The organism is Citrobacter sp. Ce006 (assembly GCF_030336535.1).
Taxonomy (GTDB): domain Bacteria; phylum Pseudomonadota; class Gammaproteobacteria; order Enterobacterales; family Enterobacteriaceae; genus Citrobacter; species Citrobacter europaeus.
The window spans coordinates 1-89,978 of record NZ_JAOWDO010000051.1; the positions used below are offsets into that span (position 1 = coordinate 1).

Here is an 89,978-nt window from a genome sequence, read left to right on the forward strand (position 1 = left end):
CGGTAGTTCAGTTGGTTAGAATACCTGCCTGTCACGCAGGGGGTCGCGGGTTCGAGTCCCGTCCGTTCCGCCACTTATTAGAAAATTAAGCCTGCTACCAAGCAGGCTTAATGATAAGAAAATTTAGGGGCGTAGCTCAGTTGGTAGAGCACCGGTCTCCAAAACCGGGTGTCGCGAGTTCGAGTCTCTCCGCCCCTGCCAGAAACAATCCTTAGCATTTTTGCTAAGGATTTTTTTTTACCTGCAATTTGATCTGTGCCTTCCTGCTGTTTTATTCCCGGCATCCTTGCCCGTATTTATTTAATCTTCCAGAATATTCGTTCTCAGCAGATCGCAAATCAGTCCATGTTTATCGCTGTTTTGTAGCCAAACTGCATATAAAGGGCGTGAAAGCGTTGTACTGTCGGTAACCGTATGGAGATCGCTTTTGGTTTTGGCCCAGTGCACGGGAAGCCAGCTAAAGCCCTTAATCACTGAAAGTTGCTGCCTGGCCAATTCTGCCGAACTGGTGGTGAGTACCGGCACTTCATCTCCCGCAATCAATCCCGCTTCGTGTTGTTGAAAATCGGGTCCCCATTCCAGGCGTAGATAATTCAATTCATCTTTGGTTTGTGAAGGAGAGCTGCAATAGAGCGCCAGCGTGAAATACCCCAACAGTTGGCTGCTAAATTCGTCCATTTTGGGTGTTTCGGTCGTAATCAGTAGATCAAGCTGTCGTTCATGAAGCTGTTTAACTAACGACTGACGCTGAGCGATCCTCGCTTCAAACTGCAGGCTGGACTGTGGCTCCTGAGATTGATACAAACGCCTCAACCACTCATTAAGCATGCACTCCCAAAGAGAGGCGCTGGCACCGATAGAAAACTCGTTATGCCGCGAGGTATTCGCGACTTCCTTACGTGCGGCTTGCCACGTATTCATCAACGTTTCAGCGTAAGGCAATAATTTTTCACCTGCAGCGGTTAAACGGATATTGTTTCTGTGCCGGGTGAACAGGTTTACACCCAATTGATTTTCCAGTTGTCTTATCCGGAAACTAACCGCTGATTGGGTCAGATAGAGCGCTTCAGCAGCCCTGCCAAAATGGCGTGTCCGGCTAACTTCCAGGAAAGTTTTTAACAATTCCGTATCCACAACTCGCTCCATAAAATTATTTGTCGTTATGATTTAAATCTTTTGTTTGACGCTCTGTCAAGCGTAACTAATACTCCGCGCCATAAATAGCTCGGCCAAAGAATTAGGAGCGTGCAGGATGGCGGAAAGCTTTACGACGACTAATCGATATTTCGATAATAAATATTATCCCCGCGGATTCTCCCGTCATGGTGATTTCACCATTAAAGAAGCACAACTGCTTGAGCGTCACGGTTATGCTTTCAACGAGCTGGATCTGGGCAAGCGTGAGCCGGTAACTGAAGAAGAAAAACTGTTTGTTGCGGTATGTCGTGGCGAACGTGAGCCGGTTACCGAAGCTGAACGTGTGTGGTCTAAGTACATGACGCGTATTAAGCGTCCAAAACGCTTCCACACGCTGTCTGGCGGGAAACCTCAGGTGGAAGGTGCAGAAGATTACACCGAATCTGATGATTAAGAAAAAAGGGCGAAAGCCCTTTTTTTATGCCAGTAGTTTCTGCAAATGAATGAGTAATCTGTCTATCGCCCGGTACCCAACGGCTTCCTGTAAGTGTTGGCGAGAGATGTGATCACATTGTTCGATATCCGCAATTGTTCGTGCGACCTTTATCAGGCGCAGCCAGGCGCGGATAGACAATCCGAGATGTGCGAGCGTTTCTTCAAGCCACTGCGCATCGTCGCTGCGCAGTACGCAGTATTTATGGATATCCTGACTGCCCAGGTGCGCGTTTAACTTATTTTGCCGCTGATACTGACGCTCTCGTGCTGCCATAACGCGTTGCTTCACCGTGGCGCTATCTTCACCTTTTGCTGCGCTCTGGCTGAGTATGCCAGGCGGTGGTAAGGGAATTTCGAGGGAGAGATCGAAGCGGTCAAGAAATGGACCTGACAATCGATTGAGGTAACGCAGCGTCTGTTCCGGGGTACAGCGGTTATGGTTTCCCTGATAATGGCCTGTCGGGCTTGGATTCATCGCAGCTATGAGTTGAAAGCGCGCGGGGTAGGTTATTTTTGCTCTGGTGCGGGAGAGATGGATCTGCCCGGACTCGATGGGTTCGCGCAGCGCATCCAGCGTGCGTCGCTCAAACTCGGGTAGTTCATCCAGAAACAGTATGCCGTTATGCGCCAGAGAGATCTCGCCTGGCGCAGGAATTGAGCCTCCACCGACCATAGCGGTTAATGAAGCACTGTGATGCGGCGAACGAAAAGGGCGTTGCTTCCACTGTTTTTGTATTGTGTCCGAATTGACCAGACTGAGTATCGCGGCGCTTTCCAGTGCTTCATCATTGCTAAGTGGTGGGAGCAGCCCTCTGAGGCGGCTGGCGAGCATGGTCTTGCCTGTGCCCGGCGGGCCGATAAGCAAGAGGTTGTGACCGCCAGCTGCGGTAAGCTCCAGCCCCCGTTTACCCTGTTCCTGACCGATAACATCGCTCAGATCATCGACTAATGCGTTGGGCGTAAAATCTGCGGATGAGGGCTTATCTAAATCGTGCTTACCTTCAAGAAATGCGCATACGGTCTGCAGGTGTTCGGCGATCAGGCATCCTTCGCCATGTATGAGTCCAACTTCAGCGGCGTTCTCTTTGGCGACAATAATTCGCCTGCCTGCACGAATGGCTTCGGTTGCGCTTGATATCGCGCCGGGAACGCCGCGTAATGCGCCTGTAAGCGCTAATTCCCCTACCAGCTCGTAGGTATCGAGATTGTGGGCTGTAAGCTGCTCAGAAGCGGCCAGAAGCGCAACAGCGATAGGTAAATCATATCTCCCCCCTTCTTTCGGAAGATCGGCCGGAGCGAGGTTTATGGTTATTTTCTTCGCCGGGAATTCATAACCGCTATTTATAATCGCACTACGTACCCGGTCGCGTGCCTCTTTCACCGTCGTTTCGGGTAGCCCCACCATGGTTAAGCCAGGCAATCCGTTGCTGATATGCACCTCGATAGTAATGGCTGGCGCATTCACGCCCAGCGCGGCGCGTGTGTGAACAATCGATAGTGACATAATCCCTCCTGATAGAAGCATTATGTCGCAATACATCGCGGCAAGATTTAATGTTATTGCGGTTTTTAAATGCTGATTCCCGTATTTTTGTGCAACAGATCGTTGCTTGCATTTAGCCTGGAATGAGGGCCGCAAATGATTTGGAATGGCGTTTTTATTGGGGATTGGGATGTCGACAATCGCCTGAAACGTGAAATATTTTCATTTTTGATTTTTTGTATAAAAAACAATGGTATTTATCTAAACCGTTAACGGCGTCAGAAAAACGAATAAAAAAATATCTTGTGTCATTTGCAAATTCTATGGTAACTCTTTAGGTATTCCTTCGAACAAGATGCAAGAAAATACAAAAATGACAGCCCTTCTACGAGTGATTAGCCTGGTCGTGATTAGCGTGGTGGTGATTATTATCCCACCGTGCGGGGCTGCACTTGGACGAGGAAAGGCTTAGAAAACAAGCCTTAACGAACTAAGACCCCCGCACCGAAAGGTCCGGGGGTTTTTTTTGACCTTAAAAACATACACGAGGAGCAGAAAGTGAACGGTAGCATAAAATTCTGTTTCTCAAGATTTACGGCGGGGATGTAACTATGAATGGGGCACAGTGGGTGGTACATGCGTTGCGTGCACAAGGGGTTCAAACCGTCTTTGGTTATCCCGGTGGCGCAATTATGCCGGTTTACGATGCATTGTATGACGGCGGCGTAGAGCACCTGTTGTGCCGACACGAGCAGGGCGCAGCGATGGCGGCGATTGGCTATGCCCGTGCGACCGGTAAAACCGGCGTTTGTATCGCAACTTCCGGTCCAGGTGCTACCAACCTGATCACGGGCCTTGCTGATGCGCTGTTAGATTCTGTGCCTGTTGTAGCGATCACCGGTCAGGTGGCATCACCTTTTATCGGAACGGATGCGTTCCAGGAAGTGGATGTTCTGGGGATGTCGCTGTCCTGCACCAAACACAGTTTCCTGGTGCAGTCGCTGGAAGAGCTGCCGCGCATCATGGCTGAGGCTTTCGCCGTGGCGAATTCCGGTCGTCCGGGTCCGGTTCTGGTTGATATCCCGAAAGACATCCAATTAGCCAGCGGTACGCTGGAGCCGTATTTTACGACCGTCGAAAACGTAGAGGCTTTCCCGCACGCTGACGTTGAACAGGCGCGTAAAATGCTCGCGCAGGCGCAGAAACCGATCCTGTACGTCGGTGGCGGCGTTGGTATGGCGCAGGCGGTCCCGGCCCTGCGTGAGTTTATCGCCGTAACCCAAATGCCAGTCGCCTGTACGCTGAAAGGTCTGGGCGCAGTAAATGCTGACTACCAGTACTATTTGGGCATGTTGGGAATGCATGGCACTAAAGCGGCAAATTTCGCCGTGCAAGAGTGTGATTTACTGATTGCAGTGGGCGCGCGTTTTGATGACCGGGTGACCGGGAAGCTGAATACCTTCGCACCGAACGCCAGCGTTATCCACATGGATATCGACCCGGCGGAAATGAACAAACTGCGCCAGGCGCACGTCGCCCTGCAGGGTGATTTAAATTCTCTACTGCCGGCATTGCAGCAATCGCTGAAGATTGATGCATGGCGTCAGCACAGTGCAGAACTGCGCTCAGAACATACCTGGCGCTATGATCATCCAGGTGAAGCTATCTATGCGCCATTGTTGTTAAAGCAGTTGTCCGATCGCAAACCAGCGGACAGCGTAGTGACAACGGATGTTGGCCAGCATCAGATGTGGTCGGCCCAGCATATGACCTACACCCGCCCGGAAAATTTCATCACGTCGAGCGGTCTGGGTACGATGGGCTTTGGCCTGCCTGCTGCGGTTGGTGCGCAGGTTGCTCGCCCTAACGATACGGTAATCTGTATCTCCGGTGACGGCTCCTTCATGATGAATGTGCAGGAGCTGGGCACCGTAAAACGTAAGCAGTTGCCGCTGAAGATAGTTTTACTCGACAACCAGCGGTTAGGCATGGTGCGACAATGGCAGCAGCTGTTTTTCCAGGAACGTTATAGCGAAACCACTCTTACCGATAACCCCGATTTCCTCATGTTGGCCAGCGCCTTCGGCATACCTGGTCAACACATCACCCGTAAAGACCAGGTTGAAGCGGCACTCGACACCATGCTGAACAGCGAGGGGCCATACCTGCTTCATGTCTCAATCGACGAACTTGAGAATGTCTGGCCTCTGGTGCCACCTGGCGCCAGCAACTCAGAAATGCTGGAGAAATTATCATGATGCAACATCAGGTCGCCGTTGAGGCTCGCTTCAATCCGGAAACGTTAGAACGCGTTTTACGCGTGGTACGCCATCGTGGGTTTCAGGTGTGCTCCATGAATATGGAAGCCGCCAGCGATGCGCAGAATATAAATATCGAATTGACCGTTGCCAGCCCCCGGTCGGTCGACTTACTGTTTAGTCAGTTAAGTAAACTGGTAGACGTTGCACATGTTGCTATCTGCCAGAGCACAACCACATCACAACAAATCCGCGCCTGAGCGCAAAAGGAAGAAAAATGACGACGAAAAAAGCTGATTACATTTGGTCTAATGGCGAGATGATTCGTTGGGAAGACGCGAAGGTTCACGTGATGTCCCACGCGCTGCATTACGGTACTTCTGTATTTGAAGGCATCCGTTGCTACGATTCTCACAAAGGGCCGGTGGTGTTCCGTCATCGCGAACACATGCAGCGTCTGCGTGATTCAGCCAAGATCTATCGTTTTCCGGTTTCTCAGAGCGTTGATGAGCTGATGGAAGCTTGCCGTGAGGTGATTCGTAAAAACAATCTGACCAGCGCCTATATCCGTCCGCTGGTGTTTGTTGGCGACGTGGGGATGGGCGTTAACCCGCCAGCGGGATACACCACCGATGTGATTATCGCTGCGTTCCCGTGGGGGGCTTACCTTGGTGCTGAAGCGCTGGAGCAGGGGATCGACGCGATGGTTTCTTCCTGGAACCGCGTTGCGCCGAACACTATCCCTACCGCTGCTAAAGCTGGTGGTAACTACCTGTCTTCGCTGCTGGTGGGCAGCGAAGCGCGTCGTCATGGCTATCAGGAAGGCATTGCGCTGGACGTTAATGGCTACATCTCCGAAGGCGCGGGCGAAAACCTGTTTGAAGTAAAAGACGGCATTCTGTTTACCCCGCCGTTTACCTCTTCCGCGCTACCGGGTATCACCCGTGACGCGATCATTAAGCTGGCGAAAGATCTCGATATCGAAGTGCGTGAGCAGGTGCTGTCTCGTGAATCTTTGTATCTGGCCGACGAAGTGTTCATGTCCGGTACCGCAGCCGAAATCACCCCAGTACGCAGCGTCGATGGTATCCAGGTGGGCGAAGGCCGCTGCGGTCCGGTCACCAAACGCATCCAGCAGGCCTTCTTCGGCCTCTTTACCGGTGAAACGGAAGATAAATACGGCTGGTTGGATTCAGTAAACCAATAACAAAATTAATATTTCCCCAAAATAATTCACGTTGCAGGAAGACGGCAACGCAGCGAGTCCCCTGGAGCTTACTTTAGTAAGTGACTGGGGTGAGCGAGGCAGCCAACGCACCTGCGGCGTGAAGTATGCAGGGGAAAGACAGACGGGAGTTAATCAAGCATGCCTAAGTATCGTTCTGCCACCACCACTCACGGCCGCAATATGGCGGGTGCCCGCGCGCTGTGGCGCGCCACCGGGATGACCGATGATGACTTCGGTAAACCGATTATCGCTGTGGTGAACTCCTTTACCCAGTTTGTGCCGGGTCATGTCCACCTGCGCGATCTCGGTAAGCTGGTTGCCGAACAAATCGAAGCCTCAGGCGGCGTGGCGAAAGAGTTCAACACCATTGCTGTGGATGATGGTATCGCCATGGGTCATGGCGGCATGCTGTATTCACTGCCGTCGCGCGAGCTGATCGCCGATTCAGTGGAGTATATGGTTAACGCCCACTGTGCCGATGCGATGGTCTGCATTTCCAACTGCGACAAAATCACCCCCGGTATGTTAATGGCCTCTTTGCGCCTGAATATTCCGGTGATCTTTGTTTCCGGCGGCCCGATGGAAGCCGGGAAAACCAAGCTTTCTGATCAAATCATCAAGCTCGACCTGGTTGATGCCATGATTCAGGGCGCTGACCCGAAAGTCTCCGACTCGCAAAGTGAGCAGGTTGAGCGTTCCGCCTGTCCGACCTGCGGCTCGTGTTCCGGGATGTTCACCGCCAACTCGATGAACTGCCTGACCGAAGCGCTGGGTCTGTCGCAGCCGGGTAATGGTTCGCTGTTGGCGACTCACGCCGACCGCAAAGAACTGTTCCTCAACGCGGGTAAACGTATCGTCGAGCTGACCAAACGCTACTACGAGCAGGATGACGCTTCTGCCCTGCCGCGCAACATTGCCAGCAAGGCGGCGTTTGAGAACGCTATGACGCTGGATATCGCCATGGGCGGATCCACCAACACCGTTCTGCACCTGCTGGCGGCCGCGCAGGAAGCGGAAATCGACTTCACCATGAGTGATATTGATAAGCTGTCCCGCAAAGTCCCGCAGCTGTGTAAAGTTGCGCCGAGTACGCAGAAATACCATATGGAAGACGTGCACCGTGCAGGCGGCGTATTGGGCATTTTAGGCGAGCTGGACAGAGCCGGGCTGCTGAACCGCGACGTGAAAAACGTGCTGGGACTGACTTTGCCGCAAACGCTTGATCAATATGACGTTATGCTGACCAAAGACGACGCGGTGAAAACAATGTTCCGCGCAGGCCCGGCCGGCATCCGTACCACCCAGGCATTCTCACAGGACTGCCGTTGGGACTCTCTGGATGATGACCGCGCTGAAGGGTGCATTCGCTCGCTGGAGCACGCTTATAGCAAAGACGGCGGACTGGCAGTTCTGTACGGTAATTTCGCGGAAAACGGCTGTATCGTAAAAACCGCAGGCGTGGATGACAGCATCCTAAAGTTCACCGGCCCGGCAAAAGTGTATGAAAGCCAGGACGATGCGGTTGAAGCCATCCTCGGCGGTAAAGTGGTAGCTGGCGACGTGGTTGTCATTCGCTACGAAGGGCCGAAAGGCGGGCCGGGCATGCAGGAAATGCTCTACCCAACCACCTTCCTGAAATCGATGGGCCTCGGCAAGGCCTGTGCGCTGATAACCGATGGTCGATTCTCCGGCGGTACTTCGGGGCTTTCCATTGGTCACGTTTCTCCGGAAGCGGCAAGCGGCGGTAATATTGCGATTATCGAAGATGGCGACATGATTGCCATCGATATCCCGAATCGTGGCATTCAACTGCAACTGAGTGATGCGGAAATCGCTGCGCGCCGTGAAGCGCAGGAAGCACGCGGTGACAAAGCCTGGACGCCAAAAGATCGTCAGCGTCAGGTCTCCTTTGCACTGCGCGCCTACGCCAGCCTGGCTACCAGCGCCGACAAAGGCGCGGTGCGCGATAAGTCGAAACTCGGGGGATAATGACCATGGCGGATTCTCAACCCCTTTCCGGCGCGCCAGAAGGCGCCGAGTATCTCAGAGCGGTACTGCGAGCACCGGTTTATGAAGCGGCGCAAGTAACGCCGCTACAAAAAATGGAAAAACTCTCTTCGCGCCTCGATAACGTGATTCTGGTGAAGCGCGAAGACCGTCAACCCGTTCACAGCTTTAAGCTGCGCGGAGCCTATGCCATGATGGCGGGCCTGACCGAAGAGCAAAAAGCGCATGGTGTCATCACCGCGTCGGCTGGTAATCATGCCCAGGGCGTCGCGTTCTCTTCTGCGCGATTAGGTGTGAAGGCACTGATTGTCATGCCAACGGCTACCGCCGATATCAAAGTCGATGCCGTTCGCGGCTTCGGCGGTGAAGTATTGCTGCACGGCGCGAATTTTGATGAGGCCAAAGCCAAAGCGATTGAATTGTCGCAGCAGCAGGGTTTTACCTGGGTTCCGCCGTTCGATCATCCGATGGTGATTGCCGGGCAGGGCACGCTGGCGCTGGAGTTACTTCAGCAGGATGCTCACCTTGACCGCGTTTTTGTGCCAGTTGGCGGCGGTGGTTTGGCGGCGGGCGTGGCGGTGCTGATAAAACAGCTGATGCCGCAAATCAAAGTGATTGCCGTGGAAGCCGAAGATTCCGCCTGCCTGAAAGCGGCGTTGGATGCGGGCCATCCGGTGGATCTGCCGCGTGTGGGTCTCTTTGCCGAAGGCGTGGCGGTGAAACGTATTGGCGATGAGACCTTCCGCCTGTGTCAGGAATATCTCGACGACATCATCACCGTCGATAGCGATGCTATCTGCGCGGCAATGAAAGACCTGTTCGAAGACGTGCGCGCGGTGGCGGAGCCTTCCGGGGCGCTGGCGCTTGCGGGGATGAAAAAATACATCGCCCAGCATAATATTCGCGGCGAGCGTCTGGCGCATGTTCTTTCCGGCGCTAACGTTAACTTCCACGGCCTGCGCTACGTTTCCGAACGCTGCGAGCTGGGGGAACAGCGCGAAGCCTTACTGGCAGTAACCATTCCGGAAGAAAAGGGCAGCTTCCTGAAGTTTTGCCAACTGTTGGGTGGCCGTTCGGTGACCGAGTTTAACTACCGTTTTGCTGATGCGAAAGACGCCTGCATTTTTGTCGGCGTACGCCTGAGCCGTGGGCTGGAAGAGCGTAAGGAAATCCTCCAGTTGCTCAGCGAGGGAGGCTATAGCGTGGTGGATCTGTCCGACGATGAAATGGCGAAGCTGCACGTGCGCTATATGGTTGGCGGGCGTCCGTCGAAACCCTTACAGGAGCGGCTCTACAGCTTTGAATTCCCGGAATCTCCGGGAGCGCTGCTCAAATTCCTGCATACCCTGGGGACGCACTGGAATATTTCATTGTTCCACTATCGCAGTCACGGCACCGATTATGGTCGCGTACTGGCGGCGTTTGAGCTGGGCGAACACGAGCCTGATTTCGAAACGCGGCTGAATGAACTGGGCTATGACTGCCACGATGAAACGCATAACCCGGCGTTCAGGTTCTTCCTGGCAGGTTAGCGGCAGCCATTAAAAAAGGGTTCATGTTTTTACATGAACCCTTTTTGCTACTGTATCAGCAGATTACAGCGTGATGACGTCGAATTCGACTTCGGTATTCACGTCAGCATCGTAATCCACACCGTCGAGGGCAAAACCGAACAGGTTCAGGAATTCCTGCTTGTAACCTGCATAGTCAGTTTCTTGCGCCAGGTTTTCGGTGGTGATCAGCGGCCACAGATCGCGGCATGCCTGCTGAATGTCGTCACGCAGTTCCCAGTCATCCATACGGATACGCTGGTTATCATCAAGCGCCACTTTGTCGCCATACAGGCTGGTGGTCATCAGACGGTTGATCTGCTCGATACAACCTTCGTGAATCCCCTGCGCTTTCATCAACTTGAACACCATGGAGATGTACAGCGGCATTACCGGAATCGCAGAAGATGCCTGGGTGATGACGGATTTCAGTACGGCAACGTTAGCGGAACCGTTCAGCGGCGCCAGCTGGTTACGCAGTTCACCCGCCGCGCGATCGAGGTCTTCTTTCGCTTTGCCCAGCGCGCCGTGCCAGTAGATTGGCCAGGTCAGGTCGGTACCGATGTAGGAGTAGGCTACGGTTTTCACGCCGTCAGCCAGCACGCCTGCTTCACTCAGCGCGCCCATCCACAGTTCCCAGTCTTCGCCGCCCATCACGGTAACGGTGTTCTGAACTTCTTCTTCGGTTGCCGGCTCAATGCTGGCGGTGATGATCTGATCTTTGTTGGTATCGATCGCTTTAGAGGTGTAAACCTCACCGATTGGCTTCAGCGCAGAACGGACGACTTCACCGGTTTTCGGCATTTTACGCACCGGGGAAGCCAGTGAGTAAACCACCAGGTCAATCTGACCCAGGTCTTCTTTGATCAGTTTGATCACTTCGTCGCGGCACTCATCGGAAAACGCGTCGCCGTTGATGCTTTTGGAATACAGACCTTCACGCTTGGCTGCTTCATCAAAAGCCGCCGAGTTATACCAGCCCGCGGAACCTGGTTTGGTGTCCGTGCCCGGTTTTTCGAAAAATACGCCGATAGTGGCGGCACCGCTGCCGAACGCGGCGGAAATTCTGGAAGCAAGGCCGTAACCGGTGGAAGCACCGATGACCAGCACGCGGGAAGGGCCGTTAGCGATTTTCCCGTTTTTCTTCACATAATCGATCTGTTTTTCCACATTGACTTTGCAGCCAGTCGGATGGGTCGTTGTACAGATGAATCCACGAATTTTTGGTTTGATTATCATAATGATGGCTAATTAAGTTTGTATTTTCGCTGTCAAGTGCGCAATGACACCGTCTGTTCTGGCTTGCTAAACGTGATGGTTAACAAGCCCCCCACATCTATTATGGCACGGGACATTATACAGAAAAGGAGCGCCAATACTGAATCTACCACTGATTTTAGGCCTGACGCTGGCGTTACTCGGCGGATTTACGTTCCAGAACAATTTTCCAGAACGCATCGATCAGTGGTTCATGCAGCCGCTTTTTCGGCGCGCAGACGCCCAGTTCGAACGGTGTTTTTTCGTCACTGCGCTCTAAAATCATCACGCGATTACGTACTGGCTCCGGGCTGTTTTCCAGCACCACTTCCGGCAGCAGCGCTACGCCGCAGCCCAGCGCCACCATTGAAACCATCGCTTCGTGGCCACCCACCGTGGCGTAAATCGATGGGTTGCTGATTTTGTGACGGCGGAACCACAGCTCGATGCGGCGGCGTACCGGACCCTGATCGGCCATAATAAACGGCACCGTCGACCAGTCTGGCTTTTCGACCGAAACCTGATTACGCACCGGGCAGGGCAGCGCCGGGGCGATCAGTACGACCGTCAGATTCTCCAGCATCGAGAACGCCACCGCGCCGGGCAGCGTTTCGGGCTTACCGGCAATCGCCAGATCGGCCTCACCGGTGACCACTTTGTCCATCGCATCGGCGGCGTCGCCAGTGGTGAGCTTAATTTCCACCGATGGATGCTCGGCGCGGAAACGATCGAGAATAGGTGGCAGATGGCTGTAGGCGGCAGTTACCGAGCAGAAAATATGCAGTTCGCCGGATAGCGACGGCCCCTGCTGGTCAAGGGTGTGGCGTAACTGCTGGTACTGCAACAGCGTCTGCTGGGCAAACACCCGCAGCTCTTCACCGGCTTCAGTCAGCGTGACCGTGCGGTTATCGCGCACAAACAGCGGCTGCCCGAGATCTTCTTCCAGCCGCTGAATCTGCCTGGAGAGCGTGGAGGGACTGACGTGCATCGCCCGCGCGCTGCGGCCAAAGTGGCGGCTTTCCGCCAGATGCAGGAACATTTTCAGATCGCGTAAATCCACCGGCGAACCTCTTTATTTTGACGTTGCAGATATTGCAACGTGACGTTGTGAATATATCAATTTCCGCAATAAATTTCCTGTTGTAATGTGAGTCTATTCTCGCTGAAACGCGAACCGAACAATAAGACACACAACATCACGGAGTACACCATCATGGCTAACTACTTTAATACACTGAACCTGCGCCAGCAGCTGGCACAGCTGGGTAAATGTCGCTTTATGGGCCGCGACGAATTCGCCGACGGCGCGAGCTTCCTTCAGGGTAAAAAAGTGGTCATCGTCGGCTGTGGCGCTCAGGGTCTGAATCAGGGCCTGAACATGCGTGACTCCGGTCTGGATATCTCCTACGCCCTGCGTAAAGAAGCGATTGCTGAGAAGCGCGCTTCCTGGCGTAAAGCGACCGAAAACGGCTTCAAAGTAGGCACCTACGAAGAGCTGATCCCGCAGGCTGACCTGGTGGTTAACCTGACGCCAGACAAACAGCACTCCGACGTTGTACGTTCTGTACAGCCGCTGATGAAAGATGGCGCGGCGCTGGGCTACTCCCACGGCTTCAACATCGTTGAAGTGGGCGAGCAGATCCGTAAAGACATCACCGTGGTGATGGTAGCGCCGAAATGCCCGGGTACCGAAGTGCGTGAAGAGTACAAACGTGGTTTCGGTGTTCCGACGCTGATCGCCGTTCACCCGGAAAACGATCCGAAAGGCGAAGGTATGTCGATTGCTAAAGCCTGGGCTGCGGCCACCGGCGGTCACCGTGCGGGCGTACTGGAATCTTCTTTCGTTGCGGAAGTGAAATCTGACCTGATGGGCGAGCAGACTATCCTGTGCGGTATGCTGCAGGCCGGTTCTCTGCTGTGCTTCGACAAGCTGGTGGCAGAAGGCACCGACCCGGCTTATGCGGAAAAACTGATTCAGTTCGGCTGGGAAACCATCACCGAAGCGCTGAAGCAGGGCGGTATCACCCTGATGATGGACCGTCTGTCTAACCCGGCGAAACTGCGTGCTTACGCGCTGTCCGAACAGCTGAAAGAGATCATGGCGCCGCTGTTCCAGAAACACATGGATGACATCATCTCCGGCGAATTCTCTTCCGGCATGATGGCTGACTGGGCTAACGACGATAAGAAACTGCTGACCTGGCGTGAAGAAACCGGCAAAACCGCGTTCGAAACCGCTCCGCAGTATGAAGGCAAAATCGGCGAGCAGGAGTACTTTGATAAAGGCGTGCTGATGATCGCGATGGTGAAAGCGGGCGTTGAGCTGGCGTTCGAAACTATGGTGGATTCCGGCATCATCGAAGAATCCGCTTACTACGAATCACTGCACGAGCTGCCGCTGATCGCCAACACCATCGCCCGTAAGCGTCTGTACGAAATGAACGTGGTTATCTCCGATACCGCCGAATACGGTAACTACCTGTTCTCTTACGCTTGCGTACCGCTGCTGAAAGAGTTCATGACCACCCTGCAGACCGGCGATCTGGGTAAAGCGATTGCCGAAGGCGCGGTAGATAACGCGCAACTGCGCGACGTGAATGACGCAATTCGCGGCCATGCTATCGAGAAAGTGGGCCAGAAACTGCGTGGCTACATGACTGATATGAAACGTATTGCAGTCGCTGGATAAGCGAAGCGCCATCCGGCAAAAAAAGCCCGGTGTTTAAACACCGGGCTTTCTATTAGTTACGGTACAGCACTTTAATGATGTGGTAACCGAACTGAGTGTGCAGCGGGCCGGTTGGCTCCAGCACAGGGCAGGAAAAGACCACTTTGTCGAACGCCGGAACCATCTGGCCCTGGCGGAATTCGCCTAAATCACCGCCGCGTTTGCCTGATGGGCAGATGGAATGTTTCTTCGCCAGCTTGCCGAAGTCGGCGCCGTTTTTAATCTGTTCCAGAAGATCCAGTGCCAGTTTCTCTTCTTTTACAAGGATATGCACTGCTGCTGCTGTTTTTGCCATGATCGTGCCTTCAAAAGGGAGTCAGTAAGGCTGGCGATTTTAGCATGGCTTATCGGCGATACAGCACCTTGATGATGTGATAGCCAAATTTGGTTTTGACCGGCCCGTAAGGTTTAAGTAGTGGGCAACTAAATACGGCGGCATCAAATGGTCCCACCATCATCCCCTGTTTGAATTCACCCAGATCGCCACCGTTACGCCCGGATGGACAACGAGAGTAGCGTTTTGCCAGGTGATCGAAGCTAATACCGCGATCCAGCTTGCTTAGGATCTCCAGCGCCAGTTTTTCTTCTTTTACCAGGATATGCAGGGCTGCCGCGTGCTTAGCCATTATTTTGTTCTCATGTCTCAAAGATGTCCTGTTACTTTATCACCCGCCTTCGCCGTGAACATATACTCTTCGCCATCGCGGGACAGATGTCTCGCCTGATGTATGGAAGCGGGAGATAAGCGACACTTTTATCTGCCCTATTCCTTCCTGCCGGGGACAGCCGTCCTGTCCCTGAAGCCGTGGAGCGAGATAACATGGATACAATGAAAAAACCTGAATTTTCAGTCGGCTGGCTTTCCAGGCTTAGTGATATTGTTGGCGATCCACAGCTCTACGAATTACTGAAATATTGCCCTCTGGAAATCATACAGCGATGGCGTTTTGAAGAGCGCCAGCGCGGAGCCTTTATTTGCCGACAGGGGGAAATGTGTCAGCGCTTTTCGCTGATTATTTCCGGTGAAGTGGATGTGTTCTATGAGGCTGAAGATGGACGTCGTTATCGTCAGGCCCGCTACCAGAAAGGCGACATGCTGGGTGAGCTCGAGATCTTTGAGTCGCGTCATTACATCTGTTCGGTGGTGGCGGTAGGGCATGTGCAGCTCCTGAGTTTGTCGCAGGAATATTTTTGCCGCTGGCTGGCCTTAGATAACCATTTTAACCAGCGGATGCTGCGCTTCTTTAGTCAGCAATATTATCAGCTGTCAAAAAAGGCCAGCAGTGACAATCTTTACTCGCTGCATCAGCGAGTGTGTCAGGCGTTATGGCTGCGTTATCAACAAGATGGAACGAATGAAATCTTGCTGGATAAGCTTAATCTCAGCCAGGAACTGGCGGCGACGACACGCAGTATTAACCGTATTTTACATGACCTGAAAGCGTTACAGATTATTGATACCGATGGTGAAAGTATTGTGTTGTCAGCCCCTGAAAAATTAAAGCGGGAGGCTGATATCGGATAACCGCAAGAGTGAAGGAGGCGGGAGAATGTCGCTGCAACCCCATATCCAGTTAAGCAAGGAGATGACCGGCGCACGCTATGCGCTACTTCCGGGTGATCCGTTGCGGGTCGATCGCATCGCCAATTTTCTTGATAACCCAGAACCGCTTGGTCAAAACCGCGAATTTCGCGCCGCGCGAGGTTGGTATCAGGGTGTTGAGATTTTGGTGCTCTCTACCGGAATCGGTGGGCCGTCTACTGCGATTGCTATTGAAGAACTGCGTCAGATCGGCGTAACGACCCTGATTCGTATCGGCAGTTGTGGGGCATTGCAGGATAATCTTGCGCTCGGCGACGTGATTATCGCCCATGCCGCGGTAACGGATGACGGGACCAGCCGTACCTATGCGCCTGCGGGCTATCCGGCCTGCGCCGACCCGCAGTTAACCTGGGAACTGATGGCGCAGGCGCGCCAGATGAATATTCCCGCCGCGTGTGGCCTGGTGCGTAGCCACGATAGTTTTTATACCGACCGGGAAACGGAACTGGATGCGCAGTGGTCGGCGCTCGGCGTTCTGGGCGCGGATATGGAGAGCGCCGCTTTGATGACCATCGGCGCGCTGCGCGGGTTACGTACGGCGTCATTACTCAACGTGGTGGTTGCCCACAACGGTTGTCTGGATAGCAGTATCAATGATTATGTCCAGCAGGACGCGCTGTGTCAGCAGGGTGAAGAACGGCAAATTACCCTGGCGCTACGCGCCATTTATTCCGCTAGTCAGCCAGGAGGTCAGTGATGGATTTTTTCAGCATTAACAATGTGATGGTCAACATTCCTCTCGGCCAAGGCGGCTATGCGCTATCGTGGATTGAAGCCATTGGTACCGTATTCGGTCTGCTATGTATCTGGTGCGCCAGCAGGGAAAAAATCATCAATTACCTGTTTGGCCTGATTAACGTCACGCTGTTTGCGGCAATCTTTTTCCAGATTCAGCTCTATGCCAGCTTGTTGCTACAGGTGTTTTTCTTCGCCGCTAACATTTACGGTTGGTATGCATGGAGTCGACAAAACGAGGCGCAGGAAGCTGCGCTCAAAGTACGCTGGCTTTCCCGTCAGCAAACCCTGGCATTAGGCGGCGTTTGTGCGGTGGCGATTGTTCTGATGACGCTGTTTATCGACCCGGTGTTTGCGGCGCTCACCCGCATCATGATTGCCCTGCTGCAAACATTTGGTATGCAGGTCGCTATGCCTGACCTCCAGCCCGATGCCTTCCCGTTCTGGGATTCCACCATGCTGGTATTGTCGATTGCGGCCATGGTCCTGATGACGCGCAAGTTCGTCGAAAACTGGCTGCTGTGGGTACTTATCGATTTGATTAGCGTGGTTATTTACGCGGTGCAGGGCGTTTACGCCATGTCGCTTGAGTATGTCCTGCTGACGGTGATTGCGGTGATGGGATCGTATAGCTGGATCAAGAGTGCGCAGCGAAACGGCTCTACACCGCTTGCCGCGACTGTTTCCTGATTGACCCGATTTTCTGGCTACCCGCACGGGTAGCCCGTTACTCTTTCTCTCCCTCTTTCTGCTACAATCCATCTCCCCGTGTTTACAGATTGAGCAATCCTTTATGCGTTTGAACCCCGGACAACAACAAGCCGTCGAATTCGTCACCGGACCTTGCCTGGTGCTGGCGGGTGCGGGTTCCGGCAAGACGCGTGTTATCACTAACAAAATCGCCCATCTGATTCGTGAATGTGGCTATCAGGCACGACATATTGCGGCCGTAACTTTTACCAATAAGGCTGCGCGCGAGATGAAAGAGCGTGTGGCGCAAACGCTGGGTCGTAAAGAGGCACGCGGATTGATGATCTCCACTTTCCACACTCTGGGATTGGATGTCATTAAGCGTGAATATGCGGCGCTGGGGATGAAGTCGAACTTCTCGTTGTTTGATGATACCGACCAGGTGGCCCTGCTTAAGGAACTGACTGAAGGGCTAATCGAAGACGACAAGCTTATCCTCCAACAGCTGATCTCGACGATCTCCAACTGGAAAAACGATCTGATGACCCCGGCGCAGGCGGCAGCCAGCGCAAAGGGTGAACGCGATCGTATTTTTGCCCACTGCTATGGTCTGTATGACGCACACATGAAGGCGTGTAACGTCCTCGATTTTGACGATCTGATTCTGCTGCCGACGCTGCTGCTGCAGCGTAATGAAGAGGTGCGCGAGCGCTGGCAAAATCGAATCCGCTACCTGCTGGTGGATGAATATCAGGATACCAACACCAGCCAGTACGAGCTGGTGAAATTGCTGGTAGGAAAACGCGCGCGCTTCACCGTCGTGGGCGATGACGATCAGTCGATCTATTCCTGGCGTGGCGCACGTCCGCAGAACCTGGTACTGCTGAGCAAAGATTTTCCAGCGCTGCAGGTGGTGAAGCTGGAGCAAAACTATCGCTCATCAGGGCGTATCCTGAAGGCGGCGAACATCCTCATTGCGAACAACCCACACGTCTTTGAAAAGCGGCTCTTTTCTGAGCTGGGCTACGGTGCTGAGCTGAAGGTGCTGAGCGCAAATAATGAAGAGCATGAAGCAGAACGAGTGACCGGGGAATTAATTGCCCATCACTTTGTGAACAAGACGCAATATAAAGACTACGCCATCCTGTATCGCGGCAACCATCAGTCGCGCGTGTTCGAAAAGTTTCTGATGCAGAACCGCATCCCGTACAAAATTTCCGGCGGGACGTCGTTCTTCTCGCGCCCGGAGATTAAAGATCTGCTGGCTTACCTGCGCGTGTTGAGCAACCCGGATGACGACAGCGCATTTTTGCGCATCGTAAACACGCCAAAGCGTGAAATCGGCCCGGCCACGCTGCAAAAGCTGGGGGAATGGGCGATGACGCGTAATAAAAGCCTGTTTACCGCCAGCTTTGATATGGGGCTTAGCCAAACGCTGACCGGGCGCGGGTATGATTCTCTGACCCGCTTTACGCACTGGCTGGGTGAAATTCAACGCCTGGCGGAGCGCGAGCCGGTTGCCGCCGTGCGCGATCTGATCCATGGCATTGATTACGAATCCTGGCTGTATGAAACCTCGCCGAGCCCGAAAGCGGCTGAAATGCGTATGAAAAACGTCAACACGCTGTTCAGTTGGATGACGGAGATGCTGGAAGGCAGTGAACTGGAAGAGCCAATGACACTGACTCAGGTCGTTACCCGCTTTACCCTGCGCGACATGATGGAGCGCGGAGAGAGCGAGGAAGAGCTGGATCAGGTGCAGTTAATGACGCTGCACGCTTCAAAAGGACTGGAGTTCCCGTACGTATTTATGGTGGGAATGGAAGAAGGATTTTTGCCGCACCAGAGCAGCATCGATGAAGATAACATCGATGAAGAGCGTCGTCTGGCTTACGTCGGAATTACGCGTGCGCAGAAAGAACTTATCTTCACGCTGTGTAAAGAACGTCGCCAGTACGGTGAGCTGGTGCGACCGGAACCGAGCCGTTTCCTGTTGGAACTGCCGCAGGATGACGTTATCTGGGAACAGGAGCGTAAAGTGGTCAGCGCCGAGGAGCGGATGCAAAAAGGGCAGGCCAGCATCGCTAATATTCGGGCAATGATGGCGAAAGCCAAAGAGAAGTAATATTTGGAGGCCGGATAAGCGTAAGCGCCATCCGGCAGCCAGTACTAACGCACTTCCAGCGGCCAGTGGACATAGCTTTGCCACTGTATTTCCTGATCGATCAGCTCTGTACCTAATGGATGATGTTCCAGCCAGCCTTCCGGCAGCGTTAGCGTCAGATTCTCATCCTGAGCTTGCAGGGTGATATGTGGCACTAAATCGTCGCGACGACGAGCGGCGAAGATGATCGCCAGGCGTAGTAAACGGCAAAGGTGCTCCGCGATGCGCGGTGGCACCGCGTTTTGCTGGTGGAGCGAAGAGAGGTCGACCGGGTTGGTCTGGTTGAGCAACAGCGTGGCTAACAGTTTTTTCTGCGCGGGAGTGAAGCCCGGGAGATCGAGATTACGTACCAGCCAGGCGGCGTGCAGCGGTGCCTGCTTATACTCCACGCTCAGCCCTATCTCATGCAGTTGACTGGCACTTTGCAGCAGTTCGCGACTAATGGCTTCAAGATGCCACTCATCTTTCACCTGTTCGAGCAAATGAACAGCCAACTGCGTGACGCGATTCGCCTGATCGGTATCGACCATAAATCGACGCTGAATATTACGCAGCGTACGGCTGCGAATGTCCTGATCAACCGGCAAGTGCAGCATACCGTAGACCAAACCTTCACGAAGTGCGCCGCCGGCCAGAGTCATGCACTGAATATTCAGTTCGGTGAAAATAGCGATCAGAATGGCCAACCCGCTGGGAAAAACCAGCGCGCGTTCCAGCGTTAACCCTTCGATTTCCAGCTCTTCCAGACGACCACAATGGATGGCGCGCTGTTTGAGCTGCTGAAGTTTGGCCAACGTAATGCGCTCATCCATACCCTGCGCCATCATGATTTCCTGTAACGCCTGGACGGTGCCAGAGGCACCAACGCAAACTTTCCAGCCATGAAAACGCAGTTTGTCGGCGACCGGGCGCAGAACTTCGCGAGCGGCTTTCTCGGCCTCGTCAAAGTTTTCCTGTGCCAGATTACGATCGGTGAAATAGCGTTCGAGCCAGGTGACGCAGCCCATTGACAGGCTGAACAGGGAAGTGGTTTGCGCGCCAGAACCGGTAACCAGCTCAGTGCTGGCCCCACCAATGTCGACGACCAGACGCTGATCGGCACCGCCAGTGGTGTGGGCAACACCTTGATAAATCAGGCGCGCTTCTTCTTCACCGCTGATAACTTGTACAGGACAGCCGAGGATCTCCTGCGCTTTGGCGATAAACTCATCGGCGTTTACCGCGATGCGTAATGTTGCTGTTGCAACCACGCGTATTTGCGGCTGAGGGATATCCTGCAGACGTTCAGCAAACAGGCGCAGGCATTGCCAGCCGCGCTCCATGGCTTCAACGGAAAGAACGTTGTCGCTGTTGAGCCCAGCGGCCAGACGCACCTTGCGTTTAATACGCGTAAGCGTCTGAATGCTTCCCGCCACCTCGCGTACAACCAGCATATGAAAACTATTCGAGCCTAAATCGATTGCGGCGTACAGCGAAGTAGAATTCATACACTTCATCCTTCAACCTGTATCTGTGTTGGCTGCGTTCTCTCACCCGAATCACTTACTAAAGTAAGCTCATCGGGATTCGTTTTCTTGCCGCCTTGATACAGGCTGAATGATTTTGTGTATGGCATAACTTTTCTTAACCTGAACGACGACGATTACGCGGAGCACCACCGGTACGGCGTGGGCCATTGCCTGTGCGTGGACGCGTTAAGCGTAATGGCTTCGGCAGATCGGTCATCAGCGCATCCGGGTTGTACTTGCTGACCGGGATCGAGTGGCCGATATAGGTCTCGATTGCGGGTAAATTCAGCGCGTATTCTTCACAGGCCAGGCTGATAGAGTGACCGCTTGCTCCTGCGCGTCCGGTACGACCGATACGGTGAACGTAATCTTCACAGTCATCCGGCAGGTCATAGTTAAATACATGCGTTACGGCTGGGATATGCAGACCACGCGCGGCGACATCCGTCGCAACGAGAATGTCGAGATCGCCACGGGTGAATTCATCCAGAATACGCAGACGTTTTTTCTGCGCCACGTCACCGGTCAGCAGACCGACGCGATGACCGTCAGCGGCAAGACTGCCCCAGATATCTTCACAGCGATGCTTGGTGTTAGCAAAGACGATGGCGCGATCTGGCCACTCTTCTTCAATCAGCGTTTGCAGTAAACGCATTTTCTCTTCGTTGGAAGGATAGAAGAGCTCTTCTTTAATACGGTGACCTGTCTTCTGTTCTGGTTCGACTTCAACGTACTCGGCGTTATTCATCTGTTCGAACGCCAGTTCGCGAACGCGGTAAGAGAGAGTTGCAGAAAACAGCATGTTCAGACGTTGGGTGGTTGGCGGCATACGACGGAATAGCCAACGGATATCTTTGATAAAGCCCAGATCGTACATACGATCGGCTTCATCCAGCACCACGACCTGAATCGCGCCCAGGTTAATATGGTTCTGTTTTGCATAGTCGATGAGACGACCGGTCGTGCCGATAAGAATATCGACGCCGCTTTCCAGCACTTTCAGCTGTTTGTCGTAACCGTCGCCGCCATAAGCCAGGCCTAATTTCAGACCGGTGGTCTGCGCCAGTGGTTCTGCGTCGGCGTGGATCTGCACGGCTAACTCACGCGTTGGCGCCATAATTAACGCACGCGGTTGGTTCACCTTGCGATCGGCAATCGCGGGATGAGAGAGAAGATAATGAAACGTTGACGTCAGGAACGCCATCGTTTTTCCGGTACCGGTTTGCGCCTGCCCTGCAACATCACGACCTGCCAGCGTTAGCGGCAGCGCGAGGGCCTGAATGGGCGTGCAGTTATGAAAGCCTTTATTTTCAAGGGCTTCTATCACCTTTGGGTGCAGGGCGAAGTCGGAAAACTTCTGTTCTGTTAAATGTGTTTTGCTCATAGTGTGGTAGAATATCAGCTTACTATTGCTTTACGAAAGCGTATCCGGTGAAATAAAGTCAACCTTTAGTTGGTTAATGCTACATCAACACGTCGTTGATTAAGAGTACACCAACGCACCAGGCTTATTCCTGTGGAGTTAATATGAGCGATAAAATTATTCACCTGACTGACGACAGTTTTGACACGGATGTACTCAAAGCGGACGGAGCTATCCTTGTTGATTTCTGGGCAGAGTGGTGCGGTCCGTGCAAAATGATCGCTCCAATTCTGGATGAAATCGCTGACGAATATCAGGGCAAACTGACGGTTGCTAAACTGAACATTGACCAAAACCCAGGCACCGCGCCGAAGTATGGTATCCGTGGCATCCCGACCCTGCTGCTGTTTAAAAACGGCGAAGTTGCGGCGACGAAAGTCGGCGCACTGTCCAAAGGTCAGTTGAAAGAATTCCTCGACGCTAATTTAGCGTAAGGAAGTCTCATGATCGGGCGACCATACTTCGAAATGATTCGGATGACTGGACGCCCGACTTGAGTCGTGCTAAGTTAGTGTTGACTTCGTATTAAACATACCTTATTAAGTTTGAATCTAGTTATATCCAATACTTCCCGTAGTTTCTCGCGCGAGAAGTGGACAGATTCCTGGCTTGTCACTCAATCCGTCTTGTCGTTTCAGTTCTGTGTACTTTCCTGTGACCAGACAGCGAACAGACATGAGTTGATGGCCGTAAACAGGCATGGATGACCCTGCCATACCATTCACAACATTAAGTTCGAGATTTACCCCAAGTTTAAGAACTCACACCATTATGAATCTTACCGAATTAAAGAATACGCCGGTTTCTGAGCTGATCACTCTCGGCGAAAATATGGGCCTTGAAAACCTGGCTCGTATGCGCAAGCAGGACATTATTTTTGCCATCCTGAAGCAGCACGCAAAGAGTGGCGAAGATATCTTTGGTGACGGTGTGCTGGAGATATTGCAGGATGGATTTGGTTTCCTCCGCTCTGCAGACAGCTCCTACCTCGCCGGTCCTGATGACATCTACGTTTCTCCCAGCCAAATCCGCCGTTTCAACCTCCGCACTGGTGATACCATTTCTGGTAAGATTCGCCCGCCGAAAGAAGGTGAACGCTACTTTGCGCTGTTGAAAGTTAACGAAGTTAACTACGACAAACCAGAAAACGCCCGTAACAAAATCCTCTTTGAGAACTTAACCCCGCTGCACGCAAACTCTCGTCTGCGTATGGAACGTGGTAACGGTTCTACTGAAGACTTAACGGCGCGTGTACTGGATCTGGCATCACCGATCGGTCGCGGCCAACGTGGTCTGATTGTTGCTCCGCCGAAAGCAGGTAAAACCATGCTGCTGCAGAACATTGCGCAGAGCATTGCTTACAACCATCCAGACTGCGTGCTGATGGTGCTGCTGATTGACGAACGTCCGGAAGAAGTGACCGAGATGCAGCGTCTGGTGAAAGGTGAAGTGGTTGCGTCTACCTTTGACGAACCCGCCTCCCGTCACGTCCAGGTTGCGGAAATGGTTATCGAGAAGGCGAAACGTCTGGTTGAACACAAGAAAGACGTTATCATTCTGCTCGACTCCATCACCCGTCTGGCGCGTGCTTATAACACCGTGGTACCTGCTTCCGGTAAAGTTCTGACCGGTGGTGTGGATGCCAACGCCCTGCATCGTCCGAAGCGTTTCTTCGGTGCGGCGCGTAACGTGGAAGAGGGCGGCAGCCTGACCATCATCGCCACTGCGCTGATCGATACCGGCTCTAAAATGGATGAAGTTATCTACGAAGAGTTTAAAGGTACCGGCAACATGGAACTGCATCTCTCTCGTAAGATTGCGGAAAAACGCGTCTTCCCGGCTATCGACTACAACCGTTCCGGTACCCGTAAAGAAGAGCTGCTCACCACTCAGGAAGAGCTGCAGAAAATGTGGATCCTGCGTAAAATCATCCATCCGATGGGTGAGATCGATGCAATGGAATTCCTCATTAACAAGCTGGCGATGACCAAGACTAACGACGACTTCTTCGACATGATGAAGCGTTCCTGATTCAGGCATCATCTGAAAACGCCACGTTTTTACGTGGCGTTTTGCTTTTATGGCTGTAATCTTAACGACACAATAACGATAATACGGTATGACTTACCAACAAGTAGAAAAAGATTCGTAATCTGTATCTTGTGGTTGATAATTATACAAAACCATTGGATATGAAGTCGGGTTTCCCTTCTGAATAAAGGTCTTCGTGGTTATACTTCTGCTATTAATATTCTCTGAGAGCATGCATTGTGAATTTACTGACAGTAAGCACTGATCTCATCAGTATTTTTTTATTCACAACACTGTTTCTTTTCTTTGCCCGCAAGGTCGCAAAAAAGATTGGTTTAGTGGATAAACCCAACTTCCGTAAACGGCATCAGGGACTGATTCCGTTGGTTGGGGGGATTTCGGCTTACGCGGGTGTATGTTTTACGTTTGCCATTGCTGACTATTACATCCCGCATGCTTCTCTCTATCTGGCTTGTGCTGGAGTATTGGTTTTGGTCGGCGCGTTAGACGATCGCTTTGATATTAGTGTAAAAATTCGTGCAGTTATCCAGGCCGCAATCGGCATTATCATGATGTCAGTTGGTAAACTCTATCTGCTTAGCCTTGGGTATATTTTTGGCCCCTGGGAGATGGTGCTCGGTCCGTTCGGTTATCTACTTACTCTGTTTGCCGTCTGGGCGGCGATAAACGCCTTTAATATGGTGGATGGGATTGATGGTCTGCTGGGCGGGTTGTCCAGCGTTTCATTTGCGGCGATGGGGTTCATTTTGTGGTTCGATGGGCAGACGAGCCTGGCTATCTGGTGTTTTGCCATGATCGCCGCCATTCTGCCTTATATTCTGCTAAATCTGGGCATTCTTGGACGTCGCTATAAAGTTTTTATGGGTGATGCGGGCAGTACGCTGATCGGCTTCACAGTGATCTGGATCCTGCTCGAAACTACTCAAGGCAAAACGCATCCTATTAGTCCGGTCACAGCACTGTGGATTATAGCCATTCCGTTAATGGATATGGTGGCAATCATGTACCGACGCTTGCGAAAAGGCATGAGTCCTTTCTCAGCGGACCGCCAGCACATACATCATTTGGTGATGCGGGCAGGGTTTACTTCCCGACAGGCATTTGTTCTGATTACGCTGGCTGCGGCGGTTCTGGCGTCTATCGGCGTGTTGGCTGAATATTTTCGCTTAGTCCCTGAATGGGCCATGTTGTTGCTTTTTTTACTGGCCTTTGGCCTCTACGGTTACTGTATCAAGCGCGCCTGGAAGGTAGCGAGATTTATCAAGCGAGTGAAGCGCAGATTGCGAAGAGTTCGTGAAGGCAAACCAAACTTAACCAAGTAAATTGAGGATGCAATGAGACAACCATTACCGGGGGAAGACGCCGTGAGCGCTGAAAATGAACTGGATATCCGTGGGTTGTTTCGTACCTTGTGGGCAGGGAAGGTGTGGATCGTCGGTATGGCTCTCGCCTTCGCGATAGTGGCTCTCGCCTATACATTTTTTGCTCGTCAGGAGTGGAGTGCAACAGCGATTACTGACAGGCCAACGGTCAATATGTTGGGGGGGTTTTACTCTCAACAACAGTTTTTACGTAACCTGGATATAAAGGCCAGTCTCGCATCTGCCGACCAACCGTCGGTAATGGATGAAGCCTATAAAGAATTCATCATGCAGCTTGCTTCCTGGGATACACGCCGAGAATTCTGGCAGCAGACTGATTATTACAAGCAACGTATGGTCGGTAACAGCAAAGCCGATGCGGCGATGCTGGATGAACTGATCAATAACATTCAGTTTTTGCCTGGCGATGCGCTGCGTAACACCAATGACAGCGTGAAGCTGATTGCCGAGACGGCGCCGGATGCCAACAATCTGCTGCGCCAGTACGTGGCGTTTGCCAGCCAGCGCGCGGCACGTCATCTTAACGATGAGTTAAAAGGCGCATGGGCCGCACGCACGGTGCAAATGAAAGCGCAGGTTAAACGCCAGGAAGAAGTAGCAAAATCCATTTTCTCTCGCCGCGTCCACAGCATTGAACAAGCGCTTAAAATTGCCGAGCAGCATAATATTTCGCGTACTTCCACAGATGTTCCAGCTGATGAGTTGCCAGATTCAGAATTGTTCTTACTCGGACGTCCTATGTTGCAGGCTCGACTCGAGAATTTGCAGTCAATTGGTCCGGATTTCGATCTGGACTATTTTCAGAACAGAGCCATGCTGAACACCCTGAATGTCGGGCCAACTTTAGATCCCCGTTTTCAGACCTATCGTTATTTGAGGACGCCGGAAGAACCGGTAAAACGTGACAGCCCTCGTCGCGCCTTCCTGATGATTATGTGGGGTATTGTCGGGGCTCTGATCGGTGCTGGTGTCGCGTTAACCCGTCGCCGTCCGATTTAGCAATGCCGTTGCAGTGAGGGGCTGGGCCCTCGCTGCCAATCCGAAGAGAATCGATGTGAAAGTACTGACTGTATTTGGCACGCGACCGGAGGCCATTAAGATGGCTCCTCTGGTTCATGCGCTGGAAAAAGATCCTGATTTTGAGGCGAAAGTTTGCGTCACGGCGCAGCATCGGGAGATGCTCGATCAGGTGTTGAATCTCTTTTCCATTGTACCTGACTACGATCTCAATATTATGCAGCCAGGTCAGGGATTAACCGAAATAACCTGCCGCATTCTGGAAGGGTTAAAGCCAATTCTGGCTGATTTTAAACCTGATGTAGTGTTGGTTCATGGTGATACCACAACCACCATTGCCGCCAGTCTGGCCGCGTTCTATCAGCGCATACCGGTGGGGCATGTAGAGGCTGGTTTACGTACAGGTGACCTCTTTTCACCATGGCCGGAAGAGGCGAACCGCACGCTGACCGGGCGTCTGGCGATGTATCATTTTGCCCCGACAGAAAATTCGCGCCAAAATCTGTTGCGGGAAGCTATTCCTGACGATCGTATTTTCGTCACGGGTAATACGGTTATTGATGCGTTGATCTGGGTTCGGGATCGTGTACTGGGCAATGAGACGCTGCGTGCGGAGCTGGCTGAGCGTTATCCTTTCCTGGATGCTGATAAAAAGATGATCCTCGTTACCGGTCACCGTCGGGAAAGCTTTGGTCGCGGTTTTGAGCAAATCTGCCATGCCCTGGCGGAGATAGCCGCATCTAACCAGAATGTGCAGATTGTCTATCCGGTACACCTGAACCCTAACGTCAGCGAGCCGGTCAATCGCATCCTGGGTCACGTTGAAAACGTGGTTTTAATCGAACCGCAGGACTACCTGCCATTCGTCTGGCTTATGAATCACGCCTGGCTGATCCTTACCGATTCCGGCGGGATTCAGGAAGAAGCGCCGTCTCTGGGAAAACCCGTGCTGGTAATGCGTGAGACAACGGAGCGCCCGGAAGCGATAACCGCAGGAACAGTGCGTCTGGTGGGGACTGACCCGCAGCGTATTGTCGAAGAAGTCACGCGTTTGCTGCAAGACGACGATGAATATCAGACCATGAGCCGTGCCCATAATCCGTATGGTGACGGGCAGGCATGTGACCGCATTTTACACGCGTTAAAAAATAATCGGATATCGCTATGAGTTTTACGACCATTTCTGTCATTGGGCTGGGTTATATCGGACTGCCAACGGCGGCTGCCTTTGCTTCCCGTCAAAAACATGTGATTGGCGTAGATGTAAACCAGCATGCGGTGGATACCATTAATCGCGGTGAAATTCACATCGTTGAGCCCGATCTGGGTGCGGTGGTGAAAACGGCGGTCGAAGATGGATTTCTGCGTGCAACCACGACACCCGTAGACGCTGATGCGTATCTGATTGCGGTACCTACCCCGTTCAAGGGAGATCATGAACCCGATATGGTCTATGTAGAAGCCGCGGCTAAATCTATTGCGCCAGTACTGAAAAAAGGCGCGTTGGTGATTCTGGAATCCACTTCACCTGTCGGGGCAACTGAACAGATGGCCGCATGGCTGGCTGAAATGCGTCCTGACCTGACTTTTCCGCAGCAGGTCGGTGAACAAGCAGATATTAACATTGCTTATTGCCCAGAGCGCGTGCTGCCGGGCCAGGTAATGGTCGAACTGATTAAAAATGACCGCGTAATTGGTGGAATGACCTCCGTCTGTTCCGCGCGGGCCAGTGAGCTGTACAACATCTTTCTCGAAGGTGAATGTGTGGTAACCAACGCCCGCACCGCCGAAATGTGTAAGCTGACGGAAAATAGCTTCCGCGACGTTAATATTGCTTTCGCCAATGAACTGTCGCTGATTTGCGCCGATCAGGGGATCAACGTCTGGGAGCTTATTCGCCTGGCAAACCGCCATCCGCGCGTGAATATTTTGCAACCCGGCCCCGGCGTGGGTGGACACTGTATCGCGGTCGATCCGTGGTTTATCGTGGCGCAGAATCCGCAGCAGGCGAAACTGATCCGTACCGCGCGTGAGGTAAACGATGGTAAGCCTCATTGGGTGGTCGATCGGGTGAAGGCTGCCGTAGCTGACTGTCTGGCGGAGACCAATAAACGGGCCAGCGAAGTGAAAATTGCCTGTTTCGGTCTGGCATTCAAACCTAATATTGATGATTTGCGTGAAAGCCCGGCGATGGGAATTGCGCAAAACATCGCGCAATGGCACAAAGGCGAAACGCTGGTGGTGGAACCGAACATCCATCAACTGCCGAAAAAACTGGATGGTCTTTGCCAACTGGCGGCGCTGGACGATGCGTTGGCAAGTGCCGATGTGTTGGTCATGCTGGTTGACCATAATGAATTTAAAGCCATCAAAGGCGATGAGGTTCAACAGCAGTACATCGTTGATACCAAAGGGGTTTGGCGATAATGAAACGAATTCTTGTTACTGGCGGAGCGGGATTTATCGGCTCGGCGGTTGTGCGGCATATCATTCATGATACCGAGGATGCGGTGGTTGTGGTCGATAAGCTGACCTACGCCGGAAACCTGATGTCGCTGGAGCCAGTTGCGCAGAATGACCGTTTTGCCTTTGAGAAAGTGGATATTTGCGATCGGGCATCGCTCGACAGGGTGTTTCAACACTATCAGCCGGACTGCGTGATGCATCTGGCTGCTGAAAGCCATGTCGATCGCTCAATCGACGGTCCGGCTGCCTTTATCGAAACCAACATTGTGGGAACCTACACGCTGTTGGAAGCGGCGCGCGCTTACTGGAACGCATTGGCCAGCGAGAAAAAATTGGCGTTTCGTTTCCACCATATTTCGACTGACGAGGTATATGGCGATCTCCATTCCATAGATGATTTCTTCACCGAAACTACGCCGTATGCGCCAAGCAGCCCTTATTCCGCATCGAAAGCCAGCAGCGATCATCTTGTCCGCGCCTGGCTGCGTACCTACGGTCTGCCAACGCTGATTACCAATTGTTCTAACAACTATGGTCCGTACCATTTCCCGGAAAAACTGATTCCGCTGATGATCCTCAACGCACTGGCGGGGAAACCGTTGCCGGTGTACGGCAATGGTCAACAGATCCGTGACTGGTTGTATGTAGAAGATCACGCCAGGGCGCTCTATTGCGTGGCGACGGCGGGCGTGGTTGGAGAAACCTATAATATTGGTGGTCATAACGAGCGTAAAAACCTGGATGTCGTCGAAACAGTTTGCAGCCTGCTGGAAGAGCTGGCGCCGCATAAACCGCAGGGCATTGCACAGTACCGCGATTTGATCGCTTTTGTGGACGATCGCCCTGGCCATGATTTGCGTTACGCCATTGATGCTTCAAAAATTGCGCGTGAACTAGGTTGGATGCCGCAGGAAACGTTTGAAAGCGGAATGCGCAAAACCGTGCAGTGGTATCTGGATAATCAGGCATGGTGGAAACCCGTGCAGGACGGCAGTTACCAGGGTGAACGTTTAGGTCTGAAGGGCTAACAGCCTGGTTTTGGCTCCCGGAGGAGACAACGCATGAAAGGTATCATTCTGGCGGGTGGCTCAGGTACTCGCCTGTATCCCATTACGCGTGGCGTATCGAAGCAGCTATTGCCCATTTACGATAAGCCGATGATTTACTACCCGCTATCAGTACTAATGCTGGCGGGAATTCGCGAAATTCTGATTATCACTACACCGGAAGATAAAGGCTATTTCCAGCGTCTGCTGGGTGATGGGTCTGAGTTCGGCATTGAACTGCACTATGCTGAGCAGCCGAGCCCGGATGGATTAGCGCAGGCTTTTATTATCGGTGAAACGTTTCTCAACGGTGAACCATCGTGCCTGGTGCTAGGGGACAACATCTTCTTTGGTCAGGGATTCAGTCCAAAACTGCGTCATGTCGCTGCCAGAACGCAAGGCGCGACGGTGTTTGGTTATCAGGTAATGGACCCTGAGCGATTTGGTGTGGTTGAGTTTGATGACAATTTTCGCGCAGTCTCTCTGGAAGAGAAGCCGAAAGTACCAAAGTCCAACTGGGCGGTGACCGGGCTCTATTTCTATGACAGCAAAGTGGTGGAATACGCAAAACGCGTGAAACCTTCTGAGCGTGGGGAGCTGGAGATTACGTCTATCAACCAAATGTATCTTGATGACGGACATCTGACGGTCGAATTGCTTGGGCGTGGCTTTGCCTGGCTGGATACCGGTACGCATGACAGTTTGATCGAAGCGAGCACGTTTGTGCAGACGGTGGAGAAACGTCAGGGCTTTAAAATAGCCTGTCTGGAAGAAATCGCCTGGCGTAACGGCTGGCTGGATGACGAAGGCGTGAAGCGTGCCGCCAGTTCGCTGGCCAAAACGGGTTATGGTCAATATCTGCTGGAGCTGCTCCGTGCTCGTCCGCGCCAGTATTGAACCGCTTAGCTGGGAAAATACGTTCTTTGGCGTCAATAGCGCCATTGTCCGTTTTGACCAACGCGCGCCGGTTCTGACCACGGATGCATTGCTGCCCTGGTCGCGGGTACAGGCAAAAATACCTGCCGGTAATACCCTGGAATTAGACGCCCTGCAGCAGTTGGGCTTTTCACTGGTCGAAGGTGAAGTGGATTTTGTACTGCCGGTAACGTGTGCCAGTGGCGACCCCGGCGCGCAGGTCGCGCAATCTTCGGATATCCCTGCATTACGCTATCTGGCAGGACAGGCGTTTGCGCTAAGTCGTTTTCGCGCGCCGTGGTATGCCGCTGATGCCAGCGCGCGTTTTTACGCGCAGTGGATTGAAAATGCAGTACTGGGCACGTTTGACCATCAGTGTCTCGTTTTTCGTACGCCGACAGGGGAGATTCGTGGCTATGTCTCGCTACGTGAACTGAATGCGACCGAGGCGAGAATTGGCCTGCTGGCCGGGCGTGGCGCGGGTGCAGAACTGATGCAGGCGGCGCTTTGCTGGGCACAGGCTCGCGGAAAAACAACATTGCGTGTGGCGACCCAAATGGGTAACACCGCCGCGCTTAAACGTTACATACACAGTGGTGCGAATGTGGAAAGCACCGCGTATTGGTTATACAGGTGACATGATGATTCCATTTAACGCACCGCCGGTGGTGGGAACTGAACTCGATTACATGCAGTCCGCAATGAACAGCGGCAAACTGTGTGGTGACGGTGGCTTTACCCGCCGCTGTCAGCAGTGGCTGGAGCAGCATTTTGGCAGCGAGAAAGTGCTGCTGACGCCGTCCTGCACCGCATCGCTTGAGATGGCGGCATTGCTGCTGGATATCCAGCCTGGCGATGAAGTTATTATGCCGAGCTACACGTTTGTTTCCACGGCTAATGCCTTCGTTCTGCGCGGCGCGAAAATTGTCTTTGTTGATCTCCGCCCGGATACCATGAACATTGACGAAACGTTGATTGAAGCGGCGATCACCGACAAAACCCGCGTTATTGTGCCGGTACATTACGCGGGCGTGGCCTGTGAAATGGATACCATTATGGCGCTGGCCGATAAACATAACCTGTATGTGGTGGAAGATGCGGCTCAGGGCGTCATGTCGACTTACAAAGGTCGTGCGCTGGGGACGATTGGCCACATCGGCTGCTTTAGCTTCCATGAGACCAAAAACTATACCGCAGGCGGTGAAGGTGGTGCGACGCTGATTAATGATAAAAAATTAGTCGAACGTGCAGAGATCATCCGTGAAAAAGGGACGAATCGCAGTCAGTTTTTTCGCGGGCAGGTCGATAAGTATACCTGGCGTGATATCGGCTCCAGCTATCTGATGTCCGATCTGCAGGCCGCTTATCTGTGGGCGCAGCTGGAAGCAGCGGACCGTATTAACCAGCAGCGTCTGGCACTGTGGCAAAAGTATTACGATGCCCTCGAGCCGCTGGCGCGCGCCGGGCGCATTGATCTGCCTTCTGTCCCGGAAAACTGCGTGCAGAATGCCCATATGTTTTACATCAAGCTGCGTGATATCGACGATCGCACTGCGTTGATTAACTTCCTGAAAGAAGCTGAAATTATGGCGGTATTCCACTATATCCCGCTGCATGATTGCCCGGCTGGCGATAAATTTGGCGTGTTCTCCGGTGTTGATCGTTACACCACCAAAGAGAGCGAGCGCCTGCTGCGTTTACCGCTGTTCTACAATCTGTCGCCGGTGAACCAACGTACCGTCATTACGACCTTACTCAACTATTTCGCCTAATATGTCGCTTGCAAAAGCGTCCTTATGGACGGCGGCCAGTACGCTGGTAAAAATCGGTGCAGGTTTGCTGGTCGTGAAGCTGCTGGCGGTGTCGTTTGGCCCGGCAGGCGTGGGGCAGGCGGGTAACTTCCGCCAGATGGTCACCGTGCTTGGCGTGTTGGCGGGAGCCGGCATTTTCAATGGCGTCACGAAATACGTTGCGCAGCATCATGACGATCCGACCCGGCTCCGTAAGGTGGTCGGTACATCTTCCGCGATGGTGCTGGGATTCTCTACGCTGATGGCGGTGATTTTCCTGCTGGCGGCCGCGCCTATCAGTCAGGGGTTATTTGGTCATACACATTACCAGGGGTTGGTTAGACTGGTTGCGCTGGTGCAGATGGGTATTGCCTGGGCGAACCTGCTGCTGGCACTGATGAAGGGCTTCCGCGATGCGGCGGGTAACGCGCTGTCGTTGATTGTGGGGAGCCTGGTGGGCGTGGCGGCTTATTATGGCTGTTATCGCCTGGGAGGATATGAAGGCGCCTTGCTGGGTCTGGCACTGGTACCTGCGCTGGTTGTTATCCCTGCCGCTATTATGCTGGTTAAGCGCGGGGCGATCCCCCTGCATTATCTGAAGCCCTCGTGGGACAATGGTCTGGCAGGACAGTTGAGCAAGTTTACGCTGATGGCGTTGATAACTTCCGTAACGCTGCCTGTGGCATACGTGATGATGCGAAATCTGCTGGCGGCGCAGTATAGCTGGGATGATGTGGGGATCTGGCAGGGGGTGAGCAGTATTTCAGATGCTTATCTACAATTTATCACCGCCTCATTCAGCGTTTACTTGCTGCCAACGTTGTCGCGTTTGACCGAAAAGCGCGACATTACACGCGAGGTGATCAAGTCGTTAAAGTTTGTGTTACCGGCGGTTGCCGCCGCGAGCTTTACCGTCTGGCTCCTGCGCGATTTTGCGATCTGGCTGCTTTTCTCCGCTAAATTTACCGCCATGCGCGACCTGTTCGCATGGCAACTGGTCGGCGATGTGCTGAAAGTCGGCGCCTACGTTTTTGGTTATCTGGTAATCGCGAAAGCGTCACTGCGGTTTTATATTTTGGCTGAAATTAGCCAGTTCGTATTGTTGACGGCGTTTGCCCATTGGCTGATCCCTGTACACGGCGCGTTGGGCGCGGCGCAGGCTTACATGGCAACGTACATTGTCTATTTTTCTCTTTGTTGTGGCGTGTTTTTACTCTGGCGTAGGCGGGCATGACTGTACTGATTCACGTTCTGGGATCGGATATCCCTCACCATAACCAAACCGTGCTGCGGTTTTTCAACGACTCGCTGGCCGCAACGAGCGAGCACGCACGCACGTTTATGGTTGCAGGCCAGGATACGGGGTTCAGTGAGAGCTGCCCGGCATTATCGCTGAGTTTCTACGACGGGAAAAAGGCGTTGGCTGAAGCGGTTATTGCGAAGGCGAAAGCGGATCGCCAACAGCGATTTTTCTTCCACGGTCAGTTCAACATCAGCTTGTGGTTAGCGTTGCTGAGTGGGGGGATTAAATCAGAGCAGTTTTACTGGCATATCTGGGGGGCGGATTTATATGAAGTCTCCAGTGGACTGAAATTCCGCCTGTTTTACCCGATTCGGCGTATGGCGCAGAATCGCGTGGGATGCGTGTTTGCCACGCGGGGTGATCTACACTATTTCGCCGAACAACACCCGCGTGTGCGTGGTGAGTTGCTCTATTTCCCAACGCGGATGGATCCGTCGCTCAATAATATGAGCAGTGAGTGCCCACGCAGCGGCAAGATGACGGTGCTGGTTGGTAACTCTGGCGATCGTAGTAATGAGCATGTTGCCGCGCTACGCGCCGTGCATCAGCAGTTCGGCGACACGGTGAATGTGATCGTGCCGATGGGTTATCCTGCCAATAATACCGCCTATATCGACGAGGTTCGCCAGGCGGGCCTGGCATTGTTTAGCGCTGATAATCTGCAAATTTTAAGCGAAAAGTTGGAATTTGATGCCTATCTGGCATTATTGCGTCAGTGTGATTTGGGTTACTTTATTTTTGCCCGCCAGCAAGGGATCGGAACCCTGTGTTTGCTGATCCAGGCAGGCATTCCGTGCGTGCTCAACCGAGAAAATCCCTTCTGGCAGGATATGGTGGAACAGAATCTCCCGGTATTATTTACCACTGATGAACTCAATGAAGGCGTTGTACGCGAAGCGCAGCGCCAGTTAGCATCGGTAGATAAAAATACAATCACCTTTTTTAGCCCGAATTATCTGCAGCCATGGCATAACGCGCTGCGCGTTGCTTCAGGAGAAATCGTATGAGCCTGATGCAATTCAGCGGTCTGCTGGTGGTCTGGCTGCTCTCCACCTTGTTTATCGCCACGCTGACCTGGTTTGAATTCCGTCGCGTGCGCTTTAACTTCAATGTTTTCTTCTCGTTGCTGTTTTTGCTGACGTTTTTCTTTGGGTTCCCGCTGACCAGCATCCTGGTGTTCCGCTTTGATGTGGCAGTCGCTCCGCCGGAGATCCTGCTGCAGGCTCTGCTATCAGCTGCCTGTTTCTATGCCGTCTACTACGTGACGTATAAAACGCGTCTGCGCAAGCGAGTAGAGGATAAGCCGCGCAGGCCGCTGTTTACCATCAATCGTGTTGAAGCCCATTTGACCTGGATTATCCTGATGGCGATTGCGCTGGTGAGCGTGGGCATCTTCTTTATGCACAACGGGTTCCTGTTGTTCAGACTGCAATCCTATAGCCAGATTTTTTCCAGTGAAGTCTCTGGGGTCGCTTTGAAGCGTTTCTTCTACTTCTTCATTCCGGCAATGCTGGTGGTCTATTTCCTGCGTCAGGACAGCAAAGCGTGGTTGTTCTTCCTGGTGAGCACCGTCGCGTTTGGTTTACTGACCTATATGATTGTGGGCGGAACTCGCGCCAATATCATTATCGCGTTTGCCATTTTCCTGTTTATCGGCATCATTCGCGGCTGGATTTCACTGTGGATGCTGGCCGCCGCGGGCGTACTGGGTATCATCGGGATGTTCTGGCTGGCGCTGAAGCGCTACGGGATGAACGTGAGCGGTGACGAGGCGTTCTATACTTTCCTGTATCTCACGCGTGACACCTTCTCGCCGTGGGAGAATCTGGCGCTGTTGCTGCAGAACTACAACAATATTGAGTTCCAGGGGCTGGCGCCGATTGTCCGTGACTTCTACGTCTTTATCCCCTCCTGGCTGTGGCCAGGGCGGCCGAGTATTGTACTCAATTCAGCGAATTACTTTACCTGGGAAGTGTTGAACAACCACTCGGGTCTGGCGATCTCGCCGACGTTAATTGGCTCGCTGGTGGTGATGGGCGGAGCGTTTTTTATACCGTTAGGTGCGATTGTCGTCGGGTTAATCATCAAATGGTTTGATTGGCTGTATGAATTAGGTAACCGAGAAACTAATCGCTATAAGTCGGCGATTTTGCACAGTTTCTGTTTCGGTGCCATTTTTAATATGATCGTTTTGGCACGTGAAGGGTTAGATTCGTTTGTCTCACGAGTGGTCTTTTTCCTCGTGATTTTCGGTGTCTGTCTGCTGGTGGCAAAATTGTTATTCTGGCTGTTTGATAGTGCGGGACTCATTCATAAGCGAATAAAGTCGGTGCCCCGGACACAGGTTGAAGGATCGTAATGACGGATAATAATACTGCGCCGCTGTATTCACTGCGTGGATTACAACTGATTGGCTGGCGTGATATGCAGCATGCGCTGAATTACCTGTTTGCAGAGGGGCATCTCAGACGGGGAACGCTGGTGGCTATTAATGCTGAGAAAATGCTGACAGCGGAGGATAACCCAGAGATCCGCACACTGATTGATGCTGCTGAATTTAAATATGCAGATGGAATTAGCGTTGTGCGCTCCTTGGGTAAAAAATACCCGCAGGCGCAGGTATCACGCGTGGCGGGGGCCGATCTTTGGGAAGCGCTGATGGCGCGAGCCGGGCAGGAAGGAACGCCTGTTTTCCTGATTGGCGGCAAGCCTGAAGTTCTGGCGCAAACTGAAGCCAAACTACGTGCTCAGTGGCGCGTGAACATTGTGGGTAGCCAGGACGGTTATTTTACGCCGGAGCAGCGTCAGGGGTTATTTGAGCGTATCCACGCCAGCGGCGCGCAATTTGTGACGGTGGCGATGGGCTCGCCGAAACAAGAGATCTTTATGCGTGATTGCCGGAAGATTCATCCCGACGCACTGTATATGGGCGTCGGGGGGACCTACGACGTCTTTACCGGTCATGTGAAGCGTGCGCCTAAAATCTGGCAAAATCTGGGGCTGGAGTGGCTGTATCGCTTACTGTCACAGCCAAGCCGTATCTCTCGTCAACTTCGCTTATTACGCTATCTCCGCTGGCACTATACCGGCAACCTCTGACGCCCTCTCTCCTCTGATAAGTAGCGTTATCTGCTAATTACGCTACTTATTCACAACATTATCGCTGCTTTCTCGCACAATCTATTTATTTTTTGAATGCTTTAATTGCCATTTAAGCGATTTTAGGAAACCATTCGCAACAATCATTGCAGTGCCGCGGTGTTTTTAGCGCTAACCGTTATGCGGTCGGTGCCGTATGGCCTGTGATGGAATAACAAGATGTACCCATAACGAGAACCGGTAGTACCGGACAATATGCAAACACAACAAGAGGATTTATGGCCGAGAACAAACCTGAGCTTCAGCGTGGGCTGGAGGCTCGTCACATCGAATTAATTGCCCTTGGGGGCACTATTGGCGTTGGGCTGTTTATGGGGGCCGCCAGTACCCTGAAATGGGCGGGGCCTTCGGTCTTGCTGGCGTATATCGTCGCCGGGCTGTTCGTCTTTTTCATTATGCGTTCTATGGGAGAGATGTTGTTCCTCGAGCCGGTTGCCGGTTCATTCGCTGTTTACGCCCATCGTTATATGAGCCCCTTCTTTGGCTATCTCACCGCCTGGTCATACTGGTTTATGTGGATGGCGGTGGGGATATCAGAGATTACCGCCATCGGGGTGTACGTTCAGTTCTGGTTCCCGGAGATGGCGCAATGGATACCCGCACTGATTGCTGTCGGACTGGTTGCGTTGGCAAACCTCGCCGCAGTTCGTCTGTATGGTGAAATTGAGTTCTGGTTTGCCATGATCAAAGTGACCACTATCATTGTGATGATCGTCATTGGATTAGGGGTGATTTTCTTCGGCTTTGGCAACGGTGGTCAGGCAATCGGCTTTGGTAACCTGACCGAGCACGGCGGCTTCTTTGCCGGCGGCTGGAAGGGATTCCTGACGGCATTGTGTATTGTTGTGGCGTCTTACCAGGGCGTAGAGCTGATCGGTATTACTGCGGGTGAAGCGAAGAATCCGCAGGTCACTCTGCGAAGCGCGGTGGGTAAAGTGCTGTGGCGTATCCTGATTTTCTACGTTGGCGCGATTTTTGTTATCGTCACTATTTTCCCGTGGAATGAGATTGGCAGCAACGGTAGTCCGTTCGTTCTGACCTTTGCCAAAATTGGTATCACCGCCGCAGCGGGGATTATTAACTTTGTGGTGCTGACGGCGGCGCTATCTGGCTGTAACAGCGGCATGTACAGCTGTGGGCGGATGCTCTACGCGTTGGCAAAGAATCGCCAGCTTCCTGCCGTTGTTGGAAAAGTATCTCGTCATGGCGTTCCGGTTGCCGGTGTGGCTATTTCTATCGCGATCCTGCTGATTGGTTCGTGCCTGAACTACATCATTCCCAACCCGCAGCGTGTGTTTGTGTATGTTTATAGCGCCAGCGTGCTGCCGGGGATGGTGCCGTGGTTTGTGATCCTGATAAGCCAGCTGCGTTTCCGTCAGGCGCATAAAGCGGCGATCGCCAGTCATCCTTTCCGCTCGATTTTGTTCCCGTGGGCGAATTATTTGACGATGGCGTTCCTGATTTGCGTATTAATCGGCATGTATTTTAATGAAGATACCCGAATGTCGCTGTTTGTTGGCATTATCTTCTTACTGGCCGTGACGCTCATTTATAAGGTTTTTGGTCTGAATCGTCATGGTGCAGCCCATAAATTGCGGGAATAAGCGACAAAACGCACAAACCATGACCAAACGATAATTTATTTTAAAAAAGCACTAGACAGAAGACCGAGACCTCCGTAATATCCAGCCCCGCAACGGCGCTAAGCGCCCGTAGCTCAGCTGGATAGAGCGCTGCCCTCCGGAGGCAGAGGTCTCAGGTTCGAATCCTGTCGGGCGCACCATTAAGTTAGGTGCCGGAGCTGCGGTGGTTTTAATACCGCGTAAAAGATTTGCAGTGGTGGCTATAGCTCAGTTGGTAGAGCCCTGGATTGTGATTCCAGTTGTCGTGGGTTCGAATCCCATTAGCCACCCCATTAATTTAAAGTTGTGAAATGCGAAGGTGGCGGAATTGGTAGACGCGCTAGCTTCAGGTGTTAGTGTCCTTAGGATGTGGGGGTTCGAGTCCCCCCCCTCGCACCACGACTTAAAGAATTGAACTAAAAATTCAAAAAGCAGTAAAACGGCGAGTAGCGCAGCTTGGTAGCGCAACTGGTTTGGGACCAGTGGGTCGGAGGTTCGAATCCTCTCTCGCCGACCAATTTTGAACCCCGCTTCGGCGGGGTTTTTTGTTTTCTGATTTCCCCTTCTCAGCCTTTATTCCCGCGAATTACCTGATGTCTTAAAAAGTCCGGATCCATGGTTTTTGCAGTGCAATCGTGGCATGCCTTGTGCAATAATATGCAGGTAGATGCTCATTCCATCTCTTATGTTCGCCATCTGGCCTCATAAACTCAGGAATGATGCAGAGCCGTTTACGGTGCTTATCGTCCACAGACAGATGTCGCATCTTATATGCTAAATCATTCATGATGTGTCGAGACGGCCAGCACGGGAATCCCCCGGAGCTTACAAAGGTAAGTGACAGGGGTGAGCGTGTGCAGCCAACGAAGAGACAGCGTGAAGGATGAAGCATATAGCCTCATCAAACACCATGGACATAACGTTGAGTGAAGCACCCATTTATGTTGTCATACAGACCTGTTTAACGCCTGCTCCAAAAGAGCGGGCGTTTTTTTATGCATCTTGAATGATTTTGTGTATACGATTGCCCGGTAAGCGAAAGCGCCACCGGGCATTCAGGAGTTACTGCGGGGAGTTGTTGTTCTGCAGCGTCAACATCAGGCCATCACGACGCATGGTGGCGGCTTCTTCCGGCTGATGCAGTCTGTCCAGCGCGTCAGCAAGCCAGGCGTAGTCATAGGCATCCGGGCGCTGCTTGAGGGCTGCACGGAAGGCGAGCGTGGCTTCCTGCCATTCGCCGTGCTTCATTAGCGACTGACCCAGCGTGCTCCACAGCAACGGGCGATCGCCGACGGCTTTAATCTGCTGGCGCAGCACTTTTTCTATCTGTTCCGGATTATTGGTTTTCAGGCGCGGGATCGGCAGCACCAGGCGATCGTCATACTGGCGTTTCAGACCATCAATGATGACCTGCTGCGCCGTATCGTGATCGTCACACTCAATCAGATGTTCAGCCATCGCCACCTGCAGGGCAACCTGGTGACGGGTTTTACGGTTCTGGTTTTTCCACCATGCGCGTAGCCCTTCGCTGCCCTGATCGGCGCGAACCTGATCCATCAGACCAACCCATGCCTGTTGTTCCAGCATAGCGCGGTGCTCGTCATCACCCACGCGCGCTTTCGCCATGGATGGAATGATATCCAGTAGCGAACTCCATGCGCCGGTACGAATGTAGGCCTGTTCAGCCAGACGCAGCACTTCCGGATGACGTGGCGTCACTTCCAGCAGTTTATCTACACTGTGGCGCGCGGCGTGATTTTCATTACGCGCCAGCTGTAGGCGAACGCGAGCGATTTCTACCGGGATCGTATCATTTCCAGCCAGTTCAGCAGCACGCTCAAGGTGTTGGTTGGCGCGAGCTTCGTCACCGCGCTGCTGAGCCGCTTCTGCCGCCAGCAGGTAATTCACTACCGGCTGTTCTGCGTGATCGGCGTTTTTCGACATCAGCTTTTCAACCTGCTGATAATCGCCTTCTGCCAGCTTGAGCAGCGCCTGCTCGGTTTGCTTACGGGCGCGACGACGCTTCCGACCGACAAACCATCCGCGGGTATGCGCGCCTGTGCGGAAAATTCGGCGCAGTAGCCATTCAATCGCGAACAGGACGACCATGGCGACGATCAGGATGATCACCAGGCCCGTCACGCTGGTTTCAATATTGTAATTATCCGTCTGGATCAGCACGTAGCCCTGATGACCGGCAATCATCGGACCGACAACGATCCCGGCGATCAACAGCACAAAGAGCAATAATACTTTTAGCATCATTATTCTCCTTGCGGCGCAGTTGCCGGAGCGTCTGCTGCAGGTGCAGGTGCAGGTGCAGGTGCAGGTGCAGGTGCAGGTGCTGTGGCGGGTTGTGCCAGTAAATTACGTACGCGGGTCTGCATTAACTTGTCGAGAAGAGCCTGGCTTTGCAGCGTATCCGGTACGTCCATGCTGATGCTTTGTTGGCTCAGCTGGTCTACTTCTTCCAGGAAAGCTTTCGTTGCTGCATCGTCAGTGTCGTAGTAGGCGCGCACCCAGGTGGAGACGTTTTCCAGCGCCTGGCGATATGTTTCTTCCTGATGACGTGGCACGGCCTGGGCGGCTACTAACAAGCGGGAACGGATGTTTTCCCGTAAGTACACGTCCTGGTTTGGTGCCAGCAGCGGGACGGCGGTTTCATCACGACGGCGAACGGTGATAAAGCTGTCCATAAAGTTCTGCCAGCTTTTTTGCAGATTGACGCGCCATTCGCTGATCGAGCTGGAAAGCTCGCTGCTGTCGGAATCCATCGGCGAATCGTCGGTGTCGTTGTCGGCCAGACGCAGGTTATCGATCTGGTTAGATAGCTGATTCACTTTCAGGATAATGCCGTCATAGTCGACCTGAGTCACCGCGGAGAGGCTCGCGATATCGTCGGTAATCGCGCGACGGGCGGCGATCAGGCTCGGATCGTTCATATCCGCAAGGCTGGCGTCAGCGCTTTTCAGCAGCGCTGCGGCGGTAGTAACGTCCTGATCGCTCCATAATTTGCGACCGGCCAGTTTCACCAGAAAATCAGCCTGCGCCAGTAGCCATGTCCCGGCATCGCTGCCGGAGATAGTGGCGACCTTTTGCTGGACTTCGTCAAGCTGTTTGACCAGCGCGGCCTGCTGGCGTGTGGCTTCATCCAGCTGCGTTGCCTGCTGTTTAATGATGCCTTCCAGCTCAGCTTTTTGACTCTCTTGCGCTTTTTGCAGCGCCGTCAGCTGGTTCGCCAGCGCATCGCTGGTTGCCGTCTGCGTTGTTGCCTGCTGTTTCCCCCAGCCATAAAGCCCAACGCCTGCTGCCAGAGCAATAGCAATCGCCACAGCGCTCAGAATCAGCGCCGTGCTGCTCTTACTCTTTTTTTCAGTATTGACTGGCTGTGACGTGGTTTCCACGGCCTCCCTGGTCTCTTCAACCACGGCGGAGGATTTTTCTTGTTCCGTCATTATGGCATCCCATTATGAGAGTTATTGTAATGCGCGTAGTAGCGCATCGTTGTCGGCGTTATCAGCGACCTTAATATCTTGCCAGCCCAGTTCCCGGGCGAGGTGCGCCAGACGCTCACTGACGACCAGCAGCCGACAGCGTAGTAACCAGTGCTCACGATACCACTGCGGAATGAGCGACCAGAGCTGTTGTAGCATCTCTCCACTGGTAACAACCACCGTGGTCACGCCACGAGATTGCCAGCGCATCGCTTCTTCTGCACCATCGTAATATTTTGCACTGCGTTGATAACATTCACAAAAATAGACATCAGCTCCGCGTGCTGTCAGGGTTTCACCTATCAGCTCACGGCCACCGTTGCCGCGTAATATAAGCGCGCGTTTTCCCGCAATATTTTGTAATTCAGGTAATTGTAGCAAGACTTCGCTAATTTCCCGATCCAGAGGGTAGTGAATATTGAAACCGCTAACGGTGTGCAGCGCCAGCGCCGTTGTGCGGCCAATGGCAAAATAACCCGGAAGTGAGGGCCAGCTTTTCCTCTGCTGCTGAAGCTCAGCATCTGCAAAGGTAACGGCATGCTGCGAAAGGGCGAAGACCAGATCGTTCTCCGTCAGCGCTGACAGTCGGGAAGCAAGCGTTGCCAGTTCCCGACCCGGTGAAAACTCGATGAGCGGAAAACTCCAGGCCACCTGCCCCAGTGCGCGCAGACGGCTCACTAACTCTTCCCCTGCGGGAGACGGGCGGGTGACCAGAATACTCATGCGGGGGCTTCTCCGTTGTAAACTTCAGCCAGAATGGCGCGCGCACCGTTCTCCAGTAGCTCTTCAGCCAGAGAGATGCCCATTTGTTCAGCAGTCTGCGCCGCACCGCGACGCTCTCCGCATACCATCTGCGAACCGTCAGGCGCGCCGACCAGCGCCCGCAGCCAAATCTCACCGTCGATGAGTTCCGCATAACTGCCGATCGGGACCTGACAGCCCCCTTCCAGGCGGGTGTTCATCGCGCGTTCGGCTTTAACGCGTAGGGCGGTCTCTTCATGATTGAGCGGCGCTAACAGCGCCTGAGTGCGCATATCATCCAGTCGGCATTCTATGCCTACTGCGCCTTGCCCGACAGCGGGCAGGGAGACTTCCGGCGGCAGAGCGGTACGGACTCGCGACTCAAGACCTAAACGTTTTAGTCCGGCGACCGCCAGAATAATAGCGTCATAATCGCCGTTATCCAGTTTGCCGAGACGGGTGCCTACGTTGCCGCGCAGCGAACGGATGACGAGATCCGGGCGTCGCTTTGCCAACTGGCACTGGCGACGCAAACTGGATGTCCCGACGATGCTGCCCGCGGGGAGTTCATCCAGCGTGTTGTACTTATTTGAGACGAAAGCATCACGCGGATCCTCTCGCTCGCAAATGGTCACCAGTCCAAGGCCGTCAGGGAATTCAACCGGCACATCCTTCATGGAATGCACGGCGATATCGGCGCGTTTTTCCAGCAGTGCGACTTCCAGCTCTTTAACAAACAACCCTTTCCCTCCAACCTTCGCCAGCGGGGTATCAAGGATCACATCGCCACGGGTTACCATAGGAACCAGTTCCACGATCAGACCGGGGTGGTTTGCCATTAAGGCGTCTTTGACATAATGTGCCTGCCAGAGCGCAAGGGGGCTTTGGCGTGTGGCAATTCTCAAAACATTGTCTAACATGCTTGTTACCGTCATTATCAATCATTGACCATCCTAACATCCTTATCAAAGGGATGTCAGCGTTACGCTCAAACGTAAGTGAGAGGAAAAAGGCGCTGCATCATCACTGGCAGTGAATAATGACGAGAAACCTCCCGACCGTATGAAGGAATTTACACGTAACGAACGGTGCTACACTTGTATGTAGCGCATCTTTCTTTACGGTCAATGAGCAAGGTGTTAAATTGATCACGTTTTAGACCATTTTTTCGGCTGTACAGCATAAAAAAATATGGCCGAAAAACAGGTAACGGTTATTTTTGACATACGGTTTATCCGAATTGATGACGATTATTGTGCGCGCTTGCGCCGCAGCAATCGCCAACATGACGGGTAGCAACATCAGGCGATACGTCTTGTACCTCTATATTGAGACTCTGAAACAGAGACTGGATGCCATAAATCAACTGCGTGTGGATCGCGCGCTTGCTGCCATGGGACCTGCCTTCCAGCAGGTATACAGTCTGCTGCCGACATTATTGCACTACCACCATCCGCTGATGCCGGGTTACCTCGATGGTAACGTTCCCAAAGGCATATGTCTTTACACGCCTGATGAAACCCAACGCCACTACCTGAACGAACTGGAACTGTACCGCGGTATGTCGCCGCAGGATCCTCCCAAAGGCGAGCTGCCGATCACCGGCGTTTACTCAATGGGCAGCACCTCTTCGGTAGGGCAAAGCTGTTCCTCTGACCTTGATATCTGGGTCTGCCATCAATCCTGGCTGGATAGCGAAGAGCGCCAGTTGCTGCAGCGTAAATGTAGCCTGCTCGAAAGCTGGGCCGCCTCGCTGGGCGTGGAAGTCAGCTTCTTCCTGATTGATGAAAACCGTTTCCGTCACAATGAAAGCGGCAGTCTCGGTGGCGAAGACTGTGGCTCGACGCAACATATCCTGTTGCTTGATGAATTCTATCGCACCGCTGTGCGCCTCGCGGGTAAACGTATTCTGTGGAATATGGTGCCGGGAGATGAAGAAGAGCATTACGACGATTACGTCATGACGCTCTACGCTCAGGGGGTGTTAACGCCAAATGAATGGCTGGATCTCGGCGGACTCAGTTCGCTCTCCGCCGAAGAATACTTTGGTGCCAGCCTGTGGCAGCTATACAAGAGTATCGACTCCCCGTACAAAGCGGTGCTGAAAACGCTGCTGCTGGAAGCCTATTCCTGGGAATACCCCAATCCGCGCCTGTTGGCGAAAGATATAAAACAGCGCCTGCACGATGGCGAGATCGTCTCTTTTGGTCTCGACCCTTACTGCATGATGCTGGAGCGCGTTACCGAGTACCTCACGGCAATCGAAGACCCGACGCGACTGGATTTAGTGCGTCGATGTTTCTACTTAAAAGTGTGTGAGAAACTGAGCCGCGAGCGCGCCTGCGTGGGTTGGCGTCGTGAAGTATTAAGTCAGTTAGTGAATGAGTGGGGCTGGGATGACGCGCGTCTGACTATGCTGGATAACCGCGCTAACTGGAAGATTGACCAGGTACGCGAAGCGCATAACGAACTGCTCGATGCGATGATGCAGAGCTATCGTAATCTGATCCGCTTTGCGCGGCGCAATAACCTCAGCGTCAGCGCCAGTCCGCAGGATATCGGCGTGCTGACCCGTAAGCTGTATGCCGCCTTTGAAGCGTTGCCGGGTAAAGTTACGCTGGTGAACCCACAGATATCTCCGGATCTCTCGGAACCGAATCTGACCTTTATCCATGTGCCGCCGGGTCGTGCCAACCGTTCGGGTTGGTATCTCTATAACCGCGCGCCTAACATGGACTCGATCATCAGCCATCAGCCGCTGGAATATAACCGCTATCTCAATAAGCTGGTGGCGTGGGCCTGGTTCAACGGCCTGCTGACCTCGCGTACGCATTTGTTTATTAAGGGTAACGGCATTGTTGATTTGCCGAAGTTGCAGGAAATGGTCGCCGACGTGTCGCACCACTTCCCGTTGCGACTGCCCGCGCCAACGCCGAAAGCGCTCTATAGCCCATGCGAAATTCGCCATCTGGCGATTATCGTTAACCTTGAATATGACCCGACGGCGGCGTTTCGCAATCAGGTGGTGCATTTTGATTTCCGTAAGCTGGACGTCTTCAGCTTTGGCGAAGAACAAAATTGCCTGGTGGGTAGCGTCGACCTGCTGTACCGCAACTCGTGGAATGAAGTGCGTACCCTGCACTTCAACGGCGAGCAGGCGATGATTGAAGCGTTAAAAACGATTCTGGGCAAAATGCACCAGGATGCCGCGCCGCCGGATAGCGTTGAGGTCTTCTGCTATAGCCAGCATCTGCGCGGTTTAATTCGCACCCGTGTGCAGCAACTGGTGTCTGAGTGTATCGAATTACGCCTCTCCAGCACTCGTCAGGAAACCGGACGCTTCAAAGCGCTGCGCGTTTCCGGGCAGACGTGGGGACTGTTCTTCGAGCGCCTGAACGTTTCGGTACAGAAGCTGGAAAACGCGATTGAATTCTATGGCGCGATTTCACATAACAAACTGCACGGGCTTTCCGTTCAGGTTGAGACTAACCATGTGAAACTGCCGTCGGTGGTAGACGGTTTTGCCAGCGAAGGGATTATTCAGTTCTTTTTCGAAGAAACGGGTGATGAGCAGGGCTTTAATATCTACATTCTGGACGAGAGTAATCGGGCCGAGGTGTACCACCACTGCGAAGGTAGCAAAGAGGAACTGGTACGCGATGTCAGCCGTTTCTACTCATCATCGCACGATCGCTTTACCTACGGCTCCAGCTTCATCAACTTTAACTTGCCGCAGTTCTATCAGATTGTGAAAACAGACGGGCGCGCGCAGGTAATCCCGTTCCGTACCCAGCCAATTAGCGCCGTTCCGCCAGTCAGTCAGGACAGCGAAACGCCGCTGTTACAGCAGTATTTCTCGTGAGTTAACTTGCCCGGATGCGCGACGCTTACCGGGCCAAAGTAGGCCGGATAAGCGAAGCGCATCCGGCACTAAAACTTAACGGAAACTTACCTCTTCACCCGCCTGCTGCGTTGCCGCCTGTTCCAGCAGATCCCAGAACGTTTCGCCGCTACGGTCGCAGATCCACTCGTCGCCTTTCAGGTCAAAGTGGTAGCCGCCCTGTTTGGTCGCCAGCCACACCTGGTGCAGCGGCTCCTGACGGTTAATAATAATTTTGCTGCCGTTTTCGAAGCTGATGGTCAGCACGCCGCCGTTGATTTCACAATCGATATCGCTGTCGCCATCCCAGTCGTCCAGACGCTCTTCAATGGTCATCCACAGGGTGTCAGCAAGGCGATGAAATTCACTGTCGTTCATTTTCTTATCCTGTTTTTCGTGATGACGGCAGTATAACCTGAAACAAAACGCGTTGCAGATTACAGGCTAACTCTTGCTTTTACGCCTTCTCCTGCGATGATAGAAAACAGAAAGCATGAACTTTACAGGCAACCGATAATGAAAAACGTGTTAAAGCCACTCGCTGTCATTTTTACTCTGTTCAGCCTGACGGGCTGTGGGCTAAAAGGCCCGCTCTATTTTCCGCCAGCAGATAAAACCGCGCCGCCTCCGACCAAGAGCGTTCAGCCGCAATCGCAATCCACCACGCCTGAGAAAAACGATCGTGGGATTAGCGACGGACCTTCTCAGGTGAATTACTGACGGCAGGAATAGAGTTACATTTCTGTACCCGCGTGAACGGAGTGAATGATGCAATTCTCTAAAATGCATGGCCTTGGCAACGATTTTATGGTCGTCGACGCGGTAACGCAGAATGTTTTTTTCTCACCAGAGCTGATTCGCCGCCTGGCCGACAGGCATCTCGGCGTTGGATTTGATCAACTGCTGGTGGTTGAACCTCCGTACGATCCGGAGCTGGATTTCCACTACCGTATTTTTAATGCTGACGGCAGTGAAGTGTCACAGTGTGGCAATGGCGCCCGTTGTTTTGCCCGCTTTGTTCGCCTGAAAGGGCTGACCAATAAGCGTGATATCCGCGTCAGTACCGCGAATGGTCGTATGGTATTAACCGTAACCGACGACGAGCTGGTGCGGGTGAATATGGGTGAACCCAACTTTGAACCCTCGCAGGTTCCGTTTCGCGCCAACAAAGCAGAGAAGACCTATATTATGCGCGCGGCTGAACAGACAGTATTGTGCGGCGTGGTTTCAATGGGGAATCCGCACTGCGTGATTCAGGTTGATGATGTAGATACGGCCACGGTAGAAACCCTGGGACCGGTTCTGGAAAGCCACGAACGCTTCCCTGAACGCGCTAACATCGGGTTTATGCAGGTGGTAAAACGCGAGCATATCCGGCTGCGCGTCTATGAGCGCGGCGCGGGTGAAACGCAGGCCTGCGGCAGCGGTGCGTGCGCCGCCGTTGCGGTCGGTATCCAGCAGGGGCTGCTGGCAGAAGAAGTAAGGGTGGAATTGCCGGGCGGTCGACTTGATATCGCCTGGAAAGGTCCGGGTCATCCGCTGTATATGACTGGCCCGGCGGCACATGTCTACGACGGATTTATTCACTTATGAAGCAACCAGGGGAAGAACTACAGGAAACGCTCATGGAGCTGGACGACCGGGCGGTCGTCGATTACCTGCAACGTAATCCTGAGTTTTTTATCCGTAATGCCCAGGCCGTTGAAGCGATGCGTGTTCCGCACCCGGTGCGGGGCACGATTTCTTTAGTAGAATGGCATATGGCGCGGGCGCGTAATCATATTAACGTGCTGGAAGAGAACATGGCGCTGTTGATGGAACAAGCCAACGCCAATGAAAGCCTGTTCTATCGTCTGCTAAATCTGCAAGGACGGCTGGTGTCGGCCAGCAGTCTTGACGACATGCTGATGCGATTTCATCGCTGGGCGCGTGAGTTAGGCCTGGCCGGGGCGACGGTTCGTCTGTTCCCGGATCGCTGGCGACTTGGCGCACCATCAAAATTCACCCATCTGGCATTAAGCCGCCAGGCCTTTGAACCGTTGCGTATCCAGCGTCTGGGCCAGTCTCGGCATTATCTTGGGCCGCTCAATGGTCCGGAACTGTTGGTCATGATGCCGGAGGCGAAAGCGATAGGCTCGGTGGCGATGTCGATGCTCGGGCAAGATGGATCCCTGGGCGTGATGCTGTTCAGCAGCCGTGACGTTAATCATTACCAGCAGGGGCAAGGTACGCAATTACTGCAGGAAATCTCGCTGATGTTGCCGGAACTGCTGGAGCGCTGGATTGAACGCGTATGACCGATTCACCCCTTTCTCAGGATGTGGCGCGCTTTTTGCGCTATCTGGGCGTTGAGCGTCAGCTTAGCCCGATCACATTGCTTAATTATCAGCGTCAGCTTGATGCCATCATTGCGTTAGCCGGAGAAACCGGTCTGCAAAGCTGGCAACAATGTGACGCTGCGATGGTACGCAGTTTTGCCGTACGCAGCCGTCGTAAAGGGCTGGGGCCAGCGAGTCTGGCGCTGCGCCTCTCCGCGTTGCGCAGTTTCTTCGACTGGTTGGTTAATCAGGGCGAACTGAAAGCCAATCCGGCAAAAAGCGTTTCCGCGCCGAAAGCACCGCGTCATCTGCCTAAAAATATCGATGTCGACGACGTTAATCGTCTGCTGGATATCGATCTCAACGACCCTCTTGCCGTGCGTGATCGGGCAATGCTGGAAGTAATGTACGGCGCGGGGCTGCGTTTATCTGAACTGGTTGGGCTGGATATTAAACATCTCGATCTCGACACCGGCGAAGTGTGGGTGATGGGCAAAGGCAGTAAAGAGCGGCGTCTGCCAATTGGCCGCAATGCGGTGGCGTGGATTGAGCATTGGCTGGATCTGCGCGGGCTATTTGGCAGCGATGACGATGCGCTATTTTTGTCAAAACTGGGCAAACGTATCTCGGCGCGCAACGTGCAGAAACGCTTTGCGGAATGGGGTATCAAGCAGGGGCTGAACAGCCACGTACATCCCCACAAATTACGCCACTCCTTTGCGACGCATATGCTGGAGTCGAGCGGCGATCTGCGCGGAGTGCAGGAGTTATTGGGTCATGCCAATCTCTCCACGACTCAAATCTATACCCATCTTGATTTTCAACACCTGGCTTCAGTGTACGATGCGGCGCATCCGCGCGCCAAACGGGGGAAATAATGCGTTTTTACCGGCCTTTGGGGCGCATATCTGCGCTCACCTTTGACCTTGATGACACCCTTTACGATAACCGTCCCGTTATCACTCGCACCGAGCAGGAAGCGCTCGCGTTTGTACAGAATTACCATCCGGCGTTGAATTCGCTGCAAAATAGCGACCTACAGCGCCTACGTCAGGCCGTTCGCGACGCCGAGCCGGAAATCTACCACGATGTTACCCAATGGCGTCACCGTGCCGTAGAGCGCGCTATGCTGGAGGCGGGGTTGTCAGAGGCAGAAGCCAAAATGGGGGCGAATGCGGCGATGATGAATTTTGCCAAATGGCGTAGCCGTATTGATGTCCCGCAGTCAACGCATGATACGTTGAAGGCGCTGGCCCGCAAATGGCCGCTGGTGGCGATCACCAACGGTAATGCGCAGCCGGAACTGTTTGGCCTGGGCGATTATTTTGAGTTTGTGCTGCGCGCCGGTCCCGACGGGCGCTCAAAGCCGTTCAGCGACATGTACGCGCTGGCGGCGGAAAAACTGAAAATGCCCGTAGGGGAGATCCTGCACGTGGGCGACGACCTGACGACTGACGTGGCGGGAGCCATCCGTTGCGGTATGCAGGCCTGCTGGATCAAACCGGAAAATGCCGACCTGATGCAAACCGCAGACAGCCGTTTGCTGCCGCATATCGAAATTTCACAGTTGGCATCTCTGACCTCGCTGATATAATCACCAGCAGAACTCTGTATATATACCCAGCTTTTTGGCGGATGGCGCTACGCTTTTCCGCCTTACCTACTTTTACGCGGCGGTGCCAATGGACGTTTCTTACCTGCTCGACAGCCTTAATGATAAACAGCGTGAAGCGGTGGCCGCGCCACGCAGCAACATGCTGGTTCTGGCAGGCGCGGGGAGTGGTAAAACGCGCGTGCTGGTGCACCGTATCGCCTGGTTACTGACGGTTGAGAACAACTCGCCGTACTCCATTATGGCGGTGACTTTTACCAACAAAGCGGCGGCGGAAATGCGCCACCGTATTGGTCAGATCATGGGAACCAGCCAGGGCGGTATGTGGGTGGGTACATTCCACGGTCTGGCGCACCGTCTGCTGCGCGCGCACCATATGGATGCAAACTTGCCGCAGGATTTCCAGATCCTCGACAGCGAAGACCAACTGCGTTTGCTTAAGCGTCTGATCAAGGCGATGAACCTTGATGAGAAGCAGTGGCCGCCGCGTCAGGCGATGTGGTTCATCAATAGCCAGAAAGACGAAGGGCTGCGTCCGCATCATCTGCAAAGCTACGGTAACCCGGTTGAGCAAACCTGGCAGAAAGTGTATCAGGCTTACCAGGAAGCGTGTGACCGCGCGGGGCTGGTGGATTTCGCCGAGCTGCTGCTGCGCGCTCATGAACTGTGGCTTAACAAGCCGCATATCCTGCAGCACTACCGCGAACGCTTTACCAATATCCTGGTGGACGAATTCCAGGATACCAACAACATTCAGTACGCGTGGATCCGCCTGCTGGCGGGCGATACCGGCAAAGTGATGATCGTGGGTGATGACGATCAGTCGATCTACGGCTGGCGCGGAGCGCAGGTGGAAAACATCCAGCGCTTCCTCACGGATTTCCCGGGCGCAGAAACCATTCGTCTGGAGCAGAACTACCGTTCGACCAACAATATCCTCAGCGCGGCTAACGCCCTGATTGAAAACAATAATGGGCGTCTGGGTAAAAAGCTGTGGACCGATGGCGTTGATGGCGAACCGATCTCGCTTTACTGCGCGTTCAACGAACTCGATGAAGCGCGCTTTGTGGTCAACCGTATCAAAACCTGGCAGGACAACGGCGGTGCGCTGGAACAATGCGCCATTCTGTATCGCAGCAACGCCCAGTCGCGCGTACTGGAAGAGGCGCTGTTACAAGCCAGCATGCCGTATCGGATCTATGGCGGGATGCGCTTCTTCGAACGCCAGGAAATCAAAGATGCGCTCTCTTACCTGCGCCTGATCGCTAATCGCAATGACGACGCCGCGTTTGAACGCGTGGTGAATACGCCAACCCGCGGGATTGGCGATCGTACTTTAGATGTGGTGCGTCAGACCTCCCGTGACCGTCAGCTAACGCTGTGGCAGGCCTGTCGTGAGCTGTTGCAGGAAAAAGCTCTCGCGGGTCGTGCTGCCAGCGCCTTACAGCGCTTTATGGAGCTGATTGACGCACTGGCCCAGGAGACCGCGGATATGCCGCTGCACGTGCAGACTGACCGGGTGATTAAAGACTCCGGCCTGCGCATGATGTACGAGCAGGAAAAAGGCGAGAAGGGCCAGACGCGTATCGAAAACTTAGACGAATTGGTGACGGCAACGCGCCAGTTCAGCTACAACGAAGAAGACGAAGACTTAATGCCGCTGCAGGCGTTTCTGTCTCACGCCGCGCTGGAAGCAGGCGAAGGGCAAGCGGATACCTGGCAGGACGCGGTTCAGCTGATGACGCTGCACTCGGCGAAAGGTCTGGAATTCCCGCAGGTGTTTATCGTGGGGATGGAAGAAGGCATGTTCCCCAGCCAGATGTCGCTGGACGAAGGTGGTCGCCTCGAAGAAGAGCGCCGCCTGGCTTACGTTGGCGTGACCCGCGCGATGCAAAAGCTGACGCTGACCTACGCCGAAACGCGTCGTCTGTACGGCAAAGAGGTTTACCATCGTCCGTCGCGCTTTATCGGCGAACTGCCGGAAGCGTGCGTTGAAGAGGTTCGCCTGCGCGCCACGGTCAGCCGTCCGGTGAGCCATCAGCGGATGGGCACGCCAATGGCGGAAAACGATACCGGCTACAAGCTCGGTCAGCGCGTGCGCCATGCTAAATTTGGCGAGGGCACCATCGTCAACCTGGAAGGAAGCGGCGAGCACAGTCGTTTGCAGGTCGCGTTCCAGGGGCAGGGGATCAAATGGCTGGTAGCGGCCTACGCCAGACTGGAAACGGTTTAATCGGTTCGGCTTTGCCGGATAAGGCCAAGCCGACATCCGGCAACCTGTCGGTTAATATTCTGAAATCATAGATAAATAATTCCCCTCTGCTAACCTTTCTGTATAAGGGGAAATTATTACTTTTTCGCCATCCGTTGCGTGTTGACGTCAAAATTTTGCTGGCGTAACATGCGCGCACGATTACGCTAAGAGGACATTCGCCTTGGACACACCCAGTAGATACTGGCTCATTATCCTGTCATCCAGGATCAACTCCTAAGGCTATCCCTTTTTGCTGATAGCCTTCGCGGTTGTCAGCGACCTTCTGTTTTTTCCCGTCGCGCTGAGTCAGGCTGTTTAATGGTCTGAAACCCAATTTGTTTCTGTGTGCCCTCCGAACTGTCCGATAATTTTTTGCATTGGGAGTCCCGGTCATGCTGAGCGCATTTCAACTGGAAAACAATCGTTTAACTCGCCTTGAGGCAGACGAGATCGAGCACCTGGCCAGTTCGGTTTGGGTCGATTTAGTCGAGCCGGATGACGAAGAACGAAACCGTGTGCAAAAGGACTTGGGCCAGAATCTGGCTACGCGCCCTGAACTGGAAGACATCGAAGCATCCGCACGTTTTTTTGAAGACGAAGACGGTCTGCACATTCACTCCTTCTTCTTTTATGAAGATGCCGACGATCACGCGGGTAACTCAACCGTCGCATTTACCATTCGCGAAGGCCGCCTGTTTACCCTGCGCGAGCGCGAACTGCCGGCTTTCCGCCTGTACCGCATGCGTGCGCGTAATCAGGCGATGGTGGATGGCAACGCCTACGAGCTGCTGCTTGACCTGTTCGAAACCAAAATTGAACAGTTGGCGGATGAGATCGAAAACATCTACAGCGACCTGGAAAAACTCAGCCGTGTGATCATGGAAGGGCGTCAGGGCGATGAATATGACGAAGCGCTGTCGACGCTGGCGGAACTGGAAGATATCGGCTGGAAGGTTCGTCTGTGTCTGATGGATACCCAGCGCGCGCTAAACTTCCTGGTGCGTAAAGCGCGTTTGCCGGGCAGTCAGCTGGAGCAGGCGCGTGAGATCCTGCGCGATATCGAATCCCTGCTGCCGCACAATGAATCGCTGTTCCAGAAGGTTAACTTCCTGATGCAAGCGGCGATGGGCTTTATCAATATCGAGCAGAACCGCATCATCAAGATCTTCTCGGTGGTCTCTGTGGTGTTCCTGCCGCCGACGCTGGTGGCTTCCAGCTACGGGATGAACTTTGAATTCATGCCTGAACTGCACTGGAGCTTCGGTTATCCAGGGGCGATTGTCTTTATGATGCTCGCGGGTCTGGCGCCGTATCTGTACTTTAAGCGCAAGAACTGGCTGTAATGGCTGTGACTTATCCGACCTACGGAGATGTGCTTTTGTAGGCCGGATAAGCGAAGCGCCATCCGGCAATCTTCTAGCTTCGACGAACCCGTCGTTGCGTATAAATCGCATCCGTCACGAAAATCGCCAGCGCTACCCAGATAAACGCAAACGTGACCATTTTATCCGCTCCCGGAACTTCACCGTAAAAGGTGACTGCCAGCAGGAACATCAACGTAGGTCCGATATACTGGAAGAAACCCAGCGTTGAAAGACGCAGACGGGTTGCCGCGCCGGTAAAGCACAGCAGCGGAATGGTGGTCACGACGCCCGCAGCAATCAGCAGCAGGTTAAGCGACATGGGATTTTGCCCCATATGGCTGGTTGAGCTGTCCGCAATGCCAAACAGATAGATGGCCGCAACGGGTAAAAGCCACAGGGTTTCGATCAGCATGCCAGTTTGTGCTTCGACGGCAATCTTCTTGCGCACCAGGCCATAGAAGGCAAAGCTGAACGCGAGTCCCAGCGCGATTATTGGCAGCGATCCAAAGGTCCACAGCTGCACCAGTACACCGCAGGCGGCTAACAGTACCGCCAGCCACTGCATGCGACGAAAGCGCTCGCCGAGGAATAACATTCCCAGCACAATATTCACCAGCGGGTTGATAAAATAACCCAGGCTGGCTTCCAGCATATGGTGATTATTGACCGCCCAAATGAACAGCAGCCAGTTTCCGCCGATGAGCACGGCAGAGAGCGCCAGCAGGAAAATCTTCTTTGGCGTTTGTAGTAGCGTTTTGACGCCCGACCACTGGCGACTGATGCTCATCAGTACCACCATAAAGAAAAACGACCAGATGACGCGGTGCGTCAGGATCTCATCTGCCGGGACATAGTAAATCAGCTTGAAGTAGGCAGGAGCGATACCCCAAATAAAATAAGCAGCAAGAGCGAGTAACACGCCCTGCCGCGTTTGTTTAGCATCCATCGGGAAAACTCATTGCAGAAATGTAACAGCAGTTTACCTTTTTTTGGACACTTACCCCACCATATAAGTGGCGGTTGCGCTGGCAATATAAAGTTGTTCTTCGTTATGCAATTCCACGCGCGCAACGGCGACTTTATTACCCGCCCGCAGCAGGCTACTGGTGGCGGTAAAGCGATTCCCTCTTCCCGGACGCAGGTAATCAACGCGTAAATCGATTGTTCCCATACGTGACATCCGCTGACGCAGCTCATCCTCGCTGATCGTTTCATGGCGGGTCAGCGTACTCCCAACGCACACCAGCCCAGCAGCGACGTCCAGCGCCGAGGCGATCACGCCGCCATGCAGAATGCTTTGCGCCCAATTGCCGACCATCATCGGTTGGTTATTAAAGGCTAATTGAGCAAATTCTTTCTCATAGCGTTCAAGCTCCAGTCCCAGCGCCCGATTAAACGGCATATGATAGACAAACATTTCACCCACTAACTTCAGCGCTTCCTCAGCAGTAAGTACGGCAGACATACGATCCCTACACCTCAATGGTTAATGAAATGTTGATATTATGCTTATTACTTGTTGTTTTCTACTTTAGGACGGGATGACTAACGAGGAAATCGCTAAGTATGTATACCCGTCATACTTCAAGTTGCATGTGCGTTGGCAGCGTCTGCTCACCCCAGTCACTTACTTTAGTAAGCTCCTGGGGTTTACAGACTTGCCGCCTTCCTGCAATTTGAATTATTTAGGGTATAGAATGCTTGCCAGATAATTATACAATTCATCAATATTTTGGTTCAGGAGAACATTACCGATGCGGGCGATTCTGGGATGGTTACTACCAGCAGTCATGCTGCCGTTGACCACGTATGCGCAGGAAGCGACAGTGAAAGAGATTCATGATGCACCGGCGGTTCGCGGCAGTATTATCGCTAACATGCTGCAGGAACATGACAACCCTTTCACGCTTTACCCTTATGACACCAACTATCTCATCTACACCAATACCAGCGACATGAACAAAGAGGCGATCAGCAGCTATAGCTGGTCCGAAAATGCGCGCAAAGATGAGGTTAAGTTTCAGCTAAGCCTGGCGTTTCCGCTCTGGCGTGGGATATTAGGGCCGAATTCGGTACTCGGCGGCTCTTATACCCAAAAGTCATGGTGGCAGCTTTCGAACAGTGAAGAGTCCTCACCGTTTCGCGAGACCAACTATGAACCGCAATTGTTCCTTGGTTTTGCCACCGACTATCGCTTTGCCGGTTGGACGCTCCGTGATATCGAAATGGGTTATAACCATGACTCCAACGGCCGTTCCGATCCTACTTCGCGTAGCTGGAACCGTCTTTACACCCGACTGATGGCTGAAAATGGTAACTGGCTGGTGGAAGTTAAGCCGTGGTACGTTATTGGCAGCACCGACGATAACCCTGATATCACCAAATATATGGGCTACTATCAGTTGAAAATGGGCTATCACCTGGGTGACGCGGTCATCAGTGTGAAAGGCCAGTACAACTGGAATACCGGCTATGGCGGCGCAGAGCTTGGTGCCAGCTATCCTATTACGAAACATGTGCGTCTTTACACCCAGGTGTACAGCGGTTACGGCGAATCGCTGATTGACTACAACTTCAATCAGACTCGTGTTGGCGTGGGTGTGATGCTCAACGATATCTTCTGACAGATATTGAGAGTATTTTAATCATTGCAGTTTCTCTCTCAGGCGCTGAAAATAGCGCCTGTTTTTATTTCAGGCTAATGGGGTTAATGTGGCGCAGGCGGAAGTGTTGAATCTGGAAATGGGCGCTAAACAGGTTTTGCAGGAAACCTTTGGCTACCAACAGTTTCGCCCCGGTCAGGAAGAAATCATTGATACCGTGATCTCTGGTCGCGACTGCCTGGTCGTTATGCCGACCGGTGGCGGTAAATCCCTGTGCTATCAAATTCCCGCATTATTGCTTAACGGGCTCACCGTTGTTGTTTCTCCGCTGATTTCCCTGATGAAAGATCAGGTCGATCAACTGCTGGCCAACGGCGTGGCGGCTGCATGTCTGAACTCCACCCAAAGTCGTGAGCAGCAGCTTGAGGTCATGGCAGGTTGTCGCAGCGGGCAGATTCGCTTGTTGTACATTGCGCCAGAACGTCTGATGCTGGATAACTTCCTTGAAAATCTGGCGCACTGGAATCCGGTATTGCTGGCCGTTGATGAAGCGCACTGTATCTCGCAGTGGGGGCATGATTTCCGCCCGGAATACGCCGCGCTGGGACAGTTGCGCCAGCGTTTCCCGAGCCTGCCGTTTGTGGCGCTGACCGCAACGGCGGATGAAACCACCCGGCTGGATATTGTGCGTCTGCTGGGGCTCAACGATCCGTTAATTCAGATCAGCAGCTTTGACCGCCCGAATATTCGCTACATGCTGATGGAGAAATTTAAGCCGCTCGATCAGCTGATGCGCTACGTGCAAGAGCAGCGCGGTAAGTCTGGAATTATCTACTGCAACAGCCGCGCCAAAGTTGAAGATACCGCCGCGCGTTTGCAAAGCCGGGGTATCAGCGCCGGGGCTTATCATGCCGGGCTGGAAAACGCCGTACGCGCTGAAGTGCAGGAGAAATTCCAGCGCGATGACCTGCAAATCGTGGTAGCGACCGTGGCGTTCGGTATGGGAATCAACAAACCTAACGTACGCTTCGTGGTGCATTTCGATATTCCGCGCAATATCGAATCCTATTACCAGGAAACAGGCCGTGCCGGACGTGACGGCCTGCCGGCGGAAGCGATGCTGTTTTACGATCCGGCGGATATGGCATGGCTGCGCCGTTGCCTTGAAGAAAAACCCGCAGGACAGCTGCTGGATATCGAACGGCACAAGCTCAATGCGATGGGGGCATTTGCCGAGGCGCAAACCTGTCGTCGTCTGGTGCTGCTGAACTATTTTGGCGAAGGGCGGCAGGAGCCCTGTGGTAACTGCGACATCTGCCTCGATCCGCCAAAACAGTACGACGGACTTATGGATGCGCGCAAAGCGCTGTCGACTATCTACCGTGTGAATCAACGCTTTGGTATGGGTTACGTCGTGGAGGTTCTGCGCGGAGCGAATAACCAGCGTATTCGCGAACTGGCCCATGACAAGCTGCCGGTCTATGGCATTGGCCGTGAGCTAAGCCATGAACATTGGGTTAGCGTTATTCGCCAGCTTATTCATCTTGGTCTGGTGACGCAGAATATTGCCCATCACTCCGCGTTACAGCTAACTGAAGCCGCGCGTCCTGTGCTGCGTGGTGACGTTGCGCTACAGCTTGCGGTACCGCGTATTGTGGCGCTGAAACCGCGTGCGATGCAGAAATCCTTCGGTGGCAACTATGACCGCAAACTGTTCGCCAAATTGCGTAAGCTGCGTAAAGCCATTGCCGATGAAGAGAATATCCCGCCGTATGTCGTCTTTAACGACGCCACGTTGATTGAAATGGCCGAGCAGATGCCGGTTTCGCCGAGCGAAATGCTGAGCGTCAACGGCGTGGGAATGCGTAAACTTGAGCGTTTTGGCAAAGAGTTTATGGCACTTATTCGCGCGCACGTTGATGGTGACGACGAAGAGTAGTCAGCGAGGCAAAAAAGTGCCAGGATGGTGACTCACTGAACTATTCCCCCGCGAGTCATTTTTATGTTAACGCTATTTTTCACCGTTGCGTTGGTGCATATCGTTGCGCTGATGAGTCCCGGTCCCGATTTTTTCTTTGTTTCTCAAACGGCCGTTAGCCGTTCGCGCAAAGAAGCCATGATGGGCGTGCTGGGTATTACCTGTGGCGTCATGGTCTGGGCTGGCGTGGCGCTGCTCGGCCTGCATCTGATTATCGAAAAAATGGCCTGGTTGCATACCATTATCATGGTGGGCGGCGGTCTGTATCTGTGCTGGATGGGTTACCAGATGCTGCGCGGCGCGTTAAAAAAACAGGACGTAGCGGCCCCTACCCCACAGGTTGAGCTGGCACAGAGCGGACGCAGCTTTTTGAAAGGTCTGCTGACCAATCTGGCGAATCCTAAAGCCATTATCTATTTTGGCTCCGTGTTCTCATTGTTTGTTGGCGATAGCGTAGGAACAGGCGCGCGATGGGGCATTTTCGCGCTGATCATCGTGGAAACGCTGGCGTGGTTCACCGTGGTCGCCAGCCTGTTTGCACTCCCGAAGATGCGTCGCGGCTATCAGCGTCTGGCGAAGTGGATTGATGGCTTTGCCGGCGCGCTGTTCGCAGGCTTCGGTATCCATCTGATTATTTCGCGCTAAATTTGTTACCCGCCTGGGCGTCCCAGGCGGAATGCGGTTTATTGCGCAAGTTTCTGTAGCTCATCCTTCGAAAGGCCGGTCATTTCCATAATTGCGTCGGTATCAAGACCCCGTTTGAGCATTGCTTTTGCTACATCAGTAAGGGCAAGGCGCCTCCCTTCTTCACGGCCTATCTGTTTTAGTTGATCCGCCATTGTCATCAGTTTGTCTCCATGCTGCGGCACACGCTGTGCCAGCTTATACAATAATGTTTGAACATCTTGTGTATTCCCTGCTTGCACCATGTAGTTTACCAGCACGGTTAATTGTTGTCCGCTCATCTTCTCCAGCATAAACAGACGGGTAAGTTTATCCAGCAGCTGCGCCATGTCGCGCTGGCGAATGTGTTTTTGTACTAATGTCAGCGCTGCCATACTGCGATGCTGCATGATCTCATCATCTGGAATAACCGTCACATCCACCAACGGGAACGGTGCGCTGTAAAGTTGAAGAGCGGTACCCGAATCCTCAAAGTGATCCAGCCAGTTCATCGAACCTTGCCAGGGGCTTTGCTTGCCATGGTAAAAGAGCACAGGAATAACCAGCGGTAATGTGTCGTTTCCCGCCTCAAGATGACGTTGCATCGCGGCGATGGCGTAGCGCATCAGGCGAAATGACATATGTTTGTCCGGTGAGCTTTGATGCTCAATGAGCACATGTACATAGCCATGCCCGCTGGTGGTTTCCAGTGAGTAGAGAATATCGCTGAAATAGGGGCGCAGATCGTCCTCCACAAAGCTGCCTGATTCCAGGCGGAGCGTTTCCAGCTTGCAGATTTTGATTAACGAGGGTGGAAGATGAAGTTCAATAAAGTCCCGCGCGGTTTCCACGCGGGAGAGGAAGGTCTTAAATACTGAATCATGTGGTGTCGTTGCTTCCGCCATCGTCCATCATCCGTGAGTGGTGAATGTGGCAGCATTCTGGCATTAGCAATCAACGTCTAACAGTGCAGAATGAAAGACTTTTCTCCCTTTGCGGCGAAGTACGAACTGTCATGTTCAGACGCTCTTACAGTTAGCATTTCATTGCGAGCGCCGTTCCATTTGCTAGGCATGCCTTGCCGATGCCAGCAGAGCGCCTATCAGCATAAATAGCGAGCCAAACACTTTGTTGAGCGCCTTCATTTGCTTTGGTCCTTTAATCCAGCCTGCAATGCGCGTGGCCAGCGTCGCGTAACCGATCATCACAATGATATCGACCACGATGGTCGTAACGCCAAGCACCACGTACTGCATCAGCTGCGGTTCCTGCGGCAGGATAAACTGCGGGAACAGAGCGGCAAGAAAAACAATGCTTTTGGGGTTGGTCAAATTAACAAAGACCGCACGTTTGAACAGGCGGCTGCGCGATTGCGTATTCGCCATGGTATTCAGATCGATAGCGCCCGCCGCGCGCCACTGCTGGATTCCCAGCCAAATCAGATAGGCCGCTCCCGCCCACTTCAGCACCTCAAATGCGATCACCGAACGTGAGAATAGCGTTCCCAGTCCTACGCCAACCAGAACGATATGAATGCCCAACCCGGTCTGTAAACCCGCAATCGACGCGCTTGCACCGCGATAGCCGTGACTGATGGCGGTGGTCATGGTGTTGATTGCGCCAGAGCCTGGAGACAAGCTCAAAATAATAGAGGTCAGCAGGTAGGCGAACCACCATTCAAAGGTCATGAGAAACTCCCGGATTGTCTATTTTTATGCCACAATACTCTACTGCCGTTAGGTTGTGTCAGCGACGGCGAAAAAAACGATTTTACTTGGTCAGCGAGGCTGGATACCCGATGTTTCAGCAGCAAAAAGACTGGGAAACAAGAGAAAACGCGTTTGCTGCTTTTTCCATGGGGCCACTGACAGATTTCTGGCGTCAGCGGGAAGAAGCGGAATTTACGGGCGTGGATAATATCCCCGTACATTTTGTTCGTTTTCATGCAGAAAAAAACGATCGCGTCATCGTCGTCTGTCCTGGACGCATTGAAAGCTACGTGAAATACGCTGAACTGGCGTATGACCTGTTTCACTCTGGTTTTGACGTCCTCATTATCGATCACCGTGGGCAGGGCCGTTCCGGGCGTATGCTTTCGGATCCGCATCGTGGTCATGTCGATAACTTTAATGACTATGTCGATGATTTAACCGCCTTCTGGCAGCAGGAAGTGCTACCCGGTCCGTGGAGAAAACGCTATATACTGGCGCATTCTATGGGCGGTGCGATTGCCACATTGTTCCTGCAGCGCCACCCGAATCAGTGTGATGCTATCGCGCTTTGTGCGCCGATGTTTGGTATTGTGATGCGCTTTCCCGACTGGATGGTGCGCCATATTCTGGACTGGGCTGAAGGGCATCCGCGGATCCGAGAAGGCTATGCGATGGGAACCGGGCGCTGGCGGGCGCTGCCATTCGGTATGAATGCGTTAACGCATAGTCGACAGCGCTATCGGCGCAATCTCCGCTTCTATGCGGATGAGCCGCGACTGCGCGTTGGCGGCCCCACATACCACTGGGTTCGTGAAGGTATTCTGGCAGGCGAACAGGTTCTGGCCGGAGCAGGAGACGACGCGACGCCGACGCTGCTGATTCAGGCTGAAGAAGAGCGGGTGGTAGATAACCGCATGCACGATCGTTTTTGTGAACTCCGCGCCGCAGCAGGCCATCCTGTAGAAGGGGGTCAGCCGCTTGTCATCAAAGGCGCGTACCATGAGATCCTTTTTGAAAAGGACGCAATGCGCTCAGTCGCGCTTAACGCTATTGTCGAATTTTTCGACAAGCATAACTCATCCAGCGGAACCCGCTTTGCCTAGAGGTTGAATTTTCTTATGTATCAGGTTGTTGCGTCTGATTTAGACGGTACGCTGCTTTCTCCCGACCATACTTTGTCCCCTTATGCCAAAGAGACGCTGAAGTTATTGACCGCTCGCGGCGTTAACTTCGTGTTTGCGACAGGCCGTCATCATGTTGATGTGGGGCAAATTCGCGATAACCTCGGCATTAAAACCTACATGATCACGTCTAACGGCGCGCGCGTGCATGATTCTGACGGGAATCTGGTGTTTTCGCATAATCTGGATCGCGACATTGCCAGCGACCTGTTTGGCGTAGTGAATGCAAATCCGGACATCGTGACCAACGTTTATCGCGATGATGAGTGGTTTATGAACCGCCACCGGCCGGACGAAATGCGCTTTTTTAAAGAAGCGGTGTTTAACTATTCCCTGTTTGAACCTGCGTTACTGGAGCCTGAAGGCGTCAGCAAAGTGTTCTTCACCACCGATTCTCACGAAAGGCTGCTGCCGCTGGAGCAGGCGATTAACGCCCGCTGGGGCGATCGTGTCAACGTCAGCTTTTCTACGCTTACCTGTCTGGAAGTCATGGCTGGCGGCGTATCGAAAGGTCATGCGCTGGAAGCGGTAGCGAAAGCGATGGGCTACAGCCTGAAAGACTGCATCGCTTTTGGCGATGGGATGAACGACGCGGAAATGCTCTCCATGGCAGGTAAAGGCTGCATCATGGGCAACGCCCACCAGCGCCTGAAGGATCTGCACCCGGAACTGGAAGTCATTGGTCTTAATGCCGACGATGCCGTCCCGCACTATCTGCGTGAGCTGTTTTTGCAATAACTTTGTTGTTCGTTAGTTGACCAGTCGTCAACTAAAAACTTCGCTACAATGGGTGTACCTTCTGTTAAGAGACATCCATTGTGGCGTTACTCATCATTACCACAATTCTGTGGGCCTTTTCCTTTAGCCTGTTTGGCGAGTACCTTGCCGGTCATGTCGATAGCTATTTTGCGGTGCTGGTGCGTGTTGGGCTGGCGGCGCTGGTGTTCCTGCCGTTTCTACGTACCCGTGGGCACAGCGTAAAAACGATCGCGTTGTATATGCTGGTGGGGGCCATGCAGCTTGGTATCATGTATATGCTGAGTTTTCACGCCTATCTGTACCTGACGGTTTCAGAACTGCTGCTCTTTACCGTGCTGACGCCGCTCTACATTACGCTGATTTACGATCTGATGAGTGGACGTCGTCTGCGCTGGAGCTATGCCTTCAGTGCGTTGCTGGCGGTGATTGGCGCAGGGATCATTCGTTACGATCAGGTGACCAGTCACTTCTGGACCGGCCTGCTGCTGGTGCAGTTGTCCAATATCAGCTTTGCCATTGGTATGGTGGGCTATAAACGTCTGATGGAAACGCGGCCAATGCCGCAGCACAACGCCTTTGCCTGGTTTTATATGGGTGCCTTTATGGTGGCAGTAGTTGCCTGGTTCATGCTGGGTAATGCGCAGAAAATGCCTGCAACTACGCTACAGTGGGGAATTCTGGTATTTCTTGGCGTGGCGGCGTCCGGCATTGGTTACTTTATGTGGAACTATGGCGCGACCCAGGTGGATGCGGGTACGCTGGGTATCATGAACAATATGCATGTGCCGGCCGGGCTGTTGGTTAATCTGGCTATCTGGCATCAACAGCCTCACTGGCCAAGCTTCATCATTGGGGCGGCTGTGATAGTGGCCTCACTGTGGGTACATCGAAAGTGGGTCGTTCCGCACTCCGTACAAACGGCAGGTGATCGCAGGCGTGATTCCGCGCTGAGCGAATAAACGCTTCTGTGACCGGCTGTCGCTGCTCGCCATCACGTACGGCGGCGTACAGTCGGCTCCACAATCCATCGCCCAGAGTTTTAGTCACCACCAGACCCTGGCGTTCAAAACTCTCCACCACCCAGTGTGGTAAAGCCGCAATACCCATTCTGGCTGCAACCATCTGAATCAGCAGCAGGGTGTTATCCACGCTCTTTAGCGAAGGACTCACGCCCGCAGGCTGCAGGAAGTGTCGCCAGACATCCAGTCGACTCCGTTGCACAGGGTAAATAAGCAGCGTCTCGCTGGCTAAATCCTCCGGCGTAATTTGCGTTTTGTTGGCCAGCGGATGGTCCGGCGCCAATATCAGACGGACTTCAAAATCGAACATCGGCGAGTAGTGCAATCCGCTGCGCGGCAGGATGTCGGAGGTTAACACCAGATCCAGCTCGTCCTGCTGTAGCGCCGGTTGCGGATCGAACGTTACGCCGGATTTAAAGTCCATCTCCACCTGCGGCCAGTTGGCACGAAAATTCTCCAGCGCGGGCGTCAGCCACTGGATACAGCTGTGGCATTCAATCGCGATTCGCAGCCGGGTTTGCTGTGGTTCGTTGCAAGCCTGCAGCGCACGACCAATTTGCGGCAACACCTGATTAGCTAACTGCAGCAGGATTTCCCCCTGCGGCGTAAAGCGCAGAGGCTGGCTTTTACGGATAAAAAGTCGAAAGCCAAGGCGCTGCTCCAGATCGCTGAACTGGTGAGAAAGGGCAGATTGGGTCTGATGCAACGTTGCCGCTGCGGCTGCCAGAGAACCACTATTCCGCAACGCCTGTAGCGTTTTCAGGTGTTTAATCTCGATCATGAAAGTCCTTCACTTCGGCATGAACAAATTGCGCTTGAGGAATATACAGTAACCGCCAATTATGGATGTGTAAACATCTGGACGGCTAAAATCCTTCGTCTTTTAAATTTATGGTGCGTTGGCTTCGTTTCCCCACCCCAGTCACTTACTTCAGTAAGCTCCTGGGGATGAGTAAACTTGCCGCCTTCCCTAAATTCAAAATCCATAGGATTTACATATAATTAGAGGAAGAAAAATGACAATATTGAATCACACCCTCGGTTTCCCTCGCGTTGGCCTGCGTCGCGAGTTGAAGAAAGCGCAAGAAAGCTACTGGGCGGGAAATTCCTCCCGTGAAGATTTGCTGACAGTTGGCCGCGAGCTGCGTGCCCGCCACTGGGAGCAGCAAAAGCAGGCGGGGGTTGACCTGCTGCCGGTGGGCGATTTTGCCTGGTACGATCACGTCCTGACCACCAGTCTGTTGCTCGGCAACGTTCCGGCTCGTCATCAAAATAAAGATGGCTCTGTCGATATCGACACCTTATTCCGCATTGGTCGTGGCCGCGCACCAACGGGTGAACCCGCGGCGGCGGCAGAAATGACCAAATGGTTTAACACCAACTATCACTACATGGTGCCGGAGTTCACCAAAGGTCAGCAGTTCAAACTGACCTGGACCCAACTGCTGGATGAAGTGGACGAAGCGCTGGCGCTCGGTCACAAGGTGAAGCCTGTGCTGTTGGGACCGGTAACTTATCTGTGGCTGGGGAAAGTGAAGGGCGAACAGTTTGACCGCCTGAGCCTGTTGAACGATATTCTGCCGGTTTACCAGCAGGTGCTGGCTGAGTTGGCGAAACGCGGTATTGAGTGGGTGCAGATTGATGAACCTGCTCTGGTACTGGAGCTGCCGCAAGCGTGGCTGGATGCTTTTAAACCGGCTTATGACGCCCTGCAAGGCCAGGTGAAGCTGCTACTGACCACCTACTTCGAAGGCGTAACGCCAAACCTGGATACCATTACCGCGCTGCCGGTGCAGGGGCTGCACGTTGACTTCGTGCACGGCAAAGATGATGTCGCCGAGCTGCATAAACGTCTGCCTGCCGACTGGCTGCTGTCAGCGGGTCTGGTGAACGGTCGCAACGTCTGGCGTGCCGATCTCAGCGAAAAATATGCGCAAATTAAAGATATCGTCGGGAAACGTGACCTGTGGGTGGCTTCCTCCTGCTCTCTGCTGCACAGCCCAATCGATCTCAGCGTGGAAACCCGCCTTGATGCAGAAGTGAAGAGCTGGTTTGCCTTCGCGCTGCAAAAATGTGGCGAGCTGGCGCTGCTGCGCGATGCGTTGAACAGCGGCGATACGGCGGCAATTGTGGAATGGAGCGCACCGATCCAGGCGCGTCGTCACTCTACCCGCGTACATAACGCCACAGTGGAAAAACGTCTGGCGGCGATCACCGCCCAGGACAGCCAGCGCGCCAACGCTTATCCAGTTCGTGCCGAGGCACAGCGTGCCCGTTTTAATCTGCCGGCATGGCCGACCACGACTATCGGCTCATTCCCGCAAACCACCGAAATTCGTGGTCTGCGTCTGGACTTCAAAAAGGGCAACCTGGATGCCGGTAACTACCGCACCGGTATCGCAGAACATATCAAACAAGCGATCGTTGAACAGGAACGTTTGGGGCTCGATGTGCTGGTGCACGGTGAAGCCGAGCGTAACGACATGGTCGAGTACTTTGGCGAACACCTGGACGGTTTCGTCTTTACCCAAAACGGTTGGGTGCAGAGCTACGGCTCTCGCTGCGTGAAGCCGCCGGTGGTGATTGGCGATGTCAGCCGCCCGGAAGCGATCACCGTTGAGTGGGCGAAGTATGCCCAGTCGCTGACCGACAAACCGGTAAAAGGCATGCTGACGGGTCCGGTGACCATTCTCTGCTGGTCATTCCCGCGTGAAGACGTGACGCGTGAAACCATCGCTAAGCAGATTGCGCTGGCGCTGCGTGACGAGGTAGCGGATTTGGAAGCGGCGGGTATTGGCATCATCCAGATTGATGAACCGGCGCTGCGCGAAGGTCTGCCGCTGCGCCGCAGCGACTGGGCAGCGTATCTGGAGTGGGGCGTGGAAGCCTTCCGCATTAACGCGGCGGTGGCGAAGGATGAAACCCAGATCCACACCCACATGTGTTATTGCGAGTTCAATGACATCATGGACTCCATTGCGGCGCTGGACGCGGACGTGATCACCATTGAGACGTCACGCTCTGATATGGAACTGCTGGAATCGTTTGAAGAGTTCGACTATCCGAACGAAATCGGGCCGGGCGTATACGATATTCACTCGCCGAACGTCCCGAGCGTGGAGTGGATTGAAGCCCTGCTGAAGAAAGCCGAGCAGCGTATTCCGGCTGAGCGTCTGTGGGTGAACCCGGATTGCGGCCTGAAAACGCGCGGCTGGCCGGAAACGCGGGCGGCGCTGGCTAACATGGTCAAAGCAGCGCAGAATCTGCGTCAGGCGTAATTCGGTGCCCGGGAAGCGCTGGCGCTTGCCCGGGTTATTGGAAATCGCAACAGTTGTAGGCCCGGTAAGGTGTTGCCGCCACCGGGCAACTAACGTTTATTTCTTCCCGCTGTATTGCGCGAACCACTCCAGCATCCTCTGCCAGCCGTCTTTCGCGGACTCTTCGTGATAGCTCGGGCGATAATCGGCGTTAAAAGCATGTCCGGCATCGGGATACACTACGATTTCCGCTTTTGCATTGGCGGCGCGCAGCGCCTGACGCATTGTTTCAACGGTATCTTGCGGAATACTGGTGTCCTGGCCGCCATACAGTCCCAGAACGGGGGCGTTAAGATCGGTCGCGATATCAACGGGATGTTTCGGCGAGTTGAGGGTTTTATCACCTACCAGCTTGCCGTACCACGCCACCGCCGCTTTTAACTGCGGATTATGTGCGGCATACAGCCAGGTGATGCGTCCACCCCAGCAGAATCCGGTGATCATCAACTGGTGGGCATCTCCTCCATTTCGCGATGCCCAACTGGCGACATGATCCAAATCGGCCAATACCTGAGAGTCAGGCACTTTGGCGACAAGACCGCTGAGTAGCGTAGGGATATCGGCAAAGTCATTGGGATCGCCTTCGCGAAAATAGAGTTCTGGTGCGATAGCCAGATACCCTTCCAGAGCCAGACGGCGGCAAACGTCACGAATGTGTTCATGAATGCCAAAAATTTCCTGCACGACAATAACCACGGGCAGGGGGCCATCGGTCTGTTTTGGTCGTGCGTGATACGCTGGCATATCATCGCCTTGTGACGGTATGGACGTTACCCCGGCGATAATTGCGTTATCCGGAGTGTGGACCGTGGTAGACGTCGGTGGAGATACAGCAGGTGCAAAGCCAGGTTGTCGTGTTGTCATGGTATTCTCCGTACCCTTAAATATTCAGCCAAAAAGCGCATTGTTAACTATAGACACATGCAACGAACCACATTGCCTTAAACGGTCTATCTTTTGTGCAAGGCTTCCTTACATCGCATCATTTATGTGATATGCATCACCATTTTATGGTAATTGAATGCAATTGATTTACATCATAGTGATGACTGTCACGAAAATATGTTTATGCCTTCGGTAAAGTGTGTTTTTGCTTCTTCTGACAAAACCGATTCACAGAGGAGTTTTTATGTCTAAGTCTGATGTTTTTCATCTCGGCCTCACTAAGAACGATTTACAAGGGGCTACGCTTGCTATCGTCCCTGGCGACCCGGAGCGTGTGGAAAAGATCGCCGCGCTGATGGATAAGCCGGTTAAGCTGGCATCTCATCGCGAGTTCACTACCTGGCGTGCTGAGCTGGATGGTAAAGCCGTGATCGTGTGCTCTACCGGTATCGGCGGCCCGTCCACCTCTATTGCCGTAGAAGAACTGGCACAACTGGGCATTCGTACCTTCCTGCGTATCGGTACGACTGGCGCTATCCAGCCGCATATCAACGTGGGTGATGTACTGGTTACCACTGCATCTGTTCGTCTGGACGGTGCAAGCCTGCATTTCGCGCCAATGGAATTCCCGGCCGTTGCGGACTTCGAGTGCACCACCGCGCTGGTGGAAGCAGCGAAATCTATCGGCGCTACCACTCACGTGGGCGTTACCGCGTCTTCTGACACCTTCTATCCGGGACAGGAGCGTTATGACACCTTCTCTGGTCGCGTCGTGAGCCGTTTCAAAGGCTCAATGGAAGAGTGGCAGTCTATGGGCGTCATGAACTACGAAATGGAATCTGCGACGTTGCTGACCATGTGCGCAAGCCAGGGTCTGCGTGCCGGTATGGTTGCGGGTGTTATCGTGAACCGTACTCAGCAAGAGATCCCTAATGCGGAAACGATGAAACAAACGGAAAGCCACGCGGTGAAAATCGTGGTGGAAGCCGCGCGTCGTTTACTGTAATTCTCCCGTCTATTCAAAAAGGCCGACGCGTTCGGCCTTTTTATTTTGCGTAGTGCCTCGCAGGAAATTCCTTTTAAACTGGACGTTTATACAGCACAATTCTATTTTGTGCGGGTAAGTCGTTGCTGTAAGGGGGGCGTTGTGGATATTTCAATTATGATGAGTGCCGTGCTGGCGTTAGCCGCAGGGTTGTTGGTGGGATGGCTCGCAACAAAAGCGCACGCCGACAGGATCCGTGCCGACCTCATCGAAGAGCGACGTGAAATGGATATTGCGCTAAGCGCCGCCCGCCAGCAGCTTTCTCAGGAAGCTCACTGGCGTGATGAGTGCGAACTCCTCAATAACGAATTGCGCAGCCTGCACAGCATCAACACCTCTCTCGAAGCCGATCTCCGTGAAGTCACCACCCGGCTGGAAGCGACGCAGCAGCATGCGGAAGATAAAATCCGCCAGATGATCAACAGCGAACAGCGGCTGAGCGAACAGTTTGAAAATCTGGCGAACCGTATTTTTGAGCACAGTAACCGTCGCGTAGATGAGCAAAACCGGCAAAGTCTGAACAGCCTGCTGGCACCGCTTCGCGAACAACTGGACGGTTTTCGACGTCAGGTTCAGGATAGCTTTGGTAAAGAGGCGCAGGAGCGCCATACCCTGGCGCACGAAATTCGTAATCTACAGCAACTGAATGCGCAGATGGCGCAGGAAGCGGTAAACCTGACGCGGGCATTAAAAGGCGATAACAAAACGCAGGGCAACTGGGGTGAGGTCGTACTCACGCGGGTGCTTGAGGCTTCTGGTCTGCGCGAAGGCTATGAATACGAAACCCAGGTCAGTATCGAGAACGACGCCCGTTCGCGGATGCAGCCTGATGTCATCGTCCGGCTACCGCAGGGTAAAGATGTGGTGATCGATGCGAAAATGACGCTGGTCGCCTATGAACGCTATTTTAACGCTGAAGATGAATACACCCGCGAGAGCGCGTTGCAGGAGCACATTGCCTCGGTGCGAAACCATATTCGTTTGCTGGGGCGCAAAGACTATCAGCAGCTTCCGGGGCTGCGCACGCTTGATTATGTGCTGATGTTTATCCCCGTTGAGCCTGCTTTTTTACTGGCGCTCGACAGACAGCCCGAACTGATTACCGAAGCGCTTAGAAATAACATTATGCTGGTGAGCCCTACCACGCTGTTGGTGGCGTTGCGCACGATCGCCAACCTGTGGCGCTACGAGCATCAGAGTCGTAATGCGCAACAAATTGCCGATCGGGCCAGCAAACTTTATGACAAGATGCGATTGTTTGTGGATGATATGTCGGCAATTGGCCAAAGTCTGGATAAAGCCCAGGATAACTACCGACAGGCGATGAAAAAACTTTCTTCAGGCCGTGGAAACGTCCTGTCGCAGGCAGAAGCGTTTCGCAGTTTAGGTGTAGAAATTAAGCGCGAGATTAATCCTGAGCTGGCTGAACAAGCCACTACGCAGGATGAAGAATACCGCTTGCGCTCGGTCCCTGAGACGCAACAGGATGAACCTTACCCTGATGATGAAGCGGTAAATCAGCAATCAAACTAGTTCGTTTGGGGTAGTTGAACCGGGCAGAAGGGTAGGGCAAATTGGCCCAATCTGTTACACTTCTCGAACATTTTTTGGATGAGCAGGCACTGAGATGGTGGATAATTCACAAGAAACGACGCACTTTGGCTTTCAGACCGTCGCTAAAGAGCAGAAAGCTGACATGGTGGCCCACGTTTTTCATTCTGTGGCGTCTAAATATGACGTTATGAATGACTTAATGTCATTTGGCATTCATCGTTTGTGGAAGCGCTTCACCATTGACTGCAGTGGCGTGCGTCGCGGGCAAACCGTTCTCGATTTGGCGGGCGGTACCGGCGATCTGACGGCAAAATTCTCTCGCATGGTAGGCGAAACCGGCAAAGTTGTGCTGGCGGATATCAATGACTCAATGCTCAAAATGGGACGCGAAAAGCTGCGTAATATCGGCGTAGTGGGTAACGTTGAGTACGTTCAGGCGAACGCGGAAGCACTGCCTTTCCCTGACAACACGTTTGACTGCATCACCATCTCTTTCGGTCTGCGTAACGTAACGGATAAAGACAAAGCATTACGCTCCATGTATCGCGTGTTGAAACCGGGCGGACGCTTACTGGTGCTGGAGTTCTCCAAACCGATTATCGAACCGCTGAGCAAAGCTTACGACGCCTACTCTTTCCATGTTCTGCCACGCATTGGTTCCATGGTGGCAAGCGACGCAGATAGTTATCGCTATTTGGCGGAGTCTATCCGCATGCATCCCGATCAGGACACCTTAAAAGCTATGATGCAAGATGCCGGGTTCGAAAGCGTTGATTATTACAACCTGACGGCAGGTGTCGTTGCGCTGCATCGTGGTTACAAGTTCTGACAGGAGATTGGGGATGCCTTTAAAACCCTTAGTGACCGCCGGCGTTGAAAATTTGCTCAACAGCTTTCTGTACCGTTCTCCTGCGCTTAAGTCAGCCAGAACGCGCTTACAGGGCAAAGTTCTGCGTGTTGAGCTCAAAGGATTTTCAACACCGTTAGTGCTGGTGTTTAGTGAGCGCCAGGTCGATGTGCTGGGGGCATGGGAAGGCGAAGCCGATTGCACCGTAATCACACATGCCAGCGTGTTACCGAAATTACGCGACCGGCAGCAACTAACCACGCTTATCCGCAGCGGTGATCTGGAAGTTCAGGGCGATATCCAGATCGTGCAGAATTTTGTCGCACTGGCCGATCTGGCGGAGTTTGATCCCGCAGAACTGTTAGCGCCCTATACCGGCGATATTGTTGCGGAAGGGGTTAGCAAAGTATTGCGTGGTGGAGCGAAGTTCCTGCGCCATAACATTCAGCGCCAGCAGCGCTATGTTGCCGAAGCGATCACCGAAGAGTGGCGTATGGCTCCGGGTCCGCTTGAGGTTGCATGGTTTGCAGAGGAAACGGCAGCCGTTGAGCGTGCGGTTGAATCCCTGGCTAAACGGCTGGAAAAACTGGAGGCCAAATGACGCCAGGTGAAGTACGGCGCCTTTATTTCATCATACGCACTTTTTTAAGCTACGGCCTTGATGAACTCATCCCCAAAATGCGTATCACGCTGCCGATCCGGTTGTGGCGCTACTCGCTGTTCTGGATGCCCAACCGACATAAAGACAAACCGCTGGGAGAAAGGCTGAGGCTCGCTTTGCAGGAACTCGGCCCGGTGTGGATCAAATTTGGGCAAATGCTCTCTACCCGTCGTGACCTTTTCCCTCCGCACATCGCCGATCAGCTAGCGCTATTGCAGGATCGGGTTGCCCCATTCGATGGGCAAAGAGCCAAAGAACAAATCGAAGAGGCGATGGGTGGGCTACCCGTTGAGGAATGGTTTGATGATTTTGAGATCACGCCGCTGGCATCTGCGTCTATTGCTCAGGTTCACACCGCGCGACTGAAATCGAATGGCAAAGAGGTGGTGATCAAAGTTATTCGCCCGGACATACTGCCGGTAATCAAAGCAGATTTGAAACTGATCTACCGCCTTGCTCGTTGGGTTCCTCGTCTGCTCCCAGATGGCCGCCGCCTGCGACCAACCGAAGTGGTCCGTGAATATGAAAAAACGTTGATTGATGAGCTGAATCTGCTGCGTGAGTCGGCGAACGCAATTCAACTGCGACGTAATTTTGAAGACAGCCCAATGCTGTACATCCCGGAAGTGTACTCCGACTATTGCAGTCAGAATATGATGGTGATGGAGCGCATTTACGGTATTCCCGTTTCAGATGTCACCACGCTTGAGAAGAATGGCACCAATATGAAGCTGCTGGCTGAACGTGGTGTTCAGGTCTTCTTTACTCAGGTATTCCGCGATAGCTTTTTCCATGCGGACATGCACCCTGGGAACATTTTCGTGAGTTATGAGCACCCTGAAAACCCGAAATACATTGGTATTGATTGTGGGATTGTGGGGTCTTTAAACAAAGAAGATAAGCGTTACCTGGCTGAAAACTTCATCGCGTTCTTTAACCGCGACTACCGCAAAGTTGCTGAACTGCACGTTGATTCTGGCTGGGTTCCGCCGGATACCAACGTAGAAGAGTTTGAATTCGCCATTCGTACCGTGTGCGAACCGATTTTTGAAAAACCGCTGGCGGAGATTTCCTTTGGTCATGTGCTGTTGAATCTGTTCAACACTGCGCGCCGATTCAACATGGAAGTTCAGCCTCAACTGGTCTTACTACAGAAGACGTTGCTGTACGTTGAAGGCGTCGGACGACAGCTCTACCCGCAGTTAGATTTATGGAAAACGGCCAAGCCTTTCCTCGAGTCCTGGATCAAAGATCAGGTCGGTATTCCGGCGCTTGTCAGAGCATTTAAAGAAAAAGCACCGTTCTGGGTCGAAAAAATGCCAGAAATACCTGAACTGGTGTATGACAGTTTGCGCCAGGGCAAATATTTACAGCACAGTGTTGATAAGATTGCCCGCGAGCTTCACGCGAATCATGTACGCCAGGGACAATCCCGTTATTTATTGGGCATTGGCGCAACATTGTTGCTAAGTGGAACATTCCTGCTGGTAAGCCGTCCTGAGTGGGGGCTTATGCCGGGTTGGTTAATGGCAGGCGGCGTCTTAGCCTGGTTGATCGGCTGGCGCAAAATGCGCTGAATTTTTCATCGCCCAAGGCAGGTCGTGTAACGTATACTACGGCCTTATTAATTCATCATCTATGACAGAGGAACATGTATGGGTGGTATCAGTATTTGGCAGTTGTTGATCATTGCCGTCATCGTTGTACTGCTATTTGGCACCAAGAAACTCGGCTCCATCGGTTCCGATCTTGGCGCGTCGATTAAAGGCTTTAAAAAAGCGATGGGTGATGATGAGCCTAAGCAAGATAAAACCAGCCAGGACGCTGATTTTACTGCTAAATCCATCACCGATAAGCAGGGCGAAGTGAAAAAGGAAGACGCCAAAAGCCAAGATAAAGAGCAGGTATAATCCGTGTTTGATATCGGTTTTAGCGAACTGTTATTGGTGTTCGTTATCGGCCTCATCGTCCTGGGGCCGCAACGATTACCCGTAGCGGTAAAAACGGTTGCTGGCTGGGTTCGTGCTTTGCGTTCCCTGGCGACTACTGTTCAGAATGAACTGACCCAGGAGCTTAAGCTTCAGGAGTTTCAGGACAGCCTGAAGAAAGTAGAGAAAGCGAGCCTGACAAATCTGACCCCGGAGCTGAAAGCCTCAATGGATGAGCTGCGTGAAGCGGCAGAGTCGATGAAGCGTTCTTACAGCGTGCACGATCCTGAGAAAGCGAGCGATGAAGCGCACACTATCCATAACCCGGTAGTGAAAGAAGCGGAAGCGCAGCGAGAAGGGGTTACCCCTGCCGCCGCAGAAAACCAGGCCAGTTCGCCGGAGCAAAAACCGGAATCCACGGGTGCTAAAACGCCAGAGCCAACGGAAAACACTTCCGCAACGTTAATGGATGCAGATAAGAAAGCTGCCGCACCTGTTGTCGAATCCTCCCCCTCGTCGAGTGATAAACCGTAAACATGGCTGTAGAAGATACCCAACCGCTCATTACGCATCTTATTGAACTGCGTAAGCGACTCCTGAACTGCATTATTGCGGTAATCGTGATCTTTCTGGCGTTGGTTTACTTTGCCAACGACATTTACCATATGGTTGCGGCGCCGCTGATTAAACAGATGCCGCAGGGTGCAACGATGATCGCCACCGATGTGGCCTCGCCGTTCTTTACCCCAATAAAGTTGACCTTCATGGTGTCGCTGATCCTGTCAGCGCCAGTGATCCTCTACCAGGTGTGGGCATTTATTGCGCCTGCTTTGTATAAACATGAACGTCGACTGGTTGTGCCGCTGCTGGTTTCCAGTTCGTTGTTGTTCTACATCGGCATGGCATTTGCCTATTTTGTCGTCTTTCCGTTGGCGTTTGGTTTTCTGGCCAACACGGCTCCGCAAGGCGTGCAGGTATCGACGGACATTGCCAGCTATCTCAGTTTCGTAATGGCGCTGTTTATGGCTTTCGGTGTCTCTTTTGAGGTTCCGGTCGCCATCGTGCTGCTATGCTGGATGGGCATTACGACGCCTGATGATTTACGCAAGAAACGCCCTTACGTTGTGGTGGGCGCATTTGTCGTCGGGATGCTACTGACCCCGCCAGATGTCTTCTCGCAAACGCTGTTGGCGATACCGATGTACTGCCTGTTCGAGGTGGGGGTTTTCTTCTCTCGTTTCTATGTCGGTAAGCGACGTACGCGAGATGAGGACAACGAGGCTGAAGAAGCAAAAGAAGCCGAAGCCACCGAGAAAACTGAAGAATAAACTCAACCGCCCGTCAGGGCGGTTGTCATATGGGAGGAAGCATGTTTGATATTGGCGTTAATTTAACCAGTTCACAATTTGCAAAAGACCGGGATGAGGTCGTGGCGCGGGCCTTTGCTGCGGGCGTAAACGGTATGCTTCTTACCGGAACAAACCTGCACGAAAGTCAGCAGGCTTTAAAGCTGGCGCAGCATTATTCGCATTGCTGGTCCACGGCTGGCGTGCACCCGCATGACAGCAGCCAATGGCAATCCTCAACGGAAGACGAGATTATCGCGCTGGCAAACCAGTCGAAGGTGGTTGCAATTGGTGAGTGCGGCCTGGATTTCAATCGAAATTTCTCCACGCCGCAGGAGCAAGAACGTGCTTTTGAGGCGCAGCTGCGCATTGCTGCTGAACTGCAGATGCCGATTTTCATGCATTGTCGGGACGCCCATGAGCGTTTTCTGACGTTGCTGGAACCGTGGCTGGACAGCCTGCCCGGCGCGGTGCTGCACTGTTTCACCGGCTCGCGCCAGGAGATGCAGGACTGCGTGGACCGAGGGCTTTATATTGGTATCACCGGGTGGGTCTGTGATGAGCGCCGGGGAATGGAACTGCGTGAGCTGCTGCCGTTTATTCCGGTAGAACGACTGCTGGTAGAAACCGATGCGCCTTATCTACTCCCTCGCGACTTAACGCCTAAGCCGACGTCACGACGCAATGAACCGGCGCACCTGCCGCATATTCTTGAGCGTATTGCCCACTGGCGCGGGGAAGATCCTCAATGGCTGTCAGCCACCATTGATGCCAACGTCAGAACGCTGTTCGAAGTGACCTTCTAACCGCCTTATATTTTTCGAAAACCGGTGTTTTTCACGCTCTGCTTAATCTCTTTATTCAACAGGTTAAGCAGTAGCATGGAACGCGCTTCGCCATCCGGTTCGGTGAAGATCGCTTTTAGCCCTTCAAACGCCCCTTCAGTGATAATCACACTGTCCCCAGGCTGCGGCGTTTGCGGATCCACAATACCTTCAGGCTTGTAGATAGAAAGCTGGTGAATAACGGGAGAAGGGACAGTTGCAGGCGTCGCGCCAAAACGGACGAAATGGCTGACACCACGCGTGGCGTTGATGGTGGTGGTGTGGATCACTTCCGGGTCGAACTCGACAAACATGTAATTAGGGAATAGTGGTTCACTGACTGTGGTACGTTTACCGCGCACTATTTTTTCCAGGGTGATCATAGGCGTCAGGCAGTTCACCGCCTGCCTTTCCAGGTGTTCCTGGGCTCGCTGAAGTTGCCCACGTTTGCAGTACAGTAAATACCAGGATTGCATAATAACTCTTATCCGCTTGTTCTGAGCGCCAGCATAGCAAAAGCCATGAGTTAAGTTAATTATACCCGCCTCAAAGCAGGCTGAAACCCAATGGGTATATACTCCCGGGGCTTATATGTATCGCCAGAGTTCACGCTAATTTAACAAAAATACAGCATCGCAATGATGAACGCCGTATAATGAAGCGCTTACGAAGAGGCCATAATGGACGCCATGAAATATCACGATTTACGCGACTTCCTGACGCTGCTTGAACAGCAGGGCGAGCTCAAACGCATTTCGCTTGAGGTGGATCCCCACCTGGAAATTACTGAAATTGCCGATCGCACTCTGCGTGCTGGTGGGCCTGCGTTATTGTTTGAGAATCCTAAAGGCTATTCAATGCCGGTGCTGTGTAACCTGTTTGGCACACCAAAGCGTGTTGCGATGGGGATGGGGCAAGAAGATGTCTCGGCGCTACGGGAAGTCGGTAAACTGTTGGCGTTTTTGAAAGAGCCAGAGCCGCCGAAAGGATTCCGCGATCTGTTTGATAAGCTGCCGCAGTTTAAGCAGGTGTTGAACATGCCGACTAAGCGGTTGCGCGGTGCGCCTTGTCAGCAAAAAATCTACTCAGGCGATGACGTCGATTTAAACCGAATTCCGATTATGACCTGTTGGCCGGAAGATGCCGCGCCACTGATTACCTGGGGGCTAACCGTAACGCGTGGCCCGCATAAAGAGCGGCAGAATCTGGGCATCTATCGCCAGCAGCTGATTGGTAAAAACAAGCTTATTATGCGCTGGTTGTCCCATCGCGGCGGCGCGCTTGATTATCAGGAGTGGTGCGCGGCGCATCCGGGTGAACGCTTCCCGGTTTCTGTGGCCTTGGGAGCAGACCCGGCAACAATTCTGGGCGCTGTTACACCTGTCCCGGATACGTTATCTGAATACGCATTTGCCGGACTGTTGCGCGGCACCAAAACCGAAGTGGTCAAATGTATTTCCAACGATCTGGAAGTGCCTGCCAGCGCTGAAATCGTGCTGGAAGGGTATATCGAACCGGGTGAGTTGGCCCCGGAAGGGCCGTATGGCGATCATACCGGCTACTACAACGAAGTAGATAGCTTCCCGGTCTTTACCGTCACGCACATTACCCAGCGCGAAGATGCGATTTATCACTCTACCTATACCGGACGTCCGCCAGATGAGCCCGCGGTACTCGGCGTGGCGCTGAACGAAGTTTTCGTTCCTATTCTGCAAAAGCAGTTCCCGGAGATTGTCGATTTTTACCTGCCTCCGGAAGGCTGTTCATATCGTCTGGCCGTAGTGACGATGAAAAAACAGTACGCTGGTCATGCCAAACGCGTCATGATGGGTGTCTGGTCGTTTTTGCGCCAGTTTATGTACACCAAATTTGTTATTGTTTGCGATGATGACGTCAACGCACGCGACTGGAATGATGTGATTTGGGCAATTACTACCCGTATGGACCCTGCCCGGGATACGGTACTGGTAGAGAATACCCCAATTGATTACCTGGACTTTGCCTCGCCGGTTTCCGGTCTTGGTTCAAAAATGGGGCTGGATGCCACTAATAAATGGCCGGGCGAAACCCAACGCGAATGGGGACGTCCGATTAAAAAAGATCCTGAAGTAACTGCGCGTATTGACGCAATTTGGGATGAACTGGCCATCTTTAATGACGGCAAAAGCGCCTGAGGCGCGATCGTTTTGCCTATTGATCCGACAGAGAGAGCGCATGACAACCTTAAGCTGTAAAGTGACCTCGGTAGAAGCTATCACTGACACCGTATATCGCGTTCGTTTAGTGCCCGACGCGGCGTTTTCCTTTCGTGCCGGCCAGTATTTAATGGTCGTGATGGACGAAAGGGATAAGCGTCCGTTCTCCATGGCATCAACGCCGGACGAGCAAGGATTCATTGAGCTGCACGTTGGCGCCTCTGAGCTAAATCTTTATGCCATGGCCGTGATGGATCGCATTCTGAAAGACCGGGAAATCAAGGTCGACATTCCGCATGGCGAGGCCTGGCTGCGCGAAGAAGACGAGCGCCCGCTGATCCTGATTGCCGGTGGTACAGGGTTCTCTTACGTGCGTTCTATTCTGCTAACTGCACTGGCGCGCAATCCAAACCGCGATATCACCATTTACTGGGGCGGGCGCGAAGAGAAGCATCTCTACGATCTCTCAGAGCTGGAAGCGCTGTCAGTGAACCACCCGAATCTGCGCGTTGAGCCAGTGGTGGAACAGCCTGAAGACGGCTGGCGTGGTCGTACGGGAACCGTGTTAACGGCAGTACTGCAGGATTACGGTACCCTGGCGGAGCATGATATCTACATCGCCGGTCGCTTCGAAATGGCCAAAATCGCGCGCGATCTGTTCTGTAATGAACGCAGTGCGCGTGAAGATCGCCTGTTTGGCGACGCTTTCGCGTTCATTTAAGCGCTGTGCGCCGGAGCCCTTCCGGCGCATCCATTACCCACCTTACTTCCTCTGGCAGGGTGCAAGCCCGGTTTCGTTGTTTCTCTTTTTCAGCACATTTTTAGTAAACATGTTTTTTTCTGTCTATTAATCATAAAACTGAGGTTTTGTGACAGGCCTCTTTTTGTTTAGTAAACAAAATTGGCAAACTAGACAGCATCACATTGCGAGACGCAAACGAGGAAAATCCATGAGGCTCGGACTGGATATCGGCGGGACTAAAATTGAAGCGGTGGTGATTGATAACGCGGGTGAAATTGTTTACCGCGAGCGATGCGCGACACCGAAGCAGAGTTACGGCGATTTTTTCCAGGCCGTGACGGAGATGATTGCTAAGGCAAGGCTGGCCGTTAATCAGCCTTTATCGGTTGGCGTTGGGGTGCCTGGCGCGGTGGATAGCGAAGGTTTGATTAAGAATTCGAACATCCTGGTGCTGAATCAGCAGGCCTTTGCGCAAGACCTTGAGCGAGCATCAGGAATGCCAGTGCCGGTTACCAATGATGCCAACTGCTTTACCCTGTCAGAAGCGATGGACGGCAGTGGGCGTGGGCATAGCGTGGTATTTGGCGTGATCCTTGGTACCGGATGCGGCGGTGGAGTATGCATCGATAACCGATTGATCTCCGGCCCTAACGCCTGTGCGGGTGAGTGGGGGCATAATGCATTACCGCGCTACCACGAATCTCAGGACGGGGCTGGAGTGACTTGCTATTGCGGACAGTTGAACTGTATTGAGAGCTTTATTTCCGGCAGCGGGCTGGAACGCCAGTATTTGAATTACACCGCGCAACATGCGGGTGTGCCACAAATTATGCAACGGGTAGAATCGGGCGATGCAGATGCCTGTTTGTTATGGGAACGCTATTGCGATCAACTGGCGCGCGCGTTGGCAAGCATTGTGAATACGCTCGATCCCGATGTTATCGTGCTGGGAGGTGGGGTATCTAATATTGATACACTGTATTCAGGCTTGCAGGCACGAGTGGCGCAGTACGTATTTGGTAAGCAGTGCCGCACACCGATCGTTCGGGCCCGCCACGGCGACAGCAGCGGCGTACGCGGCGCGGCCTGGCTGGGAGCACAACAAGCCAGCATAAATTAATGAGAGCGAAATGACGAAACCTGTACGCATCAGAGATATTGCCGAAGCGTGTGGTGTCTCGGTTGGCGCTGTTTCCCGCGCCCTGAAAGGGCAGCCGGGGCTGCGTGAAGACACCCGGCTGCGCATTATTTCAGTGGCGCAGCAGCAGGGTTATGATTTTTCTCGCCTGCGTGCAGACAAAATCAAACGTGTCCTGTTTTTACTGCATCGCCAGCACAATATCAGCCGGGCTTTGCCGTTTTACTCTCAGCTGCTGCTGGGTATAGAAGATCGTTGTCGCGAACACGGGATTGCGCTGAGTTTTCTCTCTATCGGCCCTGGTGATGCAGTGAGTGAGCAGGTGATGCTGCATCAGCCTGATGCGCTGATCTGCGCGGGATTTTTTGAGCCCGAATTGCTAGGGCTGCTGCAACAGATGAAATTGCCGTTGGTACTGGTGGATCTCTGGGCGCCGGGCTTACCTTGCGTGAATCCGGACAACACTCAGGGCGGTTATCTGGCCACGCAACATTTGATTGCGCAAGGGCGCAGCCGCATTGCTTTTCTCGCCAGCACGCTCGCGCACTACAGCATCCGTCAGCGCGAGAAGGGCTACCGTCAGGCATTGTATGAAGCCCGGTTGCTGATGCCGCCAGAGTACGACGCCGTTGCACCGCCGTTGCTGGATACCGAGCAATCTCTGGTGGAGGCGGTGAAGGAGTTGCTCAGTCTGCCGGAGCCGCCTGATGCCATTTTTGCCTATAACGATGCGGCAGCGCTGGTTGTTCAGCGGGTGTGTGCACAGCGGGGTATACGTATTCCGGAAGATCTCGCGCTGGTGGGGTTTGATGATATCGATGCTGCGGCCTGGTCGCACCCGCCACTGACCACCATTGCGGTTGATAAAAAGCAGTTGGGGCGTGAAGCGCTGCGTTTACTGCTGGAAGAGAAGCAGGAAGAGAATCTGCTATTGCCGGTGCAGTTAGTGGTGCGCGGTAGTTCAGAGAAATAAAAAACCCGCCCCTGACAGGCGGGAAAAACGGCAACTAAACTTTCTCTCTTCGCCATTGGCACCATAACTGTGTTGGCTGCGCTCATTCACCCGAATCACTTACTACACGTAAGCTCATCGGGATGAATGAGGGACATCCGTGTCCCTCACTGAAAGCAGCCTTCGGCTGTTCAAATTCGTTCCTGACGAATTTGTCATTCACTTGCCGCCTTGTTCTGGCACCAATGGCTTTGAGATAACATTTCGTAGGCCGGGCAAGCGAAGCGCCCCCGGCATGCTTTGATTAAACTCGCTCAAATACCGTCGCGATGCCCTGGCCTAACCCGATACACATCGTCGCCAGGCCAAACTGTACGTCTTTGCGTTCCATCAGGTTGAGCAGGGTGGTGCTGATACGCGCCCCGGAACAGCCCAGTGGATGACCCAAAGCGATCGCCCCGCCGTTGAGGTTGATCTTCTCGTCGATCTGCTCCATCAGCCCCAGATCTTTAATGCACGGCAGGATCTGAGCGGCAAAGGCTTCGTTCATCTCAAACAAACCGATGTCGCTGGTGGAGAGTCCCGCTTTTTTCAGCGCCAGTTTTGAGGCCGGAACCGGACCGTAACCCATGATTGACGGGTCGCAACCCACAACAGCCATCGAACGAATACGGGCACGCGGCGTCAGACCCAGCTCACGGGCGCGGCTTTCGCTCATGACCAGCATCGCGGCAGCACCATCGGAAAGCGCGGAGGAGGTACCGGCAGTGACCGTTCCGCTAACTGGATCGAACGCTGGGCGCAGGGTGGAGAGCGCTTCAACGGTTGTCTCCGGGCGGATAACCTCATCGTAGTTAAACTGTTTCAGCACGCCGTCGGCATCATGACCGCCGGTCGGGATGATTTCGTTTTTAAACGCGCCAGACTGCGTTGCTGCCCAGGCACGGGCGTGTGAACGCGCGGCGAAGGCGTCCTGCATTTCACGGCTGATGCCGTGCATACGAGAGAGCATTTCCGCGGTCAGACCCATCATTCCCGCGGCTTTTGCCACGTTGCGGCTCATGCCCGGGTGGAAATCAACGCCGTGACTCATTGGCACATGGCCCATATGCTCCACGCCGCCAATCAGGCACGCCTGAGCATCGCCGGTCATGATCATGCGTGCCGCATCGTGTAGCGCCTGCATGGACGAACCGCACAGACGGTTGACAGTGACGGCCGGAACGGAATGTGGAACTTCCGCCAGCAGCGCGGCGTTACGGGCGATGTTGAAACCCTGCTCCAGCGTTTGCTGCACACAGCCCCAGTAAATATCATCAAGCGCGGCTGGCTCCAGCGCCGGATTACGCGCCAGCAGGCTACGCATTAAATGTGCGGAGAGATCTTCTGCCCGCACGTGACGAAACGCCCCCCCTTTCGAACGGCCCATCGGGGTACGGATCGCATCAACAATTACAACCTGTTCCATTGTGACTCCTTAAGCCGTTTTCAGGCTGCCAACCGGGCGGGCAGGCTCAACCTGGGGATAATACGGTTCGTTATGGCGCGCTTTGTCACGCAGACCGGCCGGAACTTCATACAGCGGGCCAAGGTGCTGATACTGCTGAGCCATATCGAGATACTTCGCGCTGCCAAGCGTATCCAGCCAGCGGAACGCGCCGCCGTGGAACGGAGGGAAGCCCAGGCCATACACCAGCGCCATATCGGCTTCTGCCGGGCTGGCGATAATGCCTTCTTCCAGACAACGCACCACTTCGTTGACCATTGGGATCATCATGCGGGCGATAATCTCTTCATCGCTGAAGTCGTGTTTCGGCTGGCTGACCTCAGCCAGAAGACCGTCAACGGTGGTATCTTCTTCTTTCTTCGGCTTGCCCTTGTTGTCTTCTTTATAACGCCAGAATCCGAGGCCGTTTTTCTGCCCGAAACGGTTAGCATCAAACAGTGCATCTATCGCATCGCGATAATCTTTCTGCATACGCTGAGGGAAGCCTGCGGACATCACAGCCTGTGCGTGATGCGCGGTATCAATACCCACCACGTCCAGCAGATAAGCCGGACCCATCGGCCAGCCAAACTGTTTTTCCATTACTTTGTCGACTTTGCGGAAATCCGCTCCGTCGCGCAGCAACTGGCTGAAACCGGCAAAATAGGGGAACAGCACGCGGTTGACGAAGAAACCGGGGCAGTCATTAACCACAATCGGCGTTTTGCCCATCTGGCTTGCCCAGGCGACTACCTTAGCGATGGTTTCATCCGAGCTTTTCTCGCCGCGAATGATCTCAACCAGCGGCATACGGTGCACCGGGTTAAAGAAGTGCATCCCACAGAAGTTTTCCGGGCGCTTAAGCGCGCTGGCCAGCTCGTTGATGGGGATGGTGGAGGTATTCGACGCCAGTACGGTGTCCGGGCGAACCTGATCTTCGGTTTCCGCCAGTACCGCTTTTTTCACTTTCGGGTTTTCCACAACCGCTTCAACCACCACGTCCACACGCTCAAAACCGCTGTAGTCGAGGGTTGGATGGATAGTGGAAATCACGCCCGCCATTTTCAGACCGTCAATTTTGCCGCGCTCGAGCTGTTTGTTCAGCAACTTGGCCGCTTCGGTCATGCCCAGCGTTAATGATTTGTCGTTGATGTCTTTCATGACAACCGGCACGCCTTTCCAGGCCGACTGGTACGCGATGCCGCCGCCCATAATGCCTGCGCCCAGCACCGCCGCTTGCTTGGGTGCCTCAATATTTTTGGTGAGCTTTTTGGCTTTGGCTTTCACGAACTGATCGTTAAGGAAAATCCCAACCAGGGCGCGGGCTTCACTGGTGTGCGCCAGTGGAACAAAGCTTTTATTTTCCAGATTCAGCGCTTCTTCACGACCAAAACGGGCCGCTGCTTCAATGGTTTTTACCGCGGTAATCGGTGCGGGATAATGCTTACCTGCCGTCTGCGCCACCATGCCTTTAGCGATGGTAAAGCTCATAGCCGCTTCAATTTTGCTGAGTTTCAACGTCTCCAGCTTCGGCTGACGTTTGGCCTTCCAGTCGAGGTCGCCGTTGATCGCCTGACGTAATACCGCGATCGCGCCATCAAGCAGTTTGTCTTGCTTCACTACGCCATCGACCAGACCGATTTTTAGCGCCTGCTCAGCACCAACATCTTTACCCGCAGCAATAATTTCCAGCGCACTGTCTGCACCCAACATGCGTGGCATACGCACGGAACCACCAAAGCCCGGCATAATACCCAGCTTAGTTTCCGGTAGGCCGATGCGCAGGTCCGGCGTTGCCAGACGATAATCGGTTGCCAGAACACATTCGCAGCCGCCGCCCAGCGCATAACCGTTAACTGCTGAGAGGGTCGGAACAGGGAGATCTTCCAGGCGGTTAAAGACGCTGTTGGCAAAATGCAGCCACTGGCTCAGTTGCTCTTCAGGCACGAGGAACAGTGAAAGGAATTCGGTGATATCGGCACCAACAATAAAGGCCGCTTTATTAGAACGCAGCAGCAGCCCTTTTAAATTCGGTTGTTTTTCCAGCACATCAAGCGCATGGCCCAGGCTGGCAACGGTGGCCGTGTCGAGTTTATTGACCGAGCCAGGGGCATCGAACACCAGTTCGGCGATGCCATCTTCCAGCCAGTCGAGGTACAGGGTGTCGCCTTTGTAAAGCATGTCAGTCTCCTGAATCCGCAAGGTGATCTGGTCATACCAGATGAATCGAAGTGTGTGTTTTATGTTAATAAAATGCAAATGAATGATTAAAGAAATGACGATTCGATCACGCTCGGCAGAAATCACGCACTCACAAAGCGATGTGCTAAGATGCGGAGACTTGAGGTCAAAAAACAGAAGGATAGAAAATGGAATCACTGGCCGCACTCTATAAAAATCATATCGTTACCTTACAAGAACGGACGCGCGACGCGCTGGAACGCTTTAAGCTGGATGCGTTACTTATTCACTCAGGCGAACTTGTTAACGTCTTTCTCGACGATCATCCGTACCCGTTTAAGGTCAATCCGCAATTCAAAGCCTGGGTGCCTGTAACGCAGGTTCCTAACTGCTGGTTGCTGGTGGATGGCGTGAACAAGCCGAAACTGTGGTTCTACCTGCCGGTCGATTACTGGCACAACGTTGAGCCGCTGCCGACCTCCTTCTGGACGGAAGAAATTGAGATCATCGCGCTGCCAAAAGCGGATGGTATCGGTAGCCAACTGCCTGCTGCTCGCGGCAATATCGGTTACATCGGCCCGGTTCCGGAACGTGCGCTGCAACTGGACATCGCGGCCAGCAACATCAACCCGAAAGGGGTGATCGACTACCTGCATTATTACCGCGCCTATAAAACGGATTACGAGCTGGCCTGTATGCGCGAAGCGCAGAAAATGGCGGTGAATGGACACCGGGCCGCGGAAGAAGCGTTTCGTTCCGGGATGAGCGAGTTTGACATCAACCTCGCTTACCTGACTGCGACTGGTCACCGCGATACCGACGTACCGTACAGCAACATCGTGGCGCTTAACGAGCATGCCTCGGTACTTCATTACACCAGGCTGGATCATCAGGCTCCGTCTGAAATCCGCAGCTTCCTGCTGGATGCCGGTGCGGAATACAATGGCTATGCGGCAGACCTGACGCGTACCTGGTCGGCGAAAAGCGACAACGACTATGCGCATCTGGTGAAAGATGTTAACGACGAAGAGCTGGCGCTGATTGCGACCATGAAAGCAGGCACCAGCTACGTGGATTATCACATTCAGTTTCATCAGCGCATCGCGAAGCTGCTGCGTAAGCATCAAATCATCACCGATATGAGTGAAGAGGCGATGGTGGAAAACGATCTTACCGGGCCGTTTATGCCGCATGGTATCGGGCACCCGCTGGGCCTGCAGGTACACGATGTCGCTGGCTTTATGCAGGACGACAGCGGTACTCATCTGGCCGCGCCGTCAAAGTATCCTTACCTGCGCTGCACCCGTGTTCTGCAACCGGGCATGGTTCTGACCATCGAACCGGGTATCTACTTTATTGAATCGCTGCTGGCACCGTGGCGTGAAGGGCAATTCAGCAAACACTTCAACTGGCAGAAAATTGAAGCCCTGAAACCGTTCGGCGGTATTCGTATTGAAGACAACGTGGTGGTCCACGAGAACAATATCGAAAACATGACGCGGGATTTAAAACTGGCGTAATGGACAGTTGGTTAATCCCTGCGGCGCCGGTTAGCGTCGTTGAAGAGATCAAAAAAAGCCGCTTCATTACGTTGCTCGCCCATACGGACGGCGTAGAAGCGGCAAAAGCGTTTGTTGAGTCAGTCAAAGCGGAACACCCTGACGCCCGCCACCATTGTGTGGCGTGGGTGGCGGGTGCGCCCAACGACTCGCAGCAGTTGGGGTTTTCAGACGATGGCGAACCGGCGGGTACGGCAGGCAAACCGATGCTCGCGCAGCTGATGGGGAGCGGCGTCGGCGAGGTTACCGCGGTGGTGGTGCGTTACTACGGCGGTATCCTTCTCGGTACGGGTGGTCTGGTAAAAGCCTACGGTGGCGGTGTGAATCAGGCGCTGCGCCAGTTAACGACACAGCGCAAGACGCCATTAACCGAATATACTTTGCAGTGTGAGTACGGTCAGCTGGCAGGCATTGAAGCTTTGCTGGGGCAGTTTGACGGTAAAGTCGTTGCCAGTGATTACCAGGCTTTTGTTCGGCTCAGAGTGGCGCTTCCTTATGCCAAAGTGGATGAATTTTCGGCAAAACTGGCGGATTTTAGTCGTGGTTCATTGCAATTGTTAGCGATTGAAGAATAATCCCCACCTCATTTTAAAGAACTAAGGAAGCGGCAGAGATGCATTTTCGCGCCATCACCCGAATCGTTGGACTACTGGTCATCTTATTCTCGGGGACAATGATCATCCCCGGACTGGTAGCGCTCATCTACCGTGATGGGGCAGGGCGTGCATTTACCCAAACTTTCTTTGTTGCTCTGGCTATCGGCTCTATGCTGTGGTGGCCAAACCGTAAAGAGAAGGGCGAGCTGAAGTCGCGCGAAGGGTTTCTGATTGTCGTCTTGTTCTGGACCGTGCTGGGCAGCGTGGGTGCGCTACCGTTCATTTTTGCGGAAAGTCCTAACCTCACGATAACCGACGCTTTTTTTGAATCCTTTTCCGGTTTAACCACCACGGGTGCGACGACGCTGGTGGGGCTTGATTCATTGCCACACGCGATTCTCTTTTATCGCCAGATGCTGCAATGGTTCGGCGGGATGGGGATCATCGTGCTGGCGGTGGCTATCCTGCCTATTCTTGGCGTGGGTGGTATGCAGCTCTATCGGGCAGAAATGCCCGGGCCGCTGAAAGATAATAAGATGCGCCCGCGTATTGCCGAAACGGCGAAAACGCTGTGGCTTATCTATGTATTACTGACAGTGGCGTGCGCGCTGGCGCTATGGTTTGCCGGGATGCCCGCGTTTGACGCCATTGGTCATAGCTTTGCCACAATTGCCATCGGCGGCTTTTCCACACACGATGCCAGCGTGGGGTATTTCGACAGTCCCACGATTAACACCATTATTGCTATCTTCTTACTGATCTCCGGTTGTAACTATGGCCTGCACTTCTCTTTATTAAGTGGGCGTAGTCTGAAGGTCTACTGGCGCGATCCGGAATTCCGCATGTTCATTGGTGTGCAGTTGACGCTGGTAGTTATCTGTACGCTGGTGTTGTGGATACATAATACCTATGGATCGGCGCTCACGACGATCAACCAGGCCTTTTTCCAGGTGGTGTCGATGGCGACGACCGCCGGATTTACCACGGACAGTATTGCCCGCTGGCCGCTGTTCCTGCCGGTGCTGTTACTGTGTTCTGCTTTTATCGGCGGCTGTGCCGGGTCGACGGGCGGTGGCTTGAAGGTGATTCGTATCCTGCTGCTGTTTAAGCAGGGTAACCGTGAATTGAAACGACTGGTCCACCCGAATGCGGTTTACAGTATCAAACTGGGTAACCGTGCGTTACCGGAGCGAATCCTTGAAGCTGTGTGGGGATTCTTCTCTGCCTATGCGCTGGTCTTTATTATCAGTATGCTGGCGATTATTGCGACCGGTGTTGATGACTTCTCCGCGTTTGCCTCCGTTGTGGCGACGCTGAATAACCTGGGGCCAGGGCTGGGCGTTGTCGCTGACAACTTTGCCAGTATGAACCCCGTGGCGAAGTGGATCCTGATTGCCAATATGCTGTTTGGTCGTCTGGAGGTCTTTACTCTGCTGGTACTCTTTACCCCTACCTTCTGGCGTGAATAATGGAGTAACACGTGAAAACACTGATTCTTTTTTCTTCCCGGGACGGACAAACCCGTGAAATTGCCGAGTATCTGGCTTCTGAACTCAAAGAGCTGGGTGTTTGGGCGGATGTCGTAAATTTGCATCGTACCGCCGAGCCTGACTGGCAAAATTATGACAGCGTGGTGATTGGCGCTTCGATTCGCTATGGCCATTACCATGCTGCTTTTCAGGAGTTTGTGAAAAAGCATGCCACGCGGCTGAACGCGATGCCGAGTGCGTTCTACTCCGTAAACCTTGTTGCCCGTAAACCGGAAAAACGTACGCCGCAAACCAACAGCTATGCGCGTAAGTTCCTGATGAGTTCGCCGTGGCGGCCAGATCGCAGTGCGGTTATTGCCGGCGCTTTGCTGTATCCCCGCTATCGCTGGTATGACCGCGTTATGATCCAACTGATAATGAAGATGTCTGGCGGTGAAACGGATACGAATAAAGAAGTGGTGTATACCGATTGGGAACAGGTCGCAGGTTTCGCGCGGGAAATCGCCCAATTAACCAACAAAACGTTGTCAAAATAAGCGTAAAGAATAAAAAATACGCACTCGGAAGATTATTTTAAATTTCCCCTTGTCAGCCTGAAATAACTCCCTATAATGCGCCTCCACTGACACGGAACAA

The 89,978-nt window shown here is 53.3% G+C and carries 83 protein-coding genes and 5 tRNA genes; 66 read left to right on the forward strand and 22 right to left on the reverse strand.

Annotation, left to right across the window (positions count from 1 at the left end):
• The first annotated feature begins 125 nt into the window (after window positions 1–125).
• Window positions 126–201, forward strand: a tRNA-Trp gene (locus tag OGV94_RS00890).
• A 99-nt stretch (window positions 202–300) separates the two neighbouring features.
• On the opposite strand, the gene hdfR is transcribed toward OGV94_RS00890, so the two are convergent.
• Window positions 301–1,146: an HTH-type transcriptional regulator HdfR gene (gene hdfR / locus OGV94_RS00895; RefSeq protein WP_221922910.1), complete on the reverse strand. Its 846-nt coding sequence runs from the start codon at window positions 1,144–1,146 to the stop codon at window positions 301–303.
• Between the two features lie 106 nt (window positions 1,147–1,252).
• Between hdfR and maoP the strand changes: the two genes are divergently transcribed.
• The gene (gene maoP / locus OGV94_RS00900; protein ID WP_003018025.1) at window positions 1,253–1,591 is read left to right on the forward strand and encodes a macrodomain Ori organization protein MaoP; all 339 of its coding nucleotides are present in this window, start codon (window positions 1,253–1,255) and stop codon (window positions 1,589–1,591) included.
• A gap of 24 nt (window positions 1,592–1,615) precedes the next feature.
• Here the strand turns inward: maoP and OGV94_RS00905 are convergent, their stop codons facing one another.
• Window positions 1,616–3,136 (reverse strand): YifB family Mg chelatase-like AAA ATPase, encoded by a 1,521-nt coding sequence (locus tag OGV94_RS00905; RefSeq protein WP_221922909.1) that lies wholly within the window; start codon window positions 3,134–3,136, stop codon window positions 1,616–1,618.
• A gap of 352 nt (window positions 3,137–3,488) precedes the next feature.
• On the opposite strand from OGV94_RS00905, the gene ilvL reads away from it, so the two are divergent.
• From ilvL to ilvA, 6 genes are all read left to right on the forward strand, one after another.
• Window positions 3,489–3,587, forward strand: a complete 99-nt coding sequence (gene ilvL, locus OGV94_RS00910; RefSeq protein ID WP_001311244.1) for an ilv operon leader peptide — start codon at window positions 3,489–3,491, stop codon at window positions 3,585–3,587.
• A 139-nt stretch (window positions 3,588–3,726) separates the two neighbouring features.
• Window positions 3,727–5,373, forward strand: a complete 1,647-nt coding sequence (gene ilvG, locus OGV94_RS00915) for an acetolactate synthase 2 catalytic subunit (RefSeq protein ID WP_286522174.1) — start codon at window positions 3,727–3,729, stop codon at window positions 5,371–5,373.
• Complete coding sequence (gene ilvM / locus OGV94_RS00920; RefSeq protein ID WP_003018017.1) at window positions 5,370–5,633, forward strand: acetolactate synthase 2 small subunit; 264 nt, start codon at window positions 5,370–5,372, stop codon at window positions 5,631–5,633. Before ilvG ends, ilvM begins: the two co-directional genes overlap by 4 nt.
• A gap of 17 nt (window positions 5,634–5,650) precedes the next feature.
• Complete coding sequence (locus OGV94_RS00925; RefSeq protein ID WP_003829030.1) at window positions 5,651–6,580, forward strand: branched-chain amino acid transaminase; 930 nt, start codon at window positions 5,651–5,653, stop codon at window positions 6,578–6,580.
• A gap of 159 nt (window positions 6,581–6,739) precedes the next feature.
• Window positions 6,740–8,590, forward strand: coding sequence for a dihydroxy-acid dehydratase (ilvD, locus tag OGV94_RS00930; RefSeq protein ID WP_047407659.1), 1,851 nt, complete (start codon window positions 6,740–6,742; stop codon window positions 8,588–8,590).
• A 5-nt stretch (window positions 8,591–8,595) separates the two neighbouring features.
• Window positions 8,596–10,140, forward strand: a complete 1,545-nt coding sequence (gene ilvA, locus OGV94_RS00935; protein WP_043019012.1) for a threonine ammonia-lyase, biosynthetic — start codon at window positions 8,596–8,598, stop codon at window positions 10,138–10,140.
• A gap of 63 nt (window positions 10,141–10,203) precedes the next feature.
• On the opposite strand, the gene fabV is transcribed toward ilvA, so the two are convergent.
• Together fabV and ilvY are read right to left on the reverse strand one after the other, a co-directional pair.
• A complete protein-coding gene (fabV, locus tag OGV94_RS00940; RefSeq protein ID WP_043018963.1) occupies window positions 10,204–11,397 on the reverse strand; it encodes an enoyl-ACP reductase FabV in 1,194 nt (397 codons plus the stop codon).
• A 175-nt stretch (window positions 11,398–11,572) separates the two neighbouring features.
• Window positions 11,573–12,475 carry an HTH-type transcriptional activator IlvY gene (ilvY, locus tag OGV94_RS00945; protein ID WP_032938443.1) on the reverse strand — a complete coding sequence of 301 codons (903 nt, stop codon included), beginning with the start codon at window positions 12,473–12,475 and terminating at the stop codon, window positions 11,573–11,575.
• 153 nt (window positions 12,476–12,628) lie between these two features.
• Between ilvY and ilvC the strand changes: the two genes are divergently transcribed.
• The gene (gene ilvC / locus OGV94_RS00950) at window positions 12,629–14,104 is read left to right on the forward strand and encodes a ketol-acid reductoisomerase (RefSeq protein ID WP_087052400.1); all 1,476 of its coding nucleotides are present in this window, start codon (window positions 12,629–12,631) and stop codon (window positions 14,102–14,104) included.
• A 52-nt stretch (window positions 14,105–14,156) separates the two neighbouring features.
• Here the strand turns inward: ilvC and ppiC (OGV94_RS00955) are convergent, their stop codons facing one another.
• Both ppiC (OGV94_RS00955) and ppiC (OGV94_RS00960) read right to left on the reverse strand, forming a co-directional pair.
• Complete coding sequence (gene ppiC, locus OGV94_RS00955; protein WP_003017999.1) at window positions 14,157–14,438, reverse strand: peptidylprolyl isomerase PpiC; 282 nt, start codon at window positions 14,436–14,438, stop codon at window positions 14,157–14,159.
• A gap of 49 nt (window positions 14,439–14,487) precedes the next feature.
• Window positions 14,488–14,769 (reverse strand): peptidylprolyl isomerase PpiC, encoded by a 282-nt coding sequence (gene ppiC / locus OGV94_RS00960; protein WP_043018967.1) that lies wholly within the window; start codon window positions 14,767–14,769, stop codon window positions 14,488–14,490.
• Window positions 14,770–14,963: 194 nt separating this feature from the next.
• Here ppiC (OGV94_RS00960) and OGV94_RS00965 point away from each other — a divergent pair, with 194 nt between their 5' ends.
• The 4 genes from OGV94_RS00965 to rep all read left to right on the forward strand — a co-directional run bounded on the left by OGV94_RS00965 (window position 14,964) and on the right by rep (window position 19,296).
• Window positions 14,964–15,668 carry a Crp/Fnr family transcriptional regulator gene (locus OGV94_RS00965; protein ID WP_286522176.1) on the forward strand — a complete coding sequence of 235 codons (705 nt, stop codon included), beginning with the start codon at window positions 14,964–14,966 and terminating at the stop codon, window positions 15,666–15,668.
• A gap of 25 nt (window positions 15,669–15,693) precedes the next feature.
• On the forward strand, window positions 15,694–16,443 hold the full coding sequence (locus tag OGV94_RS00970; RefSeq protein WP_047407645.1) for a nucleoside phosphorylase: 750 nt from the start codon (window positions 15,694–15,696) through the stop codon (window positions 16,441–16,443).
• Window positions 16,443–17,171: a nicotinamide riboside transporter PnuC gene (pnuC, locus tag OGV94_RS00975; RefSeq protein WP_043018970.1), complete on the forward strand. Its 729-nt coding sequence runs from the start codon at window positions 16,443–16,445 to the stop codon at window positions 17,169–17,171. Before OGV94_RS00970 ends, pnuC begins: the two co-directional genes overlap by 1 nt.
• 103 nt (window positions 17,172–17,274) lie before the next feature.
• Window positions 17,275–19,296 (forward strand): DNA helicase Rep, encoded by a 2,022-nt coding sequence (rep, locus tag OGV94_RS00980; protein WP_016157836.1) that lies wholly within the window; start codon window positions 17,275–17,277, stop codon window positions 19,294–19,296.
• Window positions 19,297–19,340: 44 nt separating this feature from the next.
• Here rep and gppA read toward each other — a convergent pair whose 3' ends face one another.
• Together gppA and rhlB are read right to left on the reverse strand one after the other, a co-directional pair.
• Window positions 19,341–20,822 (reverse strand): guanosine-5'-triphosphate,3'-diphosphate diphosphatase, encoded by a 1,482-nt coding sequence (gene gppA, locus OGV94_RS00985; RefSeq protein WP_193145745.1) that lies wholly within the window; start codon window positions 20,820–20,822, stop codon window positions 19,341–19,343.
• Window positions 20,823–20,958: 136 nt separating this feature from the next.
• Complete coding sequence (gene rhlB / locus OGV94_RS00990) at window positions 20,959–22,227, reverse strand: ATP-dependent RNA helicase RhlB (RefSeq protein ID WP_003829013.1); 1,269 nt, start codon at window positions 22,225–22,227, stop codon at window positions 20,959–20,961.
• 143 nt (window positions 22,228–22,370) lie between these two features.
• Here rhlB and trxA point away from each other — a divergent pair, with 143 nt between their 5' ends.
• The 20 genes from trxA (at window position 22,371) to OGV94_RS01090 (ending at window position 39,535) form a co-directional block, all read left to right on the forward strand.
• The gene (gene trxA, locus OGV94_RS00995; RefSeq protein WP_001280776.1) at window positions 22,371–22,700 is read left to right on the forward strand and encodes a thioredoxin TrxA; all 330 of its coding nucleotides are present in this window, start codon (window positions 22,371–22,373) and stop codon (window positions 22,698–22,700) included.
• A gap of 130 nt (window positions 22,701–22,830) precedes the next feature.
• Window positions 22,831–22,950 (forward strand): rho operon leader peptide, encoded by a 120-nt coding sequence (locus OGV94_RS01000; RefSeq protein WP_072033422.1) that lies wholly within the window; start codon window positions 22,831–22,833, stop codon window positions 22,948–22,950.
• 87 nt (window positions 22,951–23,037) lie between these two features.
• Window positions 23,038–24,297 carry a transcription termination factor Rho gene (gene rho / locus OGV94_RS01005; protein ID WP_002437993.1) on the forward strand — a complete coding sequence of 420 codons (1,260 nt, stop codon included), beginning with the start codon at window positions 23,038–23,040 and terminating at the stop codon, window positions 24,295–24,297.
• A gap of 239 nt (window positions 24,298–24,536) precedes the next feature.
• The gene (gene wecA / locus OGV94_RS01010) at window positions 24,537–25,640 is read left to right on the forward strand and encodes a UDP-N-acetylglucosamine--undecaprenyl-phosphate N-acetylglucosaminephosphotransferase (protein ID WP_043018971.1); all 1,104 of its coding nucleotides are present in this window, start codon (window positions 24,537–24,539) and stop codon (window positions 25,638–25,640) included.
• Between the two features lie 12 nt (window positions 25,641–25,652).
• Complete coding sequence (gene wzzE, locus OGV94_RS01015; RefSeq protein WP_043018972.1) at window positions 25,653–26,699, forward strand: ECA polysaccharide chain length modulation protein; 1,047 nt, start codon at window positions 25,653–25,655, stop codon at window positions 26,697–26,699.
• 55 nt (window positions 26,700–26,754) lie between these two features.
• Window positions 26,755–27,885 (forward strand): non-hydrolyzing UDP-N-acetylglucosamine 2-epimerase, encoded by a 1,131-nt coding sequence (wecB, locus tag OGV94_RS01020; RefSeq protein WP_043018973.1) that lies wholly within the window; start codon window positions 26,755–26,757, stop codon window positions 27,883–27,885.
• Window positions 27,882–29,144, forward strand: a complete 1,263-nt coding sequence (wecC, locus tag OGV94_RS01025; protein WP_043018974.1) for a UDP-N-acetyl-D-mannosamine dehydrogenase — start codon at window positions 27,882–27,884, stop codon at window positions 29,142–29,144. Before wecB ends, wecC begins: the two co-directional genes overlap by 4 nt.
• Window positions 29,144–30,211 (forward strand): dTDP-glucose 4,6-dehydratase, encoded by a 1,068-nt coding sequence (gene rffG, locus OGV94_RS01030; protein WP_043018975.1) that lies wholly within the window; start codon window positions 29,144–29,146, stop codon window positions 30,209–30,211. The genes wecC and rffG overlap by 1 nt, the downstream gene beginning before the upstream one ends.
• 33 nt (window positions 30,212–30,244) lie before the next feature.
• Window positions 30,245–31,126, forward strand: coding sequence for a glucose-1-phosphate thymidylyltransferase RfbA (gene rfbA / locus OGV94_RS01035; RefSeq protein ID WP_043018976.1), 882 nt, complete (start codon window positions 30,245–30,247; stop codon window positions 31,124–31,126).
• Window positions 31,104–31,781, forward strand: coding sequence for a dTDP-4-amino-4,6-dideoxy-D-galactose acyltransferase (gene rffC, locus OGV94_RS01040; RefSeq protein ID WP_043018977.1), 678 nt, complete (start codon window positions 31,104–31,106; stop codon window positions 31,779–31,781). Before rfbA ends, rffC begins: the two co-directional genes overlap by 23 nt.
• A 4-nt stretch (window positions 31,782–31,785) precedes the next feature.
• The gene (rffA, locus tag OGV94_RS01045; RefSeq protein WP_047413319.1) at window positions 31,786–32,916 is read left to right on the forward strand and encodes a dTDP-4-amino-4,6-dideoxygalactose transaminase; all 1,131 of its coding nucleotides are present in this window, start codon (window positions 31,786–31,788) and stop codon (window positions 32,914–32,916) included.
• A gap of 1 nt (window position 32,917) precedes the next feature.
• Complete coding sequence (wzxE, locus tag OGV94_RS01050) at window positions 32,918–34,168, forward strand: lipid III flippase WzxE (RefSeq protein WP_080625919.1); 1,251 nt, start codon at window positions 32,918–32,920, stop codon at window positions 34,166–34,168.
• Entirely contained in the window at window positions 34,165–35,244 is a 1,080-nt protein-coding gene (locus OGV94_RS01055; protein ID WP_043018979.1) for a TDP-N-acetylfucosamine:lipid II N-acetylfucosaminyltransferase, read from the forward strand. Before wzxE ends, OGV94_RS01055 begins: the two co-directional genes overlap by 4 nt.
• Window positions 35,241–36,596, forward strand: a complete 1,356-nt coding sequence (gene wzyE / locus OGV94_RS01060; protein ID WP_286522179.1) for an ECA oligosaccharide polymerase — start codon at window positions 35,241–35,243, stop codon at window positions 36,594–36,596. Before OGV94_RS01055 ends, wzyE begins: the two co-directional genes overlap by 4 nt.
• The gene (gene wecG, locus OGV94_RS01065) at window positions 36,596–37,336 is read left to right on the forward strand and encodes a lipopolysaccharide N-acetylmannosaminouronosyltransferase (protein WP_193145752.1); all 741 of its coding nucleotides are present in this window, start codon (window positions 36,596–36,598) and stop codon (window positions 37,334–37,336) included. The genes wzyE and wecG overlap by 1 nt, the downstream gene beginning before the upstream one ends.
• Window positions 37,337–37,614: 278 nt before the next feature.
• The gene (thrP, locus tag OGV94_RS01070) at window positions 37,615–39,000 is read left to right on the forward strand and encodes a bifunctional threonine/serine APC transporter ThrP (protein WP_043018982.1); all 1,386 of its coding nucleotides are present in this window, start codon (window positions 37,615–37,617) and stop codon (window positions 38,998–39,000) included.
• A gap of 102 nt (window positions 39,001–39,102) precedes the next feature.
• Window positions 39,103–39,179 (forward strand) — tRNA-Arg (locus OGV94_RS01075).
• A 56-nt stretch (window positions 39,180–39,235) separates the two neighbouring features.
• A tRNA-His gene (locus OGV94_RS01080) sits at window positions 39,236–39,311 on the forward strand.
• Window positions 39,312–39,331: 20 nt separating this feature from the next.
• A tRNA-Leu gene (locus tag OGV94_RS01085) sits at window positions 39,332–39,417 on the forward strand.
• Window positions 39,418–39,458: 41 nt separating this feature from the next.
• Window positions 39,459–39,535, forward strand: a tRNA-Pro gene (locus tag OGV94_RS01090).
• A gap of 545 nt (window positions 39,536–40,080) precedes the next feature.
• Here the strand turns inward: OGV94_RS01090 and hemY are convergent.
• From hemY to hemC, 4 genes are read right to left on the reverse strand one after another with little or no spacing between them, the layout of a single operon-like run.
• Window positions 40,081–41,280: a protoheme IX biogenesis protein HemY gene (gene hemY / locus OGV94_RS01095; protein WP_043018983.1), complete on the reverse strand. Its 1,200-nt coding sequence runs from the start codon at window positions 41,278–41,280 to the stop codon at window positions 40,081–40,083.
• Between the two features lie 2 nt (window positions 41,281–41,282).
• Window positions 41,283–42,473, reverse strand: a complete 1,191-nt coding sequence (gene hemX, locus OGV94_RS01100) for a uroporphyrinogen-III C-methyltransferase (RefSeq protein WP_043018984.1) — start codon at window positions 42,471–42,473, stop codon at window positions 41,283–41,285.
• 21 nt (window positions 42,474–42,494) lie between these two features.
• Window positions 42,495–43,235: a uroporphyrinogen-III synthase gene (gene hemD, locus OGV94_RS01105; RefSeq protein ID WP_047407603.1), complete on the reverse strand. Its 741-nt coding sequence runs from the start codon at window positions 43,233–43,235 to the stop codon at window positions 42,495–42,497.
• A complete protein-coding gene (gene hemC / locus OGV94_RS01110; RefSeq protein WP_043018986.1) occupies window positions 43,232–44,173 on the reverse strand; it encodes a hydroxymethylbilane synthase in 942 nt (313 codons plus the stop codon). Before hemC ends, hemD begins: the two co-directional genes overlap by 4 nt.
• A 395-nt stretch (window positions 44,174–44,568) precedes the next feature.
• Here hemC and cyaA point away from each other — a divergent pair, with 395 nt between their 5' ends.
• A complete protein-coding gene (cyaA, locus tag OGV94_RS01115; protein ID WP_043018987.1) occupies window positions 44,569–47,115 on the forward strand; it encodes a class I adenylate cyclase in 2,547 nt (848 codons plus the stop codon).
• A gap of 75 nt (window positions 47,116–47,190) precedes the next feature.
• Here cyaA and cyaY read toward each other — a convergent pair whose 3' ends face one another.
• The gene (gene cyaY, locus OGV94_RS01120) at window positions 47,191–47,511 is read right to left on the reverse strand and encodes an iron donor protein CyaY (protein ID WP_003828967.1); all 321 of its coding nucleotides are present in this window, start codon (window positions 47,509–47,511) and stop codon (window positions 47,191–47,193) included.
• A gap of 138 nt (window positions 47,512–47,649) precedes the next feature.
• On the opposite strand from cyaY, the gene lptM reads away from it, so the two are divergent.
• The 8 genes from lptM (at window position 47,650) to corA (ending at window position 54,660) form a co-directional block, all read left to right on the forward strand.
• Window positions 47,650–47,853, forward strand: a complete 204-nt coding sequence (lptM, locus tag OGV94_RS01125; protein WP_003017937.1) for an LPS translocon maturation chaperone LptM — start codon at window positions 47,650–47,652, stop codon at window positions 47,851–47,853.
• A 48-nt stretch (window positions 47,854–47,901) separates the two neighbouring features.
• Window positions 47,902–48,726 (forward strand): diaminopimelate epimerase, encoded by an 825-nt coding sequence (gene dapF / locus OGV94_RS01130; RefSeq protein WP_003017933.1) that lies wholly within the window; start codon window positions 47,902–47,904, stop codon window positions 48,724–48,726.
• Window positions 48,723–49,430: a DUF484 domain-containing protein gene (locus OGV94_RS01135; RefSeq protein ID WP_043018988.1), complete on the forward strand. Its 708-nt coding sequence runs from the start codon at window positions 48,723–48,725 to the stop codon at window positions 49,428–49,430. The genes dapF and OGV94_RS01135 overlap by 4 nt, the downstream gene beginning before the upstream one ends.
• Complete coding sequence (gene xerC / locus OGV94_RS01140) at window positions 49,427–50,329, forward strand: tyrosine recombinase XerC (protein WP_032945700.1); 903 nt, start codon at window positions 49,427–49,429, stop codon at window positions 50,327–50,329. Before OGV94_RS01135 ends, xerC begins: the two co-directional genes overlap by 4 nt.
• Entirely contained in the window at window positions 50,329–51,045 is a 717-nt protein-coding gene (gene yigB / locus OGV94_RS01145; protein WP_043018989.1) for a 5-amino-6-(5-phospho-D-ribitylamino)uracil phosphatase YigB, read from the forward strand. Before xerC ends, yigB begins: the two co-directional genes overlap by 1 nt.
• A gap of 88 nt (window positions 51,046–51,133) precedes the next feature.
• Window positions 51,134–53,296, forward strand: a complete 2,163-nt coding sequence (gene uvrD, locus OGV94_RS01150; RefSeq protein WP_003828957.1) for a DNA helicase II — start codon at window positions 51,134–51,136, stop codon at window positions 53,294–53,296.
• Between the two features lie 202 nt (window positions 53,297–53,498).
• The gene (ysgD, locus tag OGV94_RS01155; protein WP_212723238.1) at window positions 53,499–53,555 is read left to right on the forward strand and encodes a YsgD/CorL family protein; all 57 of its coding nucleotides are present in this window, start codon (window positions 53,499–53,501) and stop codon (window positions 53,553–53,555) included.
• Window positions 53,556–53,709: 154 nt separating this feature from the next.
• Window positions 53,710–54,660 carry a magnesium/cobalt transporter CorA gene (gene corA, locus OGV94_RS01160; RefSeq protein ID WP_003017920.1) on the forward strand — a complete coding sequence of 317 codons (951 nt, stop codon included), beginning with the start codon at window positions 53,710–53,712 and terminating at the stop codon, window positions 54,658–54,660.
• A 73-nt stretch (window positions 54,661–54,733) separates the two neighbouring features.
• Here corA and rarD read toward each other — a convergent pair whose 3' ends face one another.
• A complete protein-coding gene (gene rarD / locus OGV94_RS01165; protein WP_286522393.1) occupies window positions 54,734–55,627 on the reverse strand; it encodes an EamA family transporter RarD in 894 nt (297 codons plus the stop codon).
• Between the two features lie 51 nt (window positions 55,628–55,678).
• Window positions 55,679–56,146, reverse strand: coding sequence for an acyl-CoA thioesterase YigI (gene yigI, locus OGV94_RS01170; protein WP_003017917.1), 468 nt, complete (start codon window positions 56,144–56,146; stop codon window positions 55,679–55,681).
• 289 nt (window positions 56,147–56,435) lie between these two features.
• Between yigI and pldA the strand changes: the two genes are divergently transcribed.
• From pldA to rhtC, 3 genes are all read left to right on the forward strand, one after another.
• Entirely contained in the window at window positions 56,436–57,305 is an 870-nt protein-coding gene (pldA, locus tag OGV94_RS01175) for a phospholipase A (RefSeq protein WP_043018991.1), read from the forward strand.
• An 88-nt stretch (window positions 57,306–57,393) separates the two neighbouring features.
• Window positions 57,394–59,223 (forward strand): ATP-dependent DNA helicase RecQ, encoded by a 1,830-nt coding sequence (recQ, locus tag OGV94_RS01180; RefSeq protein WP_286522397.1) that lies wholly within the window; start codon window positions 57,394–57,396, stop codon window positions 59,221–59,223.
• 63 nt (window positions 59,224–59,286) lie between these two features.
• Window positions 59,287–59,907 (forward strand): threonine export protein RhtC, encoded by a 621-nt coding sequence (gene rhtC / locus OGV94_RS01185; protein ID WP_087050438.1) that lies wholly within the window; start codon window positions 59,287–59,289, stop codon window positions 59,905–59,907.
• A 38-nt stretch (window positions 59,908–59,945) separates the two neighbouring features.
• Here the strand turns inward: rhtC and OGV94_RS01190 are convergent, their stop codons facing one another.
• Together OGV94_RS01190 and rhtB are read right to left on the reverse strand one after the other, a co-directional pair.
• A complete protein-coding gene (locus OGV94_RS01190; RefSeq protein WP_087050437.1) occupies window positions 59,946–60,830 on the reverse strand; it encodes an Rpn family recombination-promoting nuclease/putative transposase in 885 nt (294 codons plus the stop codon).
• Window positions 60,831–60,992: 162 nt separating this feature from the next.
• A complete protein-coding gene (gene rhtB, locus OGV94_RS01195) occupies window positions 60,993–61,613 on the reverse strand; it encodes a homoserine/homoserine lactone efflux protein (RefSeq protein WP_003828938.1) in 621 nt (206 codons plus the stop codon).
• A 110-nt stretch (window positions 61,614–61,723) separates the two neighbouring features.
• Here rhtB and pldB point away from each other — a divergent pair, with 110 nt between their 5' ends.
• The 3 genes from pldB to OGV94_RS01210 all read left to right on the forward strand — a co-directional run bounded on the left by pldB (window position 61,724) and on the right by OGV94_RS01210 (window position 64,536).
• Complete coding sequence (gene pldB / locus OGV94_RS01200; protein ID WP_043018994.1) at window positions 61,724–62,740, forward strand: lysophospholipase L2; 1,017 nt, start codon at window positions 61,724–61,726, stop codon at window positions 62,738–62,740.
• Window positions 62,741–62,755: 15 nt separating this feature from the next.
• A complete protein-coding gene (gene yigL / locus OGV94_RS01205) occupies window positions 62,756–63,556 on the forward strand; it encodes a sugar/pyridoxal phosphate phosphatase YigL (RefSeq protein ID WP_008787091.1) in 801 nt (266 codons plus the stop codon).
• An 80-nt stretch (window positions 63,557–63,636) separates the two neighbouring features.
• Window positions 63,637–64,536 (forward strand): carboxylate/amino acid/amine transporter, encoded by a 900-nt coding sequence (locus OGV94_RS01210; RefSeq protein WP_016157852.1) that lies wholly within the window; start codon window positions 63,637–63,639, stop codon window positions 64,534–64,536.
• Here the strand turns inward: OGV94_RS01210 and metR are convergent.
• Window positions 64,424–65,377, reverse strand: a complete 954-nt coding sequence (gene metR, locus OGV94_RS01215) for an HTH-type transcriptional regulator MetR (protein WP_043018995.1) — start codon at window positions 65,375–65,377, stop codon at window positions 64,424–64,426. The two genes, OGV94_RS01210 and metR, sit on opposite strands and share 113 nt — an antisense overlap.
• A 235-nt stretch (window positions 65,378–65,612) precedes the next feature.
• Here metR and metE point away from each other — a divergent pair, with 235 nt between their 5' ends.
• Entirely contained in the window at window positions 65,613–67,874 is a 2,262-nt protein-coding gene (gene metE / locus OGV94_RS01220) for a 5-methyltetrahydropteroyltriglutamate--homocysteine S-methyltransferase (protein ID WP_286522399.1), read from the forward strand.
• A 96-nt stretch (window positions 67,875–67,970) separates the two neighbouring features.
• Here the strand turns inward: metE and OGV94_RS01225 are convergent, their stop codons facing one another.
• Window positions 67,971–68,777: a dienelactone hydrolase family protein gene (locus OGV94_RS01225; RefSeq protein WP_199995200.1), complete on the reverse strand. Its 807-nt coding sequence runs from the start codon at window positions 68,775–68,777 to the stop codon at window positions 67,971–67,973.
• A gap of 265 nt (window positions 68,778–69,042) precedes the next feature.
• Between OGV94_RS01225 and udp the strand changes: the two genes are divergently transcribed.
• The 9 genes from udp to tatD all read left to right on the forward strand — a co-directional run bounded on the left by udp (window position 69,043) and on the right by tatD (window position 76,985).
• Window positions 69,043–69,804 (forward strand): uridine phosphorylase, encoded by a 762-nt coding sequence (gene udp, locus OGV94_RS01230; protein WP_003828923.1) that lies wholly within the window; start codon window positions 69,043–69,045, stop codon window positions 69,802–69,804.
• A gap of 141 nt (window positions 69,805–69,945) precedes the next feature.
• On the forward strand, window positions 69,946–71,376 hold the full coding sequence (rmuC, locus tag OGV94_RS01235) for a DNA recombination protein RmuC (protein WP_100193790.1): 1,431 nt from the start codon (window positions 69,946–69,948) through the stop codon (window positions 71,374–71,376).
• A 94-nt stretch (window positions 71,377–71,470) separates the two neighbouring features.
• Entirely contained in the window at window positions 71,471–72,226 is a 756-nt protein-coding gene (gene ubiE / locus OGV94_RS01240; protein WP_003017897.1) for a bifunctional demethylmenaquinone methyltransferase/2-methoxy-6-polyprenyl-1,4-benzoquinol methylase UbiE, read from the forward strand.
• Between the two features lie 13 nt (window positions 72,227–72,239).
• Window positions 72,240–72,845, forward strand: coding sequence for a ubiquinone biosynthesis protein UbiJ (gene ubiJ / locus OGV94_RS01245; protein WP_043018998.1), 606 nt, complete (start codon window positions 72,240–72,242; stop codon window positions 72,843–72,845).
• Window positions 72,842–74,482, forward strand: coding sequence for a ubiquinone biosynthesis regulatory protein kinase UbiB (gene ubiB / locus OGV94_RS01250; protein WP_043018999.1), 1,641 nt, complete (start codon window positions 72,842–72,844; stop codon window positions 74,480–74,482). Before ubiJ ends, ubiB begins: the two co-directional genes overlap by 4 nt.
• Window positions 74,483–74,560: 78 nt before the next feature.
• Window positions 74,561–74,815: a Sec-independent protein translocase subunit TatA gene (gene tatA, locus OGV94_RS01255; protein ID WP_003017888.1), complete on the forward strand. Its 255-nt coding sequence runs from the start codon at window positions 74,561–74,563 to the stop codon at window positions 74,813–74,815.
• Between the two features lie 3 nt (window positions 74,816–74,818).
• Window positions 74,819–75,367, forward strand: coding sequence for a Sec-independent protein translocase protein TatB (tatB, locus tag OGV94_RS01260; protein ID WP_043019000.1), 549 nt, complete (start codon window positions 74,819–74,821; stop codon window positions 75,365–75,367).
• A gap of 2 nt (window positions 75,368–75,369) precedes the next feature.
• Entirely contained in the window at window positions 75,370–76,161 is a 792-nt protein-coding gene (gene tatC, locus OGV94_RS01265; RefSeq protein WP_016155142.1) for a Sec-independent protein translocase subunit TatC, read from the forward strand.
• Between the two features lie 41 nt (window positions 76,162–76,202).
• Window positions 76,203–76,985, forward strand: a complete 783-nt coding sequence (gene tatD / locus OGV94_RS01270) for a 3'-5' ssDNA/RNA exonuclease TatD (protein WP_199995199.1) — start codon at window positions 76,203–76,205, stop codon at window positions 76,983–76,985.
• A 5-nt stretch (window positions 76,986–76,990) separates the two neighbouring features.
• On the opposite strand, the gene rfaH is transcribed toward tatD, so the two are convergent.
• Window positions 76,991–77,479, reverse strand: coding sequence for a transcription/translation regulatory transformer protein RfaH (gene rfaH / locus OGV94_RS01275; protein ID WP_043019003.1), 489 nt, complete (start codon window positions 77,477–77,479; stop codon window positions 76,991–76,993).
• Window positions 77,480–77,683: 204 nt separating this feature from the next.
• Here rfaH and ubiD point away from each other — a divergent pair, with 204 nt between their 5' ends.
• The 4 genes from ubiD to OGV94_RS01295 all read left to right on the forward strand — a co-directional run bounded on the left by ubiD (window position 77,684) and on the right by OGV94_RS01295 (window position 82,051).
• Complete coding sequence (gene ubiD / locus OGV94_RS01280; RefSeq protein ID WP_003828905.1) at window positions 77,684–79,177, forward strand: 4-hydroxy-3-polyprenylbenzoate decarboxylase; 1,494 nt, start codon at window positions 77,684–77,686, stop codon at window positions 79,175–79,177.
• Between the two features lie 40 nt (window positions 79,178–79,217).
• Window positions 79,218–79,919, forward strand: coding sequence for an NAD(P)H-flavin reductase (fre, locus tag OGV94_RS01285; RefSeq protein ID WP_172862535.1), 702 nt, complete (start codon window positions 79,218–79,220; stop codon window positions 79,917–79,919).
• A gap of 229 nt (window positions 79,920–80,148) precedes the next feature.
• Entirely contained in the window at window positions 80,149–81,060 is a 912-nt protein-coding gene (locus OGV94_RS01290) for an ROK family protein (RefSeq protein WP_043019004.1), read from the forward strand.
• Between the two features lie 10 nt (window positions 81,061–81,070).
• Window positions 81,071–82,051, forward strand: a complete 981-nt coding sequence (locus OGV94_RS01295; RefSeq protein WP_043019005.1) for a LacI family DNA-binding transcriptional regulator — start codon at window positions 81,071–81,073, stop codon at window positions 82,049–82,051.
• Window positions 82,052–82,334: 283 nt separating this feature from the next.
• Here the strand turns inward: OGV94_RS01295 and fadA are convergent, their stop codons facing one another.
• Entirely contained in the window at window positions 82,335–83,498 is a 1,164-nt protein-coding gene (gene fadA / locus OGV94_RS01300; protein WP_043019006.1) for an acetyl-CoA C-acyltransferase FadA, read from the reverse strand.
• A 9-nt stretch (window positions 83,499–83,507) separates the two neighbouring features.
• A complete protein-coding gene (gene fadB, locus OGV94_RS01305; protein ID WP_286522404.1) occupies window positions 83,508–85,697 on the reverse strand; it encodes a fatty acid oxidation complex subunit alpha FadB in 2,190 nt (729 codons plus the stop codon).
• A 188-nt stretch (window positions 85,698–85,885) separates the two neighbouring features.
• On the opposite strand from fadB, the gene pepQ reads away from it, so the two are divergent.
• Genes pepQ through hemG form a run of 4 tightly spaced genes read left to right on the forward strand, consistent with a single transcriptional unit; the run spans window position 85,886 to window position 89,878 of the window.
• A complete protein-coding gene (gene pepQ / locus OGV94_RS01310) occupies window positions 85,886–87,217 on the forward strand; it encodes a Xaa-Pro dipeptidase (protein ID WP_043019008.1) in 1,332 nt (443 codons plus the stop codon).
• A complete protein-coding gene (locus OGV94_RS01315; protein WP_080625912.1) occupies window positions 87,217–87,831 on the forward strand; it encodes an IMPACT family protein in 615 nt (204 codons plus the stop codon). The genes pepQ and OGV94_RS01315 overlap by 1 nt, the downstream gene beginning before the upstream one ends.
• Before the next feature lie 38 nt (window positions 87,832–87,869).
• Window positions 87,870–89,321, forward strand: coding sequence for a Trk system potassium transporter TrkH (gene trkH / locus OGV94_RS01320; protein WP_047407543.1), 1,452 nt, complete (start codon window positions 87,870–87,872; stop codon window positions 89,319–89,321).
• Between the two features lie 11 nt (window positions 89,322–89,332).
• Complete coding sequence (hemG, locus tag OGV94_RS01325; RefSeq protein ID WP_047407540.1) at window positions 89,333–89,878, forward strand: menaquinone-dependent protoporphyrinogen IX dehydrogenase; 546 nt, start codon at window positions 89,333–89,335, stop codon at window positions 89,876–89,878.
• Window positions 89,879–89,978: the final 100 nt, after the last annotated feature.

Bases quoted from the DNA above. Each gene is read 5' to 3' on its own strand.
- hdfR (WP_221922910.1), bottom strand. From the start codon at position 1,146: ATGGAGCGAGTTGTGGATACGGAATTGTTAAAAACTTTCCTGGAAGTT.
- maoP (WP_003018025.1), top strand. From the start codon at position 1,253: ATGGCGGAAAGCTTTACGACGACTAATCGATATTTCGATAATAAATAT.
- OGV94_RS00905 (WP_221922909.1), bottom strand. From the start codon at position 3,136: ATGTCACTATCGATTGTTCACACACGCGCCGCGCTGGGCGTGAATGCG.
- ilvL (WP_001311244.1), top strand. From the start codon at position 3,489: ATGACAGCCCTTCTACGAGTGATTAGCCTGGTCGTGATTAGCGTGGTG.
- ilvG (WP_286522174.1), top strand. From the start codon at position 3,727: ATGAATGGGGCACAGTGGGTGGTACATGCGTTGCGTGCACAAGGGGTT.
- ilvM (WP_003018017.1), top strand. From the start codon at position 5,370: ATGATGCAACATCAGGTCGCCGTTGAGGCTCGCTTCAATCCGGAAACG.
- OGV94_RS00925 (WP_003829030.1), top strand. From the start codon at position 5,651: ATGACGACGAAAAAAGCTGATTACATTTGGTCTAATGGCGAGATGATT.
- ilvD (WP_047407659.1), top strand. From the start codon at position 6,740: ATGCCTAAGTATCGTTCTGCCACCACCACTCACGGCCGCAATATGGCG.
- ilvA (WP_043019012.1), top strand. From the start codon at position 8,596: ATGGCGGATTCTCAACCCCTTTCCGGCGCGCCAGAAGGCGCCGAGTAT.
- fabV (WP_043018963.1), bottom strand. From the start codon at position 11,397: ATGATAATCAAACCAAAAATTCGTGGATTCATCTGTACAACGACCCAT.
- ilvC (WP_087052400.1), top strand. From the start codon at position 12,629: ATGGCTAACTACTTTAATACACTGAACCTGCGCCAGCAGCTGGCACAG.
- ppiC (WP_003017999.1), bottom strand. From the start codon at position 14,438: ATGGCAAAAACAGCAGCAGCAGTGCATATCCTTGTAAAAGAAGAGAAA.
- ppiC (WP_043018967.1), bottom strand. From the start codon at position 14,769: ATGGCTAAGCACGCGGCAGCCCTGCATATCCTGGTAAAAGAAGAAAAA.
- OGV94_RS00965 (WP_286522176.1), top strand. From the start codon at position 14,964: ATGGATACAATGAAAAAACCTGAATTTTCAGTCGGCTGGCTTTCCAGG.
- OGV94_RS00970 (WP_047407645.1), top strand. From the start codon at position 15,694: ATGTCGCTGCAACCCCATATCCAGTTAAGCAAGGAGATGACCGGCGCA.
- pnuC (WP_043018970.1), top strand. From the start codon at position 16,443: ATGGATTTTTTCAGCATTAACAATGTGATGGTCAACATTCCTCTCGGC.
- rep (WP_016157836.1), top strand. From the start codon at position 17,275: ATGCGTTTGAACCCCGGACAACAACAAGCCGTCGAATTCGTCACCGGA.
- gppA (WP_193145745.1), bottom strand. From the start codon at position 20,822: ATGAATTCTACTTCGCTGTACGCCGCAATCGATTTAGGCTCGAATAGT.
- rhlB (WP_003829013.1), bottom strand. From the start codon at position 22,227: ATGAGCAAAACACATTTAACAGAACAGAAGTTTTCCGACTTCGCCCTG.
- trxA (WP_001280776.1), top strand. From the start codon at position 22,371: ATGAGCGATAAAATTATTCACCTGACTGACGACAGTTTTGACACGGAT.
- rho (WP_002437993.1), top strand. From the start codon at position 23,038: ATGAATCTTACCGAATTAAAGAATACGCCGGTTTCTGAGCTGATCACT.
- wzzE (WP_043018972.1), top strand. From the start codon at position 25,653: ATGAGACAACCATTACCGGGGGAAGACGCCGTGAGCGCTGAAAATGAA.
- wecC (WP_043018974.1), top strand. From the start codon at position 27,882: ATGAGTTTTACGACCATTTCTGTCATTGGGCTGGGTTATATCGGACTG.
- rffG (WP_043018975.1), top strand. From the start codon at position 29,144: ATGAAACGAATTCTTGTTACTGGCGGAGCGGGATTTATCGGCTCGGCG.
- rfbA (WP_043018976.1), top strand. From the start codon at position 30,245: ATGAAAGGTATCATTCTGGCGGGTGGCTCAGGTACTCGCCTGTATCCC.
- rffA (WP_047413319.1), top strand. From the start codon at position 31,786: ATGATTCCATTTAACGCACCGCCGGTGGTGGGAACTGAACTCGATTAC.
- wzxE (WP_080625919.1), top strand. From the start codon at position 32,918: ATGTCGCTTGCAAAAGCGTCCTTATGGACGGCGGCCAGTACGCTGGTA.
- OGV94_RS01055 (WP_043018979.1), top strand. From the start codon at position 34,165: ATGACTGTACTGATTCACGTTCTGGGATCGGATATCCCTCACCATAAC.
- wzyE (WP_286522179.1), top strand. From the start codon at position 35,241: ATGAGCCTGATGCAATTCAGCGGTCTGCTGGTGGTCTGGCTGCTCTCC.
- wecG (WP_193145752.1), top strand. From the start codon at position 36,596: ATGACGGATAATAATACTGCGCCGCTGTATTCACTGCGTGGATTACAA.
- thrP (WP_043018982.1), top strand. From the start codon at position 37,615: ATGGCCGAGAACAAACCTGAGCTTCAGCGTGGGCTGGAGGCTCGTCAC.
- hemY (WP_043018983.1), bottom strand. From the start codon at position 41,280: ATGCTAAAAGTATTATTGCTCTTTGTGCTGTTGATCGCCGGGATCGTT.
- hemX (WP_043018984.1), bottom strand. From the start codon at position 42,473: ATGACGGAACAAGAAAAATCCTCCGCCGTGGTTGAAGAGACCAGGGAG.
- hemD (WP_047407603.1), bottom strand. From the start codon at position 43,235: ATGAGTATTCTGGTCACCCGCCCGTCTCCCGCAGGGGAAGAGTTAGTG.
- hemC (WP_043018986.1), bottom strand. From the start codon at position 44,173: ATGTTAGACAATGTTTTGAGAATTGCCACACGCCAAAGCCCCCTTGCG.
- cyaY (WP_003828967.1), bottom strand. From the start codon at position 47,511: ATGAACGACAGTGAATTTCATCGCCTTGCTGACACCCTGTGGATGACC.
- lptM (WP_003017937.1), top strand. From the start codon at position 47,650: ATGAAAAACGTGTTAAAGCCACTCGCTGTCATTTTTACTCTGTTCAGC.
- dapF (WP_003017933.1), top strand. From the start codon at position 47,902: ATGCAATTCTCTAAAATGCATGGCCTTGGCAACGATTTTATGGTCGTC.
- OGV94_RS01135 (WP_043018988.1), top strand. From the start codon at position 48,723: ATGAAGCAACCAGGGGAAGAACTACAGGAAACGCTCATGGAGCTGGAC.
- xerC (WP_032945700.1), top strand. From the start codon at position 49,427: ATGACCGATTCACCCCTTTCTCAGGATGTGGCGCGCTTTTTGCGCTAT.
- yigB (WP_043018989.1), top strand. From the start codon at position 50,329: ATGCGTTTTTACCGGCCTTTGGGGCGCATATCTGCGCTCACCTTTGAC.
- uvrD (WP_003828957.1), top strand. From the start codon at position 51,134: ATGGACGTTTCTTACCTGCTCGACAGCCTTAATGATAAACAGCGTGAA.
- corA (WP_003017920.1), top strand. From the start codon at position 53,710: ATGCTGAGCGCATTTCAACTGGAAAACAATCGTTTAACTCGCCTTGAG.
- rarD (WP_286522393.1), bottom strand. From the start codon at position 55,627: ATGGATGCTAAACAAACGCGGCAGGGCGTGTTACTCGCTCTTGCTGCT.
- yigI (WP_003017917.1), bottom strand. From the start codon at position 56,146: ATGTCTGCCGTACTTACTGCTGAGGAAGCGCTGAAGTTAGTGGGTGAA.
- pldA (WP_043018991.1), top strand. From the start codon at position 56,436: ATGCGGGCGATTCTGGGATGGTTACTACCAGCAGTCATGCTGCCGTTG.
- rhtC (WP_087050438.1), top strand. From the start codon at position 59,287: ATGTTAACGCTATTTTTCACCGTTGCGTTGGTGCATATCGTTGCGCTG.
- OGV94_RS01190 (WP_087050437.1), bottom strand. From the start codon at position 60,830: ATGGCGGAAGCAACGACACCACATGATTCAGTATTTAAGACCTTCCTC.
- rhtB (WP_003828938.1), bottom strand. From the start codon at position 61,613: ATGACCTTTGAATGGTGGTTCGCCTACCTGCTGACCTCTATTATTTTG.
- pldB (WP_043018994.1), top strand. From the start codon at position 61,724: ATGTTTCAGCAGCAAAAAGACTGGGAAACAAGAGAAAACGCGTTTGCT.
- yigL (WP_008787091.1), top strand. From the start codon at position 62,756: ATGTATCAGGTTGTTGCGTCTGATTTAGACGGTACGCTGCTTTCTCCC.
- metR (WP_043018995.1), bottom strand. From the start codon at position 65,377: ATGATCGAGATTAAACACCTGAAAACGCTACAGGCGTTGCGGAATAGT.
- metE (WP_286522399.1), top strand. From the start codon at position 65,613: ATGACAATATTGAATCACACCCTCGGTTTCCCTCGCGTTGGCCTGCGT.
- OGV94_RS01225 (WP_199995200.1), bottom strand. From the start codon at position 68,777: ATGACAACACGACAACCTGGCTTTGCACCTGCTGTATCTCCACCGACG.
- udp (WP_003828923.1), top strand. From the start codon at position 69,043: ATGTCTAAGTCTGATGTTTTTCATCTCGGCCTCACTAAGAACGATTTA.
- ubiE (WP_003017897.1), top strand. From the start codon at position 71,471: ATGGTGGATAATTCACAAGAAACGACGCACTTTGGCTTTCAGACCGTC.
- ubiJ (WP_043018998.1), top strand. From the start codon at position 72,240: ATGCCTTTAAAACCCTTAGTGACCGCCGGCGTTGAAAATTTGCTCAAC.
- ubiB (WP_043018999.1), top strand. From the start codon at position 72,842: ATGACGCCAGGTGAAGTACGGCGCCTTTATTTCATCATACGCACTTTT.
- tatA (WP_003017888.1), top strand. From the start codon at position 74,561: ATGGGTGGTATCAGTATTTGGCAGTTGTTGATCATTGCCGTCATCGTT.
- tatC (WP_016155142.1), top strand. From the start codon at position 75,370: ATGGCTGTAGAAGATACCCAACCGCTCATTACGCATCTTATTGAACTG.
- tatD (WP_199995199.1), top strand. From the start codon at position 76,203: ATGTTTGATATTGGCGTTAATTTAACCAGTTCACAATTTGCAAAAGAC.
- rfaH (WP_043019003.1), bottom strand. From the start codon at position 77,479: ATGCAATCCTGGTATTTACTGTACTGCAAACGTGGGCAACTTCAGCGA.
- ubiD (WP_003828905.1), top strand. From the start codon at position 77,684: ATGGACGCCATGAAATATCACGATTTACGCGACTTCCTGACGCTGCTT.
- fre (WP_172862535.1), top strand. From the start codon at position 79,218: ATGACAACCTTAAGCTGTAAAGTGACCTCGGTAGAAGCTATCACTGAC.
- OGV94_RS01290 (WP_043019004.1), top strand. From the start codon at position 80,149: ATGAGGCTCGGACTGGATATCGGCGGGACTAAAATTGAAGCGGTGGTG.
- OGV94_RS01295 (WP_043019005.1), top strand. From the start codon at position 81,071: ATGACGAAACCTGTACGCATCAGAGATATTGCCGAAGCGTGTGGTGTC.
- fadA (WP_043019006.1), bottom strand. From the start codon at position 83,498: ATGGAACAGGTTGTAATTGTTGATGCGATCCGTACCCCGATGGGCCGT.
- fadB (WP_286522404.1), bottom strand. From the start codon at position 85,697: ATGCTTTACAAAGGCGACACCCTGTACCTCGACTGGCTGGAAGATGGC.
- pepQ (WP_043019008.1), top strand. From the start codon at position 85,886: ATGGAATCACTGGCCGCACTCTATAAAAATCATATCGTTACCTTACAA.
- OGV94_RS01315 (WP_080625912.1), top strand. From the start codon at position 87,217: ATGGACAGTTGGTTAATCCCTGCGGCGCCGGTTAGCGTCGTTGAAGAG.
- trkH (WP_047407543.1), top strand. From the start codon at position 87,870: ATGCATTTTCGCGCCATCACCCGAATCGTTGGACTACTGGTCATCTTA.